Here is a 115,343-nt window from a genome sequence, read left to right as displayed (position 1 = left end):
ATGCTGTTATACTGGGCGTTCACCGTGGTGCCACCGGCCAGGTACAGGCCCGTCAGGGCGTTGGTGTTAGAGGCGGCAGGAGCCTTAAAGTCCCCCATCAGGTTGTTGGTCAGCGTGGTGGTGGTGCCCGTGGTGTAAATGCCGTAGATGGTGGCCGTGGTGCCGTTGGCCGTGAGGCCCGACACGCGGTTGCGGTACACGTCCACGGTCGGGCCGCCGCTCAGGTAAATGCCGTAGAGCGAGTTACCATCGCAGGTAATGTTCTGCACGGTGTTGCCGTAGTACTGCGTGGCCGCCGTGCCGGGAAAGCCATAGATGCAGTAGATGCCGGAAGTGGCGCCGGTGGTCGTCACGTCGCTGATGGTGTTGTTGTACACGTTCAGCGTAGCGGTGGGGCTCGAGCTCACGTAGAGCAGGTAGTTGAACGCCGACGTGCCCGTGCGGTTCCAGTTGCTGATGGTGTTGGCGAACATGTTCAGGTTGTTCGGCGTGCTCGTGTTGTACACGCCGTAGAACACCCCCGTGGTGGTGGTGGTCGAGTTCATGCTCAGGCTGTTGTTGCCCATGTTCACCGTCGTGGCAGCCCCGTTCAGGCCGTTGGCGCCGCTGCCGTTCTGAATGCCGTAGCTCGTCGAGGTGGTGGTGTTGGTGTTCACCGTCACGGTATTGCCAAGCAGGTCGGCGCTGCCGCCCGTGGTCACCAAGATGCCGTAAAGCGTGCTGGTGGGGCCCGTGGTGGTGGTGGCCGTGGTGGAGGTCACGGTGTTGCCCTGCACCTTCACCCCGTGCTGGTAGATGGAGTAGATGCCGTAGGCCGTGGTGGTGGTGCCGTAGTCGGTGATGGTGTTGCCCGTGGCGGTGGTCCCGCTCAGCACGCTGCCAATCTCGTTGCCCTGGTCGTAGTACAGGTAAGGGCTGGCCGCCGCGAAGCCCGCCACGTAAATACCGTTATTGACCCGGCTGATGGTGTTGCCGTAAAACTTATTGTTGGAGTTGGTGCCCGCCAGCGTGGTCGGCGTCAGCGTAGAGGTGCTGGCCGGCGTGTGGTTGGCCGAGTAGATGCCCGAGGTGGCGGTGCCTTTCTGCAGCGTGATGGCGCAGTTGCGAATCACCACGTTCTGGCAGCCGTCCACGGCCGGCGTGCTCGTTTTGAGCAGCGCAAAGCCCCATTCTATCTGCGTGGTGGTGGTGGCATTGGCGGCGGGGTCCACCAGGGACAGGCCATCAAAGGTGACGTAGTCGGCGCCCTGCAGCGTGAAGAAGGAGTCGAGCGTGGTTGACACGCCCGTGCCGCCCGTGAAGAGCGGGTTGGCGCCCGTGCCGGTCCCCTTCTGAAACGCGATGGGGTTGGCGGCTGTGCCGCTGGCCGTGATGAGCACGTTGGCCACCGTTTCGGTGTAGCCCGGGGCGATATTGAACGTAACGCCGCCCGAACCCACGCCCTGCGCGTTCAGGGCCGTGACGGCCGCCGCCACAGTGGCGTAATCGCCGGGAATGGATTTGGCGCCGGACAGCTGGGCTTGCGCGCTCAAGCTACTGAGCAGCAGTGCGCCCGCACCCATCAGCCCCAACAGCCGCTTGCGCGCTGTCAGAATTCCGAGCCGCAACTGCTGCGGCTCGCAAAGTATTTTTTTGTGCATAAAAAGAAGGTAAAAGTGAGGAATACGGTGGGTGAAAAGAGGAAAGAGTGAAGAAAAAAAGCGCAGCAACGGGTGGTAGAACGCAGTAATTCCGGCGCAGGCAACTGGACAGCAGGCAGGATTTCAGGCCGATAGGTTCACCGGCCGAAACACTCCTCCCCTTCCACCTTGGCACAGAAATATTCCGAGAAAAGTAAAAACGAAATGCCCAAAAACCTAATACCCCTTCCGCCCCCCTCTATTCCATCGGCGCAAAAACCGCCCTCACACTGCTGTGGGTAAGGCACATGCCTACATCGCAATTATTATCTCCCCAACCTAAGCGCCGCAGCGCAGCCTATTGGCATTTGGTCCGGCGGCTACACCGCGGCTTCCGACTTGGCCGGCACGGTGGCGGGGCGGCCGGCGCTGCTGAGCAGCCACTCGTTGAGGCGGGCGCGCAGCTCGGCGGTGGCCAGGTTGCGGTGCACTTCGCCGTGGCGCACCAGGCTCATGGCGCCGGTTTCTTCGCTCACCACCAGCACCACGGCGTCGGTGATTTCGCTCAGGCCGATGGCGGCGCGGTGGCGCAGGCCCAGGGAGGCGGGCACGTCGGGGTTTTCGCTCACCGGCAGGATGCAGCGCGCGGCCTGCAGGCGGCCGCCGGCCACAATCACGGCGCCGTCGTGCAGGGGCGAGGTCTTGTTGAAGATGGACAGCAGCAGGCGCTTGCTGATTTCGGCGTCGAGGCGGTCGCCGGACTCGGCAAACGCGGTGAGGTCCGAGGCCTGAGCGAAGCAGATGAGGGCCCCGGTGTACTTATTGGAGAGGCTTTTGGCCGCTTCCACAAACGGGCCCACTGAGAGCGGCGCGGCCTCGGCGGGACGGCCCCACGTCCAGCTGCGCATGCGCTCCAGGGCCGTGGCCTTGCCCACGCTCAGCAAAAACCGCCGGATTTCTTGCTGAAACAAAATGATGCTGGCCAGCACGCCCACGCTCATGAACTGCCCCAGAATTTTGGTGAGCAGTTCCATGCCGGTGGCTTTCACCAGCAGGTAGAGCACGTAGAACGAAATCAGCCCCAGGGCCACGTTGAGGGCCACCGAGCCGCGCAGCAGCTTGTAGAGCTGGTAGAGCAGCACCGTCACCAGCAACACGTCGGCCGCGTCAATCCAGCCGAAGCGCAGGAAATTGATGGGAAACGGGCCGGACATGGGCGGGTGGGCTGGAAGGAAGCGAGGCTAGGAAGGCGGCGCTTAGGTTGACAACGATTGCCCTCCGCAGTTGCATCGCAGGGCTTCACCCCTCAAATTACGGCCTTTATTCCGCCATTGGAAAGGTATGCGCAAATAATTCTATGGTTTGCACGGCTTCGGCCACGTCGTGGGCGCGCAGCAGGCGGGCGCCGCCCTGCAGGGCCACCACGTGCAGGGCCGTGGTGCCGTTGAGCGCCGCCTCAGGGCCCAGGCCCAGCGGGCCGTACACCATGCGCTTGCGCGAGAGGCCCGCCAAGATGGGCAGGCCCAGGGCGTGCAGCTCGGGCAGGCGGCGCAGCAGCTCGTGGCTTTGGGCAGCGGTTTTGGCAAAGCCGAAGCCGGGGTCAAGCACCACGTCGACGGCGCCGGCCCGGCGCAGGGCGTCCACGCCGTCGCGGAAGTAGCGCAGCAGCGTGAGCACGAGGTCGTCTTCGTAGTGCGTAAGCTTGCTCATGGTTTGGGGGGTGCCGCGCAGGTGCATCAGCACGTAGGGCACGCGCAGGCGGCCTATGGTGGCAACCATCTGCGGGTCGAGGGTGCCGCCGCCCACGTCGTTCACCAGGTCGGCGCCGGCGGCCACGGCGGCCGCGGCCACGCCGGCCCGAAAGGTGTCGGCGGAAAGAAAGGCGTTGGGAAACTCGCGGCGCAGGGCTTCCACGGCGGGTAGGAGGCCCTGGGTTTCTTCGGCTTCCGGGATGTCGGCGGCGCCGGGGCGGGTGCTGTAAGCGCCGAGGTCGAGCACGGCGGCGCCGGCTTTCAGCATGGCTTCGGCGCGGGTGAGCAGGTCTTTTTCCGAAGCCACGCGGCTGCCGTCAAAAAACGAGTCGGGCGTGAGGTTGAGAATGCCCATCACCTGCGGGTGGCGCAGGCTGAGCAGGCGGCCGTGGGGGCTGAGCAATGAGTGAATGGATGAATGAATGAATGGGTGAACGACGGGCGAGCGCATGGTAGGCGGGAAATAGAGCGGGCTAAATATCGGCCCCCGGGGCGAACTTGCGGCCGTGAAGGCGGGGCTGCGCTCATTCACTCATTCGCCCATTCACTCATTCATCCATTGACTACCCCCGAGCACTACGACCTGCTGCTGGCCCGCTGCCGCGCCCTGTTCCTGGCCAAAACCCACGACTACGGCACGGCCTGGCGCATTTTGCGGCTGCCCTCGGTCACGGACCAGATTTTCATCAAGGCCAACCGCATCCGGACCATTCAGGAAACCGGCGTGCAGCTCGTGGCCGACGATGTGAACGAGGAGTTTGTGGCCATCATCAACTACTGCCTCATTGCCCTGATGCAGCTGCACCTGCCGCCCGACACGCCCCTCGACATGACGCCTGAGGCCGTGGCCGCCGCCTACGACGCCGAAGCCGCCGAAAACCGCCGCCTGCTACTGGCCAAAAACCACGACTACGGCGAAGCCTGGCGCCAGATGCGCGTGGCCAGCATCACCGACCTCATCCTGATGAAGCTGCACCGCGTGAAGCAACTCGAAGACATTGGGGGCGACGCCTGGGTGAGCGAAAGCGTGGAAGGCAGCTACCGCGACATGCTGAACTACGCGGTGTTTGCGCTCATTTTGCGCGGGGAAAAGTAACGCCACGCGCAAACGAATTGGTAACCGGGGCTGGATGCAGCAGAAATTGCGCAAGCAACTGCGCGGCCGCCCGGCGCATCTGTCGTGAAACCCCTCCTTATTGCGCCATGAAACCCCTTTTGCTTCTGCTTTTGCTCCTAAGCGCGGCCCTAGCAGCGCCCGCCCAAACCCCGACCCGGGCCGATTCGCTCATCAACCGAGCCCAAGACATCAGCAAGCGCAAGGATTACCCCGCGGCTATTGCGGCCTACCAGCAAGTGGTGCGCGAGCCGTCGGCCAAGCCGCGCTACAAAGCGGTGAGCTACTACAACATCGCCTGCTATAACGGGCTGCTGCACGATGCACCCAACGCGCTGAGCTACCTGCGCAAAGCCATCGACGCGGGCTATGTGGACGCCGGCCACATTGCCCGCGACTCCGACCTCGACCTGCTGCACAGCCATAAGCAGTGGCCCAAGCTGCTGGCCCGCGCCCGCCAGCAGGAAGACCAGCAGCGCATCAAGCGCCCCGAAGACGTGCAGTTGGTGACCACCGACATTGACCGTTTCTGGAGCGCCTACGCTGCGGCCAGCCGCGACACGGCCCACGCCAAAGCCGTTTTTCGGCGCGACTATTTCGACAAGGCCTCCGCGGGTTTGCAGGATTATTATTCCCTGAAAATCGGAAGTGACGCCTTTTTTACGAAACGGATTTTGCAGCGGCCGCGGTATTACCAGTTCATTCAGGCCACCACGCGGGCCATTGCCAGCGAGAAGCCCAGGATTGTGGCGGCGTTTCGGTGCTTTCAGGAGCTGTACCCGGCGGTGCAATTTCAGAACATCTACTTCGTGGTGGGCGGCTGGGTATCGGGCGGTACCGTGTCGGACGCCGGCCTGCTGATTGGAGCCGACCAAGTGGCCAACGGCCCCGGTGTGAACACCACCGAACTTAGCCTGGTGCAGCGCAACCGCTGCGCCCCCGTGTCGGAAATGCCCTCACTGATAGTGCACGAGCTGGTGCACCGCAACCAAGGCCCGCAAGATGGCACCCTGCTCAGCTATGCCCTCAACGAAGGCATGGCCGATTTTGTGGCCGAACTCGTGACCGGCCACGTCACCAACGCCCGTCTGCATCCCTACGGCAACGCGCACGAAAAAGAGCTGTGGGCCGCTTTTCAGCAGGAAATGCTCGGCACGAACGCCGACAACTGGATGGCCAACGGCAAACAGGAAACCCCCGACAAGCCCTGCGATTTGGGCTACTACGTGGGCTACCGCATTGTGCAGGCCTACTACGCCAAAGCCGCCGACAAAAGGCAAGCCCTGGCCCACATCCTCACGCTGCACGACGCAAAAGCTTTCCTGGCCGAAAGCGGCTACGCCGAGGCCCTGGCCCGCCGCTAGCCGCCGGGCGCAAAGCCGCGCTGGCGATTTTTGCGCAGCGGCCCGACCTTTACGTGAACATTGCGCGTTGTCCAGCCGTTTGCCACGGGCTTACTTTGTCTTATGTCAATTCCTAGTTCTCTTACCGCGGCGGCTCCGGCGCCCCACCCCTTGCGCACCCTCACGCGCGTTGCGTGGTTTTTGCTGGGGGCCATCTTCATCTTCTCCGGCCTCGTCAAGCTGAACGACCCGGTGGGCACGGCCTACAAGCTGGAAGAATACTTCGAGGTATTTGCCGAGTCGTGGCCGGCCATTGGCGGCTTCTTTTTGTGGTTCAAGGACCTGTCGCGCACGCTGTCCATCGTGCTCAGCTCGCTCGAAGTCATTCTGGGCGTGGCGCTGCTGCTGCGCTGGCACCTGCGCATCATTTTGTGGGCGCTGCTGGGGCTGCTGGTGTTTTTCGGGTTCCTGACTTTCTATTCGGCTGCTTTTAACAAGGTGACGGACTGCGGCTGCTTCGGCGATTTCATCAAGCTCACGCCTTGGACGTCGTTTTTCAAAGACCTGTTTCTGCTGGTGCTGTGGGCCGTGGTGTTTTTCAACAAGCGGTTTTTGCGGCACTCCTTTGTGCAGGGCACGTTGGGCGTGATGGTGATGACGTTTGCCACGGCCATTGCCATTGGCATTGGGGTGCGGGCGCTGGGCCACCTCCCCTACTTCGACTTTCTGCCCTACAAAGTGGGCGCCGACATCCACAAGCTGATGAAGCCGGCCGAGCCGGCCCGCTACCGCTACACGATGACGCGCAACGGCGAAACCAAGGAATTCGACCAATACCCCACCGACACCACCTGGAAATACCAGGCCATGACCGCCCTCAACCCCAAGGAGTCGACGCCGGCCGTGACCGATTTTGAGATAAGCGACGTGGAGGGCAACTCCTACACCCAGGAGCTGCTGAAAGGCAACAAGCTGGTGCTCATTGTGCAGAACACGAACAAGACGGACCGCGACCGGTTCGACGCCATCAACGCCTTGATGGAAGGCGCCGCCAAGTCGCGCCGCGGCATCACGGCCCTCACCATCACGAGCACCAGCGCCCCCAAATTCGACTCGTTTCGCCACGACGTGAACCTGGCCGGCCCCTATTACTTTGCCGATGCCACGGTGCTCAAGTCCATCATTCGCTCCAACCCCGGCCTGCTGGTGCTCAGCGACGGCGTGATTAAGGCCAAGTACCACTACCACGACCTGCCGCCGCTGTACGAAGTGGAGCGGCTGATGAAAGCGCCGGCAACGAAATAATACCCGTTGCCGCCGCTGCCGCGGCGGCCCAGTTCTATGCTTGCTTTCATTCTTCGTCGCCTGGGCCAGGGCCTGCTTGTGCTGGTGGGCGTGGCGTGCACGGTGTTTTTGCTGTTCAACGTGCTGCCCGGCGACCCCGCCGCGCTGCTGGCCGGCCAGCGCACCGACCTGGCCACCAAAGCCGCCATCACCGCCGACCTCGGCCTCGACCAGCCCCTGCCCGCCCGCCTCGCGGGCTACCTCAACGACGTGTCGCCGCTGGGGCTGCACCCGCGCGACTCGGCCGGCCGCGCCCGCTACGGCGGCCTGACGGTGCTGCCCCTGGGCGAGCGCGCCTTGGTGCTGAAAAAGCCCTACCTGCGCCGCTCCTTCCAGAGCAACAAGGACGTGCTGCGCATCCTGCTCGATTATTTCCCCGGCACCATGTGGCTGGCGCTGGCAGCCATGCTCATTGCCAGCGTGGGCGGCGTGGCCTTTGGGGTGGCGGCGGCGCTGCGGCCGCAGTCGTGGCTCGATAGGGTGCTGGTGAGTACCTCGGTGCTGGGCATTTCGGTGCCCTCGTTTGTGGCAGCCATCCTCATCGCCGTCACGTTTGGCTTCTACTGGAGCCGCTGGACGGGCCTGAGCCTCACCGGGCAGCTGTATGAGACGGACCCGTTCACGGGCGAGCGGCACCTGGTGCTGCGCAACTTGCTGCTGCCGGCCGTGGCATTGGGCATCCGCCCGCTGGCCATCATCACGCAGCTCACGCGCTCGAGCATGCTCGACGTGCTGAGCCAGGACTACATCCGCACGGCGCGCGCCAAGGGGCTGAGCCGCCCCGCCACCGTGCTGCACCACGCCCTGCGCAACGCCCTCAACCCCGTGGTGACGGCCGTGTCGGGCTGGCTGGCCTCGCTCATGGCCGGCGCGTTTTTCATCGAGTACATCTTCAACTGGAAAGGCCTGGGCACCGTGACGCTGCGCGCCGTCGAAAACCTCGACTTTCCGGTGGTGATGGGCGCTACGCTGTTCGTGGCCGCGCTTTTTGTGCTCATAAACATTGCCGTCGACGTGCTCTACGCCGTGCTCGACCCGCGGGTGAAGCTGGGGTAAAGACGCCTATTTGTGTCTTTACATTAAACAGCGGGAACCGCGCAAGTCGCACTAATTGGCCCGATGTTGTTCAACGAGGAGACGCCAATATGCGTCTCTACACCGTGCCTTTATAAGCCTGTGAATCAACCTCCCCTCATCACCCCTGTCCCACCCGGCGGCTCCGGCCACCTGAGCCTGGTGGGCCTGCCCGGCGCCGGCAAAACCACCCTGGGCCGCCAGCTGGCCGCACATTTCAACCGCCCGTTTCTGGACCTGGACGTGGCCATTGAAGCGCAGACCGGGCGCAGCGTGCGGGATATTTTCGCCGCCGAGGGCGAGGCCAGCTTTCGGGAGCTAGAATCGGCGGTGCTGCGGCGGGCCCTGGCCCACGCGGGGCCGCCGCTGGTGCTGGCCACGGGCGGCGGCACGCCCTGCTTTCACAGCAACATGGCGCTGCTTAACAGCGCGGGCATCACGCTCTGGCTCGACGTGCCGGTGGAAGTGCTGGCCGCCCGCCTGCCACCCGAGGAAGTGGCCAAACGGCCCCTCATCGCGGCCGCGGGCGGGGCCGAAGCCTGGCTGCGCGAAACCCTGAAGGCCCGGAAAGGGTTTTATGCCCGGGCCCGGCTGCGCTGCTCGGCGGCCTGCACGCTGCCCGCGGTGGTGGCGCAGCTGGCTGGCGCGGGTTTTGCCCTGCCGGGGGGCACATTGCCCCCGGCATCGTAATTTTGCACCTTCATCCGTTTGTTGTTCGTCCTTATTATGCAAACCCTATCCACCGAAGAACCAGACGTTAAGCCCACTCTTGCTCCCGCCGCGGCCCCCATGCGGCCCAAGCACAAAGGCTCGGCCCAGCTGTTTCAAAACCCCGTGCTGGAGCGGCTTTCGCACACGCACATTGCGTTGCCGGTGGGCATTTTTGCCGTTACGGGCGTGCTGAGCATGTATTATGGCCTCACCCGCGGCTTCATGACGGGCCTGGGCGCGCTGGGGCTGTTTTTGGTGGGGCTGCTGGCCTTCACCCTGGTGGAATACCTGGTGCACCGCTACGTGTACCACATTCCGGCCACCACACCGGGCCGGGCCAAGTTCCAGTACACCATGCACGGCGTGCACCACGAGTACCCCAAGGACAAGACGCGCCTGGCCATGCCGCCCATCATCACGGTATTCGTAGCCTCGCTGCTGTTCTTCATTTTCCGCTTCAGCTTCGGCTCGTATGCGTTTGGGCTGCTGTCGGGCTTCACGTTTGGCTACGCCATGTACCTGTTTGTGCACTACGCCATTCATGCCTACGCGCCGCCCAAAAATTTCCTGAAAGTGTGGTGGACTCACCACAGCCAGCACCACTACCGGCAAGACGAGGTGGCCTTTGGCGTGAGCAGCACGCTCTGGGACCACATCATCGGCACCATGCCCAGCAAGCAGCGCAGCGAGTAGCCTCCCGGTTTCGATGCAACGCAAAAAGCGCGGCTCCTTCGCAGGGGCCGCGCTTTTTGCGTTTGGTGGGCGTACCCCCAAGCTGCGCTTGGGCTTGGCAGGCATCGTTAGGTTTCGTTCGCCTCAACCCAAGCACAGCTTGGGGGTACGTGCTTACGGGCGCGGGCCGCGCATCTTGTTCACGATGAAGAACAGCAGCGCCACCACGATAAATACGGCGATGATGCCGGTGTAGGCACCGGCCTTGAAGATGCCGGCAATGGCGTCGCACCCGGTGAGGGTGGTGGCCAGGGCGAAGAAAAAGAACAGTATGGTTAGGCGGGAAGCATTCATGGCATCGACAAAAGAAGGGTGAAAGAAATTGTCCGCGGCCTTGCTACCGCCGAATCAAGGCTTGATACTAGCGTTTGGGCAATAAGGTTGGAAACGGCCTGCTGGCGCGGGAGGCGCAGTAGCTTTGGCTCATGAAATCTTTCTTTGCCTTCCTGCTGGCAAGCGCGCTGCTTTCCGGCCGCGCGCAGGCGCAAACCGCTCCCGCGCACCTCGACTCGGTGGCCCACCGCCAGAGCGTGCTGGCGTTTCAGCAGGCCCTGAACGCGGAGTTTCGCAACCCGCAGGAGTCGCCCCTGACGCCGGCCGAGCAGCAGGCCCTCGTCAGCCTGCCCTACTACCCCACCCAGTACCGCTACTACGTGACGGCCACGTTTGTGCGCGACTCTACCTCGCGGCCGTTCGCCATGGAAACCAGCACCGCCCGCCGGCCCACCTACCGCAAATACGGCGAACTGCGCTTCGTGCTGAACGGCCAGCCCCAGCGGCTCAGCGTGTACCAAAACCAGGAGCTGCTGAAGCGGCCCGGCCTGGAAGACTACCTCTTCCTGCCCTTCACCGACCTCACCAACGGCCACGGCAGCTACGGCGGCGGCCGCTACATCGACCTGCGCATCCCGCCGCGCGGCGTCACGGTGATGCAGCTCGATTTTAATCGGGCTTACAATCCCTCGTGCGCCTACAACCACGGCTACTCCTGCCCCGTGCCGCCGGCCGAGAACCGGCTGGCGGTGGCCATTCCGGTGGGCGTGCAGAGCGACCACTGAGTTTAGTGGTTAAGGATAAACGGTTAGTGGTTAATGCCCAGCTGTAAATAACCGTGCACTAACCACTAACCGTTTATCATTAACCACTAAAAACCTACCAGCTGCCGCTGGCGCCGCCGCCGCCGCTGCTGCCACCGCCGAAGCCGCCGAAGCCGCCACCTCCGCCGCCGCCACCCCAGCCGCCACCGCCGCCGAAGCCGCCGCCACCGCCGAAGATGATGGGCGGCACGAAACCGCCGCCAAAGCCGCGGTTGCCGCGGCCGCCGCCCCGGTTGCGCAGCATAATGAAGATGAACACCATCACGGCAATGATGAGCCAGAACGGAATGCCGGAACCCGACGAACCGCGCGTGCGCTGCGGCCGGGCGTCTTCCGGGTCGGCTTTGTACTCGCCTTTGGCGAGGGCAATGAGCTGGTCGGTGGCGCGGTCGAGGCCGGCGTAGTACTGGTTTTGGCGGAACGCGGGCACCAGCGTATTGCTGATGATGCGCTTGGCGATGGCATCGGGCACGGCCCCTTCGAGGCCGTAGCCGGTTTGGATGCGGGCCACGTGCTCCTGCTGGGCCACCAGTATCAGGATGCCGTTGTTTTTGCCTTTGCGGCCGATGCCCCAGCTTTCGTAGAGGTTCTGGGCGTAGTTGGCCACGTCGTCGCCGTCGAGGGTGGGCACCGTGACCACGGCAATCTGCGAGGAGGTGCTGTCGTTGTAGGCCACCAGCTTGCGCTCCAGCGCATCGGCTTCGCCGGCCTGCATCAGCCCGGCCAGGTCGTTGACCAGACGCGGCGGGTTGGGCCGGGGCGGCACGTTTTGGGCCGCCGCGCCCAGCGCCGTGAGGGCCCACAGCAGCACCAGCAGCCAGCGCCACGCCGCGGGCCGGGGCATGCGCATGCCTGCCGCCTGCGCGCGGGGCGCGTCTATCCTGGCGTCAGCCTCGGAATTTTTCATGCGTCGGAAGACGGCTTTGGGCCGCCGAAGGAAATGGAATCGTCCAACTCGTTCTGGTCGGTTTTGGCGTTGTAGGGGAAGTAGCGCTGCAGCTGCTCGCCCACCATCTTGATGCCGCGCTCCAGGCCCAGCACGTAGTTTTCGTGCCGAAACTGCTCCAGCACGGCTTCTTTGGTGGTTTCCCAAAAGTCGTCGGGCACGGCCGCGTTGATGGCCGAGTCGCCGATGACGGCGAACTGCCGGCTTTGCCAGGCCAGGTAAAACAGCACGCCGTTGCGGGCGGCGGTCTTGTGCATGTTCAGCTCGCCAAACACCTGGGCGGCGCGGTCCAGCGGCTCGGGCGTGGGGCAGGTGTCTTCCAGATGCACCCGAATTTCGCCTGAAGTCGTGACTTCGGCCTGCCGGATGGCGGCCACCAGGGCCGCGTCCTGGGCGGGGGTAAGGGGGTTATTCATCAGTTAGCAGTTAATAGTGAACAGTTAACAGTGAGCAGCCGGTAACCCACAGTAGCGGCTGAGGCCCTACTCGTTCACTGCTCACTGTTAACTGATAACTGAAATTTAAAACTGCACCGTGGGCGCCTTGCTCGCGGCCGGGTCGGCCTCGAAGTAGGGCTTGGGCTGGAAGCCGAACATGCCGGCAAACAGGTTGTTGGGGAAGGAGCGGGTGAAGGTGTTGTAGTCGTTGGTAACGGCGTTGAACTTGTTGCGCTCCACGTTGATGCGGTTTTCGGTGCCCTCAATCTGGGCCTGCAGCTCCTGGAAGTTGGCGTTGGCCTTCAGGTCGGGGTAATTTTCCGACACGGCCAGCAGGCGGCCCAGGCCGGCCGACACCTGGCTTTGGGCCTCTTGAAATTTCTTGATATTTTCAGGCGTCAGGTCGTTGGCGTTGAGCTGCACGCTGGTGGCCTTGGCGCGGGCTTCGATGACCGAAGTGAGGGTGCCCTGCTCAAACTTGGCGGCGCCCTTCACGGTGTTCACTAAGTTGCCGATGAGGTCGTTGCGGCGCTGGTAGGCGCTTTGCACGTTGCCGGCCTGGGCTTTCACGGCCTGGTCGCGCTGCACCATGCCGTTGTAGCCGCACGAGGACTGGGTGAGCAACAGGGCCAGGCCCGCGAAATACAGAAGAAAGCGTTTCATGTGAAAAAAGAAGGGGTGATGGTGAAAGATGCTCGGAGGGGAAGCGGCAACGGCCAAAACCTGCGGCGGCCGCGCCGGTTTGGTTCCGGGCTTGGCGCAAAGTACGCAGCTTGGCCCTAGTAGTTGTAGCTTGCTGCGTAGCTGGGCGTGCCCGGCCGCCCTCGCTCCTTCTTAATCGATTTCTTCTTCGGTTCATTACCATGAAAGCCGTTATTCCCGTCGCCGGCATTGGCTCGCGCCTGCGCCCCCACACCCACACCCAGCCCAAAAGCTTGGTGCCGGTGGCCGGCAACACCATTCTGGGCCACATCATCGACCGCCTGCAGGGCGCCGGGCTCACCGATTTTGTGTTCATCGTGGGCTACCTGGGCGATAAAATCGTGCGCTACGTGCGCCGCAACTACCCCGACCTCAAGGCCACCTTCGTGATGCAGGAGCCCCGCGAGGGCCTGGGCCATGCCCTGTGGCTGGCCCGCGAGGAGTTCCGCCACGACCCCGACGGCGTGCTCATCCTGCTCGGCGACACCATCGTGGACGTCGACCTGCCCGCCCTGCTGGCCACGCCCGGCTCGGTGCTGGCCGTGAAAGAGGTGAAGGACCCCACCCGCTTTGGCATTGTGGAGACCGGGGCCGGCGGCCGCGTGAACAAGGTGGTGGAAAAGCCCAAAATCCCGAAGTCGAACTACGCCATGGTGGGCCTCTACAAGCTGGCCCACGCCGAAAAGCTGGCCCAGGCCCTGGAGTGGCTGCGCGAAACCGACGTGCGCACCCACGGCGAATTCCAACTCACCGACGCGCTGATGCGCCTCATCGAGGACGGCGAGGTGATGACGACCTGCCCCGTCGACAACTGGTTTGACTGCGGCCGCAAGGAAACCCTGCTCGAAGCCAACGCCCGCCTGCTGAACACGGCCGAATTCCTGGAGCCGCGCGACTACTCGGAGTTTCCGGATTCGGTGATTATTCCGCCCGTCAGCATCGGGCGGGGCTGCAAGATTTCGCAGTCCATCATCGGCCCCAATGTGGCCATCGGCGACAAAACCATCGTGCAAAACACCATCCTGAGCGACTCCATCATCGGCTCTTATTCGGAGCTACGCTCAGCCGTGATGCACGACTGCATCGTGGGTTCGGACGCCTCGTTCCGGGGCATGAACCACTCGCTGAACATCGGCGACAACACGGAGATTGACTACAGCTAGTCGTCGTTTTGTGGACCGCCCACCGGTCCGACGCCGCAGGTGGATATTTACCAAAAAAGCCCCGACTGCTCGCGCAGTCGGGGCTTTTTCATACAGGTCAATTAAGCCCAAGAGCTGGCCCTGAGGCAGAGCCGGCTCCGGCTAGCTAGTTGATGACCACACGCTTGGTGAGGACGTCATTGCCGGCCTTGAGGCGCAGGGTGTACACGCCGGTCGCCAGCTCGGCGGTGGGCACCGTGAAGCGGGCACCGGCCGCGGGCAAGGCCGCTGACTGCGTGCGTACCACCTGCCCGAGGGCATTGAGTAGTTCGGCCTGCACGCTCGTGGCGTTGGCCACGGCCGGCACCAGCACCGTGAAGTTCTCGTGGGCCGGGTTGGGGTATACGCTCACCTGGGCGGCCAGGGCCTCGTTGCGGGTGGCCGTCACCACCAGCAGGCTCACGTTGTCGAGGCCAATGTCGGTGCTGCCGTTGTCGCCGGTGGCGCGGAAACGAATCACGCTCGTAGCGGTGCCGCCTACCAGGGGTATGGTGTAAGAAGTCCAGGTGGCGGCCAGCACCTGCGTAAACAGCGGCGCGCCGAAGGTGGTCCCGCCGTCGGTGCTCAGCAGCACTTCCAGCTTGTCCGTGCCGCTGGTGTTGATGTAGTCAAACTTCAGCCCGGTCCCAGCCGAACCGGCGCTGCTCAAGTTGGCGTAGAGGTCAAAGGTGGCGAATTCGGTCACCGGAGACACGTTGTAGGAATGGTAGCGCGCCGAGAATGAGGACGACGCGCCGTTGGCGTTGCTGCCGGCCGGGGTGTAGCCGCCGTTGGTCGAGCCGCCGGTCCAGCCGGCGGCGGCGCCGTCGTCGTAGCGGCGGAAAGAGGCGTCGGGGTCAGCCCCGGCCGTCATTTTCCAGTTCAGGCTGGGCACGTCGCGCAGGGCGCAGTTGGTTACCCAGGTGTTCTCGAACGTCTGGGTATAGGGCACCGTGGCGTAAGTCGGCGTCACGCAGAGAAAGGCCGTGGTGAAGGTCACCGGCACGGTCGTCGTCGAGCTACCGTTGCCGCCGGAGCAGTTGGTGGTCAGCGTCACGGTGTAGGTGGTGCCAGGGGTCAGGCCCGTCAGGGTGATGGGCGAGGCCGTGGCGTTGGCCTGGGTGGTGGCCGGCGAAGTCGTCACGGTGTAGTTGGCCACGCCGCTGGTCGAGGGCGTGAACGTTACCTGGGCCGTGGTGGTGGTGATGGTGGCCGCGGGCACGGCGACGGCCGTCGGCGGGGTGCAGGTCACGTAGCTCACGTTCACGTTGTCGAGGCCAATGTCGCTGAGGCCGTCGTCGCCGGTGGCGCGGAAGCGAATCACGCTCGTGGCCGTGGCCCCGGGCAGCGGCACGGTGTAGGTGGTCCAGGTGGCGGCCAGCACCTGCGTGAACAGCGGCGCGCCGAAGGTGCCGCCGCCGTCGGTGCTCAGCAGCACTTCCAGCTTGTCCGAGCCGCTGGTGTTGATGTAATCGAAGGTGAGGGTGGGCGTGCCCGTGGTACCGCTTGCGTTCACCGAGAGGTCGAGCAGGCCCTGGCTGCCCACGGGAGCGTTGTAGGCGTGGAAGCGGGCCGAAAACAAGGACGTGGCCCCGCCGGCGTTGCTGCCGGCCGGGGTGTAGCCGCCGTTGATGGTGCTCCAGCCACCGGCCGTGCCGTCGTCGAAGCGGCGCCAGGCGTTGTTGCCCGCCAGCGGCGAGGCACGCCAGTTGGCGTCGGGCACGTCGCGGGTGCCGCAGGCATTGGCCCAGGTAGCTTCAAAGGTCTGGGTATAGGGCAGCGCGGCGTAGGGGGCCGCCGTGCAGGCCGTGGTGAAGGTGGTGGTGACGCTGGCCGAAGTGGTGCTGCCGGCGCAGTTGGTGGTCACGGTTACGGTGTAGGGGGTGTTGGGCGTGAGGCTCGTCAGGGACACGGGCGAGGCCGTGGGGGTGGGCGTAACGGTGGTGGCCGTGCCGCCCGTGGGGGTGTAGGTCACGGTGTAGCTAGCCCCGCCGGCCGGGGGCGTAAACGTTACGCTGGCCGTGGTGGCGGTGATGTTGGCGACGGCCAGGTTCGCCACGATGGAGCAGGTGACGTAGTTGAGGTTGACGTTGTCGAGGCCGATGTCGGAGCTGCCGTTGTCGCCGGTGGCGCGGAAGCGAATCACGCTCGTGGCCGTGGCCCCGGGCAGCGGCACGGTGTAGGTGGTCCAGGTGGCGGCCAGCACCTGCGTGAACAGCGGCGCGCCGAAGGTGACGCCGCCGTCGGTGCTCAGCAGCACTTCCAGCTTGTCCGAGCCGCTGGTGTTGATGTAATCGAAGGTGAGGGTGGGCGTGCCCGTGGTACCGCCCGCGTTGGCGTAAAGGTCGAAGGTGGCAAACTCGGTCACCGGAAACACGTTGCCCGAGTGGTAGCGCGCCGAGAACAAAGACGAGGCCCCGCCCGCGTTGCTGCCGGCCGGCGTGTAGCCGTAGTTGGTCGAGCCGTTAAGCCAGCCGGCGGCGGCGCCGTCGTCGTAGCGGCGGAAAGAGGCGTCGGGGTCGGCCCCGGCCGTCATCTTCCAGTTCAGGCTCGGCACGTCGCGCAGGGCGCAGTTGCTCACCCAGGTGTTCTCGAACGTCTGCGTGTAGGGCACCGTGGCGTAAGTCGGCGTCACGCAGGTGAAGCCGGAGACAAAGCTCACCGTGGCGGTGTTGGCCACGCCCCCGACGGAGCAGTTGCTCACCACGTTCACGGTGTAGGCCGTGCCGGGCGTGAGGCCGGTGAGCACGAGCGGCGCGGCCGTAGTGGCGCTGGTGACGGTGTAGGTGGTGGTGGCGGGCGTGGTGGTCACGGTGTAGTTCGTCACCCCCGAGGCCGGGGCGGTGAACGTCAGGCTGGCCGAGGTGGTGGTGATGGCGCTGATGGCCAGCGCCGTGGGGGGCGAGCAGGCCGGGGTGGTCACAAACCGGGTTTCGGTGGGCAGCGAGGCCCCGGCCGCGTAGTTGGCCACCATGCTCACCGTGTAGGCGGTGCTGGCGGCCAGGCCGGTGAGCGCAAAGGGCGAGGCCGTGACCGTGAACGGACTACCGGGGACGGCTGGCGTCACGGTGGCGGTGTAGGACGTGGGGGCCGTGGTGGCGGCGGCCGGCGCCACAAAGTCGATGGTGGCGGTGCTGACCGCGACGGCAGAGGCCGTGGGCCGGATGGCCGGCAGCTGCGGCGTAGCGGCAGGGGTGTAGGTGAAGGTGAGGCCCGCGGCCGGCACCAGGGTGGGGCCCACCGCCACGGTCGACGAGCTGGTGAGGGCGGCGCCGGTGTTGGTCTGGTCCCAGCCCGCGGCGCTGCGGCGGTTGTTGTAGTCGGTGTTGGCGGCGCCGCGCAGGCCTACTTGCGGGTTGGTGCCGGTGGCCAGGCCCGTGAAGGTGCCGTACACAATGCGGATGACGTTGCTGGTTTCGGCCAGGCGAATCTGGTAGTTCTCGGTGCCGCCCACGCCGCCGTAGGCGCTCCAGTTGGCATACTGCACCACAAACTCGCGGTTCGGGGCCGTGCCCACGGTGGCGGTGCTGATGGCGGCGCCGGCGTTGCTCCGGCCGCCACCATCGAGGCCAAACGCGGCGATGGCACCGGCGTAGCCCGTGCCCGAAGAAATGGGGGTGTAGCCGGTGGCGCTGGGCGCGGTGGCGCCAAACGTCACGTAGCCGTTGGGGGTGATGTTGAGGGCGGTGTAGGCCGTGCCCGCGTAGGTGAACGAGAAGGGCAGCGTGACGGTGGGGTACACCTCGTCGTCGTCGGTGGTGCTGCCGCTAATGGTGGTGCCGCCCGTGATGGGCGCGTAGGTGCCCATGGTTTGGGTGAAGCCGTAGGCATCGGCCCGGGCCTGGGCGTGGCCCAGCAGCGGCAGCAGCCAGACCAGCAGCGCCAGGGTGCCGGCCCAGCCTTTGTTGAAAGACGAGGTGCAGGGTAAGTGATTTATCATGAGAAAAGGACTAAGGGTGGGGAAAAGGGGATGAAACCGAAACGCCCCGCAACAGCAGGCGGCCCGGCCCTAACAGACGCTAATGTAAGTCCTTAATGCCATGTGGTTTATCCGGAGCCGGCAAGTGGGCCGCCGCAGGCGCCGGCCAACGGGCAGCAGCGCTTCGCCAGAGGCAGCGGCCCGGCGCTGAAAACGGGCCCAAAACGTCTTTTCCGGGCAGCGGCCGGGTCAGCGGCAGCGGGCTCCAGGCAAGGCCCCGGGGCCCATCAGCACCCTCCTCCCCTGCTCATTTTTTGCAGAGCAAAGCGCCTGGCCATGCCGCCGCAGGGCCGCGGGCCGCCCAGCTAACGGGCTGGTGGTAAAGCCATGAGACAGTCATGTACAAGCAATTGAATATTCCAGTACCTTGCCGGCGGCCCGACTTGACGGCCGGGCGTTTCTCTACCCAAAACCCCCATCTACACGTTATGGCAAAGGTTAAAAACAACATCGTGACGCAGGGCCTGAGCGGCACGCTCGGCGGCCAGCTGGTGTTCCGGCAAACCAGCCGCGGCACCGTGGTGGGCGTGGCCCCGCAGGCCCCCAGCGGCCCGCCCTCGGCGGCCCAGACGGCCCAGCGCGAGCGGTTCCAGCAGGCCATCATCTACGCCCGCGGGCAGGCCCAGGACCCGGCCGTGCAGGCCGAGTACGCCGACGAGGCCAAGGCCCGCAACCAGCGCATCAGCAACGTGCTGGTGGCCGACTACATGCACGCGCCCGACATTTGGGAGGTGAACATTGAGGCCTACACGGGCAAGGTAGGCGACGTCATCGCCATCACGGCCACCGACGACTACGCGGTGAAGGCCGTGACGGTGCGCATCGAGAACGGCGACGGCAGTCTGGTGGAAGAAGGCGCGGCCGTGCAGCAGGCCGACCCCAACCAGTGGCAGTACACGGCCACAGCCCGCAACGCCACCCTGGCCGGCGACAAGCTGACCGTGACGGCCACCGACAACCCCGGCCACGCCTCGGCCACCACCCGCACCCTCTAAAAAGTCCTATTGCGGACCCGCCCCTGCCAGTATCCGCCGCTCGAAGGATGCTCGGAGGATGCTCGGAGGAGCCCCGGAAGCACCCGCCGCCGGAAAACCCGGCATAGTACTAAAAGCCGCCGCGCCCGCAAGGCGCGGGGCGGGTGGCAGAAGCGAAAGAAGCCCCGGCTGCGTAGGCGGCCGGGGCTTCTTTCGCTTCAGGCCATCTGAGCGTATTAAAAACCCTTCGAAATACGGGTGACTTTTGGAGGCCACCCGGTTTACGAAACTTATCTACTTGGTGCATTTCGTAAACTTTAAATCGTAGACGAGTTTCGTAAACTCGCCAAGTTGTGCAATAGCTCGTTGGTTGCTCATTCTGCTACTATACCAGTAGTTTAGCAAACCGAGGGATTAAAATTCTCCGCCGTCACCGCCAGCAAATCCATCTCCGGGAAGCTGCCCAGCAACGAAAGCGCGTGTTTGGTTAATTCCTGGGGAATGCGGCCCGCGAGGTGTTTTAAGCGGGCTCCGTTGTCCGGAAAAACATCGAAAATGCCGTACTCCCCGGTCGGCAGGCGGAGGGCAAACCACGCGATGGTTTCTTCTTCGGCCAGGGCCAACGGCTGGGCACCTTGTAAAAATTGGACCACCTCCTGTTCGTGGCCCTCCTTCGCTTTAAAGGTCAGCAACAGCCCTTTTGTATTGGGTTTCGCGGGCGGTTGGGAGGGTAGTTTGCTGGCCAGGACCTCCAGTTTCTGGATATCCGGGGCAGTTTCAAATAAGTCGGCGGCCTTTTGCCGCAAAGCGCTGGCAACCGCCCCGTTCAGGTGTGCCTCGCGGGATGCTTCATCGGGGAAGAAATCGACGATGCCGTACTCCGACCGGCCAAATCGAACGGCAAACCAGGCTGTTGTGCCGGCCTCCTGCCGCACTAACGGCAGGGCAGAAGCAAGGAACGCTTCCACCGCGTCGTCTTTGCCATGTTTCGCCGCTAAACGGACGAGTAATCCTTTTGTGGTCATCGCCATGGCTTAATAAATTGGTTAATATGATTCTTTAAATGTAGTAGATTAAAAAGTTAGAACCTAATGGGTTTTTATGCTTGTCTATTCCTACGCTGGGTTTTCCTGTTTTATTCTTTTTTCGCTCAGCCGGGGCAAGGCAAAGTAGGCGTACAGCAGCACCACGGGGACGATGCTCCACGGCACGCTCCACCAACAAACGAGCATGGCCGCCAGGTGCAGCGCCGGGGCCAGGGCGTATTCTGTGGTCAGCAGCCGGATGAGCCGCTTGTCGGTCCCGTCTTCCAACAGTCCCTTCCGGCTGATGGCGTACCACCAGGTGCCGTTGTAGAACAAGGTCATCAGCACCAACGTCCCGTGGTAGACCAGGGCCGCCGTCCGTTCGTCGGGGTGGCCGACCTGCCGGGCCAACAGCCCGGTGGTGAAGGATTGCAGGGTGACGAACAGCAAAAACAAGATGTTCAGCAGCAGCAGGTACTGGTCCGTCTGCTTGATGTACGCGAACATGTTGTGGTGGTTGGACCAGGCAACGCAGATGAAGAGAAAAGACGCCGCGAAGGCCGCGTAGTGCGGCCAGAGCTTGGCCAGTTCCTGCAGCAAGCCCGTTTCCGCGTCGGGCTTGGGCAGGTCGGTGGCCAACAAGGTGGCCGCGATGGCCAACACGGCGTCGCTGAAGTATTCGAGTCGGTCGGTTGGCCGGTGGTTGTGCATGCGAGCTATTTTAACGTTAAATGCCCCGAAACCCAAAACCGCCCGTCGAGCGCCCACCCGCGGCTCCACCGTGAATGTACGCCTTCTTTGGTTAGTAGCCCGCGGTTTACTCCGGATACTCGCCGGGACAAACCCGTAATCTGGGCGGCGTGGGAAAGAAAGCCCGGCAGCGGGCCGGGGCGGTGCCCGTCGGGTCGTCGCCTGCGCGAGGCTGCCGCGGCCGGCGAACCGTGCGGAAGAGGGCCGCACGGCCGGCCGGCCATCGCCTCGCTCGGGGCCACGCGCAGTGGTCTTGTCCGGCAAGCATCACGTTCGGTTGAGTTAAGCCAAAGCCCTGCTGGTTCACGCCAGCAGGGCTTTGGCGCAGCGGAAGGGTTGTTTACACAACGGAGCGTTCTACCTCCATGTTCATTTCGCGACTTAGTACTTCTCGGACAAGATTTCTAGTTGTCTCTGAAAGTCCTTTTCCGCTTCGCTCCGCGGCGTAAGTCCGCGTAGTAGGGCTTGGAAGAACGGCCGTTGGTCCTGGCGCAGCAACCGGAGTTCCTGTTGCCCGGCGCAAATGCGAAAATAGCTGGCTTCTGAGCCGGGACCTGGCATGGTGGTGGCACTCCTTTGCATGAGCGCCAGCAGCTGCGTGTAATAGGCGGCTTCGACTAAAGCCGTAGGCCCACCGTTCCGGTACACGGCGCGGGGGTACTGCTTGCCAAGGAGGCCCACGACAACGGGGTACACGTATTTGTCTTGGGCCGGCGGGTCGTATCGGATGCTAATCAGGTCTGGATACGGGCAGGACGATTCCTGTTCGGCGTACCGTACGTGCCTGGATGTGCTGCATCCCACCACCGCGAAGAATAGGCAAAGCAGTGGAGCAACGAGGCGAAAGGAACGCATTCGGGTAAAGTATACAAAAATGGTAATTTGAGTACACGACGAGTCAGTATCCCCTTTGCGCCCTCAGATTCTCCCGCCCCGGCCACCAGGCCGGCTCCCGGGGCAGCCGCAGTTCCTGGCCCTCGAAGCGGCGGATGCCGTGGGCGGCGCCGCCGAGTTCCTGAAAAGTAGCAGCCACGCACACGCGGTAGTCGGCGTCAATCCAGAATAGGTGGCGGTCGAAGGCGCGGTGCAGGTTGGGGCACAGGGCCAAGCCGTTGGGGAGGGTATCGTCGTGGGTGAGGGCCCAGGGCACGATGTGGCAGGCATCGAGCAGCGGGTAGGGGCTGCTGGCGGTGCTCACCAGATGCAGGCCCGACACGGCGCAGGTGTGGTCGTAGGCCCGCAACACTTCGCGCTTGAAGAGGGCGTTGCGCATGGTTTGGTCGAGCTCATTGGCGGGCTGGAAGTGGGTGCGGTAGAGGGCGGCGGGCTCTTCCAGTATCTGGCGGCGGATTTGGGCCAGCGCGGCCTCGCCGGCACGGGGGCGGCAGCGGGCCTGGGTGGCGGGGAAGTAGCGCGCCAGCAGCGCCTGCTGGAGGGCGGCCCGGGCTTCGGGCTGTTGCGCCAGCTGCCATAGGTCGGCATCGAGGGCGGCGAAGGCCACCACTTCGCGCAAGTGGCGGAAGCTGCGCACCGAGTTGGAGGCGGTGAGCAGCAGCTCCAGGCCGGGCCAGGTGTGCAGGTGCCAGAAGCCGTCGCCGGTGAGGTGATAGAAGGGCAGCGCGAAGTTGGCGGCCGTGAAGTGGGAACCGGTGCTCAGGTCGGTGCAAATGGCGGTGAAGGCCGCGATGAGCTCGGGGGTGATTTCGATGCGGTTGTCGCGGATGCTGCCATCGGCGATGCCGTCGAGCACGGCCAGCAACAGGGCGGGCTTATAGGGCGCCTCGCCGTGGCGAGCGGTGCGGGCGACGCGCAGTTTCTGGAAGCGGCGGAGGTAGGTGGCAAGCATTCGGCGGGCAAGGTATGGGCAGATGCTGGCACCTTACACCCGGCCCGCAGCTGCTTTAGGCGCAGAGTCCACACTCCGCCCCCTCCTACTCACCGCAACAGCCCCTTGATTTCCTGCTGCACGGCTTTGCCCAGGAATATCTCGTGGCCGAGGCCCGGCAGTTCGCGCAGGGTGGCCGGGATGCCCTGCTGCTGCAGCCGCTGGTAATACTCCCGGGTCATGGTCGCCGGGGCGATGGAGTCGGCGGTGCCCACGAGCAGAGCCACCCGCGTGCGGGCCGGGACGCGGGCCAGCACCTGCTCCGGCGACACGCTGGCCACGGGCTGGTCCCAGATGGCCCCGCCCCCCGTGTGGCGCTTCATGTGGGCGCGCCAGGTGGCCACGTTGCAGGGGCAGGCGGCCAGCAGGGCGGCATCGGCCAGGCCGGGGTGGCGGCCCAGCAGGTCGGCGGCGAGGGCGGCTCCGCCGGAGTGGCCGGCCAGCACCACCCGCCCGGCGTGGTAGCGGGCCCGGAGCGTGGTGAGGGCGGCGGCGAGGGCGTCGAGTACGGCGGGGGTGTAGTTGTCGCCGGTGGCTTCGCCGCGCTGGCCGTCGGAATGGTGGCCGGCGGGGTCGGTGTAGCCGGGGCGCAGCAGGGCCACTGCTACCAGGTCGGGGTTGGCCTGGGCGGCCCGTCGGGCCACGGTGTATTGGTAGGCGGGCTTGCTGAAGGGGGCGTCGCCGTGCAGCACGACAAGCAGCGTGGGGTGGGCGCTGAGCTGGGGGCTGAGGTACACCTGCGCCCACAGCCGCTGCCCGGCGGCGCCCACCCACTGGCCGGGGGCGGCGGCGGGGGTGCTGGCGTGGTCGGGCTGGGACTGGCAGCCGGCCAGGGCCAGCAGGCCCGCGCTGGTGGCCAGGAGGTTTCGGAGGGTTCGCATGGCGTAAATAACGGCGTCAGGCCCCGTTCCAGGGCGGGGCGGGTGCCGGCTTGTTTCGCTGCTGCGGCGGGTTGTCGGGCGTCGGCTACCGAGCCGGCTCTTCGACGCGATGGAGGCTGTGTGGCGGGCGTCCATCCCAAGCTATGGTTACTCCAGTTGCGGCAGAGCCGGGAATTGGCAGGGGCAATGCTTCGGCTTTGTGCCGGCGGGGCGCCTCACCCCCGGCCCCTCTCCTCGGGGAGAGGGGAGCCTGACGATTGCAAACCACAACAAACGGCTGCGCCGCCGTGGCTCCCCTCTCCCCGAGGAGAGGGGCCGGGGGTGAGGCGCCCCGTCGGCACAAAAAAAGGCCCCGGCATGTGCCAGGGCCTTTTTGCCTGCTCAGCGGCGGCTTACTCTTTCACCAGCTTCAGCGTCTGGGTACCGGCGGGAGTGGCCAGGTGCAGCACGTAGAGGCCGGCGGGCAGGCGAGCAAAGGCGGGGCTGTCGAGAGTGGGCTGGCTGGGGCCGGCGGTCAGGGGGCCCAGCTCCTGGCGCAGCACCGGGTGGCCCAGCATGTCGGTGAGCGTGAGGGTGGCCGCGGCGGCGGCCCGGGGCAGCAGCAGGCTCAGGTGCAGGGCTTGCCGGCAGGGGTTGGGCCAGGCCAGTAACGGGCCGGCGGCCGCGTCGAACTGCACGGTGCGCACGGGCGAGAAGCTTGCCGGCCCGCCCTGGTCCAGCTGGCGCAGGCGGTAGTAGCGCAGGCCGGTTTTGCCGGCTTCGCGGTCGGTGAAGGCGTAGCGGCGGGGACCGGCGCTGCTGCCAGCGCCCGCCACGGAGCCCAGGGTGCGGAAGTGCTGGCCGTCGGGGCTCACCTGCACGTCGAAGCCCTGGTTGTCGTGCTCGGTGGCCGTGGTCCAGCTCAGTAGCACGTCGGCGCCCTCGCGCAGGGCCTCGAACCGGGACAGCTGCACGGGCAGCGGCGCGGCAGCGGCGCCGATGGCCAGCAGGCCCAGGGGCGTCGCGGTGGCCGGGCCGATGAGGGTGCGGGCCGGGGCCGGACTCACCACGGTGGCGAAGTACGTGCCGTAGCCGCTGTTGTCGGCGGCGCGCGGGCTGATGCGCTGGGCGGCTTCGTTGGGGATGGTGCCCAGCAGGGCGGGGTCGTAGGCCAGGGTGGGCTGGTAGGTGTAGCCGCTGCCATCGGCGGTGGCGTCGCTGAACTCGAAGTAGGCGTTGGCGTAGCGGGCGCCGGCCAGGAAGGGCGCGGGCGGGTTGGTGCCCGAGTAGTAGCGGGCCAGCACGCTGCCGGGCACGGTGCCGGTGCTGCCATACGTAAGGCGGGCCAGGGTGCGCCCGCCGAGCGAGAACACCTGGGTACCGCCCAGGGCCGGCGCAGCCGACACGGCCAGGGCCGGCGGCAGGGCCGTGGGCGTCACTTCAAACGCGCCGAGGTCGGGGGCGCCGGCGGGCACGGTGGTGGGGCGCGGGGCGCCCACGTAGTCGGTGCCGATGCCGGCCACCTGCGTGCCGGTGCCGTTGGCGTACCAGGCGGCGGGGTTGGCGGCGTTCGGGAAGAAGTCGCCGGCGGCGGGGTTGGCAAACAGGTTGGCGGCGGGCAGCGTGGTGGTGGTTTCGCTCAGGCTGCTGCCGTCGCCGCCGGTGGCGGTTTTCCAGTCGGCAAAGGAGTAGGCCGTGGCGCCGTAGAGGCCCACTTTGGCGGCATCGGCGGCGATGAGTAGGTTGTAGTCGGAGGTGTTGGTGCCGGGGTTGGTCGTCGAGCCCACGAAGCCGGTGGTGGAGGCGGTGGCCAGGGCGTAGTTGCTGCCGCTGCCCGTGCGGGCGTTGTAGAAAATGTTGTTGCGCAGCGTGGTAGCGCCGGTGCTGGTCCGGTAGCAGGCCGCGCTGCTGCCGGGGCCGGTGCCGCCCAGGTACACGGTGTTGTGGTAGGCGTTGATGGCGGTGCCGGCGGTGAGGTACAGGCCGGCCACGGCGGGGCTGCCGGTGCCGGCCGGGGCCGTGAGGGTGGCAATGATGTTGTTGCTGAGCGTGTGGCTGGGACCGCCCGCCACCTCGATGCCGTAGACCGCGCCCGTGCTGCTGGTGCTCAGGTTGGTCACTTTGTTGGCGGTGGTGCTGACGGCGCCGCCGGGGGCACTGGCGGCCGGCAGGTACATGCCGTACACCGCGGCGCCGCTTGTGGTGCTGAGGTTGCTGATGATGTTGCCTAGGATGGTGCCCGAAAAGAAGGTATTGCTGGTGCTGACGGGCACGCCGGTGTTGCCGCTCAGCGTGAGGCCCACCGTCTGCCCGGCGCCGCTCAGGTTCTGCACCGTGTTGTTGGCCAGCGTGCCGCTCACGGCGGTGCCGCCCGCCCACAGGCCCACCATAGGGCTGGCCCCCGTGGAGGAAATGCCCCCGCCGCTGGCCAGCGACCCGATGACGTTGTCGCTCACCTCATAGGCAATGCTGCTGGTGCCGGCGCCGGTGGCCGTGGCCAGCGACTCTATTCCCACAAAGCTGCCCAGCAGCGTGAGGCCGCTGACGGTGTTGTTGCGGATGGTGTGCGTACCGGCCGTGGTGGCGAAGCCGATGTTGAAGTAGCCGGTGGTGCCGCCCGCGCCGGTGCGGGTGAGGCCGGTGAAGGAATTGCCCTGCACCAGCAGGTTGGCGGCCGTGGCGATGTTGACGGCGTTGCTGTTGTTGATGAATAGCACCGAGCCCGTCGAGGCCGTGCGGCTGTTCTGGTAGCGGTTGTTGCTGATGGTGACCAGGGCCGACGACGCCCCGGTGGCCAGCACAAACGTCATGTTGCCGGTGCTGGCCGTGCTGCTGCCCAGCAGCGTGTTGTTGTCGATGGTCAGCGTGGAGGAGGTGGCGGCGTAATTGGCAATGCCCGTAAAGTCTGAGCTGAACGTGCCGCCCGTGCGGGTGCCCGTGTAGGTCAGCGTGTTGTCGCTGAAGGTGGCCGCGCCGGTCAGTGGCGAACCCGCTGAGTTGCTGATGCCAATGGGCGAAGACGACGTGACGCCCGCCGCGGTAGCCAGCGCAAAGTCGAGGGCGTTGCCGTTGAAGCTGGCCGTGCCGCCCACCGTGCCGCCCTGGTTGACAACCCCTGTCATCGTGCTGCTGATGGTGGCTCCGCCGTTGGCGATGGCGAAGGAAAAGGTATTGTTGTTGATGGCCAGGCTGCCCGGCACGGCCACGGTGTTGAAGATGCCCAGCAGCGACCCAGAGATGTTGCCCACCGTGGCCGGGGCGGCCGGCACGGTGTGGCTGATGACATTGCCGCTCATCGACAGCACTCCGCTCACGGCCCCACCGTTGTACACGGCCTGGCACGCGGCGGAAATGGCGCTCGTGCTGGTATTGGTCAGGGTGTAGGCCACGGTGTTCGTGTTCAGGGCCAGGCTGGGGGCGGCTCCGCTGTTCACCACCCCGAAGTAAGCGCTGCCGCTGGCGGCGATGGTGCCCGTGCCCGAATTGCTCACGGCGTAGTTCACTGCGTTGTTGCTGAGCGAAGCAGCTCCCGTCACGGGGTTTTGGCAGTTCACGCCCCGGGCGGCCACGTCGAGGCTGCTGCTCGACGTGTTGCTCAGGGTGAAGGTCACCTGGTTGTCGTTCATGTTCAGTGCCCCGCCCACCGGGCCCTGGCAGCTCACCCCGTGCGCCGCCCCGCTGATGGGGGAACTGGCCGCTGTGCTGCTCAGCGTGTAGGTTACCTGGTTGCCGTTCATGTTCAGCCCGCCGATGGCGCTGATGTTGCTGCTGAGCACCATGTAGCGGCTGCTGGCGCTGGCCACGCCCCCGCCCGCCGCCAGGGTGTAGCTCACCGCGTTGTTGTTCAGGGTTGCGGTGCCCGTGCCCGTGTGGCCCGAATACACGGCCGTGGCCGTGACGCTGGTGGTGGCCGTGGGGGCTTGCACCAGCGTCACGGCGTTGTTGTTCAGGGTAATGTCGCCGCTGGCGCCCAGCGTCAGGTACACGCCGTACAGGGAGCTGGCCGTGGCGACCCCGCCCCCGCCCGCGTTGTCCAGGGTGTTGAAGCTGGCGTTGGGGCTTTGCTGGTTGGTGGCGCGGATGCCGAAGGCGATGACGCCCGACGCGCCCCCGTAGTTGCGGATGGTGTTGCCGGTGCTGGCCGCCTGGCCCCCGAAGTCGTTGTTTTGGTCGGCCAGGCTATACGGGGCCGCGTCGCCGTAACCCGTCACGAAAATGCCCGACTGGGTGTTGAGCAGCGTGTTGGCGTAGAACTTATTGCTAGAGTTGCTGCCGGCCGCCGAGGTGGGCGTGACGGCCGTGCCCGTGGGCGTGGTCAGGGCCAGGTACACCCCATACAAGCCGGTCGTGGCCGACCCGCTGCCCGAGCGGTTCATCGTGACCTTGCAGTTCTGGATGGTGTTGTTTTGGCAGCCGTTGGTGGCCGAGGCGCGGAAGAAAGCATAGCCAAATTCCGACGCTTTTATTTGGTTGTTGTTCGTGGCCGGGTCGAGCAGGTCGATGCCGTCGAAGGTCACGTAATCGGCGCCGCTCAGGCGCACGATGCCGTCCAGCGCATTCGAGGAGCCCACCGGCGCGGTAATCAGCGGGTTGGTGCCGCTGCCCGCCTTCCGGAAAACGATTTGCCCGGTGGCCCCGCCCGTGCCCTGGGCCGTGAGGGGCGGCAGGCCGCCAGACGGCGCCGTTTCGGCGTAGCCGGCGGCCACGTTTACCGTCACGCCCCCATTGGGGAAGCTGCTGTTGATGTCGTTGATGGCCGCCGCGAAGTTGGCGTAGTCGCCCGGCAGGGTTTTGACGGTTTGTGCCCAGGCGCCGGAGCTGCTCAGCAGCAGGGCCAGCAGGGCCAGCGGTTGGCGCCAGCGCCCGGCGGCGGGCTTCGTACCTGTCGAAAAGAGGGTGTCGGTGTAGCTTGTTTTCAATGATGCTGGGAAAAAGGTGTACCCTGCAAAGCTAAAGCAGCCGCCAGGAATCTGCTGATGGCCAACCCAATTGGCATTTCCTCAAACGGCCTAGGTAGGGAGCCGCCGTTCTCCGGGGCAGCCGCAGTGGCGGGCCGTGGCGGCAATTGGCCCGCCCAGGCAGACCATTTACGATGCCCTGGGGGGCTTGTGGAGCGCTCGCCAGTTCGGAGATTCTATATCACCCAAACAATAATAAATAGCGCCCCACGCCGTACTTTTCGGTCAAAACCGCGCTGCTTATGACCTTCCGCCCCGTTCTGGCCGCTCTGCTGGCTTTGTTGCTGCTCACCGGCTCGCTTCGCGCCCAAACGCCCCTGGGTCAGCCCTCGCTCGATGAGAGCAAGGTGCAAATCTGGTGCGCCACGGTGCGCTTCGTGTACGACGACGCCGGCCGGCCCAACCTCAAAAGCACCGTGCGCTGCGAAGGCGGCAACCTCGACGCCCTGGCCGCCAGCATCCGGCCCGACAGCCTGCGCGTGTACAGCCTGCTCTACCAGCCCATTGAGGGCCGCGGCGCCATTTACCAAGGCAAGAAGGACAACCCCGCCCGCCTCGCGGCCCTCACCAAGGCCATTGTGAGCAAGCTGAAAGGCTCGCCGGCCCGGCGCAAAGACCCCGCCCGCATGGCCCGCGTGGAGGCCCTCGAAACCGCCCTCACGCATTACGTGGAAAGCGGCACGCCGCTCGGCGACGTATCGGCGGCCATGGCGCCCGAAACGGCCGACACCACGGCCACTCCCGGCGCGCTGGGTCCGGCCGAGGCCGCCGAACAGGCCGCCGCGGCCGACCGCGACGCCGACGCAACGGCCGCCGCCTTGCCCACAGCCGGGCCGGGCAGCCTGCTCTTCCGCTTCGCCGCGCCGCTGGCGCTCATTCTGGCCATTCTGAGCCTGGTGTTGTACGTCATGCTGCGCATCACGCTGGGGCAGTGGCGCCGGCAGCAGCGGCGCGAAACCCTGGTGGCCAAGCAGGCCGCCGCCGCCGCCACGGCCGCCGCCACCGAAACCAGCGCCGCCGTGGCCGACTCGGTGGCCCGCGTGAAACGGGCCGAAGCCTTGGTGCTGGCCGCCTCCGAAACCCGCGCCACGCCAGCCTCCACGCCGGCCCTCGACCAACTCAGCCCCGCCCAGCGCCTGGAAGTGGAGCGCCTGGTGAGCCAGCGCGTAGACGAGGAGCTGCGCTGGCTGCGCGCCAACCTGCCCGAGCTGGTGGCCGCCGCCGTGGCCGTGCCCGGGCCGCCGGCCGCATCTGCTGAAGCTGGGCCCGCTCCCGGCACAGAGCGCCAGGGCCCGGTGGCCGACGACGTGCAACTGGATTAGCTATACATTTTTAGTCGGCCGGCTCTCTGCAGCCGTACCTGCTGGCGCCGCCCCACCGCTTTTTCCTCCTTGCCCATGAAAGCTGCCTTTCGCCTGCTCGTGCTACTGGCAGCTTTGCCGGCTTGCCGGGCCACCACACCGCCCGCGCGCAACACCCTGCCGCGCCGCCAGCCCCTTACCGAAACCACCACCCCCGAAAATGCCGAGCCCAGCCGCAAAGCCGGCCTAGAGCTTCCCGACACCACCCGCCGTGACCTACCCCCCAAGCCGTAAAGCCGACGTTACCGACACCTATTTTGGCACCGCCGTGCCCGACCCCTACCGCTGGCTCGAAGACCCCGACGCGGCAGAAACCACGGCCTGGGTGACGGCCCAGAACGAAGTCACGTTTGGGTATCTGAATCAGATTCCGTTCCGTAACGGCATCCGGGAGCGCCTCACCACATTGTGGAACTATGAGCGCTACGGCGTACCCGAGCAGGTGGGCGACGAGTTAGTATTTGCCAAAAACGACGGCCTGCAAAACCAGGCCGTGGTGTACCGCCAGCGCGGCCAGGAAGAGCCCCGCGTGCTGCTCGACCCCAACAAATTCTCGGAAGACGGCACCACCGCCCTGGCCGGCATGGAGTTCAGCAACGACCACCGCTACCTGGCCTACGCCACCAGCAGCGGCGGCTCCGACTGGAACCAAATCCGCATCATGGACCTGGCCACCCAGGAGCTGCTGCCCGATACGCTGGACTGGGTGAAGGTCTCGGGGACGTCGTGGACCGCGGCGGGCTTCTACTACAGCCGCTACGACGCGCCCAAAGCCGGCGAAAACGACCTCTCGGGCAAGAACGAGTTTCACAAGGTGTATTTCCACCGGCTGCACACGCCGCAGGCCGACGACCAGCTGGTGTACGAAAACCCCGCCATGCCGCTGGGCTTCCGCATGGCCGGCGCCACCGAGGACGAGCGGTTCCTGTGCCTCTACCTCACCGACGGCGTGTCGGACGGCAACCGCCTGCTGGTGCGCGACCTGACCGACCCCGCCCAGGCCGTCACCTGGACCACCCTGTTTGATTCCTATGCATTCAACAACACTGTGGTCGGCAACGTGGGCGGCGAGGTGCTGGTGTACACCAACTACCGGGCGCCCAACTACCGCGTGGTGGGCATCGACCCCAGCCGGCCCGAAGAAGCGAACTGGCGCGAGGTGCTGCCCGAAACCGCAAACAAGCTCGAAAGCGTGACCCAGGCGGGCGGCTGCCTGCTGGCCGGCTACCTGCACGACGCCCGCTCGCAGGTGAAGGTCTACTCGGAACGGGGCGAGTTTCGGCACGACGTGGCGCTGCCGGCCATTGGCACGGCCAGCGGTTTCGGCGGGCGGCGGGCGGCCATGGCGGTGTACTACGCCTTCACCTCGTTCACGTACCCGACCACCATTTACCGCTACGACCTCGCCACCAATACCAGCACCGTATTCCGGGCGCCCACGGTAGACGTGCAGCCGGCCAACTACGAAACCACCCAGGTGTTCTACCCGAGCCGGGACGGCACGCGGATTCCGATGTTCATCGTGCACAAAAAGGGCCTGCCCCTGAACGGCCACAACCCCACCTACCTCTACGCCTACGGCGGCTTCAACGTGAGCCTGACGCCCGGCTTCTCGGTGGCGCGCATGCTGTGGCTCGAAAACGGCGGCATCCTGGCCGTGGCCAACCTGCGCGGCGGCGGCGAGTACGGCGAAGACTGGCACCGCGCCGGCATGACCCCGCACAAGCAAAACGTATTCAACGACTTCATTGCCGCCGCCGAGTACCTCAAAACGAACCAGTACACCGACACCCAGCACCTCGCCATGGCGGGCGGCTCCAACGGCGGCCTGCTGGTGGGCGCCGTGGCCAACCAGCGGCCCGACCTCTGCCGCGTGGCCCTGCCCGCCGTGGGCGTGATGGACATGCTGCGCTACCAGAAATTCACCATCGGCTGGAACTGGGCACCCGAATACGGCACTTCCGACGACGAAGCCCAGTTCCGCAACCTGTTGGCCTTCTCGCCCTTGCACAACCTGCGCCCCGGCACCGCCTACCCCGCCACGCTCATCACCACCGCCGACCACGACGACCGGGTGGTGCCCGCCCACTCCTTCAAGTACGCCGCCGCTCTGCAGGCCGCCAACGCCGGCCCCCACCCCACCCTCATTCGGGTCGACGTGAACGCCGGCCACGGCGCCGGCAAAAGCACCGCCCTGCTGATTGATGAATGGGCCGACGTGTGGAGCTTCTGCTACGCCAACATGGGCGTGACACCAGAATTGGCGTAGAAACGATGCCAACCTGCGCCTGAAGTGAGCCCCGCGTGTTGGCCCTCGACGAGCAACATCAGCCCGATTTCGTCATCTACTCACCCAATGCGGTGCTGGCGGCGGCGGTCGTCACAAAGCGCACGCTTCAGCAGCGCCTGACCGATGCTTTATGTCCGGCAACTGGGCCGCAGGTATTGCAGACCGCAGGCCTGTGCTTTTTGCGCATTGGTGCCGCCGGCGGGCAGCCGCATCCGCAACGTGTGCTGCTGGAATAACAAGATTTCGCAAATAAAAAAGGCCGGCTCACTTGCGTGAACCGGCCTTTTTCGTTGTGTCAGTCGTGCTTAGTAGCGGTACAGGTCCGACTTAAACGGGCCTTCTACCGGCACTTTGATGTAGTCGGCCTGCTTGGCGGTCAGCTCGTCGAGCTCCACGCCGATTTTGGCGAGGTGCAGGCGGGCCACCTTCTCGTCGAGGTGCTTGGGCAGGGTGTACACTTGGTTTTCGTACTCATTGCCGCGCTCCCACAGCTCCAGCTGGGCCAGGGTCTGGTTGGTGAACGAGTTCGACATCACGAACGAGGGGTGGCCGGTGGCGCAGCCCAGGTTCACGAGGCGGCCTTCGGCGAGGATGATGACCTCTTTGCCGTCGATGGTGTAGATGTCCACCTGCGGCTTCACCGTGTCCTTGGTGTGGCCGTAGTTCTTGTTCAGCCACGCCATGTCGATTTCGTCGTCGAAGTGGCCGATGTTGCAGACAATGGCTTTGTCCTTCAGGCTGCGGAAATGCTCCTCGGTGAGGATGTCGCAGTTGCCGGTGGCCGTCACCACGATGTCGGCTTCCTTCACGGCGTTCGTGAGCTTCTTCACGGCGTAGCCGTCCATGGCCGCCTGCAGGGCGCAGATGGGGTCGATTTCGGTTACGATGACGCGGGCGCCAGCGCCGCGCAGCGAGGCCGCGGTGCCTTTTCCGACGTCGCCGTAGCCGGCCACCACGGCAATTTTGCCGGCCATCATCACATCGGTAGCCCGACGGATGGCGTCCACGGCCGACTCTTTGCAGCCGTACTTGTTGTCAAACTTCGACTTCGTCACCGAGTCGTTCACGTTGATGGCGGGGAAAGGCAGGGTGCCATTTTTCACGCGTTCGTACAGGCGCAGCACGCCGGTCGTGGTTTCTTCGCTCACGCCTTTGATGCCGGCGGCCAGCTCGGGGTACTGGTCGAGCACCATGTTGGTGAGGTCGCCGCCGTCGTCCAGAATCATGTTCAGGGGCTGGCGCTCTTCGCCAAAAAACAGCGTCTGCTCGATGCACCAGTTAAACTCTTCCTCGTTCATGCCTTTCCAGGCATACACCGGAATGCCGGCGGCGGCAATGGCGGCGGCGGCGTGGTCCTGCGTCGAGAAGATGTTGCACGACGACCACGTCACCTCGGCGCCCAGCGCCTTGAGGGTCTCGATGAGCACGGCGGTTTGGATGGTCATGTGCAGGCAGCCGGCAATGCGGGCGCCCTTGAAGGGCTGCGACGCGCCAAACTCCTCGCGCAACGACATCAGGCCAGGCATTTCGGCTTCGGCCAGACGGATTTCCTTGCGGCCCCACTCGGCCAGGCTCATGTCCTTTACTTTGTACGGAACGTACGTTTTCGTCGTGGTTTCCACCATGATATGAGTTGATTGTTGGTATCGCGTTTCAACCGCAAAGATACAAGTTTTGTTCAAGGGCCGGCACTACCAAGCCGGCCAATTCGCCCGCCATTCAGGCAAGCTATGCCGTGGTTTCTTGGGCGCAGCCGAGGCGACATCAGCGGGAATTTTACGCCCTTTAACGAGGAAAAATGTCAGGCCGGCCAGATATAAACATGCAAATACCTCCGGGCTAGGAATTAAACTGCTTGACGAATTAACTTTCAGGGCTGAAATAATACCACTGCCTTTTTGCGCAAGCAGAGAGGCTTTTGTATGCCCTTTTGGCGTTTCCCACCCCCTTTTTCATTTTATATGGTTAAAACTTTACTTTCCGGGCGGCGTGAGGCGCGGCCCTCTGCCGCGCGCATGTGGCAGCTGCTTGGGCTGCTCACTGTGGGCGCAGCCCCGGCGTGGGCCCAACCCTCGGTGATAGGCACCAACACGGGCGACGTGAGCAACTCGGCGTATGGCACCTACGTGGCCGCCAACCTAGTCGATGTGGGCGGCTTCCGCCAGTACCGCACCCAAGCCGCCAACTCCACCACCGACAACGTGGCCGAGTGGCAGTTTGCCCAAGGCACGGCGAGCAACGTGGATTACAACAACAAGTGGCTGCCGTACGCCAACGCCGGCATTAAGTACCGCATTCCCGGCTTCAACCAAGCCATTGCCCCGAATACCGCTTACCCGCCCAGCACCAACAACGGCACGGCCACATATTCCGCCAACAGCGGCGTGCCGGGCGGCCTGCCGGCGCTCACGGCCGGGCGCTACTACACGTTCAACATCACCAAAAACGCGCCCACGGCCGACAACACCATGGCCGTGCTGGAAACGGCCTACAACCCGGTGGCCATCAGCGCGGTGGCCGCCAACACGGCCACGCCGGGCAAAAACAGCCTGGTGCAGATAACGGCGACGCTGGCCAGCGCGCCCAATGCGGCCGAATATTTCTACGTCCGCTACTCCACCAACGCTTTCGGAACCTCTGCACTGGTGCCGCTCACGGTGTCGGGCACCACGGCCACGGGCCTGATACCGGGGCAGGCGGCCGGCACGGCGGTGTCGTACTACGTGCTCAGTTCGCCCATCGCCACGGCGGCGGCCATCGGCACCGACTACGACATGCTGACGCTGAACCTGAACAACAACGGGGGCGCCAACTACAACTACACGGTGGCGGCCACCGTGTGCGGCATTTACGGCATCGACAACGCCACGGGCAATGCCACGGGCAGCGCAGGGGTGTTCAACTCGTTCACCAACGCGTTTGCATTTCTGAATGCCAGCACCTTGTCCTGTGCCACCACGTTCAACGTGACGGCGGGCTCGACTTACACGGAAAAGGCCGCGCTCGGCACCATTGCCGGCAGCAGCGCGGCCAACATTGTTACGTTCCAAAAATCGGGCACCGGGGCCAACCCCAAAATCACCGCGCCCGGCGGCTCAACCAGCACGACGGTTGATGCCATCATCGGCCTGAACGGCACCGATTACGTCACCTTCGACGGCATCGACCTGCTCGACCCCAGCACCAACACCACGGCGGCCACGCAAATGGAGGCCGGCTACGCCCTGTGGCGCGCCGGCACCGGCGCCACGCTGAACGGCTGCCAGAACGTGACGATTAAAAACAGCACCGTCACGCTGCAAAAACCACTGGCGGCCAGCTCAATCACCACGGGCATTTTGTCGGCCAATACCGATAATGCGGGTGCGACCGCGGTGGTAACCGGCGCCACCGTGGCCACCGCTATTAACACAAACAACACGTTTACGGCTAACACGCTGACCAACATGAGCCGCGGCGTGGTGCTGCAAGGCTTGTCCAGCGCGACCTATTACGACCAGAACAACACCGTGGGCGGCGCCGCCATCGCCGCCGGCAATACCATCAACAACATCAACGTCGGCAGCAGCACCAGCGGTGAGGTATACGGCATTCTGGCCGACTACCAAACGGGCACGTCCATCACCTTCAACACGGTGGACAATGCCGGCAATGGCGGCACGGCCAATACCCGCGAGTTGCGCTGCATTGCCTTCAACCTGGGCACCTCGGGCGTGCTAACGGCCAGCAACAACACGCTGACCACCCAAACCAGCCAGACCGCCGTCGTTTACGGCATTCGGTGCGAAGCCACTGGTCTGACGCTGACCACCAGCAATAACCAATTTACGGCGGTGGCGGCAACGGCGGGCAGTTCGGGCGCCATCTACTTCATGGGCATCCTGGTGAGCAGTTCCACCGGCAACCTGGCTTCGTGGACGGCCGATGGTAATACCTGGGACAATGCCGGCAAGTCGCTCATCAGCAGCGGGCAGCTCGCCTTTGCTTATAACAGCAACAAAACCCCTACCGTCACTTTCACCAACAACACGGCCAAAAACATTGCCCGCACCACCAACGCCGGCACGTTTTATGGCTATTACAACGGCGCGGGCGGCCCGGCCACCACGCCGGCCCTGCACACGATAACGGGCAACGTCATCCAGGGCCTCTCCTTCCCGGGGTCGTCCGACGTGTACGGCATTCAGAACACGGCCGGGACCACCAGCTCGCGGGCCCAGGTTAAGATTGAAGGCAACACCATCAAGGACATTACATCGGTCACGGGGGCTATCTACGGGGTGCTGTTCGACTACGGCGACAACGCCGGGGGCGCCACCACCTCCACCATCAACGCCAACACCATCAACAAGCTGAGCAGCGGCCCGGCCAGCAGCCTCACCAAAGGGGTGTACGGCATTTTCGTAGGCGGCACCACCAGCTTCAGCTCGGGCACGAACGTGACCAACCTGAAGGTGCAGAGCAACCAGATTGGCGAAGTGGGCGACGCGGCCACGCCCACGCTCAACGGCATCAACAACAGCGGGGCGACGCCCGTGGCGGGCATTTATTTCAACGGCGGCGCCACCTCACCATCCCTGGACTTTTCGTCGAACGTTATCAAGAACGTCAATTCGACCAATAGCAGCAGTTCGCCCTCTGCATACGGCATGTTTTTCGCCGCGCCGGGCTCGGGCAATGCCACGATTACCGCTTCCGGCAACACCATTGCGGGGGTGAGCCTCACCAACAGCGCCAACAGCGGGTCAGCGTATGGCATGCTGGTGACCGGGGTGGGCACCTCGGGCACGGCCACGGTAGAAGACAACGTCATCAACAACGTGCTGGCGCAAAACACCAGTTCGTCGGTGTATGGCATTCGGTTCTCGGCCGCGGCCACGGCCAACGTGCGCCGCAACACCCTGTATGCCCTGAGCCACACCAACACCTTTACCGGCGTGGTGTACGGTCTCTACTTTGGGGGCGGCAACACGTTCAACATCAGCCGCAACAAGGTGTACGACCTTTCCTCGGCCGCTGCCACGGCCACGGTGTACGGCATTTACACGCTGGGCGGCAGCGCCGATAACGTGGACAACAACCTGATTGGGGACCTGCGGGCCCCCATCAGCACCGCCACGGGTTCTTTGGTGGGCATCAACCTCACCAACAGCGGGCCCTACAACGTGTACCACAACACCGTTCGGCTGAACGCCACGAGTACCTCGGCCACCACGTTCGGCTCGTCGGCCGTGTTGCTGGGCTCCGGGATGCTCGACTTGCGCAACAACCTGCTGGTGAACCTGAGCACACCGGTGGGCGCGGCCTACACCAGCGCCCTGCGCCGCAACGTGGCCGCCACCAGCGCCAACACCGCCGCCACGACCAACAACAACATCTTGTACGCCGGCACGCCCGGCACCAACAACGTGGTGTACGCCGAAGGCAGCACGCCCACCACCTACCCGGCCCTGGCCGACTACCGCAACGCCATGGCGGCGCTGGGCGGCTCCGCGCCGCTGCGGGAATCGGCCGCCGGCACCGAAAACCCGCCGTTTCTGAGCACCACCGGCAGCGCTGCCACGTTCCTGCACATCGACCCGGCCGTGGCCACGTTGGTTGAGAGCGGCGGCACGCCGGTGAGCGGCGTAACCACCGACTTTGACGGTGACGCCCGCAACGCCACCACGCCCGACGTAGGGGCCGACGAGGGCAACTTCACCCCCGCGCCCACCATGGCCGTCACAGCCCTGACTTACGCCCAGAACGGTCTGAACACGACGAACAACGCCACCAACCAGCTCATCACGAGCCTGACTGTGACCACGGCGGGCAACTACGACCGCCTGCGGCTGACCAGCGTCACGTTTAGCTTGGCCGGCACCGCCGTGCCAACCAACGACATTACCAATGCCAAGCTGTATACCAGCACCAGCGCCACGTTCGCGGCGGGCACGGCCACGCTGCTGGGCACCGCGGGCAGTCTGGCCGCGCCCAACTTCACCTTCACGTTGAGCACGCCGCAGCCCCTGACGGAAGGCGCTAATTATTACTTCCTGACCTACGACATCACCGGCGGCGCCACAGTGGGCCGAACCATCGCGGCCGTGCCCACCAACGTGGCTTTCACGTCGAGCGTCACCAACACGGCTTCGGCCATCACGAGCGGCAGCAGCCCGGTAGCCATTGCCCTGACGGGAACGGCGGCCACGCGCACCATCGTGGGCCCGCTGAACGGAACCTACACCGTGGGTATAGCGGCCGGCAACGACTATGCCACCATCACGGCAGCGCTGGCCGACCTGGCTTTCCGGGGTGTGAGCGGCCCGGTGATTTTCTCGCTGACCAACGCCACCGCCACGCCCTACAACGCGGCCAACGGCGAAACTTTCCCGTTCGTGATTCCGCCCTTTGGCGGCGCCAGCGCCACCAACACGGTTACCCTCAAGCCCGCACCAGGCGTGGCGCCGGTGGTGAGCGGCAACAGCGGCAGCACCAACACCGCTGTGTTTAAGCTCGATGGCGTGGATTATTTCGCCTTCGATGGCTCAAACACTCCCGGCGGCAGCACCCGCGACCTGACCATTAGCAACACCACCAACCAAGTGCTGACGGCGGTGGTGTGGGTGGCCAGTGCCGGCACCGGTGCCGGCGCCACCAACATCATCATTAAAAACACCAACTTGGTGGGCACCAGCAGCTCCACGGGGCTCTTTGGGGTGTTTGCTGGCAGCAATACCATCGTTTCGAATGGAGGCACCGGCACGGGGGCAGACAACGACAACCTCACCATCCAGAACAACTCGTTTCAGACGCTGGCTTACGGCATCTACGCGGGCGGCACGGCGGGCGGCACCACGGCCGGCAGCCTCGACGGGCTGGTGATTAGCGACAACGCGGTGGGCACGCCCAGCGCCGGCCTGACCACGGTGGGCATTCAGATTAGCAACACCGGGGGCAACTCCTCGGCCACGGGTGCCCAAATCACGCGGAACACCGTGCAAAACGTGGTGGGCAGCAGCGCAACGCCGCTGTTCGGCATCTACGCCGACACGGGAGTGCCGTTTGTCACCATCAGCCAGAACACGATAGACGGCATCAGCCAAGGCTTTGGGGCCGACGCATCAGGGATTTACGCGGGCGCCGGGTTCACCGACGGCACCATTGCGCGCAACCGGGTGGTGAACATTGCGGCCACTGCCACCGGCAGCTTCGGGGCGCACGGCATCGACGCCCGCACCGGCAGCAACACGAGCAACCTGCTCATCGCCAACAACACCGTGGCCGGCATCAACGGCTCGTGCGGCACGACGTTGAGCACCAACGGGATTTCGGGCATTCGCCTGCTGAGCAGCATGGGCGGCGCGAAGGTGTATTACAACTCCGTGAACCTGACCGGCGCCACCACCAACACCACCGCCAGCACCGTTTCGGCCGCCTTCCACACCAGCTCGCTGATAACCACTGCCGGCACGCTCGACGTGCGCAACAACGTTTTTGCCAACTCGCTGGTAAGCCCCGGCAGCAGCGGGGCCAGGAACTACGCCATTTACAGCGGCGCCCCCCGGACTGCTTACGCCACCATCGACTACAACGACTACTACGTGAACGGCCCGAACGGCGTGCTGGGCAACTACGCCGGCACCGGGGCTGCCACTTCGGGGAGCGACCTAACGACCCTCGCCGCCATTCAGAACGCGACGAGCGGCTTGGGGCAGAACGGTAATTCCCGCAACGCCGTGCCGGGCTTCGTAAGTGCCACCGACTTGCACCTGAGCAACTTCTCGGCGCTGGAAAGCGCCGGGGTGTCGCTGGCCGGCACCGTGGACACCGACTACGACGGTGACGCCCGCCAGGGCAGCGCCGGCTACACCGGCACCGGCACCGCCCCCGACCTGGGCAGCGACGAAGCCGCCGTATTGCCGGCCACAGCACTGGCTCTGAGTGGCACGTACACCATCGACAACACGCAGGCCACTAGCTACCCCACCGGCCGCAATTTCCGCTCGTTCTCCGACGCCGTTGCCGTGCTCAACCAAAGCACCATTGCGACGGCCACGGCCGGCACGCCGGCCGTGACGTTCAACGTGAGCGCCGGCCAGACCTTCGCGGAGGAAGTGCCCGCCATCAGCACCACGGCCACGGGCGCCACCACGGCAGTCACGTTCCAGAAAGCCGGCGCGGGCGCCAACCCGGTGCTCCAGCCCGCCGGCTCGGCGCTGAACGCGCTGGACGCGGGCTTCACGGTGCAGGGCGCCGACTACCTCACCTTCGACGGCATCGACGTGAACGCCCCGGGCGGCAACGTCGAGTTCGGCTACTTGGTGCGTAATGCCTCGGCCACCAACGGCGCCTTCAACAACACGGTGCAGAACGCCACCATCTCTCTAAACCGAAATAATCTGGCCTCGTGGGGCGTGACTCAAACCACGGACCTTCGCTACGGCGGCGCCACTACGCCCACCAGCCTGGCTGGCTGCAACCAGAACAACCGCTACCTCGGCCTGCAGGTGTACAACGCCGTGGCGGGCATAGTAGCGCTGGGGTATTCCTCTACTCTCTACGACTACAACACGGAAATCGCCAACTGTGTAGTGGGCAGCAGCAGCGCCCCAATTGGGGGAGGCGCAGCGTTTTCAGTGGGCATAAACGGACTGGTTAACCGCAAGATGTCGGTACACGACAATTCGGTGCAATACGTGAGCAGCACCCTGGCCACTGCCGGCAGCAACGCAGCTTCGGGGATTTACGTGGGCGAGGTAGTTGGGGGCGCGGCCACCACCACTCCGACGGATGCCTCTTCGTTCTACAACAACCGAATTTCAAACATCTCTTCGGTTGGGGCTGCGAATGCAGCCTTTGTGCGGGGCATTTACTTGGGTGGCAGCACCACTTCCGGTGCCGGATACGTGGCCTACGGAGTAAATGCCTACAACAACGCCGTGACCGGCCTCACCTCGGGCTACACCGGGACAGCCACCGGCAATCGGTACGTGCAGGGCATCTTCCTAACCACCGGGGCCGGCGGCACGTCATTCAGCGTCTTCAACATCTCGTTCAATACCGTCAGCCTGAATACCGGAACCCCCACGTACAGCAGCACGTGCTACGAGTTCAGCAGCGCCAGCGGCGCTACCCTTAATACCCGCAACAACATTTTTGCCAACCTCACGGGTGCCCAATCGGGTGCGGCCCTGCACTACGCTTATAACTCGACCTCGGCTTCGTCCATCGGGGTTTCCGGCTCCGTTTCGGACTACAACGACTTATGGGTAGCCAACACCACGAACGGCATTTTGCTCCAGGGCGGCAACAACGCGACGGGTACGCGCACGGACTTGGCGGGCGCGCAAGCCAACGGCGAAGGAGTTAATTCCAAGAGCATCGACCCGGTGTTCGACGCCATCCTGCGCCCGACCAACTCTGCCCTCAACGGCCTGGGCCTTACCATTAGCGGCATCGCCACCGATTTGGTGGGCACCGTGCGGGCCACCGGCACGGCCGCCAGCCAAACCGGCCCCGACATGGGTGCCTACGAATTCCCCAACACGACCAACGTGGCCCTGAATGCTGCGGCCCTGACGGCCCCCGCCGCCAACTATTGCACGCCAGGCCCCCTCAGCGCGCCCATTACGCTGAGCGTGACCAACACCAGCACCAACGCGCTGGTATTGGGCGTCAACCAGAAGCTGCTCGTGAGCGGCACGCTGGTATTGCCGGGCGGCGGCACCCAGCCCCTGAGCGTCACCGTAACCAGCGGCACCATTCCCGCCAACGGCAGCCTACCCGTGAGCGTGGGCACGGCCAATTTGACGGCCGCCGGCACCTACACGTTTCAAGCGCTGACGGTGGCCCTGCAAACCAGCGAGGGCCTGACCATTCCCGAAACGCTCACGACGGATAACACGCTCAGCCCGAACCCCACCGTGACCGTGGGCGACCAAACCACCTACACCGGCAATGCGCCTGGCGATGGCAGCAACTGGTTCAACGCCGCCAACTGGACGGCCTGCGTGCCCAGCAACACCATCGACGCCCTCATTCCGGCTGGCTTGGCTAATTATCCGAACCTGAACACCGCGGCCACCGCGGCCGTGCGCACCCTCACCATCGCCAATGGCGCCAGCCTGAGCCAGAGCGCCGGCACCCTGAACGTGTACGGCAACCTGACCAGCAGCACGCCCGCCGCCAACGTGAGTCTGACCGGTGGCATGGTAGCTTTCCGTGGCGCGGCGCCCACCGTCACGGGCATTGACGGTTTTTACGACCTCAACGTGAACCTGACTGCTGCCGCCGGCGTGCTGGCCTTGGCCAACAACACAAGCGTAGCCCACGCCCTGACCATGAGCCAGGGCGTACTCAACACCGGCACCTACACCGTGACCCTGGCCCCCGCTGCCACCCTCTCCGAAACCGACGCCAGCTACGTGCTGGGTCAGGTAGCGGTGCCCGGCCGCGACCTGAGCACGGCCACGGCCGAAAGCTTCGGCAACATCGGCCTGACGCTGACGCCGGACGCCGCTTCCACGGCCTTCCCCGGCCTCACCACGGTGGTGCGCACCACGGGCACGGTGCTCACCGGCGCGGGCACCAGCCAAAGCATTAAGCGCTACTTCGACATTCAGCCCGCCACCAACACGGGCCTGAACGTGGCCATGGACTTCAGCTACTTCGACCACGAGCGCAACGGCATTGCGCCCGGCAACGTGGCCTTGTTCAAGTCGGTGAGCGGCCCGGCGGGGCCGTGGGCCAACCAAGCGCCCATCACCATCGCCGGCAACACGGTGAGCAAAATCGGCATCGCCGACTTCTCCATCTGGACGCTGGGCAGCGCCACCAACCCGCTGCCCGTGGAGCTCACCGCCTTCACGGCCGAGCGCCAGGGCAACAACGCCATCCTGGCCTGGACCACCGCCAGCGAGAAAAACAACGCCGGCTTCGACGTGCAAGTGAGCCTCGACGGCCGGGCATTCCGCACGCTGGGTTTTGTGGCCAGCCCCTCGGCCAGCAGCAGCGCCCCGCGCCACTACACCTTCCTCGACGCCGAGAAGGGCAAAGCCGGCCTGCGCTACTACCGCCTGCGCCAACTGGACGTGACGGGCAAAGCTGAGTTCTCGCCCGTGCGCACCGTGCGCTTCGAGAGCGAAGCCGCGCCGGCCCTGCTGCTCACGGGCGTGCCCAACCCCTTCGCGCACGGCCTGACCCTGCGCGTGGAACTGCCCGTCGGCACCCCGGCCGCCGCGGCCCAGTTGCGCGTAACCGATGCCGCCGGCCGCCTCGTGCTAGCCACAGCCACTCCGGTACTGGCCGCCGGTCTCAGCCAGCTGCCGCTCGACCTGCGCGGCCAAGCCAGCGGGGTATACTTCGTGCAATTGGCCTTCCCCGGCCAGCCCGCGCAGCACCTGCGGGTGGTGAAGGAGTAATTACTTCGCCATAGTGCATAAAAAAGCCCGCTGGTTATTTCCAGCGGGCTTTTTTTATGCACTATGGCCGTCAGGCTAGTTGTTCTGAATGAGCACAACTTTGGAAGCCAGGTTGGGGTCGAGGCTGGTGTAGCCGCGCACCAGCACGGTGTAAATCTTGCCCGATTCATAATTTTTCGATGCCGTGGTGGAGCCCGAACCGTTGCCCTCGCCCACGTACAACACGGCCACGCTGGGGTTGCCGGCCGAAACGTCGATGTTGTAGGTACCGGCGTTGATTTCCACAAACGGCGAAGTGGTACCAAAAGGCACGTCGGCGGTGATGGCCTGCGAGCCCACGGCCAACCGTTGCGTGAGGCGGAGCGGCGAGGCCTGCCCCTGACCCAAGTGCACCAAGCGAATCTTGGCTTTGCCCGAAGCGGGTGCCGTCAGGTCGTCGTTTACGAAGAGGCCGCTCACGGCCGTGGTAGCACCCGGCGAGTAGGCGAAGTAGGAGTAATTCTTGTCTTTTTCTACCGCCACGCTCTGCGTCACGGCGTTCTGGCCCGAAGTGGCCACGTTCACCTTCAGGGTGCGGCTGCCGGCGGGCACGCCCTGGTAGCCGCTGTTGGCGCCGTAGGCCAGCGTGGCCTTCTCGGCATCATCGGCCAGAAATTTCACGTCGAGGTTGGCGCTGGGCGCGGCGTGGTGGAATTTAACTTGGCCCTGCTCGACAACGGGCGCGGCCGGTTCATCTTTTTTGCTGCACGAGGCCAATAGCACGGCGGCCGGCAATAGGGCCTGGAAGGCGAGGGAAGCGAAAGACGTTTTCATACGAAGAATACAACGTGAAATGAGGATGCGGGCCGCCCGGAAACTACCGGCCGGCCCGGCCAGAACGTAGGCACGGGCCGCTTTGTTGAGTTGGGGGACTAAAAAATCGGCAGCGCGGGGCGTTTTCAGCCTGCGTTCGCATTCTATCTTTGTTATATGCACAAACTTGATTGTCTGGCTGCCGCGGGGTGGCGGCTGCGCGGGGCGGTTATTACGGCGTTGGTTTTTAGCCTGTTTGCCCCGGCCCAGGCCCAACAGGCCCCGGCCACCATCCGCCTGCACCCCGAAGACGCCGAGCGCGGCCTCAACGGTCCCCAGCACAACTTTGAGTTTCTGCCCCCCGGCGTGGGCGGCGATGCGTACCAGAGCGCCGGCTTCTTTGGCCAACAGCTGCGCCCCTACCTGGCCGGCAATGCCCAGGCCCTGGCCCACCTCGACCAGTACCGCCGCCAGAAAACCATCTTCCTCGTCGACCGCGTGGTAGCTGTGGGCGCTTTCGGCCTCTGGGGCCAGCAAATTTTGGCGGGCGACGAGCGGCAGTACTTCAACAACACCCAGAAAGTGGCCCTGGGCGTATTTGCCACCAGCCTGCTGGCCACCGTCTTCATCAACCGCAACACCAACACCTACATGAAGCGCGCCGTGGAGGCCTACAACGCCGCCCCGCCGGCGCACGGCAGCGTGTGGCCCCGGCTGCGCCCCAGCAGCATGGGCATCGGCGCGGCGCCCACCGGGCAGCCGCTGCTGGCGTTGCGCTGGAACTTGCGCTAAGGCCCGCGGTTTTCCGTATACCCTTTCCCATGGACTACCCCCTGCCCGAAGCGGCCAGGCGCTACGTGGCCGCGCACCTGCACGACGACCCCGCCCACCTGGCCCTGCAAGCCCGCCGCCACCCCGGCCTGCCCGTGCCCGAGCTCGTGCGCCAGATTCAGGCCCGCCAGAAGGCCCGCGTGAAGCTGCCCGACTGGGCCGACAACCCCGATTTGATATTTCCGCCCTCCCTTTCGGTGGAGCAGGCTTCGTCGGCGCGCACGGCGGCGTTCAAAGCCAGCCTGGTGGATGGCCAGCGCCTGGCCGACCTCACCGGCGGCTTCGGGGCCGACTCGGCGGCGTTTGCCGCCCGGGTGGCCCACGTCGATTACGTGGAGCGCAATGCGGCGTTGGCCGACGTGGTGCGCTACAATTTTGGCCAGCTCGGCATCCCCAACGTGGACGTGCACGCCGCCGACGCGCTGGCTTTTCTCAAGGAAACCGACCAGCACTACGACTGGCTCTACCTCGACCCGGCCCGGCGCGATACGGCCGCGCGCAAGATTTTCCTGCTGCGCGACTGCGAGCCCGACGTGGTGAAGCTCATGCCGCTGCTGCTGCACAAGGCCACCAAAGTCCTGCTCAAGACTTCGCCCATGCTCGACATCGAGCAGGCCGTGCAGGGCCTGGGCCACGTGCGCCGGCTCTGGGTAGTGGCCGTCGACAACGAGGTGAAGGAAGTGCTCTACGAGTTGGGCCAGGAGCCCGCCGTCGACCCCGAGCGCTACGCCCTGAACCTGCGCCGCGACGGCACCCAGCAGGAATTCCGCCTCAACCGCGCCCGTGAGGCCCGCGCCACGCCCCGCTACGCCGAGGCCCAACAGTTTCTCTACGAGCCCAATGCGGCCGTGCTCAAGGCCGGCGCGTTTCGCAGCATCGGCACGGCCTTCGAGTTGCTGAAACTGCACCAGCACAGCCACCTGTACACGTCCGACGTGCTGCGGGCCGATTTTCCGGGTCGCATCTTTCGGGTGCGGGCCGCGGAAAAAGCCGACGGGGCTGCCCTCAAAGCGCACCTGGGGCCCGAAGCGCGCGCCCACGTCACCACCCGCAACTTCCCCGACTCGGTGGCTGATTTCCGGCGCCGCACCGGCATTCGGGAAGGCGGCGACGTGTACCTGTTTGCCACCACCGACCTGCGCGGCCGGCCCGTGGTGCTGGTGTGCGAGAAAGTAGCGCCGGCCTTGGCTGCCGCCTGATTATCGTCAAATTTCTGGGCAGGCTCGGCCACTGCGCGGCGCTGCCCGTACAATCAGCCGGCCCGCCGGGTGGCGCGGCCTCCTCTATGAAGCAGGCTGGTTGTTATGCGTTTTACAGATAAAGTGTGCCTGGTAACGGGCGGGACCTCGGGCATCGGCCAGGCCGCCTGCGTGCGGCTGGGGGCCGAAGGCGGCACCGTCATTGCCCTGGGCCGCGACAAAAAAGACGGCGCCGAAACCGTGCGGCTTATTAAGGAGGCCGGCGGCCAGGCCGTGTTCATGGCCTGCGATTTGGCCAAGCCCAAGGCCATCGAAACCACCGTGCAAAAGGTATTGGTCAAATTCCACCGCGTCGACGTGCTCGTTTGCGACGCGGCCATGATGACGTTTGAGCCGCTCGTGAAATTGCCGTTGGAGAAATGGGACTTGCTCATGCAGGTAAACCTGCGCTCCTTGGCCCAGCTCACGCAGCTGTGTTTGCCGCACATGCCCCGCGGCAGCGCCATTGTGGCCATCAGCTCGGTGCACGCCCACCAAACTACCGCCGCCGTGGTGCCCTACGCCACCAGCAAGGGCGGCCTCGAAGCCTTTGTGCGGGGCATGAGCCGCGAGCTCGATTTCCGCCAGACGCGCATCAACGCCATCGCGCCCGGCGCCGTCGACACGCCCATGCTCTGGAGCAACCCCAACGTGAAAAACGGCAACGAGAAAATCGACAAAGCCACCGTGGGCAAGCCCGAGGAACTGGCCGCCGCCATCGCCTTCATGGCCTCGGCCGAGGCCAGCTTCATCCACGGCACCACCTTGGCCGTGGACGGCGGCCGGCTGGCCCAATTATAGCGCGCCACGCACACGCTACTGACGTCGCAACGTCAGGCGGTTGCCGGGCAAAAGCAGCTTGCGCTTTCCCACTTCCGACCCCACGGTCAATAGCTCGGTTTTCCGTAGTTTTGTGGCGCGCCCGCTCGCCGGTTTTGGTTGGGCGGGCGCCCTGCTTTTTTCTCTCCTGCCCTTTTCGCGCATTCAATGCCCTATCTGTTCACTTCCGAATCGGTTTCGGAAGGCCATCCCGATAAAGTTGCCGACCAGATTTCCGACGCCATTCTCGACGAGTACTTGCGTCAGGACCCCACTTCCAAAGTGGCGTGCGAAACGTTGGTGACCACCGACTTTGCGCTGGTGGCCGGCGAAATCAAGTCCAAGGCCCACGTCGACGCCGAGCCCATTGTGCGCGAAACCATCCGCCGCATCGGCTACGACAAGCCGGAGTACCTCTTCAACGCCGACACCTGCGAGGTGATGAACCGCCTGCACGAGCAGTCGCCCGACATCAACCAAGGCGTGGAGCGCGCCAAGGACGAAGACCAGGGCGCCGGCGACCAGGGCATGATGTTCGGCTACGCCAGCCACGAAACGGCCAACTACATGCCGCTGGCCCTCGACCTGTCGCACCGCCTGCTGCGGGAGCTGGCCGCCATCCGTCGCGAAAAAAGCGACATGCCCTACCTGCGCCCCGATGCTAAGAGCCAGGTCACGATTCGCTACTCCGACGACCACAAGCCCGAGGCCATCGACACCATCGTCATCAGCACGCAGCACGACGAGTTCGACGCTTCGGAGAGCAAGATGCTCGATAAAATCAAGGCCGACGTGCTCAGCGTGCTCATCCCGCGTGTGAAGGCCGGCCTCAGCGCCGACGTGCAGGCCCTCTTCACCGACCAGATTACCTACCACATCAACCCCACCGGCAAGTTCGTCATCGGTGGCCCCCACGGCGATTCCGGCCTCACCGGCCGCAAAATCATCGTGGACACCTACGGCGGCAAGGGCGCCCACGGCGGCGGCGCCTTCTCCGGCAAAGACTCCTCCAAGGTAGACCGCTCGGCGGCCTACGCTGCCCGCCACATCGCCAAAAACCTGGTGGCCGCCGGCGTGGCCGACCAGGTGCTCGTGCAGGTGGCCTACGCCATCGGCGTGGCCCAGCCCGTGGGCGTGTTCGTGACCACCTACGGCACCATCCACGCGAAAAACGCGGCCGGCCAGCCCCTCACCGACGGCGAAGTGGCTCAGAAAGTGCAGAAGCTGTTCGACCTGCGCCCCTACGCCATCGTGAAACGCTTTGGCCTGCAAAACCCCATTTTCGCCCAGAGCGCGGCCTACGGCCACATGGGCCGCCAGCCCGGCACCGTGAACGTGGTGATGCCCGGCGGCGAAACCAAAACCTTCGAAACCTTCACCTGGGAAAAGCTCGACTACGTGCCCCAGATTAAGGCCGAGTTTGGCTTGTAGGCGAACGACTCCAGCAACAAAAAAGCCCCTCCGCAACCGGAGGGGCTTTTTTGTTGCTGCAAGCGCAGCCATTAATGGCTCAAGGTTTTCTCCTTATAGCGCGTGATTTGGCGGCGCAGGCTTTCGGTGGCCGCGTCGGCGGCAGCTTCAAAGGAAGCGGCATCTTCGGCGCTGAACAACGTGGAGCCCGGCACAAAAAGCTTTATTTCTACCGTTTTATTAGCAATGCCGTCTTTATTGTTGAGGCGCATAATCACCTCGCCGTCGGTAAATTTATCATAAAAAGTTTCCAGCTTATTGAGGCGTTGCTGCACAAAATCAAGCAATTTCTTGTCGGCGTCGAAGTGCACCGAATGCATTTGAACTTTCATAAAGCAGTTGATTAAGAGGGTAAAAGGGTGTGGCAACTTCAGGCCCGTGGGTGGGCCTGTTCAAATACGGATTTCAGGCGGTCGACGGATAGGTGCGTGTACACCTGCGTGGCCGCCAAACTGGCGTGCCCCAGCAGCTCCTTAATGGAATTCAGGTCGGCGCCCTTGCCCAGCAAATGGGTGGCAAACGCATGCCGCAGTGCGTGCGGGTGCTGCTGCGCTCCGGAGGTGGTAATCTGGCTCAAATGCCGTTTCACGGTGCGGTACACAAACTTTTCGTACATGGCCTCGCCTTTGTCGGTGAGCAGCAGCGGCCCTTCAACGGCCCCGAATTCGTGTGCCCGCCGGGCCTGGTACTTTTCAAGTACCTGCATCAGCGTCGGGTTCAGGGGCACGACGCGCTGCTTGTTGCCCTTGCCAGTCACGCGCACCGTGCCGGCGCCCAGGCTCACGTCGTCGGCGTGAATGCCGATGAGCTCCGACAGGCGAATGCCGGTGCCGTACAGCATTTCCAGCACCAGCTGGTCGCGCACGCCGGCAAAGTCGTCGCCGAATTCGAACGAATTCAGCAAGCCGTTCAGGGAATCTTCGGGCACGAACTCGGGCAGCTTCTTGGCCATCTTCGGGGCCTTGATGCGCAGCATGGGGTTGCTGGCAATGGTGCCGGCGCGCAGCAGGAACTTGTAGTAGGAGCGCAGGCAGGCCACTTTGCGGTTCACGGTGCGCGGGTCGAGGTCTTGTTGCATGAGCTCCACCACCCAGCCGCGGATGAGCGGGTGCGTGGCCTGCGCCGGGTCTTCGAGCTCGTACGCCGATTTCAGGTACGCCGCAAACTGGCCCAGGTCGGTCTGGTACGACGTGAGCGTGTGCCCGCTGTAGCGCTTCTCAAAGCGCAAAAAATCGAGAAAAGCGTCCATTCCCACAGCAAAAAAGCCCGGCGGTTGGGCCGGGCATCCAATGTAGGGCTTTTTTATTTTTTACCCAATAACCGCGCACGGTACGGACGCGAAAAAACCGGCCGGCTTGCCAAATGGGGCAAACCAGCCGGTTTTAGCTAAGCTAAACGGCTCGAAGGCGTTGGGCTATTCGTTGGGCTGGCCGTAGGTAGCGAGCTTGTACACCGCCTTCTGCTTCATTTTGCGCTGCGTGATGCTGGGCTTCTGGAAGAACGTGCGACGACGCAGCTCTTTCAGCACGCCGGTGCGCTCAAACTTCTTCTTGAAACGCTTCAGAGCGCGGTCAACCGATTCGTTGTCTTTGATTTGAACGATAATCATATCAGGGAGTGAGGGAGATTTCTGAGGAGTGCGGTGTAAACCGGGCCGCAAAGATAAGTAGAATTGTTAGCGAAACAAACTATTCGCCTAGCAAGGCGACTGAATCCTTGTCGATTACTACTTGAGCAGCGCCCGGGCAATGACCAGCTTCTGGATTTCGCTGGTGCCTTCGCCAATAGTGCACAGCTTGGCGTCGCGGTAGTATTTCTCGGCCGGATAGTCCTTGGTGTAGCCGTAGCCCCCGAAAATCTGCACGCCTTCGTTGGCCACGCGCACGCTCACTTCCGAAGCGTAGAGCTTGGCCATGGCCGATTCCAGGTTCACGTTCAGGCCGCGGTCCTTCATGTCGGCGGCGCGGTAGGTGAGCAGGCTGGCAGCTTCAATTTCGGTGGCCATGTCGGCCAGCTTGAACGCGATGCCTTGGAAATTGCTGATGGGCTGGTTGAATTGGTGACGCTCCTTGCTGTACTGCGTTGCGGCCTCAAAAGCGCCCTGCGCGATGCCCAGGCTGAGGGCCGCGATGCTGATGCGGCCGCCGTCGAGCACTTTCAGGCTCTGCACAAAGCCGTCGCCCACCTTGCCGATGACGTTGCCCACGGGCACTTTGCAATCGGTGAAAATCAATTCCGTGGTTTCGGAAGCGCGCATGCCCAGCTTGTCCTCTTTGCGGCCGGCCGCGAAGCCCGGCGTGCCGCGCTCGATGATGAAGGCCGTCATGCCGTGCGAGTCGCCCACTTCGCCGGTGCGGGCAATGACCACGGCCACGTTGCCGGTTTTGCCGTGGGTGATGAAGTTTTTGGCGCCGTTGAGCACGTAATTCTCGCCGCTCTCGTCGAGCACGGCGGTGGTGCGCATGTTGCCGGCGTCGGAACCGGTGTTGGGCTCGGTGAGGCCCCAGGCCCCAATCCACTCGCCGCTGGCCAGCTTGGGCAGGTACTTGCGCTTTTGCTCCTCCGAAGCGTGCTGCAGGATGTGGCCGGTGCAGAGCGAGTTGTGGGCGGCCATGCTCAGGCCGATGCTGCCGTCGATTTTTGACAGCTCCACGATGGCCGTGACGTACTCCATGTAGCCGAAGCCGGAGCCGCCGTACTCCTGCGGCACGAGCACGCCCATCAGGCCCAGCTCGCCCAGCTTGTGAAACACATCGACGGGGAATTCCTGGCTTTCGTCCCACTTCATCATGTGGGGCTTGATGTGCTGGGCGCCAAAATCGCGCACCATCTGCGCAATCATGGTTTGGTTTTCGGTGGCTACGGCTTCCATGTAAGGAGAACGATTGGTGGGAATTATGAGTAGGTACAGAACGGGAACTGCCAAACCCAACGAGTGTTCGTTTTGGCTCCACGAAAGTACGGTTTTAGACGTTGGAAACGGCGGCCCGCCGCAGCCGCCCGGCGGCCGTTTCTTGAAAGGGCGCGGCAAAAGCGTTACTTTTGAGGCTTTTTGGGGAGAACCTGCGGCCGTCGCCAATGGATTTTCCCGGATTTTTTTCGTTGATACTGTATTCTTTGGCCTTCATGCCTTCTTTTTTCCTTCGCCGCCTCGGGCGGCTGTGGCTGCTCGCGCTGCCGGCCGTGCTGCTGTTTTCGTCGTGCGCTTCGACGAAATACTATCAAAAAAGAACGCTCTTTCGCCTAACCGACAGCCAGGGCCGCCAACTCGACAGCACCAAGCTGCGCATCGCCCTGAACCGGACCGAGCGCAATTATGTCATTCAGCCCAACGACTTTCTGGAAGTGCGGGTGAACACCAACAAAGGCGAGCGCATTCTGGACCCCAACGGGGAACTGCAGTTTGGCCAGCCTTCTGGCACGCTGCCCAGCCGCGGCACCGTGATAGGCGGGCAGCAAAACAACGCTGGCAGCCGCAACGCCGCGCCGCAACGCAACACCGGGCAGGGCGCGGGTTCGGCAACGGGTGGTTCGGAGTTTCTGGTGCAGGCCGACGGCACGGTGGTGCTGCCCTTGGTAGGCCGGGTGACGGTGAAGGGGCTTTCGCTGCTGCAGGCCGACAGCGTGCTGGCCATTCGCTTCAATGAGTTTTACAAGGAGTCTTTTGTGACGACGCGCGTGACCAACAACCGCGTCATCGTGCTTGGGGCCACCGGCGGACAGGTCATCGCCCTCACCAACGACAACATGAACCTGCTGGAAGTACTGGCCCTGGCTGGCGGGATAGATGGCCAAGGTGGCGGCGGCGGCGGCACGGGCCTGTACCGCAACGGCGGCCGCGCCGACAACATCCGCATCATTCGCGGCGATTTGAAAAACCCGCGCGTGCAGCAAATCGATTTGTCGACGCTCAACGGCATGCGACGGGCCAACCTGCAGATTGAGCCCAACGACGTGATTTACATCGAGCCCATTCGACGTCCCTTCCTCGATAACCTTGCCGATTTGAACCCGCTCATCGGGGTAGCGAGTTTGGTGGTGACTACTACTTACTTCATTATCTCCCAATTAAATCGGTAAGGTCTGATTTGCTCCACCTACCGTATACCACGGAAACCCAAAGTGAGTTGGCGATACTAGTGCAATGGCTATAAACGAAAATACCGAAATAGAAGAACTCATCCGCAACGCGTCGGGCGGAGTAGCGGCGCCCCCGTCGGCCCCTTCGACCGGCATGCAGGCTGACGATGACGACGCCGGAGGCCTCGACATTGCGACCCTGGTGCTGGTGGCCCGGCGCAGCCTGCTGTGGCTGCTGTTGCTGGTGGTGCTGGGCGTCACGGCCTCGTGGCTGTACCTGCGCTACACCAAGCCGGTGTACCAGTCGGTTTCGCTGCTAAAAATTGACGAGCGGGCCCAGGCCGCCGAAGTAGGCATTGCCGACCAGATTGCCCCGGCCGCCGCCGACAAGGCCCGGACCAGCAAGCTGGCGGGCGAAGTGGAGCTCATCAAGTCGAACATCATCTACCGCCGCCTGAAAGACTCGCTGGCGCTGGACGTGAACTACTACGTGCAGGGCACGGTGCTCGAAACCGAGCTGTACAACACCTCGCCCTTTCACGTCAAGTACGACATCAGCGACGTGGCGCTGTACAATCGCAAGTTCAACCTCAAGTTCACCGGGCCGCGCCAATTCAAGCTCGACGTGGTGGGCCAGGGCCAGTCGCTGGGCGGGGTGTATGCCCTGGACCAGCCCATTACGCTGCCCGGCATCAAGCTGCTGGTGAGCGGCACCAAGGACCTGACCGAAGCGGCCCGCGAAGCCGACTACCACTTCACCATTCAGGATGAGTCGGCGGTGAACGCCTATCTGGATAAAAACCTGGCCGTCGACATCGTAAACCCCGATGCCAACACCATCCAGATATCGTTCAAGGACAACAGCCCCACCAAGGCCCGCAGCATCGTCGATGCCATTGACCAAGTGTATTTGAAGGAGAAGCTCTTTCAAAAACGGCTGTCGACCACTTTGAAAACCAACTTCCTCAACAAAACCCTCGACGACAACCGCAAGGAACTACAGGCCGCGGAAGACCGGCTGAAGGCGTTTACGCAGGCCAACAAAACCTACGACGTGCAGGCCGATGCCGCGGCCCTTACCACCAAGCTGGAAAAGCTTGAGGAAGACCGATTGGAATTGGAAGAGAAGGCAAACCTGCTGGCCAGCATCAGCCGCTTGATAAACGACGAAAGCATCACGACGTCGGAAAACGAAACTGTGGAGCAAACCATCCCGGCCATCGCCGGCTTGGAAGACCCGCAGCTGGCCGTGACGCTGAACGACCTGAACGGCCAGCAATGGGATCTGCGCCGCCTGCGCCGCTCCAGCACCGAAAAGACCGAAGCCGTGCAGCAGCGCGAAGCCGGTGTGGCGTTCACGCGCAACAAAATCAAGCGCCTGCTGCAACAGGACCAGAGCCTGCTGCGCCGTCAGTTGGCGCTGCTGGGTCGGCAGAGCGACAAACTCAACGCTCTGCTAGACCAGAAACCGACGCAGGGCACGGAGCTTGAGCGCCTCAAGCGCCCGGTAGACCTTTATGGCAAGAGCTATCTGGAGCTGTTTAACACAAAAATTCAGTTCGGCATTCAGCAAGCCGGCCAGATTGCCGACTTCCAGATTCTGTCGCCGGCTTCGCCTCCGGCCGCGCCCATTTTCCCGAGCAAGCTCATTGCCTACGCCATTGGGCTGGTGGGTGGCCTGCTGCTGGGCCTGGGCCTGATTGCGGTGCGCTACTTCATGCACAACACCGTGACCAACGTGCGCGAGCTGGAACGCAACACCAAGGCGTCGGTGCTGGGCATCATCCCGACTTACGACAAGGAGAAGATGGAGATTTCGCGTTTGGTGGTGGACAAGAACCCCAAGTCGGCTATTTCGGAATCCATCCGCTCCATCCGCACCAACCTGGACTTCATCAGCTCGGCCAAGAAGAAGCGGCTGATTTCGGTGACGTCGACCATCTCGGGCGAGGGCAAAACCTTCGTGACGGTGAACCTGGCCGGCATCATTGCCCTCTCGGGCCAGCGCGTCATCATCCTCGATTTGGACATGCGCAAGCCGAAAGTGAACCTAGCGTTTGGCGCCGAAAACACGCGCGGCGTGAGCACCATTCTCATCGAGCGGCACACCGTGCAGGAGTGCATTCAGCCTACCAACATCGAGTCGTTGCAGTTCATTTCGGCAGGCCCCACGCCGCCGAACCCCTCGGAGCTGATTTTGAGCGACCGGTTCGACCTGATGATTCAGGAGCTGTTCCGGACCTACGACGTTATCCTCATCGACACCCCGCCCGTGGGCCTCGTGACCGACGGCATCCTCATCATGCGCAAGGCCGACATTCCGCTCTACATCGTGCGGGCTGACTACTCGCGCAAAGCCTTCATCAAGAACATGAACCGGCTGATGCGGAGCAACAACTTCACGAACATGTGCACCATCCTGAATGACGCGCCTGCCGGGGCCGGCTACGGCTACGGGTATGGCTACGGCTACGGATATGGCTACGGCTACGGGGCATACGGTCAGGGATACTACGAAGAGCCCGTGACCAAGCCGCTTACCTTCGGCCAGAAGCTGAAGAAGTTCTTGTCTTAACGCATTCTGAACCGATGGCTTCGCTCTGGCAAAGGCTTTTTGGCGGGGCAGCGGCTGAGGCCGCCCCGGCGGCTCTGCCCGTGGCGGCCCTGGCGGCGCTGGGGGCCGACATGCACTCGCACCTGTTGCCCGGCCTCGACGACGGGGCCGAAACGGTGGAGCACTCGCTGGACCTGCTGCGGGCCCTGCGCGCCCTCGGCTACCGCAAGCTGGTGATGACGCCCCACATCATGGGCGACTTCTACAAGAACACGCCGGAAGGCATTCGGGCGGCGCTGCAGCTGTTGCGCGAAGCCGCCGCCAGTGCCGGCCTGGGCGACGTGGAGCTGGACTGCGCGGCCGAGTATTACCTGGACGAGTTCTTGGGCCGGAAGTTGGCCGACGGCACCGAGATGCTCACCTTCGGCGGCGAGAAGCGGTACCTGCTGTTTGAGACGTCGTACATGAACGAGCCGCTCAACCTGTTCGACATCATTTTTGAGATGAAATCGCAGGGCTACCGGCCGGTGCTGGCCCACCCGGAGCGGTACACGTACCTGTATGGGCGGCTGGCCGAAATAGAGAAGCTGCGCCGCGACTACGATGTGCTGCTGCAGGTGAACCTCAACTCGCTGGCCGGCTACTATTCGCCCGGGGCCAAACGGGTGGCCGAGGAGCTGATTGACGGCGGCCTGGTCGATTTCGTGGGCACCGACGCCCACCACCTGCGCCACACCGATACTCTGCTGCGCCGCACCGTGCCGCAGCCGTATCTGCAAAAGCTGCTGCGCCTGCCCCTGCTGAACAGTACGCTTTAGGTAGTGGTGAGTGGTTAACGGTTAGTGGTTAATGCAATTAACGTTGACTGCCACCAACTATTCTCTCATCACTAACCGTTAACCACTCACCACTAAAAATATGGTTTTCGTTACCGGCGGCACCGGCCTCATTGGTTCCTTTCTGTTGCGGGCGCTGCGGGCGCGCGGGCTGGCGGTGCGCGCCCTGCACCGCGGGGCCGCGCCAACCAACGCCGCTCCGGGCGTGGAATGGCTGGCCGGCGACCTGCTGGATACCGACCTGCTGCGCGCAGCCCTCACACCCGAGGTCACGCACGTATTTCATTGCGCCGGGCTGGTTTCCTACGCGCCGCAGGATGAGGACGCGCTGCTGCGCGTGAACGTGGACGGCACCGCCGCCATCGTGGACGCCTGCCTGGAACGGCCGGGCATTCGGCTGGCGCACGTGTCGTCGGTGGCCGCGCTGGGCACGCCGGCGGGCGCAGCAGAGGCCACCGGAACCCTCACCGTGACCGAGGCCGCCACCTGGGACCTGGGCGCCGCGCACCCGGCCTACGCCACCTCGAAGTACCTGGGCGAGCTGGAAGTGTGGCGCGGCGTGGCCGAGGGCTTGTCGGCCGTCATCGTGAACCCTTCGGTGGTGCTGGGGCCCGGCGACTGGAACCGCAGCAGCACGCGCCTGCTGCGCTACGCGCACCAGCAGCACCGCTTTTATACCCGCGGGCTGGTCAACTTCGTGGACGTGCGCGACGTGGTGGCGCAGCTGCTGGCCCTGGCGCTGGACCGGCCCGAGCTGAGCGGCGAGCGGTACATCCTCAGCGCGGAGGCGGTGCCGCTGGGCGAGTTTTTCCGGCAGGCGGCGGCGGCGTTGCAGCGGCGCCCGCCCACGGTGGCCGTGCCCGACTGGGCCGCCGAAGTCATTTGGCGCCTGGAGCACGCCCGGGCCGTGCTCACGGGTGCCCGGCCGCTCATCACGAAGGACACGGCCCGAGCGGGCCGCCGGCCGGTGGTGTACGCGCACGCCAAAGTACAAAGCGCTACTGGCTTAGTATTCCGCCCGTTAGCCGATACGCTGGATTGGTGCGCGGCTGAACTGGCCGCGAACACGACCACTGCCCCGGCGGTTATCGTATCTTAGCAAGAGCCGGATTGCACGGTTTTGCCCAATATTTGTTATCATTGACATAGTACTGACAAGTGGAGTGAAGAGGCGCTGGCCGACGGTTTATTTCCTTTATTTTCCCGTCGACCCCGCGCCTTCCTAAAACCCCGATTAATCCACTTAACTGCGATTTTATGCGCATGAACGAACATTTTGAAAACCACCGGGCTGTGCTGGACACCGTTCGTCGTTTCGAGCAGATGGTGGCGCAGCAGGAGCCCGTTTTCTTCGACCTGGAAGATTTCGAAAACATCATCGACCACTACGTTACCAACGCCGCGTTCGACAATGCCCTGCAGGCCTGCGAGGCCGCGTTGGGCCAATACCCCTTTTCCACCGAGCTGCTGATTGACCGCGCCCAGGTGACGGCCATGCGCGGCGACTATTCCGAAGCCGAGCGCCAGATTGACGAAGTAGCGGCCCTGGACCCCACCAACGCCGACGTGGCCGTGACGCGCGGCATCATCAGCACCCAGCGCGGCGAGTTTGCCGAGGCGGTGGAGTTTTTCCGGGCCGGCCTGGAGCAGGAACCCGAGCGCGAAGACATTCACTTCAACCTCGGCTTGGCTTTTCAGAGCTGGCAGAAATTCAAGAGCGCGGCCAAGCACTACAAGCAGAGCCTGCGCCTCAATCCCGACAACGAAACCGGCGTGCAGGAGCTGTTGCACTGCCTCGACATTACGGGCCGGCTGGAAGAGCACGAGGAGTTTTTCAAGCGCTTCACCGACGACGACCCGTACTCGGCTACGGCCTGGTACAACCTGGGCCAGTACTGGTACCGCCGCGAGGATTTTGCCAAAGCGGCCGAAGCCTTTGACTACGCCGTGACCATCAGCCCGGACTTTCACGACGCCCACCACTGGCTGGCCGACACCTTTGTGTGCCAGCAGGAGTACCGCAAGGCCATTCCGGAGTTTGAGCTGGCCTACCCGCCCGGCCAGCCCACGGATGAGGCCCTGTGCAACATCGGCGAGTGCTACGAGAAGCTGCGCGACTGGGAACCCGCCCGCAAATACTACCGCCAGGCCCTGGAAATAAACCCCCAGATGGACGAGGCGTGGTTTGGCCAGGGCGTGCTGCTGCAGGAGCAAGGGCGCTGGTTTGAGGCCATCCACTACTTCCGCAAGGCCACCGAGCTGTACGCCGAGAGCGGCGAGTACTGGTCGGCGCTGGGCGCGGCCGAAAACCACGTGGGCAACGTGGTGAGCGCGCTCGAATCGTACGAGAAAGCCACCGAGGTGGCCCCCGACGACGTGCAGGGTTGGGTGAGCTGGAGCGCCATTCTCTACGAGCAGGGGCACTACTCCGAAGCCGTGGACCTGGTGCGCCACGCCGTGAACCTGCACCCCATGGAGGCCCATTTCCATTACATGCTGTGCGCCTACCTGCTGGCCGATGGCCGCATGCGCGAGGCCTACACCACCCTGGAAACGGCCCTCACGCTCAACTACGAGCAGCACGTGCTGCTGTTCGACTACTTTCCCGAGTTGCGCGAGCAGCCGGGCCTGAAGAAACTCATCGAGCAGTTCCGGAAATAACAATTCCCTGACTTAGACGCTACTTTTGCAACCGCCCGTTCTCGCGAACGGGCGGTTTTTTGTTGTCGGCCCCACCCTTTTCTGGTCGATGTAACCTCTTACCTCATTGCCTTTATACCTAGAAAACCGATGAATTACGACCTCTCTCAACTGCCCGAGCGCACGGCCAAGCCCCGCGAGCAGGGCTACACCATGGTGATGGACAAGGGCATGAGCCTGCGCGAAGTGGAAGACTTCCTGGAAGTGGGCGGCTCCTACACCGACGTGGTGAAGCTGGGCTGGGCCACCTCCTACGTGGTGCCCAACCTCAAGCGCAAGCTCGAAATCTACCGCGCGGCGGGCATTCCGGTGTACTTCGGCGGCACGCTGTTCGAGGCTTTCATCATCCGCAACCAGTTCGACGACTACCGCCGTCTGCTCGATAATTTCGGCATGGAGTACGCCGAGGTATCGGACGGCAGCATCGACCTCGACCACGGCCGCAAATGCGAGTACATCCGCGAGCTGAGCAAGAGCGTGCGCGTGCTGAGCGAAGTGGGCTCGAAGGACGCCGAGAAAATCATCCCGCCCTACAAGTGGATTTCGCAGATGGAAACCGAGCTCGAAGCCGGCGCCATCAAGGTAATCGGCGAGGCCCGCGAGGGCGGCAATGTGGGCCTGTTCCGGAGCACCGGCGAGGTGCGCTCGGGCTTGGTTGAGGAGATTCTGACCAAGATTCCGTCGGAGAAAATCCTGTGGGAAGCCCCGCAGAAAGCCCAGCAGGTGTGGTTCATCAAGCTGCTGGGGGCCAACGTGAACCTCGGCAACATTGCCCCCAACGAAGTGGTGAGCCTCGAAACCATTCGCCTGGGCCTGCGCGGCGACACCTTTACGCACTTCCTCGACATGGACGCCGTGGACCCCATGTTCCGCCCGGCAGCCAAAAGCACCAAGCCCGGCACCTCCATGCCCCGCGGCTAACGCACGACGGGTGCGGGCGAGTAAGCCCGACATCCAAAGCCACAGAGCACAAAAAAAGGCCGGCCCCCTTGCGGGAGCCGGCCTTTTTGCTGGTGGGTGAGGCGCGGTTACTGCTTCACCACTTTCAGGCTTTGCACCTGGCCGTTGGGCTGGGTGAGGCGCACCATGTACACGCCGGCCTTCAGGTCGCCGAGTTGCTCAACCGTCACGTCGTTGTTGCCTTTGCCGAGGTCCAGCGTCTGCTGGCGCACGGTGCGGCCGGTCATGTCGGTCACGGTCACCGAGCCTTTGCCAGCCGAAGCCGACTGCAGGGTCAGGTGCACCTGGTCGGCGCTGTTGAAGGGGTTCGGGTAAGCGAGCAGCGAAGCGCCTTCGGTGGCCTTGCCGCTGAAGTTCACCACGCGGGGGCCGAAGAAGTAGTCCTTGCCATCCACGTCAATCTGACGCAGGCGGTAGTACCGGTCGCCGGTCTTGTTCTTCTCCACGTCGAGGAAGGTGTACGACTTAGCAGACGAGCTGTTGGTGGACGAAGCGGCCACGAAGCCCAGGGTGCGGAAGTCCGAGCCGTTGGTGCTCACCTGCACTTCGAAGCCCTTGTTGTTGGTTTCGTTGGCGGTTTCCCAAGCCACTTGAGCGTCGTTGCCGATGCGTTTGGCTTCGAGGCTGGTCAGCGTCACGGGCAGCGGGTTGTTGCGGTCGCCGAGGGTGAAGGTGGCAAACTGGGTGATGCCCGTTTTCGTCACTTCATTAGTGGTCGTGTTGATGGCGTCGCGGCCCAGGGGGGTAAAGGTATTACCCGAGTTGCTCGACAAGAACATTACCAAGTCGTCTTCCGGAATGCTGCTGGTGCCGGGCGTGTAGGTGTTCGGGCCGTTCAGGCTCTGGGTTTCGCTGTCGAGGTAGCGGAACACCAGGGTGGCGCGCAAGCCGCCGGTGTTGGTGGCGGGGTCGGAGGGGCGCACGCCGAAGATGCGGCGGATGCCATAGCGGTTGTTGATGGGCGAGTACGCTTCGGCCGTGTTGCGGGTCACGTCCACGTTGCCGGGCGAGTTGGCATTGGTGAAGGTGATGGTCAGGCCCATGTTGCCATACGTGCGAACCTCGCCGGGCAACACACCCAGGCGGGTGGTGCGAGCAAAGCCGCGCAGGTACGAGGCATCCGTTTCGCCGTTAATCTGGGCGCCGTTGTTGCCGTTCACCAGCGCGCGGTCGGCCAGCACTACCACCGATACCGTGGGGGTCAGGATGTTGGTCACCAGCAAGCCAGCGTTGGCGTTGAGGGTCGTGTAGGGGTTCGGGATGGTATAGGGGTTCACAGCGCCAACCGAAGGCGTCAGGAAGTTGAGGGCTTCCGAAATGCTCATCACACCGCCGAGGGTTTTGGTGCCGCCGCCCGAGATGTCGACGCGCACAAACGAGCCGCTCGAAATGAACTGGTTGCCACCAGCAAATTCCATGATGGTATTTTCGCGCTGAATGAAGCTGTCGTACTGGTTATTGAAGTCGCCAAACACCTGCAGCTGGCCTACTACGAGACGACCAATCGAGCGCGAAGCCTGCGACGTGCCACCAAACGTGAGGTTGCGGGCACGAGCGGGGCCCGAGCCGGTGTTATCGTAGAGCAGGGTGCCACCGGCCGTGGTGTTGCGGTAGTCCGAGTAGATGTTGGGGTAAGGCACGCTGTTGCCGGCGCCCAAGTCACGAATCAGAGCGTTGGTGGTAGCCGAAGGCACGCCGTTGCTCCAGTTGCCCGGGTCGAACCAGTTGTCGTTCACGGCACCGGTCCAGATGGTGGTAGCAATGGGCGTACCGCCCACCGTGAAGTTGGCCGAGAACACACCCGTGGGCGGGTAGAGAATGCTGAACGGCACACCGGTCGAGTTGTTGACGCCGTTGGCCTGGTAGTAGATGTCGACGGTGTAAGTGCCGGCCGACGTCACCGCGGGCGTGGCAATCAGGTTGGGCTGTGCGTTAGTGTTGTTGGTCGAAGCCGGGTCAATCACGAAAATGCGCGTGCCGCCCGCGGCCGGTCCCGACTGCGTGAGGGTGATGGGCTGGAAAGCGCCGCCGCTGGTGCCCGCCAGACGGGTGCGGTAATAGAGCACCACCGTCGAAACCGTGTTAGGACCGGCTTCGGTCGTGCTTACCGTGGTGTTGGTGAGGCGCAGTTGGCCGGTGTTCACGTCGAAAGCACCCGACACGCCGCCGGCGTTGGTCGACGAAGTGAAGGTGGCGCCGGGGAACTGGGGGTTGCTGCCCGTGTTCGGGAAGAAGTAAGACGTAGCGTTGCCGCCGTCGGGCGCAATCTGAATGGTGTTCGGGTTCAGCGTCGGGGCCGGCGTGGGCGTACCGTCGATGTCGAAAGAAGCCAAGTAACCAGCGCCGCCGTTGCCGGCCGTATTGTCATCGCGGGCAATCAAACCAATATTAGAGGGTGCGTTGCGGTAGTTAGCCCGATAGATAATGGAAAGAACGTAACCTGTGCCAGCAACGCCACCGCCGCCAACGATAGCAGGAATCAGGCTAATCGAGGCGCTAGTGTTTGAGAAAGTACGCGTGCTGCCGCTAACACCAGTTTGGGCAAGCGGTACAGTACCAGAAGTTACAATGGCGCCCGAGGGGTCGTAAACAGAGTACTCAATCAGAGCACCATTCACAACGCTAGCGCCGCTTTCGACTGTTTGAAGGCTACCACCTTTCAGAATCAACTGGCCGGTATTGATGTCGAACGAAGCAGTAGCCGAAGAGCTAGGCTGCTGGTCCACCAGCGTAGAGTTATCAAAAGCCGACTTCGTGTACGTATTGTCAGAGGCACCCTGGTTTACCACAACCGTTTGGCCGGTTACCACAACAGCTGCCTGCGCTACCTGGGAGGCGCCAGCACCGACAAAAATCGCAAATAAGGGTAGCAGGAAGCTTAGGAACCGACGCTGTCGTAACAGCTTCTGAGTAAAGGTCAAAGTTTGCATTGGGATGGGGATTGGATGTTAAAGGGAATGAAACGCACAACTAGCGTATCGTAATGAGGCGCATATACGGAGGGGTCAAAAAAAGGTACATGGGTTTTGAAAAAATTAAAAATATTGTCGGAAAGGTTAAAATTAGCCCTTTCCTATGTTTAGGAAATATTTCTCAGAAGGCCCGGCGCACCACTTGCGGCCCGGCCCTGAACTAGTGCACCACGCTGTAGGGCACCGTGGCCAGCGCCTTTTTCTCGGCCGGCAGTTCCACCCCGAGGAGGTCGTGCACGCTGACGCGAATCTTGTTCGACAGTTGGGTGATGGGCAGGTCGTTGCTATCGTACCCGAAGGGATTCTCAATCTCGTTGCCAATCATTTCGAGGCCCAGCATGGCGTAAGCCCCAATCATGGTAATGGGCACCATCCACCAGTCGCAGGAATCGACCAGCACCAGCGGCATTATCATGATGAAAATGGTGATGTAGCATTTGATGAAGAAGCTGTACGAGTACGGAATGGGCGTGGCCTTGATGCGCTCGCAGGTGCCGTTCACGCTCATCATGCTCAGGTAGTGCTGCTTGATGTTGACGAGGTGAATGGGGTCGAAAATCTGCACCTGCCGCAGCTGCTCCACGCTCTCCATGAGCACGGCGATGATGGTGGAGGGCACGTTTTCGGCTTTCTGCAGGCGCTCGATGATGTCAGGCGTGGCCTCCATCTTGTCGAAGCGCATGCGGTTGCGCAGCGAGCCTTCTACGGCAATGGGGAAGTTGGAGATGAGAGCGGCGAAATAGCGGCGGCTCGATTTGGCCTCGCGGGGCAGCAGGGCGTTCATTTCCATGGCCAGCCCCCGGCACTGCGACACGAGAATGCCCCACACCTTGCGGCCTTCGTAGTACCGGTCGTAGGCCGTGTTGGTGCGGAACACCAGCAGCAAGCTCAGCAGAATGCCCAGAATGGATAGGTACTCGCGCCCAATGCGGACGTTGAGGGTATGAAAATCGAGGCTCACGACGGCAATGGCCGAGCCGTAGAGGCCCACCAGTGCCACGCGCTTCAGCAACAGGCGAATAACGGCAGAGGTGTGGAAGTGCCACAGGGCCCGCCACCAATCGCCTCCTTGGTACACAATCATCGGACGGGTAAAAAATTTTCTAAGTCCTGCAACGGCAAAGGTTTCACCGGGGTTGGGCCAAGTAGTGGCCCCCGGGGCGCCGCCCATCATACGCCGTGCCATTTTTTGGCTCAAAGCCGGCTGCATTGCGGGCGCAACGGCATTCCTGGCTGCGATTTATGGCGTTACTGGTGCCAGAAATGGGATTTGATGGGATGAAGCAGGTACTGAAAAAAATAATGACAAAATTACAACCCAACGGACAAGCCGGTCAACTTTGTCTGGCAGGAGTACAATGACATCGCCTTCATGTTGCTGGATTACAGCGAGAAATATTTGATTTCGACCTAGCTGCGCGCGGTGCTGACTCATCGTCTGCTCACGTTTGCACTGGCGCCTCACGAGGCCCCGTGCCGGCACTTCGGGGCCGGGCGGTTTTCTTTGTGGCTTACTTACGCCCGGCATGGAAATCATCAAGCACTTTTTCGACCTTCTGCTCCACCTCGACAAAACGCTGGTGAACGTGGTGCACGAGTACGGCAACCTGACGTACCTCATCCTGTTCATCATCATTTTCACCGAAACCGGGGTGATTGTGATGCCCTTCCTGCCCGGCGACTCGCTGCTGTTTGTGGCCGGCACGCTGGCGGCTCAGCCCAACCCCGACACGGGCCACCCCCTGCTCAACATCTGGCTGCTGATTCCGCTGCTCATCGCGGCCGCCTTTATTGGCGACAACCTGAACTACCTGGTGGGCGACTATTTAGGGCCGCGGGTGTTTCGGGAAAATTACAAATTTCTCAACCGAAAGTACCTTGACCAGACCCAGGCGTTTTACGCCAAGCACGGCGGCAAAACCATCATCATGGCGCGCTTCGTGCCCATTGTGCGCACGTTTGCGCCGTTTGTGGCGGGCGTGGGCACCATGACGTACCGCTACTTTGCGTCCTTCAGCATTGCGGGGGCGGCGCTGTGGGTGGTGTCGCTCACGCTAGCGGGCTACCTGTTCGGCAACATTCCGCTGGTGAAAAACAACTTCACCCTGGTCATTTATGCCATCATTCTGATTTCGGTGCTGCCGCCGCTATGGTCGTTCCTGAAAAGCAAGTTTGGCTCCCAGCCCAGCGCCGACCTGCGCTAGGCAGCGGCCCGGCGGTTGTCGGGGATAAAGTAGTAATATTTGGCGAAAACGCCCCCGACCGGACGGTTGGGGGCGTTTTTTATTGTTCTTTTGGCAACCTTCCGCTCTTTCCCTCTCCCCTTCGCATGCGCCAGTTCGGGCTAATCGGCCGCACCCTCAGTCATTCCTTTTCGCAGACGTACTTCACCCAGAAGTTTTACTCGCTGGGCTTGCCCGACCACCAGTACGACCTGTTTGAGCTGGCCACCATCAACGAATTGCCCGCCTTGCTGGCCGCCCACCCCGGCCTGGTGGGCCTGAACGTGACCGTGCCCTACAAGGAATCGGTGATGCTGTACCTGGACGAGCTGGCGCCCTCGGCCACCCGCGTGGGCGCCGTGAACGTGGTGGAATGCCTGCCTGGTGGCCGCCTGCGCGGCCACAACACCGACTACGTGGGGTTTCGGGAGTCGCTGCGGCGGTTCTTTCCGGGGGCGCCCGGGGCCCGGGCTCTGGTGCTGGGCACGGGCGGGGCGGCCAAGGCCGTGGTGGTGGCGCTGCAGGAGCTGGGCATTGCCCACTGGCTGGTGAGCCGCGACCCCATGGCCCACGGCCTGACCTACGACGACCTCACGCCGCAGCTGGTGGCGGCGCATCCGCTCATCATCAACGCCACGCCGCTGGGCACCTTCCCGCGCACCGACGAATGCCCGCCCCTCCCCTACTCTGCCCTCACCGAGCACCACTACCTGCACGACCTGGTGTACAACCCCACCGAAACCCTCTTCATGCACAAGGGCAAGGAGGCCGGCGCGCAGGTAAAAAACGGCTTTGAGATGCTGTGCCTGCAGGCTGAAGCCGCCTGGGATATCTGGAACGCTGCGCTTAAGGAGGGATGAGGAAGCATCTGTCATCCTGAGCAAAGCGAAGGACCTTATCACGTTAGAACGAATTGTTCTTCGGTGATAAGGTCCTTCGCTTTGCTCAGGATGACAGACGGGTTAATTACCCGTTCGTAACAACGCGGCGTCCTACTGCTGGCCCCCTTGCGTTTCGCCGGCTTTCTGGTCGTCGTTGCGGATGCTGCGGCGCGGCTTGGGCGGGGCGTTTTCAATTTTGCCGAAGCGGTAGCCGAAGGCCAGGCGGATGCCCCGCAGGGCGATGTAGTTGTGCTGCTCGAGGTTAAATAAGGGCGTGCTGACGGTGGAGTTGAGGTCGCGCCGGTCGGTGAGGAAGTTGTCGGCGTTGAGGGTGAGGTCGCCCTTTTCCTTCAGAATGGTCTTTTTGATGCCCATGGAGTAGTAGTTCCAGGCGGCGGCGCGGCCCTGCAGCTGCACGCGCGACGAGCTGATGCCGCCGTAGAACTGGGCGCTCAGCGTTTTGGTGAATTTGTAGGTCGAGTTGAGGTTGAGGTTGTACATCAAGCCCTCGTTGGTGGTGTTGAGGTAGCCCGAGCGCAACACCACGTAGTTGAAGGAGGTGGAGCCGCTCAGCTCCCACTTGGGGGTGGGCTTGAAGGAGCCGAACACGCTGGCGCCGTAGGTGTGGTTGCGGGCCACGTTGGCGTAGGTGGTCAGGGTGGTTTCGCCGGACCGGGACCGCACCGATTCGATGGCGTTGTTGGTCTGGCGCGTGAAGAGCGAGAAGTTCAGCACCGAGCCTTTCACGAAAGTGCTGTAGTTCAGCTCGTAGCTGTCGGTAAATTCCGGGTCCAGCGTGGGGTCGCCTTTGCTGATGTTGAATTTGTCGACGCGGTTTTCGTAGGGGTTCAGGTAGTAGATGTTGGGGCGCTGGATGCGGCGGCTGTAGGCCAGTCGCAGGGTATTGCCGGGCTTGCGGGTGTAGCTGATGCTGGCGTTGGGCAGCAGGCTGGTGTAGCCGCTGGTGAAGCGGGTGATGTCGTTTTGCTGGAAGCGGCCCACAATGTCGGTGCGTTCGAGGCGGGTGCCCACGCGGGAGTTCAGCTTCTTGCCCAGCGGGAAGCCGTAGGTGCCGTACACGGCGGCCACGTTCTGGTCGTAGTCGAACACGTTGGAGCGTTGCTGGTCAATGACGAAGGGCGCGTCGGTGCCGGTGGCGGTCTGAATCTGGTAGTCGCTCAGCACGCGGCGCAAGATTGCCTTGCCGCCCACTTCCACGCTGCGCTTGTCGCCGATGGGGTGCGTGTAGTCGGTCTGGAGCGTGGTTTCGAGGTTGCGCGAGAGGTTGTCGCTGCTTTCGCGGTAGTTGGGCAGGCCGGTGGCCGTGAACTGGTTTTCGTACTGGTTCAGGGAGTAGGGCTGCAGGTTGCGGTTGCGCGAGTGCTGGGCCAGCAGGCTCCACTCGCGGCGGGGCTGGCCCTCGAAGGTGCGCGTGTAGGTGGTGTTCACATCGTAGCTGGAGAAGTTGAAGGTATTCTCCGTGGCGCGGGTGAACAGCTGGCTGGGCGAGGGCCCGGCAATGTTCACGAAGTCATTGACTTGGTCGCTTTGGCTGTGGTTGCGGTTGAGGCTGCCGCTGAAGCCCACGGTGAGGCTGTGGTTTTTGGCGGGGTCGTAGTCGAGGCTCATGCGGCCGTAGGCGCCGCCGCCGAGGTTGTCGCCGCTGCCGTTCTGGCTCAGCCGCGAGACGACGTTGCCGGCCGAACCATCAAAGCTGGTGCGCTCCGAGGTGCTGGCGCTGGGGCTGTAGTAGAGGTAGCTGCTGAGGTTGGTGTTCACCCCCACCTTGCCGCGGCGCACGTTCAGGCTGCCGCCGGCGTTGGAGCTGCGGTTGCCGGCGGCGGCGTTCACGCTGCCGTTCACGCCCTGCAGGTTGTTCTTTTTCAGAATGATGTTCACGATGCCGGCCGTGCCTTCACCGTCGTACTTGGCGCCGGGCGTGGTGATGACCTCCACGGAGGCAATCTGGTCGGCGGGCAGCTGCTTGAGGGCGTCGGCCAGGTTGCCGGCCAGGATGCTGCTGGGCTTGTTGTTGATGAGCACCCGGATGTTGGAGGAGCCGCGCAGCTGCACGTTGCCGTCGAGGTCCACGTTCAGCAGGGGCACTTTGCGCAGCACGTCGGCGGCCACGCCGCCCTTGTTGGTGAGGTCGCGGTCGGCGTTGTACACAATGCGGTCGGGCTTCACTTCCACGGTTTCTTTTTCGCCGGTCACCGTCACGTCGCCCAGCTGCTGGGCCGTGGCGGTGAGGGCCAGCGAACCCAGGTCGGTGGTGCCGCTGGTCACGGTCACGTCCCGCGTAAGGGCCGCGTAGCCCAGGAAGCTGAGCTGCAGGCGGTAGACGCCCGGCGCCAGCCCGCGCAGGCTGAAGCGGCCTTTGTCGTCGGCCACGGTGCCGTCGATGGGCGTGTCGCCGGTGGGCGGCAGCAGGGCCACGGTGGCAAATTCGACGGGCTTTTTGGTGGCCGCGTCCTGCACGGTGCCGCTGAGACGGCCCGTGCCTTTGGGCGCTTCGGGCAGCACCAGCGGCTTGGGTGTGGCGGGCTTGGCAGCAGCTGGTGTGGTGGCAGGGGCCGCGGGCGTTTGGGCCAATGCCGGGGTAGTGCAAGCGGCCGCCAGCAGCGACCAGCCGAGTAGAGTATGTTTCATCAACAGAAAAAGGTGTGGCGAAGGATGCAGAAAAAAGGTGAGCGCTGCGCCCCAAGGGCGAAAAATTTTATAAGCTGCCGTTTGGCAGAAGGTGTATCAGGAAATAGCCGGTTTTATTACAAGGCGGCGAATTATTTTCGGTTGGTTTCGCCGCGTCGACTCTTTTTCGGCCTCAGGCCAAGTTGCGCCAGCGCAAAAATACATAGCCCAGCACCACGGCCGCGCCAAACCACAGCAGCTGGTACCACTCGTGCGGCGCCACGGCGGGCACCACCAGCCCCGGCACGGCCTTGAAGGGCGTAGTGGTGAGCGTGAGGAAGGGGCCGGCGTAGGGAATCCAGCCCACGTGCTCCCAGCGCATGAGGGTGAGCCCGGCCACCCAGCCCGCCATGCCCGCCGCCACCGGCAGCACAAAGCCCGACTGCCACTTGCTCAGCACGTACTGCACGCCCACAATACCCAGCGTGGCCAGGTAGGTGCGGCCCAACAGCACACCCAGCACATGAAACGGCGGCGCAAACTGCTGCAGCCGCAACTCCGGCCGCAGCGCTTGCAGCAGGTAGCCGCCGGCCAGCAGTAGGGCCACAAACAGCACCTGGGCCAGCGCATTCAGCCCCAGAATTATCAGGAGCTTGCTCAGCCACACCGGCAGGCGGCCCACCGGCAGCGCAAACAGGTGCTTCCAGCCCTCGGCCTTGTTCTCCACGCCCACCACCAGGCTGGTGAGCAGCACCACGAACAGCGGCAGCAGCACGGCGGCCGTTTGCCAGCTCATGCTGGCGTACTTCACCCAACCGTCGGCGCCGGGCTTTAGCATGAGGTGGCCTTTGAAGTAGAAAATGCAGAAGTTGAGCAGCACCGGCAGCACGCCGCTGGCCAGCGTGAGCCACAGCGCCGGGGTGCGGCGCAGCTTCAGCACATCGGCCGTGAGACTGCGTCCTAGTTGCACAAAAGGCCCCGGCACGGCCGGCAGCGCGGGAGAAGAGGAAGCAATGGCGGGGCTCATTGGGCAGCGGTGGTTTCGGTGAGGTGCAAAAAGGTGTCTTCGAGGGTGGGCTGCTCGCAGTGCAGGCCGAACACGGGCTGGCCGGCGGCCACCAGGGCGCTGGCCAGCGCGGCGGTGTGCTCCCGCGAGTGAAAAGGCACGCGCAGGGTACCCGGCGCAGCCACGGTGGCCTCGTGCAACTCGGGCAGCAGGCGGCGGCAGGTGGCGGCGCAGGCGGTTTCGAGCACCAGTTGGGCGCGGGTGTGCTGGCGGGCCTGCATTTCGGCCAGGCTGCCCTGAAACACCAGCTGTCCCTGCTGAATGACGCCCACGTGGGTCACCACTTTCTCCACCTCGCCAATGAGGTGGCTGGAGAGCAGAATGGTTTTGCCGTGCTCCTCGCGCAGCTGCCGCAGCAGGAGGCGCAGGTCGCTGATGCCGGCGGGGTCGAGGCCGTTGGTGGGCTCGTCGAGGATGAGCAGGTCGGGGTCGGGCAGCAGGGCCAGCGCCAGGCCCAGGCGCTGCTTCATGCCCAGCGAGTAGCCCTTCACCGGGCGGTGAGCGGCCGCGCTCAGGCCCACCTGGGCCAGCACGGCGGCGGTGCGGGCGGGCGCCAGGCCGCGCAGGCGGCGGGTGGCTTCCACGTTTTCGTGGCCGGTGAGGTGGTCGTAGAGCGAGGGGTTTTCGATGAGGGCGCCCACGCGGCTGAGCAGGGCCACCCGGTGCCGGGCCAGCTCGTGCCCAAACAGGCGCACCGTGCCGCTGCCGGGGCGCAGCAGCCCCAGCAGCAGGCGCAGGGTGGTGCTTTTGCCGGCCCCGTTGGGCCCCAGGAAGCCGTAGATGCTGCCGGCGGGCACGGCCAGCCCCAGGCCGTGCAGCACGGGCCGCTCCCCAAATCGGAACGAAAGGTCAGTGGTTTCGACAAGGGGAGCGGTATTCATTGCAGAAAGGAGAAGGTGAGAAAAGCGGTTGCAAACGGAATTCAATCGGTGGCTAGTATAGCTAAGTAGCTATTCTATTTTGGCGCCGGGCTGGGCGTGGCCGTTCTGGTGCAGGATGAGCCGCGCCACCTGGCCCGTGGCATTCTTGGCAAACTCTACCTGCGCGGGCACGCCCTTGACGGCAAACAGCACCGGCGACACGGCCTCGGTTTCGAACTCCGACTGCCCGGTGGCCTGCATAAACAGGCGGCCGTCGCGCTGGCGCACGGTGATGCGGAAAGTGGGCGCCAGCTCGTACACGCCCACGTAGGTGCCCAGCGTGGCCTGGTCGACGGCCACGGGGGCGCTGGGCACCGGGGCCGCCACGGCCGGCTGATGGTGCAGAATGCGCAGCAGCCCCTGGCGCAGCTCGGCCAGCGCTTCGCCGCCGTGGTTGTCGAGCAGCACAATCACCTGCTGGCGTTGCGGCACGCGCACCAGGTAGGAGCTGAAGCCGTTGATGCGGCCGTTGTGCTCCTGCGTCAGGGTGCTGTCGGCTTCGGCCCCGATTTTGGCTTTGTACACTATCCAGCCGCAGGCGTAGTGGTTTTTTAGGGGCGTGAAGAGCAGTTTTTTGCTGGCCGGGGAGAGCACCCGGTTGCCATCGAGGGCCTGGCTCCAGCGGTAGAGGTCGGGGGCGGTGGAGGTGATGGCGCCCGCCGCATACGGCACCGTCATGTCGAGGGCCGGGGCGGGCACGAGGCCGTTGGGGGAGGTTTCGTAGCCGGCGGCGCGGCGGGCGTCGGCGGGCTCCCACACATCGACGGACGTGGCTTTGAGCTTAAGCGGGCCCGCAATGTTGTCCTGAAAAACCTGCGCGTAGGGCTTGCCGGTCACTTTCTCGATGATGGCGCCCAGCAGCACGTAGTTGGAATTGCTGTAGTGGTACTGGGTGCCGGGCGCAAACTCCAGCGGCAGCGTCGAAAACAGCGCCACCAGCTGCGTGGGCGTGTGGGGCGTGCGCATCACGGCGGAGGCAAAGTTGGGCTGGGCCGTGTAGTTGGGCAGGCCGGCGGTGTGCGTCAGCAGCTGGTGCAGGGTGATTTGGCCGCCGGCCGGCTGGGGGTAGTCGGGCAGGTAGTCGGCCACGTGGCCGTCGAGCCTGAGCCGGCCTTTATCCACCAATTGCAGCACCAGCGCGGCCGTAAATTGCTTGGTGAGCGAGCCGATGCGGAATTTGGTGTCGGCGGAGTTGGCGCGGTTCTGCTCCCGGTTGGCCAGGCCGTAGCCTTTCTGCAGGAGGATGTTGCCGTGGCCGGCCACCAGCGCCGTGCCCGAAAACCGGCCGCTTTTTTCGTACTGCCGCACGAAGTCGTCGAGCTGCTGCGCCAGCGCGGGGGCGGGGGCAGCGGCGGTGGCCGGTTGGGCGTGAGCGGTGGGCTGGGCCAGCACGCCGGCAGCCCCCAGCAACCCAAGGAAGAACACGCCGGAACGGGCCACATGGAGGTAGAAGGTTTTTTTCATGGCAAAAGCAGTGAGAGTGGCGAGGAAGTGAGCGACTGGTGAAATCTGAGGCAAACCTAGACCCGCCAAAACATCGGCAAACCACTATTCAACCAATCCCGGTGCGGCTTCCGGCAACACCGCTTTTTTGCCCGTCAATCCGGCTTTGGGTTCCACCAACGGGTGCCTTGGGTTGCGGCAGCGGGTTGGTGTACCGGCGGCCGGCGTTGGGCGGGCCGGGCGGGGCGTTGGTTGAAACCGGGCCGGGCGCCATTGCCGCATTTCCTACCTTTCGACGTGGAAAATTCTCTTCTTTCGCCCGCCGCTGTTGTTTCCGCTGCCGCTCCTGAGCAGCCGGCCCGTGTCCGCGCGCGCGCTTCGGCCGGCTTCCGGTGGTGGCCGCGGGTGCACGACCACACGCCCGTGCCGTGGTGGGTACACCTGCTGCTGGTGGCGGTGCTGCTGGGCATCGATGCCCTATTGTATTACGCCATTCGCCTCAGCCCCAAAAGCACCGTGAAGCTCGATGCGGTGTGGTTTGTGCGCAACGCCGTGCTGGATGGGTTCACGGCGGCCTTGTTCTACTGGAACTGGGTGACGCTGTTTCCGCGCACGCTGCCGCAGGGGCGGCTGGCCACGTACCTGGCGCTGGCGCTGGCCTCGGCCGGGGTATTTGGGCTGCTGCGCATCGCCGCATCCAATGCGGTGTACTGGCTGATGAACGGCCACCAGCCCGGGCTGGCCGCCTACACGGGCTCGCTGTGGATAGGGCTGCTGCTGGGCGGCCTGCTCACGCTGGTGGCCAGCTCGGGCGTGCGCATGACCATTGAGTACCTGCAGGGCCAGCGCAACCGCCGCGAGCTGGAGCGCCAGCACCTGCTAACGGAGTTGGGCATGCTCAAAACCCAGATTAACCCGCACTTTCTGTTTAATACCCTCAACAACATCTACTCGCTCACCAGCCGCAAATCGGACCGCGCCCCGGAAGCCGTGCTGCGCCTGGCCGAGAGCATGCGCTACCTGCTCTACGACAGCGGCGCCGACGCCGTGAGCCTCGCCCAGGAGCTCACGCACCTGCGCAGCTTCCTGGAGTTGCAGCGCCTGCGCCTGCCCGCCGCCGAGGCCGAAACCGCCATCGTATTCACCACCCACGGCGCCATCGAGGCGGCCCCGCCGGTGGCCCCGCTCCTGCTGCTGCCACTGGTCGAAAACGCCTTCAAGCACGGCGACCTTGCTGCCCGCCCCGAAGCCATCCGGATGGAGCTGGAAGTGGAAGGCTCCGAGCTGCGCTTCTCGGTGCACAACTACGTGGCCGCCATCGCCGACCTGCCGCGCCAGCCCGGCGGCCTCGGCCTGCACAACCTGCGCCGCCGCCTGGCGCTGCTGTACCCGGAGCGCCACGAGCTGCACATTCGCACCCTGCCCGGCGAGTACGCCGTGGAGCTGGTGCTGCAGCTTGGCAGTGAGCAGTGAGCAGTGAGCAGTGAGCAGTGAGCAGTGAGCAGTGAGCAGTGAGCAGAAAGAACGTCATGCCGGACGATTGAGACATCCCGCGTGCTGAACTAACTCAATCGTCCGGCTCCCCTCTCCCTTGGGAGAGGGGCTGGGGGTGAGGCGCCCCGCTGCACGAAGCACGCGAGATGCCTCGGCTGCGCTCGGCATGACGTTCTTTTACAATACCCAAACCAACCGATACTAAACCCGCCTACCCCACATGCAACGCCTGACCTGCGCCATCCTCGACGACGAACCGCTGGCCCTCGACCTGCTGGCCGACTACTGCGCGCAAGTGCCGTTTTTGGAGCTGCGCGGGCAGTTTCACGATGCGTTGGCCGGCCTGGCGTTTTTGCAGGACAACCCCGTGGATGTGGTGTTCATGGACATTCACATGCCGCGCCTCACCGGCCTGCAGCTGGTGCAGCTGTTGCCCACGCCCGCCCCGCGCATCGTTTTCACCACCGCTTACGACCAGTACGCGGTGCAGAGCTACACCCTGAACGCGGCCGACTACCTGCTCAAGCCCATTGCTTTCGACCGCTTTCTACAGGCCGTAAGCAAGGTGCGACAGTCCCTTCCCAACAGCGTTGCCGGGCCGGCAGCCCCCGCCGCTCCCGAAGCCAGCGTCCCCGCCGCTGCCCCGGCTCCGGCCGATGCCATGTTCGTCAAAAACGAACACCGGCTGCAGCGCGTGGCGTTCGATGACATTCTCTACATCGAAGGCATGAAGGAATACCTGCTGCTGCACACGGCCAGCGCCGGCAAAATCCTGACGCTGCAATCCTTCCGCCGGGTGGAGGAAGTGCTGCCGCCCGAGCGGTTTGCGCGCATTCACAAGTCGTTTCTGGTGGCCCTTAGCCGCATCGAGCACGTAGAGCGCGGCAAGGTGCAGGTGGCAGGCCGCCTGCTGCCCGTGGGCGACACCTACCGCGAGTCGTTTGCAGAACTGATTCGGGCCCACAACCAGCTGTAGGGCGCCTGTGCGGGCGCCACCCGTCATTGCGAGGGCGCAGCCCGTGGCAGTCCGTCCTCTCCGTGCGACCAATCCTGAGGCGCGCTAAAGTCATAAAAAAGCCCCGGCACTGCACAGTGCCGGGACTTTTTACATTGCTATACTAGTCACTCAGCGAGAACGGATTACCGCGCTGCGCTCGCAACGACAGGTAGCACGCTTGCCTACTTCGCGGCCAGTTTGCTGGCGATTTCGGCCGTGTGCTTGCCCTGAAAGCGGGCGCCTTCGAGCTCGTTTTCGCTGGGCTGGCGCTCGCCCTGGCCGCCGGCCACGGTGCTGGCGCCGTAGGGCGTGCCGCCGGTCACTTCGTGGTGACCCATCTGGCCCTGCCAGGCATACGGCAGGCCCACCAGAATGAAGCCGTGGTGCAGCAGCGCGGTGTGCACCGCCCGAATGGTGGTTTCCTGGCCGCCGTGCTGGGTGGCCGTGCTCACAAACGCCCCGCCCACTTTGCCCACCAGCGCGCCCTTGGCCCACAGGCCGCCGGTGCTGTCGAGGTAGGCCTGCATCTGGCCGCACATGTTGCCGTAGCGCGTGGGCGTGCCGAAGATAATGGCATCGTATTCGGCCAGTTCCTCGGGCGTGGCCACGGGCACGTGGGCGAAGGCCTGCTGCGCACCCGTGGCCCCTATCTGGTCGAGAATGGCTTGGGGCAGGGTTTCGGGCACGCGCTTCACCACTACGTCGTTGCCGGCCACTTGGCGGGCGCCTTCGGCCACGGCTTCGGCCAGCTTCCAGACGTGGCCATAGGTGGAATAGAACAGCACAAGAGTCTTCATGTGAGGAAGTTATTAAGGGTTAAGAAAAAGAAGAAAAGACTACAGAACCATAGGTACGGGGCCGAGTGAAAATAAGCTTATACAGGCCCACTATTTAATGTAGGTACATTTAATACCCTTTAAGCCGGGGAAAGGTTGTTGGCGCTCTGCGAAATATATTCGGGCATGGATTGGTACCGAACGCTGCTTTGCTCGATAACCCAAACGGTTTGCACCCTGCTTGCAACCTTTTGGCGGCGGGGTGCCTCCCCTTTGCAGTACGCCTTGTGCGGGCCGGGCTTTGCCCCAACACCTTCGCCTTTCTATGCTGCAAAAAATGACCTTGTCTACTCCTTCCCTCGCCGGCCTGGGTTACCGGCTGCCGGCGTGAGCGCGGCCACCTGGTTTGCGTTCGGGGCCGACGACGTGCTGCCCGACCAAGCGGCCGCGCCCGTGGCGCCGCGCCTCACCGCCAGCCGCAGCTCGGCCGTGACCAGCCCGCCCACCGAAGCCGAGCTGATTGACGGCTGCCTGCGCGGTCGCCAGCTGGCCCAAAAGCTGCTCTACGATAAGTACGCCGGCAAAATGATGGCCGTGTGCCTGCGCTACGCCCAAACCACCTTCGAGGCCGAAGACGTGCTGCAGGAGGGTTTCCTGACGGTGTTTCGCACGCTGGCCAGCTTCCGCCGCGAGTGCCCGCTGGAGTTCTGGATTCGCCGCATCATGATTAACGCGGCCCTGCGCCAGCACCGCCGCAACGCCTCGCTGGTGGCCGTGAGCGACGGTGAATACCCGGAAACGTTGTCCAGCGAAGAATTTACGCTCAGCAACTACAATTTTCAGGAGCTGCTGGCCATGGTGCAAGAGCTGGCGCCCCGCTACCGCATGGTGTTCAACCTCTACGCCATCGAAGGCTATACCCACAAGGAAATCGGCGAATTATTGAGCATCACCGAGGGCACGAGCAAATCGCAGTACTCCCGGGCCCGCGTCATCTTACAAACTAAACTGGAGCGCCTCGGGGCTCCAACCCGCCATGTCAGCTAATCCTATCGACGATACCACTACGCCTAAAACCACCGGCAGCCTGGAGGAATTATTCCGCCACCACATGGGGGAGGAAGCCGCCGTGCCGCCGCGCCCCATGCTCTGGGACCAGATTGACAACTCCCTGCTGATACGGCAAAACGAAGTGTACCGCAAGCGCCTGGTGGCCACGCGCTGGGTGGCCGCGGCCAGCCTGCTGCTGGCCACGCTGGCCGGCACCGGCTGGTGGGCCCAGCACGACGGCAATTTTGGCAGCGCCGAGGTAGCCACCGCGCCGGCCGGCACCGCCCAGGGCCAGCACGGCGGGTACGCTGCCGCCCCCACACCCTCCCGCGCAGCCGACAACGCCGGCCAGCTCAATAGCACGAGCCGGCCGCAGCATTCGGCCACTTCCGCCGCTGCCCCCGAAGCAGCCACCGATGCAGCTGGCGCGGCGGGCACTTACGCTGCTTCGGAAACTGCCGGCTCGCGCGAGCGCAACGCGAATACCGCGCGCACCTACGCCGCCAACCCCTCGGCGGCCGACACTGGCTTCGGCTCAGCTTCGGTACGCCAGGGCTTCGAAAATGCGGCTCCGGCTGGCCGCTCCGGCAACGCCGGCCGCGTAGCGGGCATGTCGGCGGCCCAGCAGGCGGGCTCGGTGGCCGCAAGCCGCGGCGCCGTTATTGCGCAGGCCGACCCGGCTTCCGCTTCGGTGTCGGGTGCGGCTGGGCCTGCCCGCGTGGCGGAAAGCGGCGTGGTGGCCGCCAGCACGGTTCCCGCAAGCGGCGCCGTGGCTTCGGCTGTTCCGGTAGGCGGCGCCAGCGCTGCTGCGGAAGCAGCGGGGGGCACTTCGGCTTCGGCTGGGCTCTCGCCGGCGGCTTCGGTGGCCGGCCCCCAGCAGGTGGGCTTCCTCGCCGCCCGGCCGGCTACGCTCAGCCTGACCGATGCCGCCGCCCTGCCCAAAGGCCTGGCCACCGTGGCACTGCCCGAGCCGACTCCCGCAGCTGACTTTGGCAAGTGGCACTACGGCGTGAGCTACGCCGCTTCCGTGTACAATCCCAACGTCAATTTCTCGCGCAAAGGCATTGAGCCGGAGTTTGAATACAACCCCGCCCTCGGCCCCGACTCGCCGGCCCTGACCGAAGCCGCCGCCACCCAATACCGCGAAAACCTGCGCCCCGGCCTCAGCCAGCGCATTGCCCTGCTGGCCACCCGCCACCTGAAAGGCCACTGGTCGGCCAGCACCGGCCTGGAGTTCGTTCAGGCCACCGCCAAGTCGGCTTCTACCTCCGCCTTCGTGGGCGAACAGCTTTACGACCTGGGCTCGTTTACCAACAGCGACCTGCGCACCACCAATTTCCGCTATCGCATGGCCGGCGTGCCCTTCGAGGTGAGCTACTCCAACCCCGTGAAGCGCGGCTGGAGCTTCTACGGCCGCCTGGGAGGCGTGGTGAGCGCCCTGCTGGGCGCCCGCAGCGAGGTGGAGGGCGAGCCCGAAGCCACCAAAACGTACTCGGTGCTTACCGCCGGGGGGCCTTACCGCCGCGTGCTGGGCACCTTGCGCGGCGCAGCCGGCGCCCAATACCGCCCCGCGGCCGGCAGCTGGGCACTCACCCTGGGCCCCGTGGCCGAAATGGGGCTGGTGCCGCTGAACGCGCACCCGGCGCAGAGCTTCCTGGCGCAAAGCCGCCCCTACAGCTTCGGCATGGAAGCCGGCGTGGAGTTCGGGCGGTAGTAGGCAGAACCTGAAAAGAACGTCATGCCGCCACGTTTTTCTCGATTCCTCCGAAACCCAATTTCTCCGTTTATGGTTAAGGTAGGCTGACCTTTTCGGCCTACCTTTCCCGTTGCATGGAGTACCAACTTACCTCTGAATTCAAGCCCACCGGCGACCAGCCCACGGCGATTGCCAAGCTCGTGGAGGGCATCAACAACGGCGAGCCGGCCCAGGTGCTGCTGGGCGCCACCGGCACCGGCAAAACCTTCACCATGGCCAACGTCATTGCCGAAACCGGCAAGCCGGCCCTGGTGCTGTGCCACAACAAAACGCTGGCCGCGCAGCTCTACGGCGAATTCAAGGCGTTTTTTCCGAACAACGCCGTCGAGTACTACATCAGCTACTACGACTACTACCAGCCGGAAGCCTACATCGCCAGCACCGACGTGTTCATCGAGAAAGACCTGGCCATCAACCAGGAAATCGAGAAGCTGCGGCTGCACACCACCTCCACCCTGCTCAGCGGGCGGCGCGACGTCATCGTCATTGCCTCGGTGTCGTGCATCTACGGCATCGGCAACCCCGAGGAATTCGCCAAAAACGTCATTTTTCTGAAGCCGGGCATGCGCTACACGCGCAACAACCTGCTCTATCAGTTTGTGCAGATTCTGTATTCGCGCACCGAGGTGGAGTTTTCGCGCGGCACGTTCCGGGTGAAGGGCGACACGGTGGACGTGTTTCCGGCTTATGCCGACTACGCCATTCGCATCTACTTTTTCGGCGATGAAATCGAGTCGGTGCACAAGATTGACCCGGTGAGCGGCAAGAAGCTGAGCGACGAAGCCCACGGCATTGCCCTGTACCCGGCCAACCTGTTCGTGACGGGCAAAGAAACCCTGAATTCGGCCATCAAGCAGATTCAGGACGACATGGTGCACCAGCACGCCTACTTCGAAAAAGAAGGCCGCGACGCCGAAGCCAAGCGCATCATGGAGCGCACCGAGTTCGATTTGGAGATGATTCGGGAGCTGGGCTACTGCTCGGGCATCGAGAACTACTCGCGCTATTTCGACGGCCGCACGCCGGGCTCGCGGCCCTTCTGTTTGCTCGATTATTTCCCCGACGACTACCTGCTGGTGGTGGACGAAAGCCACGCCACCATGCCCCAAATCCGGGCCATGTGGGGCGGCGACCGCAGCCGCAAAACGGCCCTCATCGAGTACGGCTTCCGCCTGCCCTCGGCCCTCGATAACCGGCCGCTGACGTTTAACGAGTTTGAGAGCATGTTCCGGCAGGCCGTGTACGTGTCGGCCACGCCGGCCGATTACGAGCTGGAGCAAAGCGGCGGCATCATCGTGGAGCAGATTATTCGCCCCACCGGCCTGCTCGACCCCGAAATCGACATCCGGCCCAGCGTGAACCAGATTGACGACTTGCTGGACGAGGTGGACAACCGCGTGAAAATGGGCGACCGAGTGCTCGTCACCACCCTCACCAAGCGCATGGCCGAGGAACTCAGCAAGTACATGGACCGCCTCGGCATTAAGGTAGAGTACGTGCACTCCGATGTGAAAACGCTGGACCGCGTGGAAATCCTGCGCAAGTTGCGCCTGGGCGAAATCGACGTGCTCATCGGCGTGAACCTGCTGCGCGAAGGCCTCGACTTGCCCGAAGTGAGCTTGGTGGCCATTCTGGACGCCGACAAGGAGGGCTTCCTGCGCGACCAGCGCAGCCTCATCCAAACCATGGGCCGGGCGGCGCGGAATGACCGCGGCAAGGTCATTATGTACGCCGACCGCATCACGGGCTCCATGCAGCGGGCCATTGATGAAACGAACCGCCGCCGCGCCACCCAGCTGGCCTACAACCAGGAGCACGGCATCACGCCGCGCACCGTGCGCAAGAGCCACGCCGAAATCATCGGCCAAACCGACCTGGCCGACTACCGCGTGGTGGAAACCCAGGGCTACGCTGGCCCCGACTCCGACGGTGGCACCGCCCTGGCCCTGGCCGCCGAGCCCGTGGTGGCCATGATGACCCGCCCCGAGCTGGAAAAGCTCATCAAAACCACCGAAAAGCAGATGGAAGCCGCGGCCAAGGACCTCGACTTTCTCACGGCCGCCAAGCTGCGCGACGAGCTGGCTGCGCTGCGCACCATGCTCAAGGGCAAGCGCGAGTAGGGGTTTGGCACGGTATTCGGCAAAGGGGAAATGCGACCACAGTGGTCGCATTTCCCCTTTTTCTTTTTAGTGTTATGAAAACTTGGCTACTCTGGGCGGCCCTGCTGCCGGTCCGAATGGCTGCTGCGCAGTCGAACCACTCCTCCGTTATACCGCCCCTGCCCGAATCCAGTTTGCAATCATCGGTGAGCACCACCACGGTGAGCAGCACGCCGGGGGTGCGCTACCAATACCAACTGGTGCAACTCGACCCGTGGCAAGTGTGGCTGGCGCCGGCCTGGCGCGGCCAAACGAGGCTTGAGCCCGCCCGCAAGCTGTTTAACCCCGATTCTCCCGGCGAGCTCGACCGGATGCTGCTAAAAACCATGAACGAGCTGGCGGCCGACGGCTGGGAGCTGCTTGAAATTCGGACCGAGGTGCGGCCCACCAGTGCCGAGCAAAAAGTAGAGCGCGACCTGCAGTTCAACGACCCGCAACGGCCAGTGTATAAGTCCACCACCTCTATTTCCACGGCATCGCAAACGCGTTACCTATTCCGCAAGGCGTTGTAGCTTTAGCCGGCCAAGCAACCCCGCGCGGGTTATCGGCATCCGTTTGCTCACACCTCTTTTTTCTGCTTACTACGATGAACAACTTATTCTTCGCGGCTGCCGTGGCGGCCGTTTCGCTCGCCTCCTGCACGGCCCAGGCCCAAGTGAAGCAGCCCCGCCAGGTGGGCACGTTCCAAGCCGTCGCCTCCAGCGGTGGCATCGACGTGGTGCTGACCCAGGGCGCCACTACCTCGGTGCTGGTGGAAGCGTCGGAAAACGCCCAGAAACACCTCGTGACCACGGTAGAAGGCGGCATCCTCAAAATTGGCTGGGAAAACGGCTTTTCGTGGAAAAACCTGCTCAGCAACAACCGCAAGGCCAACGTGTACATCACCTGCCCGCGCCTGACGGGCCTGAGCCTGAGCGGCGGCGCCGACGCCAAAGGCCAATCGAATTTCTCGGCCGACAATTTCAAGATTAGCGCCAGCGGCGGCTCCGATGTGAAGCTCAGCCTCACGGCCAAAACCCTAACCTGCTCGGCTTCGGGCGGCAGCGACGTGGACCTGAGCGGCCGCGTGGACCAGCAAACCGTGGACGTGAGCGGCGGCTCCGACTACAACGGCTACAACCTGAAAAGCACCAAAGCCGACGTGCGCGCCAGCGGCGGCTCCGACGTGGAGCTGACGGTGGACGGCGAGCTGGCCGCCAGTGCCAGCGGCGGCTCCGACGTGCGCTACAAAGGCGCCGCCCGCGTGGCCAACGCTTCTCACTCGGGCGGTAGCAGCGTGCGCCGCGCCAATTAGCTTTGCCCCATGAGCCGCTGGCTACCTGAAGCCACTGGCCCTATTTTAAAGCCCAAACCTGACCGGTTTGGGCTTTTTTTGTACCAATCCATCAGCACAAAGCTCTTCGGCGGAGGCGATGCTCAGGGCTGCTTGTAGAGCACGCCGCCTTTCATCACCAGGCGCACCTGGCGCACGGCGGCTACGTCCTGCGTGGGGTCGCCGGCCACGGCCACCAGGTCGGCCAGCAGGCCAGGGCGGATGCTGCCGCGGTCGGCAAGGTGGAAAATCTGGGCGTTGCCGCTGGTGGCCTGGCGCAGCACCTGCAGCGGCGTGAGGCCGTAGTCCTGCACCAGCAGCTCCATTTCGCGGGCGTTGTCGCCGTGGGCAAACACGCCCACGTCGCCGCCCATGGCCAGCGTCACGCCCGCTTTCAGGGCGGCCTGCATGCTGAGGTGCTTGGCTTGCAGGCGCGGCGGCAGCGGCTCCTGGCCTTTTTTCCAGCCTTTGTATTGCGAGGTGGCGTCGCTGGCAGTCACGGTGGGGCACAGGGCCACGCCGCGCTTTTTCATCAATTGAAACACCTCCAGGGTGCCGTCGTCGCCGTGCTCGATGGTTTCGACGCCAGCCAGCACGGCGCGGCGCATGCCCTCGGGCGTGCTGGCGTGGGCCACCACGCCGCGGCCCGCCGAGCGGGCCGTTTGCACAATCAGAGCCAACTCTTCTTGCGAGAACGTGGGCTGAGCAGTGCCATTCAAGCCCCAGCGGTAGTCGGCGTACACTTTGATGACGTCGGCGCCCTTGCCGATTTGCTCGCGCACGGCCCGGACGATGCCGTCGACGCCGTCGGCTTCCTGCGCGCCTTGGGGCACATTTTCGTCCACCGAAAGCTTGGGGCCGTAGCTGCCCGTGGCCACCAGCGCCCGCGTAGCCACCAGCAAGCGCGGGCCGGGGATGAGGCCCTGGTCGATGGCCTGCTTGAGGCCGACGTCGGCAAAGCCGGCGCCTTCGGTGCCCAGGTCGCGGGCGGTGGTGAAGCCGGCCAGCAGCGTGCGCTGGGCGTGCGCCGTGGCCCGCGCCACCCGCAGCGCCTGCGATTCGAGCAGCACCTGGTCGTTCCAGGCGGCTTCGTTGTAGGGGTGCAGCAGCAAATGCGAATGCCCTTCGATGAGGCCGGGCAGCAGGGTGAGGCCGGGCAGCTCCAGGGTGCGGGCACCGGCGGGCGCGGCCACTTGCGCCGCGGGCCCAACGGCTACAATTCGCTCGTTTTCGACAAGCACGGCCCAGCCCACGTGCCGTTCCTGACCGTCGAACACGGCGGCCGGGCGTAGGAGCAAGGCCCCTGTGGCCGGTGCCAGCGCCCCGGCCTGGGCACGCGCCTGGGCCGGCAGCAAGCCCGCAAGCAACACGGCGCCGGCCCGACCCAAACGCCAGAAGGCCCTCAACCGGGCCGGGGCCGCGGCGGGCAAACGAAAACAATGCATACGAAAGGCGAAAAAGGCCGCCATCTGGGCGGCCCTCGCGAAGCTACGCCCTGGGCCGATTTATGCGGGCGCCTGGCCCTCCTCGCGCAGCGGAGCGGCCGGGCTAGGTGCCAGCAGCCGTGGCTGCACCAGCAGCTGGTAGGAGGCGCCCACCGGCACCGCTACTTTGCCAATGCCGAGTTGGTGCCGCTCTACTTTGTCGACCTTGTCGTTGGCCACCACGAAAGAGCGGTGCACTCGCGTGAACCGCTCGGCCGGCAGCAAATCGAGTGCTTCCTGAATGGTGAGGCGGGTCAGCAAGCGCCGGCCCGTGAGCACGAAGGTGACGTAGTTGCCGGCCGCTTCGAGGTACAGAATCTCGTCGAAGCGCACTTTCACCTGCTCGGGGCCGGTTTTTAGGAAGAAGTAGCCCGGGGCGGGCGCGGCCGGCGGCGCTGCGCGCAGCTGCAGCAAGGCCTGGGCTTTGTTGCAGGCCTTCAGGAAGCGGGCCAGCGAAAACGGCTTGAGCAGGTAGTCCACGGCATCGAGCTCGAAGCCCGTAACGGCGTGCTCGGAGTAGGCCGTGGTGAAGATGATGAGCGGCCTTTCGGCCAGGCTGCTCACGAATTCCAACCCTGAGATATCGGGCATGTTGATGTCGACAAACAGCACGTCCACGGCTTCGCGCTGCAAATACTCGAGCGCCTGAAAAGCATCGGTGAAGCAGGCCCGCAGCTCCAGAAACGGCACCTTGGCGGCCAGGGCGCGCACCACGTCCAGGGCAATGGGCTCGTCGTCGATGGCAATGGCTTTCATGGGCGGCGGGATGGACTGGCGTTGAAGCTACAGCTCCAGCGTGAGGTGCACAAAGTACTCGCCCAGGGTTTGGCGGATGGCTAGCTCGTGGCGGCCGGGGTAGAGCAGGGCCAAGCGCTGGCGCACGTTGGCCAGCCCGAGGCCGGAGGTTTCGTCGGGCAACGTGGCCTCCGACTTGGGGTGAATGCTGTTGTACACGTCGAAATACAGCCGGTTGTCGGTCACGTGCAGGCTCACCTTAATCCAGGATTTATGCTGCAGGCTGATGCCGTGCTTGAAAGCATTTTCCACGAAAGGAATCAGCAGCATGGGCGCGATGGAGCTGCCCAGCGGCACTTCGTCCAGGGCCGTGTCGAGGCTGATGCCGGGCGACGTGGCAATGCGCAAGGACTGCAGTTCGACGTAGTTGCGCAAGTAATCCAGCTCGCGGGCCAGCAGGATGCGCGGCTGGTGGTTTTCGTGCAGCATGAAGCGCATCATGTCGCCCAGCATCTGGATGCCCTGGGCGGTGCGCTCGCCGTTTTCCTGCAGGGCCGTACCGTAGAGCGTGTTCAGGGCATTGAACAGAAAGTGCGGGTTTATCTGCGAGCGCAGCAGTTCCAGCGTGGCTTCGGACTGCCCCAGCTCCTGCTTCAGCCCTTCGATGGCCTCCTGCCCGCGCGCCCGCCGCCGGTACAGCACCCACGACAGCGGCACCGTGAACAGGAACTGAAACAGGCTGTTCAGCATGGCAAAAACGGGCCCTCGGTCGTAATGGTCGTTGGTGAGGACCACCACGAGGTAACCAACGGGCACCATCGCCACGAGCAACACCAGGAACGCCTTCAGCAAATAGCGCAGCAACGGGCGCTTGCGGCCCCGCACACCGGGAATGAGCGAGCGGCTGGCAAAGCTGTGCATGGCGGCAGTCGACAGCGCCAGGATGTTCCAAAACAGAAACAGGCCGAGGTCCGCTTTGGCTTCCAGCAGCAGCAACAAGCCCATCACCCACACGCAGGCCAGCACCACTACGTCGCGCCGGATGGTGAGCGGAGACGAAGGCGGCGCGTCATCGCCTTGCGGCCACAGGAAGACGCCCAACTGGCGGATGAATGCAGGAATGCGAACCGTCATCAAATAATACATGCTGGTGAAAACGTTGGAGAATGGCTGGCCCCGCAGCAGCGACAAAGCAAGCGCCGTCGCTGCCAGAAGGCCCTTTCGGCAACAAGATTACTGGGCCATTGCCACCGGCTAAACTACCTGGGACGAATGCGGCGAATAATGTGACGAACCTGGCGATAATGCTCAGCACCTACCCCGCGTACATGAAAAAAGCCGGGCGCTGCCCGGCTCTTTTCGTCTGCTCTGCTACTTCAGCCCTTACTTTTTCAGCACGAGGTAGCCGTAAGCCGGCAGCGTGACCGAGGTGCCAACGGCCACGGTGCCGCCCTGTAGGGCATTGGTCCAGCTGCTGTTGGCCAGGGCGGCGGGCACCGCGAACGTCTGGGCCGAGTTGCGCACGTTCACCAGCACCAGGGCCTGCTCGGCGCCGGCGGTTTTGGTGAAGGCGCACACGTTGGCGGTGCTGTAGGACGTGGGCGTGCCCGTGCGCAGGGCCGTGCTGGCCGCGCGGGCGCTTAGCAGCTGCTGGTAGGCGCGTTTCACGTCGGAGCGCACGCCCCAGGTAATTTTCACGCCGGTGAAGGGAAACGGAATGGCGCGGCTCATGCCCACTTCCTGGCCGTTGTACACGAAGGGAATGCCTTTGTACAAGGCCGCAATGACGAAGGCCGACATGGCGCCCGCGTCGCCGCCAAACAGGGTGACCGGGCTGCCGTCCGAGCCGTTCACGTCGTGGTTGGTGATGAAGCGCACCACCTGCTGCGTGCCGGTGGCGCCCGAGTACTCGCTGGTATTCAGCGCATCAAACACCGTGGCCGGCTGGTTGCTGCGGTACACGTTGTAGATGCCGCCGTAGAAATCGAACCCGAAGTTGTAGTCGAAACCGGAGGCAAAGTTGGCCGGGCGCTTGCCCTCGGCCAGCAGCAGCAGCTTGTGGCTCTTCACGTTGCGCAGCGTGTCGACGGCCTGCTTCCAGAAGTCGGCGGGCTGGAAGTCGGCGTAGTCGAAGCGAAAGCCGTCCACGTTGGCCGTGAACACCCACGACTTGATGGCCGATATCATTTCGGCGCGCATGTAGGCGTTGTTGAAATCGAGCTGGGCCACGTCGTTGTAAGTCGTGCCGTTGTTCGACACCGCCTTGATGGCGCCGTTGGCCTCGTGCACGTACCAGTCCGGGTGCTGGGTTATCCAAGCGTTGTCCCAAGAAGTGTGGTTGGCCACCCAGTCTAGCATCACGGTCAGGCCGCGGGCGTGGGCGGCGTCCACCAGGGCGCGCAGGTCGGCCAGGGTGCCAAACTCGGGGTTCACCGCCCGGTAGTCCTTCACGGCGTAGGGCGAATTCACCGCCTTGCTATCGGTGCCAATCGGGTAAATGGGCATGAGGTACAGCACGTTCACCCCAATGGCCTTGATGGAATCGAGCCGCGCCGTGACGCCGGCCAGGTTACCGCCCTGGCTGAAGGCCCGCATGTTGACCTGGTAAATTACCGCGTCTTGGCGGTTGGGCACCCCGGCGAAAGGCGTGCCGTACTGCGGCGGCGTGGGCGTCGACGTGATGGTGGGGAAGGTCACATCGGGCGGCGGAGCGTCTTTGTGGCAAGCCGCCAGCAGGCCCACGGTGCCCAGCACCAGCGCCGCAGCGCGCGCAATTCGTTGAGTAAACATGTCGAGAAAGTCTATGATAAAATGAGTTACGCGAATACGCCAGGCCGCTATCGCTTCACCGGCTTGAAGCTGACGGCCGCCCCGCCGCCCGGCGCCAGCTGCAGCGTCAGCGACGATTTGCTGGTCACCACTTGCTTGCTGATGCGGTAAGCCATGGGGTTCTTCTGCCAGTCGGCGCCCGGGCCGTCGGCGTAGATGGTGGCCTCGTAGCGCTGGCCCGGCGTGAGGAAATCGAGCTTGAGGCGCTGCTTGCGGGCGTTTTCGTCGGTGATGGCGCCCAGGTACCACTCGTCCTTGCCTTTGGCGCGGCGCAAGGTGGTGAGGTAGTCGCCGGGCTCAGCGGCCAGCACGCGGGTGTCGTCCCAATCCACGGGCACGTCTTCGATGAACTGGAAGGCATCGAGGTGCTTTTCGTAGGCCTCGGGCAGGTCGGCGGCCATTTGCAGGGGCGAGTACATGGTCACGTACAGGGCCAGCTGCTTGGCCAGGGTGGTGTGCACCTGCTTGCCCTTATTCCGCTCCGGGTTCCAGTCGTCGAGCTTGATTTGGAAAATGCCGGGGGTGTAGTCCATTGGCCCGCCCATGAGGCGGGTGAAGGGCAGGATGGTTTCGTGCTCGGGCGGGTTGCCGCTGCTCCAGGCGTTGAACTCGTTGCCACGGGCGGCTTCGTTGGCCAGCCAGTTGGGGTAGGTGCGGTGCAGGCCGGTGGGGCGCACGGCCTCGTGCATGTCCACCATTATTTTGTTATCGGCCGTGAGCTGGGCGGTGCGCACGTAGTGGTTCACCATCCACTGGCCGTCGTGGTGCTCGCCGCGCGGGATGATGCGGCCCACGTAGCCGGTTTTCACGGCGTCGTAGCCGTGCTGCTTCATGAAGCGGTAGGCGGCGTCCTGCCGGCGCTCGTAGTTGGTGACCGAGCTGCTGGTTTCGTGGTGCATGATGAGCTTCACGCCCTTGCCGGCGGCGTAGCGCTGCAGCTCGTCCACGTTGAAATCGGGGTATGGCGTCACGAAATCGAACACGTTTTCCTTCCAGTTATTGGCCCAGTCTTCCCAGCCCACGTTCCAGCCTTCCACCAGCACGCCGGGGATGTGGTGCCGGGCCGCGAAGTCGATGTACTCCTTCACGTGGGCCGTGGTGGCGCCGTGGTGGCCGTTGGGCTTCAGGGCATTCCAGTCGGTATTATCCAGCTTGATGTTCGACACGTCGGCGTAGTTCCAGCTGGCGCGGTTCACGTGCATCTCCCACCACACGCCCACAAATTTCTGCGGCTGAATCCAGCCGGTTTCGGCCACTTTGCTGGGCTCGTTCAGGTTCAGGATGAGCTTGGACGAGAGAATGGCCGGGGCGTTGTCGGCCACCACCACGGTGCGCCAGGGCGTGTGCTCCGGCGCCTGCAGGTAGGCCTTGGCGCCGGTGCCGGTGGCATCGGGCACGAGCTGGCTGCGCAGGCCGAAGGTCTGCGTGTCCACGTTCAAGAACATGGCCGGGTAGTTCACCAGCGCGGCCTCGTGGATGTTGACGTACAGCCCGTTGTCCGACTTCAGCATCAGCGGCGTCTGCACCCGCTTGGGGTCGGCTTTCTGCTGAATGGCTTCAATGGGCGTGGTGTTCACCTCGCTCAGCCGGCTGGTGGTGTAGGCGTACTCGTTCGAGTCGTAGTCGCCCGGAATCCAGAAGGCCTTGTGGTTGGCCGGCAGGTTGAACTCAGTGTGCTCGTCCTGCACCGTGAAGTAGCCCAGGTTGGGCTGCGCCGGAAACTCGTAGCGAAAGCCCACCCCATCGGCAAACACCCGAAACACCACGTCGAGCAAGCGGCCGGGGGCGGCCGGCTGGCGCAGGTGCACCGTGAGCTGCCGGTAGTGGTTGCGAATGGTCTTCACCTCGCCCCACACCGGCGTCCAGGTTTCGTCCACGTCTTTGGTGTCGCTGCCGGCCAGCTCCAGCGGCCCTTCGAAGCCCTTGCCATCGGCAAAAGACAGGCCCAGCCGCGAAGGCTTGATGACGGATTTCGTGCCGTAAGAAACGGCGTAGGTGGGGCGGCCGTCGGCGCCCAGCGCCACGGTCAGGCTCACCTGGTCGAGGCGGGCGGTGAGCGGGGCGGCGGCCTGGGCGTGGGCACCACGCGCCGCCGTCAGCAGGCCCAGGGCCAGCAGCAATTTTCTCATAAGTCAAGTGCCGAAGCACCAGGGCCGGCGGGCCTGGCCGCCATCGGTTGGAGTGGGAAGGTAACAAAGCTAGCGCCTCCCCCTCCCGCCCGTACCTAATCAAAGACGGATATAGAAAATATCAACCCGTCAAGACAAATTCACTTTGAAAATCAATGCGCTACACCCAAAACCATCCCCCAAAATATTGCCCCGATATAGCCTCGTTCGCCTGCATCAGCAGCTCCTAAAGACCTGCTTATCGGCCAGCGTAGCCGGCTGCCCCGGCCGTTTCGCTACACCGCCTCAATGGCCTGGATGCGCGCCTCAAACTCCTCGTTCGGCACCAGCGAGCGGTTTTTCACCCGCGTCTTATAAGTGTAAATCGTGTTGATGGAATAGCCCAGCATGCGGCTGATTTGCTCGCTGTCGGCAATGCCCAGGCGGATGAGGGCGAAGATGCGCAACTCGGCCGTCAGCAACTGGTCGTCGGCCAGCGTCAGGCGGTCTTCTTCCCGGAAAAGCGAGTTGAACTGGGCAATGAAATTGGGAAACAGCCGCAGGAACACTGTGTCGAAGCCCTTCAGCAGCTCGTTGCGCTCGGTTTTGATGTTCACGCCGTCGACCAGCTTTTGCAGGCCGGCGTACTGCTTGCTGCTCAGCAGGGCTTCCACGCGCTTTTTGAGGGTTTCGAGCTTGTCGATGTACTGCGAGTTGTTGTGGAAGTAGTAGCCGATGTACTCCTCCTTAATCTGGTTGGCTTCGTTGAGGCCGCTGTTGAGCTGGTGCAGCTCGTCGTTGCGCGCCCGCAGCTCGCGGTTGGCGGCGAAGACGAGTTGGTCGGCTTTGCGCAGCCGGCGCAGGGCCAGCGCACTCACCACCGCGAAGGCAATGACCACCCCGGCCAGCACCGTCATGATGATGGCGTATGTTTTCAGCGACTTGCGCTGGCTTTCGATGATGTTGATTTTCTGCCCTTCGATGACGGACGAGACGTGGCTGATTTCAAGCTGCCGCTGCCGGGCCTTGTAGAACGTGGCGTTTTCGCGGGCTTCGCGGATGAAAGCGTAGGCGTTTTTGAGGTCGCCGGTGCGGTAGCAATAGTCCGAGAGCTTGAAGATGGCCGTGGTTTCCTTGGTGGCCGATTTCACGTCGGCAATGGCCGATACGAGCAGCAACTCGAAGGCTTTTTCGGGCTGCCCGGCCTGCTCGTAGAGGTAGGCCGTGGTGCTGGCGCTCACGGCCAGTTGGTGCTGCGTGAGGCGCGGCAGCCGCCGAATCTCGGCATACGCGGCTGCCGCGGCTGCGAGGTCGTTGTTTTTCTGGGCCCGAAACTCTTGCACTTCCAGGCACTCGTAGGAGCCCGGGCGGCAGAGCTGCAGGGCGGTGTCGGCGTAGGCCAGGGCTTTGGCGTAGTAGGCCGGGCGGTAGGATTGGTCCTGGTTGAAATTGCCCAAATCACTGTAGGCCCGCGCTTTCAGAAAATAAAGGCTTTGCCGGTCAGGGCGCGTCAGGCGGCGCGCGTCGATGCTGTCCAGCGTTTCGAACGTCTCCTTGAACAAGCCCGACGACAGCAGCACGAAGGCCAGCTTGAGCTGCGCCACCTCAATTTTTTCGGGGTCGTGAAGGCGGTTGGCCAGCCGCCGCATTTTCTGGCAATACACAAAAGCCGAGTCGTATTTGAAGGCTTTGTATTCGTCGTAGATGCGCAGGGCCAGGTCGAACCGGGTGTTGTCGCTCACCTCAGCCGAGGCAAAATCGGCGGTGAGCACCGCAATGCGGTTCAGGCGCTGGCCGTCGTAGGTATTTTTCTGGGCCAGGGCGCGGTGCAGCTCCGTCAGCAGGCTGTCGTTGGGGCTGGCCTGGGCCCAGGCCGTCATCGGCACAACCCCCAGCACCCCCCAAAGAAAGAATAGAAGCTTCACCGGCGAGGACAGAGACCATAATAAGGGCAAGTGTCAAAAATAGCACCTATTGGGTGGCACGCGGCGCGTTCAGCTTTTTTCAAAAACAATTTGTAGCTTAAACGCAGTTGTGAAGGCCGGGCCTCCCCTCCGGCCGGGCGCGCCTGGTTGCAGGGTTCGGCGTTGAGCAGCGGCGTGTATTCATGCATGAGGCCACCGCTGGGTGCTTTCGGGGTTTTCGGCCCAACGGCCGCCCCGCCCACTCGTATGCACAAAGCCCGGGCCGGTGGGGCCGGTTTTTCTATCGAACTGTATTTCTGCTTTTTCTATGAATAACGAACCTGACCTGCCGCCCAGCCACGACGAGGCGCGCCGCAACTTCCTGAAACAGTCGTCGCTGCTCACGGCCGTGGCCCTGGTGCCAGCGCCCGTGGTGCAGGCTGCCACGGCCGAGCTGGACGAACGGGTGGCCGCGGCCATCGAAAAGGTGCCGCTGAAGCTGGAAATCAACGGCAAGAAATACAAGCTCGACGTGGAGCCCCGCACCACGCTGCTCGACCTGCTGCGCGAACAGCTCAACCTGACGGGCACCAAAAAAGGCTGCGACTACGGCCAGTGCGGCGCCTGCACCGTGCACGTCGACGGCCAGCGCGTGAACAGCTGCCTGAGCTTCGCGGTGATGCACGACGGCAAGAAAATCACGACCATCGAAGGCCTGGCCGACGGCGACAAGCTGCACCCCATGCAGGCCGCGTTTGTGAAGCACGACGGCTTTCAGTGCGGCTACTGCACGCCCGGCCAGATAATGAGCGCCGTGGCCTGCGTGCGCGAAGGCCACGCCGACTCGGAGGCCGAAATCCGGGAGTACATGAGCGGCAACATCTGCCGCTGCGGGGCTTACACCAACATCGTGGCGGCCATTCAGGAAGTGAAAAACGGAGGGCAAAAAGTATGAACCAGTTCCAGTACGTCCGCCCCAGCAAGCAGCAGGCCGCCATTGAGGCCGTGGCCAAAGACGCCAATGCCACCTTCATTGCCGGCGGCACCAACCTCGTCGACCTGATGAAGCGCGGCGTGATGGCCCCGCAAAAGCTGGTCGACATCAACCGCCTGCCCCTCACCCGAATTGACCACGACCCGGGCAAGCTGCGCATCGGCGCGCTGGCCCTGAACTCGGCCGTGGCCGACGACAAGCAGGTGCGCGAGCACCAGCCGCTGCTGGTGCAGGCCATCAACGCCGGGGCCTCGGCCCAGCTGCGCAACATGGCCACCACCGGCGGCAACATGCTGCAACGCACCCGCTGCCCCTACTTCTACGACACGGCCATGCCCTGCAACAAGCGCGAGCCCGGCACCGGCTGCGGCGCGCTGGAAGGCATCAACCGCATGCACGCCATCTTCGGCTTTTCGGACAAATGCATTGCCGTGCACCCGTCCGACATGAGCGTGGCCCTGGTGGCTCTCGACGCCACCGTGCTGGTGAGCGGCCCCCGCGGCGACCGCCGCATTGCCTTCGCCGACCTGCATCGCCTGCCCGGCGACACGCCCGAAAAAGACACCACGCTGGAACCCGGCGAGCTCATCACGGCCGTGGAGGTACCCGATAACCCGTTTACGAAGCACGTGAGCTACCACAAGGTGCGCGAGCGGGCGAGCTACGCCTTCGCGCTGGTGTCGGCGGCCGCGGCGCTGGACCTGGACGGCAGCACCATCAAAGCGGCGCGACTAGCCTTCGGCGGCGTGGCGCACAAGCCCTGGCGCCTCACGGCCGCCGAGCAGTTTCTGGTGGGCAAGCCGGCTACCGAAGAGACCTTTAAGCAGGCTGCAACTGTGGCCATGCAGGGCGCAAAAGCCTTCAAGCACAACGAATACAAGCTGCGCCTAGCGCCCAACACGCTGGTGCAGGCCCTTAAAAACGCAACGGCTGCCTGAGGTAGAGACGCAATATGTTGCGTCTCGTCGTCCGCGCCGCCAGCACACCTCTCGGGCGTAATCCAAGCGTCATCGCTCAACGACGAGACGCAACATATTGCGTCTCTACAGCTCTTTATCCAAACTATGAAACCACTAAGCAAGCAAATCGGCAGCACGCTGAACCGGGTAGACGGCCACCTGAAAGTGACCGGCGCGGCCACCTATTCGGCCGAGTACGAGTTGCCCGGCATGAGCTACGCCGTGCTGGTGGGCAGCACCATCGCCAAGGGCCGCATCAAGAGCATTGATGCCCGGGCGGCTGAAAAAGCGCCGGGCGTGCTGGCCGTCATCACCCATTTCAACTCGCCCAAGGTGCCGGGCTTCACGCCTACGGGCAAAGACCCCTCCCAGCCCCAAACGACGGGCGGCCGGCTCAAGGTGTTCAACGACGACAAGGTGCGCTTCAACGACCAGCCCATTGCCGTGGTGGTGGCCGACACGTTGGAGCGGGCCCGCTTCGCGGCGCGACTGGTGAAGGCCGAGTACGAGCAGGAGAAGCACGAAACCGACATGGCCGCGGGGCTAAGGCAGGCCTTTGTGCCCACGCAGGCCAAGAAGAACCCCAAATCGGGCGTGGCCGACTACGTGCGCGGCACCGCCGATGCCTACAAAACCGGCGCGGTCAAGCTCGAAGCCGAGTACGTGATTCCGACCGAGGTGCACCACCCCATGGAGTTGCAGGCCATTATAGCGCACTGGGAAGCGCCCGACCGCCTGACGATTTACGACAAAACGCAGGGCACCATGGCCACCCGCCGCGACTTCGCCAAAGAGTGGGGCTTGCCCGAGGAAAACGTGAAGGTCATTGCCACGTTTGTGGGCGGCGCCTTCGGCAATGCGCTGCACAGCTGGCCCCACGAGTCGGCGGCCATCATCGCGGCCCGCCAGGTAAAGCGGCCGGTGAAGCTGGTGCTCACCCGCGAGCAGATGACCACCATGGTGGGCTACCGTCCCCACACCTGGCAGAAAATCGGGATGAGTGCCTCGCCCGACGGCAAAATCACGGCCATCACCCACGAAGCCACGGGCCAAACCTCTAGCTACGAGGAGTTCACGGAGTCGACGGTGCAGCAGACGCGCATGATGTACACGGCGCCCAACGTGAACACCCGCTACCGCCTGGCAGCCCTCGACGTGAGCACGCCCATCTGGATGCGCGGGCCCGGCGAGGCCACCGGCGCGTTTGCGCTGGAATCGGCCATGGACGAAATGGCCCACCTGCTGAACCTCGACCCCCTGGAGTTCCGGCTGCGCAACTACACCGACAAGGACCCCGAAAACGGCAAGCCTTGGTCGAGCAAGTTTCTGAAGGAATGCTACCAGATGGGGGCCGAGCGCATTGGCTGGAGCAAGCGGCAGCTGAAGCCGGGCTCCTTGCGCGACGGCGACTGGCTGATTGGCTACGGCATGGGCGTGGGCACTTTTGGGGCGCACCGGGGCTCGTCGAAGGCCAACGTGCGGCTGCTGCCCAACGGCACCGTGGTACTGCAAAGCGCCGTGACCGACATTGGCCCCGGCACCGGCACGGCCATGACCCAGATTGCGGCCGACACGCTGGGCCTGCCGCCCGAGAAAATCCGGTTTGAGTGGGGCAACTCGGAGTTTGCGCCCGCGCCCACGCAGGGCGGCTCGGCCATTGTGAACACCGTGGGCCCGGCCGTGCAGGAAGCCTGCCTGGCCTTGAAAGAGAAGCTGCGCACGATGGCGGGCGCCAGCAACGCCGCCTTCGCTTCGGCCAGGAAAGAAGACGTTGTGTTCGCCGACAAATACCTGACGCTAAACGGAAACGATACCGCTCGCGCCAGTTACGCCGACCTGCTGAAGCAAACGGACGGCGGCTTTGTCACGGTGGAATCGAAACCCAACGGCGAGAACGGCCAGAAGTATTCCATGTACTCGTATTCGGTGCATTTTGCTGAGGTGCGAGTGAACCCGCTCACCGGCGAAGTGCGCGTGAGCAAGCTGGTGTCCTGCGCCGACGCGGGCACCATCGTGAACCAGAAAACGGCCGGCAACCAGATGAAGGGCGGCGCCGTGGGCGGCATCGGCATGGCCCTGATGGAGGCCACCCACATGGACGACCGTTTTGGCCGCTACGTAACCAAGGACCTGGCCGACTACCACGTGCCCGTGCAGGCCGACGCCCCCGCCGTGGAGGTGCTGTTTGTGAACCAGCCCGACCCGCACGTGAACGCGCTGGGCACCAAAGGCATCGGCGAAATTGCCATCATCGGCGTGGCCCCGGCCATTGCCAACGCGGTGTTCAACGCGACGGGCAAGCGGGTGCGGGAGTTGCCCATCACGCCCGACAAGCTGGTGTAGAAGCGTACCCCCAAGCTGTGCTTGGGCGCGGCCGGCATTATTGTAGGTCGTTTGCCGGGCCCACGCACAGCTTGGGGGTACTCATTTTGGGGAGGGGCCGCTTGCTTTTCGGACCGCAACTGCGTCATTTGTGCAAACGTTTCCGCAACCGCTCACCTCGTCCGCTTTTCATGGCAACTTTCTCGCTTCGCCGGCCCACCCACGTCCTGCTTTTAATTTGTCTCAGCTTGCTCTGCCACGTAGCGGGCGCGCAGGAAATCAAGTCGCCCAACGGCCAGCTGCGGCTGACGTTTGCGCTGCAAAACGACGGCGTGCCCACCTACCGCCTCAGCTACAAGGGCCGGGACGTCATTAAAACCAGCAAGCTGGGGCTGGACCTGAAAAACGCCACCGCCCTCACCAGCGGCTTTGCCGTGGCCGACACCAAGCAGCGCAGCTTCGACGAAAGCTGGCAGCCGGTGTGGGGCGAAGTGAAAACCATTCGCAACCACTACAACGAACTGGCCGTGACGCTCACTCAGACCGCCACCAACCGCAGCATTCGGGTACGCTTCCGGGTGTTCGATGACGGCCTGGGCTTCCGCTACGAGTTTCCGCGCCAGCCCAAGCTCGACTACTTCACCATCAAGGAAGAGCGCACGCAGTTTGCCCTGGCCGGCGACCACAAGGCCTTCTGGATTCCGGGCGACTACGACACCCAGGAGTACAGCACCGTGACCTCGAAGCTCTCGGAAGTGCGCGGCAAAATGAAAGCGGCCGTGACGCCCAACGCCTCGCAAACCACCTTCTCCCCCACCGGCGTGCAGACGCCGCTCATGCTCAAAAGCCAGGACGGGCTCTACATCAACATCCACGAGGCGGCGCTGATTGACTATTCCTGCATGCACCTCGACCTGGACGACAAGAACTTTGTGCTGGAGTCGCACCTCACGCCCGACGCCGTGGGCGACAAGGGTCTGATTCAGACGCCAGCGCTTTCGCCCTGGCGCACGGTCATTGTGAGCGATAAAGCGGGCGACATTCTGGAATCGAAGCTGGTGCTGAACCTGAACGAGCCCACCAAATTCAAGGACGTGAGCTGGATTAAGCCGGTGAAATACGTGGGCGTGTGGTGGGAGATGATTACGGGCAAAAGCACGTGGTCGTACACCAACATGGACAACATCAAGCTTGACTCGGTGGACTACAAAACCGTGAAGCCCAACGGCACGCACGGCGCCACCACGGCCCACGTGAAGGAGTACATCGACTTCGCGGCGTTGCACGGCTTCGACGCGGTGCTGGTGGAAGGCTGGAACACCGGCTGGGAAGACTGGTTTGGCAAGCACAAAGACTACGTGTTCGACTTCGTGACGCCCTACCCCGATTTCAACGTGCAGGAGCTGCAGCAGTACGCGGCCAGCAAAAACGTCAAAATCATCATGCACCACGAGACCAGCGGCTCGGTGCGCAACTACGAGCGCCACCTCGAGGACGCCTTCGACTTCATGAACAAAAACGGCTACAACGCCGTGAAAACCGGCTACGTGGGCGACATCGTGCCGCTGGGCCACCACCACTACGACCAGTGGCTGATTAACCACTACAACTACGTGCTGGAAAAAGCCGCCGAGCATAAAATTATGGTGAACGGCCACGAAGCCGTGCGCCCCACCGGCCTGGCCCGCACCTACCCCAACCTCATCGGCAACGAGGCGGCCCGCGGCACCGAGTACGAAGCCTTCGGCGGCAGCAACCCCGACCACACCACCATCCTGCCCTTCACCCGCCTCATCGGCGGGCCGATGGACTACACGCCCGGCATCTTCCAGACGCAAATCAGCGCCATCAACCCACAGAACAAGTCGTTCGTGCACAGCACCCTGGTGCGCCAAATGGCCCTGTACGTGACCATGTACTCGCCCCTGCAAATGGCCGCCGACCTGCCCGAAAACTACAACAAGCACCTCGACGCGTTCCAATTCATCAAGGACGTGGCCGTGGACTGGGACGACTCGAAAGTGCTCGAAGCCGAGCCCGGCGACTACATCACCATTGCCCGCAAGGCCAAGGGCAAGAGCAGCTGGTTTATCGGCAGCACCAACGACGAAAACGGCCGCACATCGAACATCAACTTCAGCTTCCTCGACCCCGGCAAAAAGTACATGGCCACCATCTACGCCGACGCCAAGGACGCCCACTACGAGAAGAACCCCCAGGCCTACACCATTCGCAAAATGAATGTGACGCGCAAATCCAAGCTGACGCAGTATTGCGCGCCGGGCGGCGGCTACGCCATCAGCGTGGTGGAAGCCGGCCGCTAAACCGGCGGGCCGCTTTATCTGGCCGAACCCCTACATTTGGGCCCCTGGCACGCGCCAGGGGCCCAAATGCGTTATGGCCCTTTCCGAAGGCGCTGTGAAGTAGTCGTTTTTGACGAAATTCAACGGCTCAATCCTTTTCCGTTTCGCTGCATGTCCGTGGTTTTCTCCCGCTTTGCCGTGTGGCGGGCCAGCTTGCTGGTCCTGGTTGCGAGCGTGCTGCTGGCCGGGTGCCAGGCCCCGGAGCACGGCAAAACCTACCGGGTGGGCTTTTCGCAGTGCACAGGCGGCGACTTGTGGCGCCAAACCATGCTCAGCGGCATGCGGCGCGAGCTGTCGCTGCACCCGGAGCTGGAGCTGGTGTACCGCGACGCCGGCAACGACACCCAGCGCCAGATTGAGCAGATTCGGCAGCTGCAGGCCGAGCACATCGACCTGCTCATCGTGTCGCCCAACGAGTCGGCCCCGATTTCGGCGGCGGTGGACAGCCTGTTTCGGCAGGGCACGCCGGTGGTGGTGCTCGACCGCAAAATCACTTCTGATTCCTACAACACCTACATCGGCGGCAACAACACCGAGATTGGCCGCATGGCCGGCGAGTGGGCGGCCAAGGCCCTCGGCGGGCGCGGCCGCGTGGTGGAAGTATGGGGCCGGCAAAGCTCCTCGCCGGCGCAGGAGCGGCACCAGGGCTTCGTGGCGGCGCTGGCCAAATTTCCCGGGGTGCAGATAACGGAGCAGCTGCGCGGGCAATGGGAAAAGGACACCGCCAAAGCCGTGGCCGCCGCCCACCTGGCCGCCCTGCAAACCGCTGATTTGGTGTTTGCCCACAACGACGTGATGGCGCAGGGCGTGCGCGAAGTGTGCCGCCAGCACGGCCTGCCCGGCCCGCGCCTGTTTGCCGGCATCGACGGGCTGCCGGGGCCGCGGGGCGGCCTGCAGATGGTGCTTGATGGCACGCTCACGGCTACCTTCCTCTACCCCACCGGCGGCGAGGAAGCCATTCGGGTGGCGGCGCGCATTCTGGGGGGCAAGGCCGTGCGGCGCGAGTATGCGCTCAGCTCCTTCCAGATTGACCGCTCCAACGTGCAGGCCCTCAAGGCCCAGAGCGACAAGCTGACCGACCAGCAGCGCAATATCGAGCAGCTCAATAGCCGCATTGGCCTGCTGAATAACACCTACGCCACGCAGCGCAACACGCTCATCATCACGCTTATTTGCCTGGCGGTGGCCGTGGCGCTGGGCGTGTGGGCCTACTACCTGATGCGCCAGAAGCTGGCCGTGAACAAGAAGCTGCGCCAGCGCAACCGCCAGATTATTGAGCAGAAAAGCAAGCTGGAGGAAGCCACCGAGAAAGCCCGCCAGGCCACCGAGGAAAAGCTGCGTTTCTATTCCTACATCTCGCACGAGCTGAAAACGCCGCTGAGCTTGATTCTGACCCCGGCCGAAGACCTGCTGAGCCAGAAGGCCATGTCGCAGCGCGACATCCGGGCCGGGCTGGGGCTGGTGCGCAAAAACGCTCACCGCCTGCTGCGCCTCGTGAACCAGATGCTGGATTTGCGCAAGCTCGACGCCGGCAAGCTGGCCCTGCAGGCCGCCGAGCAGGACGTGGTGGCCTTCGTGCGCGAAATCTTTGAGGACTTCCGGCAGCAGGCCCAGCACCACCGCATCGACCTGCAGTTTACGGCCAGCGTGCCCGCGCTGCCGCTGTGGTTCGACGAGCACAAGTTGGACAAGATTCTGTTCAACCTGCTGTCCAACGCCTTCAAGTACACGCCCGACGGCGGCTTTATCCACGGCAGCTTGTGCGTGGCCGAGGGCCAGGTGCACATTGCCCTAGCCGACAGCGGCGCCGGCATGAGCCCCGAGGAACAGGAGCGCGCCTTCGACCTCTTCTACAGCGGGCAGAAGAAGTATAGCCTGGGCGCGGGCCTGGGCATGGCGCTGTCGCGCGAGTTTGCCCACCTGCACCACGGACAGCTGGCAGTGCAGTCGGCGGTGGGCGCGGGCACCACCTTCACGCTCCGCCTGCCCTTGGGCGACGCCCACCTCGGCCCCGACGAGCGCCTGACCGAGCTGGCCCAGCACCAGGCCCGCCAGCGCGCTTACGTGGACGAGCCCCGCCTGCCCGCCCCGGCCAACGTCCCCGCCGCCGAGCCGGCCGCCGACCGCATCACCGTCCTGCTCATCGAAGACAACGCCGAGCTGCGCAACTACTTGGTGGACAAGCTGGGCGCTGAGTTTGCCGTGACGGCCTGCGAAAGCGCCGAGGACGGCTGGCGCGCCCTGCTCGAAACCGTGCCCGACCTGATGGTGTGCGACGTGATGCTGCCCGGCAACAGTGGGTTTGTCCTCACTCAGCAAGTGAAGGCCGACTTCCGCACCAGCCACATTCCGGTGGTGCTGCTCACGGCCAAGGGCCAGATTCAGGACAAGATTGAGGGCAGCAAGGCCGGCGCCGACGCTTACCTGACCAAGCCCTTCAGCACCGACTACCTGGTGCAAACGGTGAAAACGCTGTTTGCGAACCGGGCCAAGGTGCAGCGGCGCTTCAGCTCGTCGTTTTTGTTTGCGGGCGAGAACACCAGCGAAAAGCAATTCCTGAACGAGCTCACGGCCATCATCGAGGCCAATTATGCCGACCCGGAGTTCAGCGTGGAGCAGCTGGCGCAGGCGCTGGCCATGTCGCGGGTGCAGCTTTACCGCAAGGTGCAGGCCCTGCTGCAAACCAACGTGACCGATTACATCACCGACGTGCGCCTGAACAAAGCCAAGGTCTTGCTGCGCGACTCATCCCAAACGATTGCGGAAATCGCCTTCGCCACTGGCTTCAACTCGGCCTCCTACTTCTCGACCCTGTTCCGGCAACGATTGCAGCAGACCCCGAGCGAGTACCGGCGCCCCGTCAAGACCGACGCCGTTTCTTAAAAAGCGGGTAACAATTTTTAAAATTCGCTCGTCCGACTTAACCATAAATCACTGTTATTTTGACTATTGCGATTTTATTCGCTTTTGAAAGCATTTGAATCAAATTCAGACGCCCCAGGGCTAGCGGCCCGGATACTTTTGGCTCATTCAATTCCCAGCCAACCTATCCACGCTAGCCCGATGAGTCGTACCCGCAGCCTCTTTTTCTGGTCCATCACCGCCGCCCTGGGCGGCTTCCTGTTCGGCTTCGACACGGCCGTTATCTCGGGCGTCGAGCAGACGCTGCAGGACTACTGGCACCTCAACCCCTTTCAGCAGGGGCTCACGGTTTCCATCGCCTTGTTCGGCACCATCCTGGGCTCGATGTTCGGCGGCTTCCCGGCCGACCGCCTCGGGCGCCGCAAGACGTTGTTCTGGATTGCGCTGGCGTACTTCTTCTCGGCTCTGGGCACGGCCCTGGCCCACGACTGGAGCCTGTTCCTGGTGTTCCGCTTCCTGGGCGGCGTGGGCGTAGGCGCCTCCTCGGTGGCCGCGCCGCTCTACATTACGGAGATTGCGCCGGCCGAAACCCGCGGCAAGATGGTGGCCATGTTCCAGTTCAACATCGTGTTCGGCATCCTCGTGGCCTACCTGTCGAACTACCTGCTGCGCGACCTGGGCCCCAACGCCTGGCGCTGGATGCTGGGCGTGCAGGCCGCCCCGGCCGCGGTGTTCCTTGTCACCGTCCTCAACATCCCGGAAAGCCCGCGCTGGTTGCTGCTCAAGCGCGGCTTGGTGGAGGAAGCCCGGCGCATCTTCGCCATCATCAACCCCGCCACGGCCGACCAGACCATTGAAAACTTGCTGGTTTCGCAGAGTGCCGCTCTCACCGAGGCCCAGCCGCGCCTGTTTTCGGGCCAGTACCGGCGGCCCGTCACGCTGGCCGTGCTGTTTGCCATTTTCAACCAGGTGTCGGGCATCAACGCCATCATCTACTACGCCCCGCGCATTTTCGAAATGACGGGTTTGGGCAAAAGCTCGGCTCTGCTATCCTCGGCCGGCATCGGGCTGATAAACCTGGTATTCACGCTGTTGGCCCTGCAGGTTATCGACCGGTTTGGCCGGCGCAAGCTCATGCTGGTGGGCTCCGTCGGGCTGATTGCCACGCTGGGGCTGGTGGCACGGGCCTTCTACACGCAGGACTTTGCGGGCTTTACGGTGCCGGCGCTGCTGTTCGTGTACATCGCCTTCTTCGCCTTCTCGCAGGGCGCCGTGATTTGGGTGTTCATCTCCGAAATTTTCCCCAACGAAGTGCGGGCCAGCGGCCAGGCCCTGGGCAGCCTCACGCACTGGCTGATGGCGGCCGTGGTGGCCTTCAGCTTCCCGTCGGTGGCGGCCTACCTGGGGGGAGGCATGGTGTTCCTCTTCTTCTCGGCTATGATGGTGCTTCAGCTGCTTTTCGCCTGGAAAGTGATGCCCGAAACCAAAGGCACTTCACTGGAAAAAGTGGAGCGCGCGGTGTTTGCGCACTAGCCGCCGTCATGCAGAGCGCAGCGAAGCATCTCGCGTGCCGCCACTAATCCAATCGATTGAATTACTACCACATGCGAGATGCTTCGCTGCGCTCTGCATGACGACCTGAAATCAGCCTGAAAAAACCAATTTCCAATGGACCATTCCATCATTTGTTTCGGCGAGATGCTGTGGGACGTGCTGCCCACCGGCAAGCAGCCCGGCGGGGCGCCCATGAACGTGGCCGTGCACCTGCGCAACCTGGGCCTGCAGCCGCGCATCGTGAGCCGCGTGGGCGACGACCAGCTGGGCCAGGAGCTGCTGGCCTTCGTGGAAACCCAGGGCCTGAGCACCGACCTCATTCAGCGCGGCCACTCCCACCTCACGGGCGTGGTGAAGGCCAACGTGGGCGACCGCAACGAGGTGGTGTACAAGATAGTGCAGCCCGTGGCCTGGGACTACATTCAGTACGACGAGGCCACCGAGGCCGCCGTGGACCAGGCCGACGTCTTTGTATACGGCAGCCTGGCCGCCCGCAGCCCCACCACGGCCGACACGCTGTTTCGGCTGCTGGAGCGGGCGCCGCTGCGGGTGTTCGACGTGAACCTGCGCGCCCCGCACTACGACCAGCCCACCCTGGAGCGCCTGCTCGCCACGGCCGACCTCGTGAAGCTCAACCACCACGAGCTGGACCTGCTGGCCGGCTGGTACGAAGCCCCCGAAGACCTGGAAATGGCCATGCTGAACCTGGCCCGCCGCTACGCCCTCCAAACCCTGTGCGTGACCTGCGGCGAGCAGGGCGCGGTGCTCTACACCGGCGGCGAATTCTTCCGCAGCCCCGGCTTTCCGGTGGAAGTGAAGGACACCATTGGCAGCGGCGATTCCTTTCTGGCGGCCCTGCTGCGCGGCCTGCTGCAGCACGACGCCCCCGCCGAGGCCCTGCGCTTTGCCTGCGCGGCCGGCGCGGTGGTGGCCACCCACCAGGGCGCCACGCCGCCCCTGCGCGAACACGACATCCGGGCGCTGATGGCGCAACCCGTGACCCTTTAAAACAAACACCTCCAAATTCCCACACTCATGAAAAACGTATACTTCTCCCTGCTGCTGTGGCTGGGATTGATTCTCACCGCCGCCGCGCAAGGCACCGTTCCGGTTAGCGGGCGCGTGACGGCCGCCGACGGCAGCGGCCTGCCCGGCGTGACGGTGCTCGAAAAAGGCACCAACAACGGCACCACGTCCGATGTCAGCGGCGCGTACTCGCTGGGCGTGCAGCCCAATGCCACGCTCGTGTTTTCATCGATAGGCATGAAAACCCAGGAGGTGCCGGCCACCACCGGCAGCCCGCTCAACCTCACCCTGGCCGCCGACACGCGCGCGCTGGACGAGGTGGTGGTGGTGGGCTACCAAACCAAGCGCAAGGCCGATTTGACCGGTTCCATTGCCGTGCTCGACGTGAGCCAGGCGCTGAAGGAAACCAACGCCAACCTGCTCACCAGCATCCAGGGGCGCCTGCCCGGCGTGACGGTTTCGACCGACGGCGCGCCCGGCTCCAACACCAGCATCAACATTCGCGGCCTGGGCAGCATCAACAACAACTCGCCGCTGTACGTGGTGGACGGCGTGCCCGCGCCGAACATCGACGGCCTGAATCCATTTGACATTGAGACGTTTCAGGTGCTGAAAGACGCGGCGGCGGCTTCCATTTACGGGGCGCGCTCCAGCAACGGCGTGATTCTGATTACGACCAAGCGGGGCAAGTCGCAGAAGGTGCAGGTGACCTTGGATGCCTACTACGGCACCAAAACTCGCCGCAACCACCTCGACATGCTCAACGCCCAGCAGTACGGCGACGTGCTGTTTCAGGGCCTGAAAAACGACGGCCTGCCCCAGCGCGACGACGTGTACGGCGCCGGCCCCAACGCCGTGGTGCCGCAGTTTCTGGACGATGCCAAGACCATTCCGGCCGGCGACGTGGACTACCAGAAGGAGGTGTACCGCCCCGCCCAGAACCAAAACTACAACGTGGGCATCAGCAAGGCCAGCGAGCAGTCGACCTTCTTCCTGGGCCTGAACTACAACCGCGAGGAAGGCCTGGCCAAGTACACCGATTTCCAACGCATTACGGCCCGCGTGAACACGAGCTTCAACCTGGCCGACCGCCTGACGGTGGGCGAAAACCTGTTGGTGTCCAACTTCAGCCGGGTAGATAACCCTGAGGGCCGCACCCTGGAATCCATTCTGTATCAGAACCCCATCATTCCGCTGTATGACAACGCGGGCAACTTTGGCGGGCCGGTGAAGAACCTGGGCGACCGCCTCAGCCCGCTGGGGCAGCTGTACCGGGCCCGCGACAACCGCAAGAACACCTGGCGAACCTTCGGCAACGTGTTTGCCAATCTGAAGCTGGTGAAGGGCCTGACCTGGAACAACTCGGTGGGCGTGGACGCCAACTTCTTCCGCTTCAAAAACTTCGAGCCGCGCTTCACCGAAGGCCGCTTCGTGACGACCGACAACTTCCTGACCGAGTCGCAGTTCCAGGCCCTCAACACCATCTACACCAGCACGCTGAACTACAACTGGACCAGCGGCAAGCACAGCGTGCAGGCCCTGCTGGGCTACGAGCGCATTCACAACCGCTTCGAGGCCTTCGACGCCCGCGCCAAGGGCTTCTTCCTCGAAACGCCCGATTTCCGCTACCTCGACGCGGGCAGCACCGTGCAGAGCGCCCACGGCGGCGGGGCCGAAAACGCCCTGATTTCGCAGTTTGCGCGCCTGGATTATGGTTTCCGCGAAACCTATCTGCTGTCGGCCACGGTGCGGCGCGATGCCTCCTCGCGCTTCGGGCCCGCCAACCGCCACGCCGTGTTTCCGGCCTTCTCGGCGGCCTGGCGTGCCATTAATGAGTCGTTTTTGAAAGACAACGGCTACCTCACGGACCTGAAATTCCGCGCCTCGTGGGGCCGCAACGGCAACCAGGAAATCGGCGACTACACGGCCGCCACGTTCTATGCCTCGCGCCCCGACTTCTCGAACTACGACCTGGCCGGCGGCAACGGCGCGGCCCGCTTGGGCTTCATCACCACCCAGATTGGCAACCAGAACATCAAGTGGGAAACGGCCGAGCAGCTCAACTTCGGCATCGACCTCGGCGCGCTCGATAATCGCCTGACGTTGACCGCCGACTACTTCGTGAAGAACACCAAAGACCTGCTGGTGAACCCCGTGCTGCTGGCCACCTACGGCGAGGGCGCGGCCCCGTTCATCAACGCCGGCAGCGTGCGCAACCGCGGCCTGGAAATGATACTGAGCTACCGCAGCAAGGCCGAAAACGCCTTCCAGTACGGAGCCGATTTCAACTTCACCCGCATCCGCAACGAAGTCATCGCCCTGGGCGAGGACGGCAAGAGCGAAATCATCGGCGGGGTGTCGCGCATTGCGCCAGGCCAGCCGCTGGGCGCCTTCTACGGCTACGTGGCCGACGGCCTGTTCCGCACCGCCGAGGAGGTAACGGCCCACGCCGACCAGCCCGGAAAGGCCATCGGCCGCATCCGCTACAAGGACCTGAACGGCGACGGCGTGGTGGACGTGAAGGACCGGCAGTACATCGGCAGCCCCTTCCCCAACTACACCCTGGGCCTGAACCTGACGGCCGGCTACAAGGGCTTCGATTTGGCCGCGTTCTGGGACGCTTCGGTGGGCAACGACATCTACGACTTCAACAAGTCGAACACCGATTTCCTGTACTTCAACTCCAACCACGGCACGGGCCTGCTCACGGCTTTCTCGGCCCAGAACCCCGATTCCAACATTCCGGCCCTCACCACCATCAACACCAACGACGAGCTGCGGGCGTCGAGCTACTTCATCAGCAAGGGCAGCTACCTGCGGCTGAAGTCGCTGGTGCTGGGCTACTCGCTGCCGCAGTCGCTGACCGGCAAACTCAGCGGGCTGTCGCGGGTGCGCTTCTACGTGCAAGGCCAGAACCTGCTCAATTTCACCTCCTTCAAAGGCCTCGACTACGAGGTGCTGAACGGCGGCACGCTCGAAACCGGCGTGCTGCGCCAAACCGCCTACCCGCACTCCAAGTCGCTGACGGTGGGCGCCAATGTCACTTTCTAACCCTCCTGCTTCAGTTGTCAGTTGCTCGTTGTCAGTTGTCCGTCAGGCTTAAACAACGGTCCTGACAACTGACAACGAGCAACTAACAACCATCTTAAATCCCGCCCACGACCATGAAAAAGATAGTAATGTGCCTGCTGCTGGCCTGCGCCGCGACGGCTTGCAAAGAAGACATCCTGGAGCAATACCCCAAAGGCTCGCTCAGCTCCGGCGACCTGAGCAACAAAACCGCCGCCGAGGCGCTGGTGGTGGCCTCCTACGCCCTGCTCGACGGCGTGTACAACGGCCCGATTGAAACGATTTTCAACCCCGCCTCCAACTGGAGCTACTCCGACGTGCGCTCCGACGACGCCTACAAAGGCGGCGGCGGCACCGGCGACCTGGGCGAGCTCAACAGCCTGGAGCTGGGCATCATCGCACCCGACAACTCGCTGATTGAGCGCAAGTGGCGCGCCCTGTACTTTGCCGTGGCCCGCTGCAACAAGGCCCTGAAATCGTTGAACAGCGTGCCCGACGCCGGCTTCCCCGAGAAGGCCACCCGCATTGCCGAGGTGCGCGTGCTGCGCGCCCACTACTACTTCGAGCTGAAGCGCCACTTCTACACCTTCCCCTACCTCGACGAGAGCGTGGTGGAAGGCCAGGAAGGCAAGGTGGCCAACACGCTGACTTCGGAACAGCTCTGGCAAAAAATCACCGACGACCTGACGGCCGCCGCGCTGGTGCTGCCGCCCACCCAAACCGACCTGGGCCGCGTGAACAAGTTCGTGGCCTATGCCTACCTGGCCAAGGTGAACCTCTACCAGCGCAAGTGGGCCGAAACCATCACGGCCGCCGACCAGGTCATCAACTCCGGCCAGTACCGCCTGCAAGCCAACCTCGAAGCCTTGTACTCAGACCCCAACGTGGAGCATGGCGGCGAGAACATTTTTGCGGTAGAAACCACTGTGACCGACGGCTCCACCACCAGCGGCCTGCTGAACTGGGGCGACCTGCTGACCTCGCCTCCCGGCCCGGCCTACGGCGGCGGCGACCATTTCCACCGCCCCAGCCAGAACCTGGTGAACGCCTTCAAAGTGGACGCCAACGGCCTGCCGCTGCTCGACACGTTCAACAATTCCGACCTGTCGCCCAGCGCCACCACCGTGCCCGTCGACCCGCGCCTCGACCACGCCATCGGCCGGCCCGGCATCACCTGGAAGGACTTCCGCGGCGAGGTGTACGGCAACAACTGGATTCGCGAAGGCGCCACCTACGGGCCTTACTCGAAGAAGAAAAACATCATTTATGTGAACTCGCCGCTGCGGGCCGCGCAGGGCTTCCCGTGGGCGCTGGGCGCGCTCAACTTCCCGCTCATCAAGTATTCGGACCTGCTGCTGTGGAAGGCCGAGGCGCTGATTGAATCGGGCGGCAACTTGGAGGACGCCCGCGCCCTCATCAACCAGATTCGCACCCGCGCCGCCAACACCCCGCCCGTGCTCACGCTCAACGGCGCCGCCCCGGCCGCCACCTACCGCATCGGCACCTACCCCACCGCCGGCTGGACGCAGGCCTACGCTCGCAAAGCCCTGCGCATGGAGCGCCGCCTGGAGCTATGCATGGAAGGCCACCGCTTCTACGACCTGGTGCGCTACGGCGACGCCGCCGCGACCCTCACCACCTACGCCCAGCAGGAAACGCCCAAGCGGCCCTTTCTATCAGCCTTCCGCTTCACGGCCAATAAAAACGAGTACCTGCCCATCCCGCAGAACGAAATCGACCGCAGCGGCGGCGTGCTGACGCAGAACCAGTTTTATCGGTAAGTGCTGGCGGGCGCCTCACCCCCTGCCCCCCTCTCCTCAGGGAGAGGGGACACCGGTCTTGCTCCTGCCGAATTCGTCAGGCTCCCCTCTCCCTGAGGAGAGGGGCCGGGGGTGAGGCGCCCCACTGCGCCCAACACCACCAACCCAACCCCAAAAAAAGCGAGGCGCCTGCTCCCTGGGTGGGACTAGCAGACCCCGGGCCATGCATCATGGTGAGAACCGAAGTGGCGGGAACCGCTTCCGTTTGATGCGCCGCTCCAGCGGCACCCGGAGTCGGGAGCAGCGCTTCGCTTATGGAACTTTGGCCAGTCGGCCACCCTGATTTTTTCTAATATCGCGCATGAAAAACCTCCTGCTGCTAACGGGCTTTTTGCTGACGTTGCCGGTCCTGGCCCAGGGCCAGACGCCCGCCCCGGCGGCCACCCCGCAGTACCGGCCCAGCTTCCATTTCACGCCGGCGGCGAAGTGGATGAACGACCCCAACGGCATGGTGTTCTACCAGGGCGAGTACCACTTGTTTTTCCAGCACTACCCGGCCGGCGACGTGTGGGGGCCCATGCACTGGGGCCACGCCACCAGCAAGGACCTGGTGCGCTGGCAGCCGCAACCCATTGCCCTCTACCCCGATAGCCTGGGCTACATTTTCTCGGGCTCGGCCGTGGTGGATGCGCAGAACACCTCCGGCTTCGGCAAGAACGGGCAGGTGCCGCTGGTGGCCATTTTCACCCACCACGACCCCAAGGGCGAGAAAGCCGGCACCCGCACCTTCCAGAACCAGAGTCTGGCCTACAGCCTCGACGCCGGCAAAACCTGGACGAAATACGCCGGCAACCCGGTGCTGAAAAACCCCGGCATTCAGGACTTTCGCGACCCCAAGGTGAGCTGGCACGCGCCCAGCAAGCGCTGGGTGATGACGCTGGCCACCAAGGACCGCATCACCTTCTTTGCTTCGCCCAACCTGAAGGACTGGACCAAGCTCAGCGAGTTTGGGGAGAAGCTGGGCGGCCACGGCGGCGTGTGGGAATGCCCCGATTTGTTTCCACTGACGCTGGACGGCAAAACGCACTGGGTGCTGCTCATCAGCATCAACCCCGGCGGGCCGCAGGGCGGCTCGGCCACGCAGTATTTCGTGGGCGACTTCGATGGCAAAACCTTCACGCCCAGCAACACCCGCACCCGCTGGATAGACTACGGCCGCGACAACTACGCCGGCGTGACCTGGGGCAACACCGGCGCTCGGCGCATCTTCCTGGGCTGGATGAACAACTGGGACTACGCTACCACCGTGCCCACCGCCCCCTGGCGCAGCGCCATGACCGTGCCGCGCGAGCTGAGCCTGCGTCGCGTGGGCAACGACATCAGCCTCGTGCAGCAGCCCGTGGCCGAGCTCGCCGCCCGCGAGAAAACGGTCTTCGCCGTGAGCGCCAAAACCGTGGCCAAGACCTACGAAGTGCCCTACAAAGGCACGGCTTATGACCTGACCCTGGACCTCAAACCCGGCACCGCCCGCACCCTGACCCTGAACGTGCTGCAAAGCGCCGGCGAAACCACCGCCCTGCGCTACGACGTGGCCCAGCAAACCCTCATCCTGGACCGGACCAAATCCGGCAACGTGGCCTTCAACCCCAAGTTTTCCAGCGCCGAAACCATGAAAGTGCCCCTGGCCAACGGCCGCCTGAAGCTGCGCGTGCTGGTGGACAAGGCCTCGGTGGAAGTCTTCGCCCAGGACGGCGCCCACGTCCTCACCGACGTGGTTTTTCCAACCAAACAAGAAGGCCGCATTTCCCTGGTGGCCGAGGGCGGCGCGGCCGAAATCACGAGCTTGAAAATCAACACGCTCTAACCCGAAACCTCCTTTCCATGACGGCTTTTCTGAAACTACTGGCCCGCACCACGCTACCGGTGCTGCTGGCCACGCTGGGCGCGCACGCCCAATCCGACACGCTGGCGCACTGGTCGTTCGACAACGTGCAGGGCAAGCGTATCGTCGAGCGGGTGTCGCAGCAGGCGTACCCGTCGCCCACTTTCCGCCCGGCGCTGGATGCGGTGGTGGGCGCCCGCGGCGCGGCCGTGCGCACCGATGGGTATTCGGTGTGGTTCACAGGAGCTTTGCCGACGAACATTCTGTCCGATTCGCTTACACTCACGGCCTGGCTGGCGCTGGAATCTTACCCCGTGAAGCCGGCCGCCATCTGGGCGCACCGCGACCCGACCACCGGCCAGGGCCTGGCCCTGAGCGTGGACGAGTTTGGTCGGCTGGTGGCCGAAGTGTCGGCCGGCAGCGCCCGCGAGCGGTTCGTGACCACCCAGCTACTGGCCCACAACCAGTGGCAGCAAGTCACCCTGACGATGAACACCCAGCATGGCCGCCTGAGCCTCTACCGCAACGGCCAGCTGCTGCAGGTCTTCACCTTCGCGCCCGGCCCGGTGGGCTGGCAGCCCACCACCGTTTTCCTGGGTAAATACCCGCGCACCGAGCGGGTGGGCGACTTCGACACCAACGTGCTGAACGGCGTGCTCGACGACGTGGCGCTGCTGCGCCGGCCGCTGACGGCCACGCAGGTGGCGCAGGCGTACCGGGCGCCGGCCGCGGCGCCGGATTTGCGCATTCCGGCCAGCCGCTTTGCCGGCGACTACCTGCGGCCCCGCTACCACCCCAGCCCGGCCGCCAACTGGTGCAACGAGGCCCACGGCCTGGTGTACCACAACGGCTATTACCACTTGTTCTACCAGCGCAACGCCAACGGGCCGTACTGGGGCAATTTGAACTGGGGCCACCTGCGCAGCCGCGACCTGCTGGCCTGGGAAGAACTGCCGGTGGCCCTGTGGCCCACACCCAATTCCTTCGACCAGGTGGGCATCTGGTCGGGCCACGTGGTGGTGAACAACGGCACGCCCACCATCGTCTACACCGGCGTGGATGGCGTGAAGGCCGGCATCGGCACGGCCACGCCCGATGCCCCGCTGCTAAACTGGCAAAAGCTGCCGCAGAACCCGCTCGTGACCGGAGCGCCGGCCAGCGTGCCCAACCGCGACTTCCGCGACCCCTACGTTTTCCGCGACGGCAACGGGTGGAAGATGCTAGTGGGTTCGGGGCTGGCGAGCCCGGCGGATGCCGGCACGGCGTTTTTGTACCAGTCGGCCGACTTGGTGAGTTGGCAGTTCGTGGGGCAATTATTCACCGGCGACCCGGCGCTGGATAACTCGGGTATTTTCTGGGAAATGCCCGTTTTTTGGGATTTTGGCACTAAGCGCCTGCTGCTGGTGAACAAGGTGCCGCAGGGCTCCAACCCGGCGCGGGCGCTGTATTGGCTGGGCGACTTTGCCAACAACCAGTTCACGCCCGACCAGCAGTACACCCGCAACCTCGACGTGGTGAATGCGCTGCTCTCGCCCGCCGTGAACACCGACGCGGCCGGCAACGTGACGGCCATCGGCGTCATCCCCGACCAGGTGCCCGGCACCAAGGCGTACACCAACGGCTACGCCCACGTCTTCGGCCTGCCCCGCACCTGGACCCTCCAAAACGGCGCCCTCTACCAAGCCCCACACCCCAACCTGACCCAGCTGCGCGGCGCCGCCACCAGCTTCAGCAACGTGAACCTGACCGCCACGGGCCGCAACTTCCTGGGCACGGTCAGCGGCTGGCAGCTGGAGCTGCGCGCCACCGTGCAGCCCGGCGCCACCACCCAGCAAGTGGGGTTTGTGCTGGGCAAAAGCGCGAGCGGCAACGAGCAGACGCGCATTTCCTACGACTACCAGACGCGCCAGGTGGTGGTCGACCGCAGCGCCTCCTCCACCAATCCCAACACGCCGTACGACGTCATTACCGAGTTTCTGGACCTGCCCACCGGCCAGCCCGCCGAGTGGCGCATCTTCATCGACGGCTCGGCCGTGGAGGTGTTTATTAATGGTCGCTACGCCTTTGCCACGCGCATGTACCCAGCCAGCGCCAACAGCAACGCCGTGGACATGTTCGTGCGCGGCGGCAACGCCACCCTTACCTCGGCCCAGGTCTGGGCGCTGAACATCCCGGCCGTGGTGAGCAGCACCCAGCCCGCCAAAGCCGCCGAGTCGCAGCTCGACACCTTTCCCAACCCCACCACCGGCACCGTGTTGCTGGCCACGCAGGCGCGCCGCGCCGGTCAGCTGCGCGGCGAAGTGCTCGGCCTCGATGGCCGGGTACACCACCGCTTTGCGCTGCCCGTGGCGGCCGGCAGTTCCACCACGGCGCTGCAGTTGCCATCGCAGCTAGCCGCCGGCCTCTACGTGCTGCGCTACCGGTTTGATGGCGGGGCGACGCAGACCCGGAAAATCATGCTCAACCGCTAGCGGGGAAGGCACACTGAATAGTTAATCCGCCAAAAAAGCCGCCACCTCGCCCGAGTACGTGAGCGTGAGCCGGTGCATGGCCCGGGTGCAGGCCACGTAAAGCATGCTCTTGTCGACTTCCGTTTTATAAGTGCGGGCCGCGGCAAACGGCACGATGACCTCATCAAACTCCAGCCCTTTGGCCAAGTGCGCCGTGGTGATAACGACGCCTTCCTTAAAGGTAGTAGACTCGTCGGTGAGCAAATGCACGCCGGAACCTTGCAGCGCCGCGTGCGCCTGCTCAGCCTGCCGCAGCGTTTTGCAAATGATGCCCAGCGACTGGTTGCCGGAGCCCGCAAAATCCTGCAGCAGCCGTTGAATGGCTTGCAGCTCTTCGGCTTGGCTATGGAAGCGCAGCACCGCGGGTGCCGGCCCGTGCCGCTCCAGCGGAATGATGTTAGGATTGGGCGTGATGCGCTGGGCGAAGGCCGTAATTTCCATCGTGGAGCGGTAGCTGCGATAGAGCCGCACCACTTCCGCCTGCGGAAACACGCGCTCGATGGTTTCGGCCGAGGAAGCGCTGTAGGGGTTCACCGTCTGGCTCACGTCGCCGAGAATGGTTTTGCGGCAGCTGAACAGCCGCGACAGCACCGCGTACTGCACAGGCGTGTAGTCCTGCATCTCGTCCACCAGCAAGTGCTTCACGTGGTCGTAAGTCGCAAGGCCTTCCAGCCGGATGCGCAGGTAAATCAGCGGGAATACGTCGGCGTACTCCAGATTCCGCCCAGGCTCGTGCCGGAATAGCTCGGGCCGGCCCACCCAGCGGTAAAAATCTCGGTAGAATTCCAACGCACTGGCAAACTTGAACATGCGCGGAATGGCTTCGCCGATGGTATTCTTCTCGCCGCCGGTGAGCTTACGCTTAGCAACGTCGCGTACGTGGTCGCGCACGTCCTGGGCCACCAGCGGAAAACGCTTCAATAGCGGCACCCGATGATACGCTTTGAACCGACCCTGAATGAACGCCTGCGGCACCCGCGTGCTGCCCACCCGCAGCTCGGTGGGCGCGAAGTAGTGGTTCTCGACGTGCAGCAGGTACTGGTTTAGCTGGCTCAGAAACTCAAACGACGCCTTGAATTGAATGCGCTCAATGAACGCCGGGTGGTGGTTTTCGAGCAGCGCCGACACCTGCTCGAAAAAGGTCTGGAAGCCGAACTGGCTGCCCAGCAGGTCGGCCGCCAGCTCTTCCATGCCCAGCTCGGGGAGGTGCTCCTCGCCCAGTTCGGGCAGCACGTTGGAAATGTAGTCGGCAAACACCTTGTTAGGTGAAATGATGAGGACGTCTTTGGCCCGAATGCTCTCGCGGTAGCGATACAGCAAAAAGGCGATGCGGTGCAGCGCAATGGACGTTTTGCCCGAGCCAGCCACGCCCTGAATGACCATCACCGGCGCGGTTTCGTTGCGAATCACCGCGTTCTGGTCGCGCTGAATGGTCGCGACGATGTTCTTCATCTTGTCGTCCGACGACTTGGCCAGCTCGCGCTGCAGCACGTCGTCGTGAATGTTCACGCCGCTGTCGAGCATGAACTCCATGCGGCCGTCGCGAATCTTGTACTGCCGCTTCAATCCAATATGGCCCTCAATAATGCCGGATGGCGTTTGGTATGAAGCCGGCCCCAGCTCGAAATCATAGAACATCGACGAGATGGGCGCCCGCCAATCAAAAATCAACCCTTTGCGCTGGCGCTCGTCCAGAAACGAATGCACGCCGATGTACACCGGCGTGGCCTCCTTGCTGCCGCGCGCTGTGAAGTCGATGCGGCCGAAATAGGGCGACTGCGCCAGCTTCAGCAGCCGGCGCTTGCGCCCCACCGCCGCCTCCCCCGTGAAAGCCATGCGGTTGATAGACTGGTCGGCGGCCACCATGTCGGCCTCGTCCATGCCCGACTGGTGCTCGTGGATGTACTGCTTTTTCTCGCGCAGCTCTTCTGAATGCTGCCGCACGGCCTCATCGCCGCGCCGGATGGCCAGCGTCAGCTTCTCCTTTATTTCTTCCAGATATTCTCTCTCTTCCTGCTCTGTTGCGTTCATCCCGGGCGGCACTTGCTAAATGGAGTGCAAAGGTGCTGGCAAATTTCCGCTGCACGCCTAAGTTCTGCTCTCGAGCCAGACGCCGCCATTACCATGCATGTAACGCCCAAGTAGCGCACCCATCTCCCATAGCACCTTTGCCTCATCACCAGTTTGTCCACCATGCCGCCTCCCTTTTCCCTTCAGCCGTCCTTAGAAACCGATACCCTGCAACTGCTGCCCTTGCAGCCAGCCGATTTCGCCGCGCTGTATGCCGTGGCCGCCGACCCCGCCATCTGGGCCCAGCACCCCAACCGCGACCGGTGGCAGCAGCCCGTGTTCGCTACCTTCTTCGAAGGCGCGTTGCGCAGCGGCGGCGCATTCAAGGTAGTAGCTAAGGCCACGGGCGCCGTGCTGGGAAGCACCCGCATCTACGACTACCAGCGCGAGGACAACAGCATTTTCATCGGCTACACCTTCTATGGCACCCGGCACTGGGGCAAAGGCATCAATTCGGCCGTCAAGGCACTCCTGTTAAATTACCTATTTCAATTCGTCGAAACAGTGCGTTTCCACATCGGGGCCGGCAATGTGCGCTCACAAGTCGCCATTCAGCGGCTGGGAGCCACCAAGGTAGCCGAGCAGGAAGTGGCCTATTTCGGCGAGTCTCCCAAGCTGAACTTTGTATATGAGATAATTAAGTCCTCTTGGACCCAAAGAAACCAACCCACGGTCCCAACCCCGCAGCCCAGCATCTGCTGAACTTACCATCCCAGTTCACAGTCATCTACCGTTAAGTAAGCATTTGAACATTAGTATCAAGAACCCCACGTTTCCAGTGAGCAGCTTTCAGCTTCATCGGCGCTCCGCATTGAGGGCTCACCCCAGCACAAAGCCTACTATGTTCAGCTTCGCAAAGCGCGCCAGGACTTAAGGAACTGCTAACAACGCTTGAAGCCCCAAAAAAATATCAAATACCGCCCCAAACATACTTTGCTGCCTACCAATAAATTGCAGCTATCCTTGAGTAGAAAATCAGTGAGGCAACAAATTTTTTTACGCTATGACCTTGCAGACTAAAAAACTCCTGGTACCTTTGCACTCCCAATCACGAAAGACGCTTCGGACGGAAGCGAAAAAGATTAGGAAACGCGAACTAAAAAGAGTGCCACCTCTGTTAATCGCCCGGCTTGAAACAAGCAGGCAGGAGACGAAGAAAGCCACTTAGCTATACCATGGGTGTAGCAACAATGTCAGTCCAATTGGGGCTAGCACACGTTCTTTGAATGACTGGAAAAGACAAATGGTAAGGTTTGTTCTACACACGTAAAACAAACCGACAACAGACGTAACATTGAATTAAGCTCGTTAAAACGGGTCGGATTCGCACTCGACATCAGCCCGGGTTCGCCTGGGTGTAGACATTTTTACAATGGAGAGTTTGATCTTGGCTCAGGATGAACGCTAGCGGCAGGCCTAAT

Annotated in this window: 78 protein-coding genes (1 of these 78 running past the window's edge); 45 read left to right on the top strand and 33 right to left on the bottom strand. The window is 63.8% G+C overall.

The window, feature by feature from the left end; translation table 11 throughout:
• The 3 genes from IC234_RS11995 to folP form a co-directional block, all read right to left on the bottom strand.
• Positions 1 to 1,640, bottom strand: partial view of an Ig-like domain-containing protein gene (locus IC234_RS11995; protein WP_190924870.1) — the 5' portion only. The gene continues 4,906 nt to the left of window position 1, outside the view; only the first 1,640 of its 6,546 coding nucleotides appear in the window; the start codon lies at positions 1,638 to 1,640; the stop codon falls past the left edge of the window.
• Positions 1,641 to 1,999: 359 nt separating this feature from the next.
• The gene (cdaA, locus tag IC234_RS11990) at positions 2,000 to 2,833 is read right to left on the bottom strand and encodes a diadenylate cyclase CdaA (RefSeq protein ID WP_190924868.1); all 834 of its coding nucleotides are present in this window, start codon (positions 2,831 to 2,833) and stop codon (positions 2,000 to 2,002) included.
• A gap of 106 nt (positions 2,834 to 2,939) precedes the next feature.
• Positions 2,940 to 3,773: a dihydropteroate synthase gene (gene folP / locus IC234_RS11985; protein WP_223827650.1), complete on the bottom strand. Its 834-nt coding sequence runs from the start codon at positions 3,771 to 3,773 to the stop codon at positions 2,940 to 2,942.
• 156 nt (positions 3,774 to 3,929) lie between these two features.
• Here folP and IC234_RS11980 point away from each other — a divergent pair, with 156 nt between their 5' ends.
• From IC234_RS11980 to IC234_RS11955, 6 genes are all read left to right on the top strand, one after another.
• Positions 3,930 to 4,466, top strand: coding sequence for a DUF1599 domain-containing protein (locus tag IC234_RS11980; protein WP_223827649.1), 537 nt, complete (start codon positions 3,930 to 3,932; stop codon positions 4,464 to 4,466).
• A 107-nt stretch (positions 4,467 to 4,573) separates the two neighbouring features.
• Entirely contained in the window at positions 4,574 to 5,848 is a 1,275-nt protein-coding gene (locus tag IC234_RS11975) for a gliding motility protein GldB-related protein (protein ID WP_190924862.1), read from the top strand.
• A 102-nt stretch (positions 5,849 to 5,950) separates the two neighbouring features.
• Positions 5,951 to 7,132 carry a BT_3928 family protein gene (locus IC234_RS11970; protein ID WP_223827648.1) on the top strand — a complete coding sequence of 394 codons (1,182 nt, stop codon included), beginning with the start codon at positions 5,951 to 5,953 and terminating at the stop codon, positions 7,130 to 7,132.
• A gap of 36 nt (positions 7,133 to 7,168) precedes the next feature.
• Positions 7,169 to 8,227: an ABC transporter permease gene (locus IC234_RS11965; protein WP_190924860.1), complete on the top strand. Its 1,059-nt coding sequence runs from the start codon at positions 7,169 to 7,171 to the stop codon at positions 8,225 to 8,227.
• A gap of 120 nt (positions 8,228 to 8,347) precedes the next feature.
• Positions 8,348 to 8,935, top strand: coding sequence for a shikimate kinase (locus IC234_RS11960; protein WP_190924858.1), 588 nt, complete (start codon positions 8,348 to 8,350; stop codon positions 8,933 to 8,935).
• A gap of 36 nt (positions 8,936 to 8,971) precedes the next feature.
• On the top strand, positions 8,972 to 9,649 hold the full coding sequence (locus tag IC234_RS11955) for a sterol desaturase family protein (protein ID WP_317173371.1): 678 nt from the start codon (positions 8,972 to 8,974) through the stop codon (positions 9,647 to 9,649).
• Between the two features lie 153 nt (positions 9,650 to 9,802).
• Here IC234_RS11955 and IC234_RS11950 read toward each other — a convergent pair whose 3' ends face one another.
• A complete protein-coding gene (locus IC234_RS11950; RefSeq protein ID WP_190924856.1) occupies positions 9,803 to 9,982 on the bottom strand; it encodes a hypothetical protein in 180 nt (59 codons plus the stop codon).
• A 131-nt stretch (positions 9,983 to 10,113) separates the two neighbouring features.
• Between IC234_RS11950 and IC234_RS11945 the strand changes: the two genes are divergently transcribed.
• Complete coding sequence (locus tag IC234_RS11945; RefSeq protein ID WP_190924854.1) at positions 10,114 to 10,746, top strand: DUF1684 domain-containing protein; 633 nt, start codon at positions 10,114 to 10,116, stop codon at positions 10,744 to 10,746.
• 94 nt (positions 10,747 to 10,840) lie between these two features.
• Here the strand turns inward: IC234_RS11945 and IC234_RS11940 are convergent, their stop codons facing one another.
• From IC234_RS11940 to IC234_RS11930, 3 genes are all read right to left on the bottom strand, one after another.
• Positions 10,841 to 11,692, bottom strand: coding sequence for a TPM domain-containing protein (locus IC234_RS11940; RefSeq protein ID WP_223827646.1), 852 nt, complete (start codon positions 11,690 to 11,692; stop codon positions 10,841 to 10,843).
• Positions 11,689 to 12,147 carry a TPM domain-containing protein gene (locus IC234_RS11935; protein ID WP_190924852.1) on the bottom strand — a complete coding sequence of 153 codons (459 nt, stop codon included), beginning with the start codon at positions 12,145 to 12,147 and terminating at the stop codon, positions 11,689 to 11,691. Before IC234_RS11935 ends, IC234_RS11940 begins: the two co-directional genes overlap by 4 nt.
• A gap of 105 nt (positions 12,148 to 12,252) precedes the next feature.
• On the bottom strand, positions 12,253 to 12,831 hold the full coding sequence (locus tag IC234_RS11930; protein ID WP_190924850.1) for a LemA family protein: 579 nt from the start codon (positions 12,829 to 12,831) through the stop codon (positions 12,253 to 12,255).
• Positions 12,832 to 13,031: 200 nt separating this feature from the next.
• Between IC234_RS11930 and IC234_RS11925 the strand changes: the two genes are divergently transcribed.
• The gene (locus tag IC234_RS11925; protein ID WP_190924848.1) at positions 13,032 to 14,033 is read left to right on the top strand and encodes a sugar phosphate nucleotidyltransferase; all 1,002 of its coding nucleotides are present in this window, start codon (positions 13,032 to 13,034) and stop codon (positions 14,031 to 14,033) included.
• 145 nt (positions 14,034 to 14,178) lie between these two features.
• Here the strand turns inward: IC234_RS11925 and IC234_RS11920 are convergent, their stop codons facing one another.
• Entirely contained in the window at positions 14,179 to 17,991 is a 3,813-nt protein-coding gene (locus tag IC234_RS11920) for a fibronectin type III domain-containing protein (protein WP_190924846.1), read from the bottom strand.
• Positions 17,992 to 18,458: 467 nt separating this feature from the next.
• Between IC234_RS11920 and IC234_RS11915 the strand changes: the two genes are divergently transcribed.
• A complete protein-coding gene (locus tag IC234_RS11915; RefSeq protein ID WP_190924844.1) occupies positions 18,459 to 19,025 on the top strand; it encodes a hypothetical protein in 567 nt (188 codons plus the stop codon).
• A gap of 377 nt (positions 19,026 to 19,402) precedes the next feature.
• On the opposite strand, the gene IC234_RS22275 is transcribed toward IC234_RS11915, so the two are convergent.
• The 5 genes from IC234_RS22275 to IC234_RS22070 form a co-directional block, all read right to left on the bottom strand.
• Entirely contained in the window at positions 19,403 to 20,035 is a 633-nt protein-coding gene (locus IC234_RS22275; protein WP_223827645.1) for a putative quinol monooxygenase, read from the bottom strand.
• An 84-nt stretch (positions 20,036 to 20,119) separates the two neighbouring features.
• Entirely contained in the window at positions 20,120 to 20,740 is a 621-nt protein-coding gene (locus tag IC234_RS11905; protein ID WP_190924842.1) for a TMEM175 family protein, read from the bottom strand.
• Positions 20,741 to 21,677: 937 nt separating this feature from the next.
• Complete coding sequence (locus IC234_RS11900) at positions 21,678 to 22,625, bottom strand: HNH endonuclease (protein ID WP_190924840.1); 948 nt, start codon at positions 22,623 to 22,625, stop codon at positions 21,678 to 21,680.
• 89 nt (positions 22,626 to 22,714) lie between these two features.
• The gene (locus IC234_RS11895) at positions 22,715 to 23,545 is read right to left on the bottom strand and encodes an alpha/beta hydrolase family protein (protein ID WP_190924838.1); all 831 of its coding nucleotides are present in this window, start codon (positions 23,543 to 23,545) and stop codon (positions 22,715 to 22,717) included.
• 392 nt (positions 23,546 to 23,937) lie between these two features.
• Positions 23,938 to 28,443, bottom strand: coding sequence for a beta strand repeat-containing protein (locus IC234_RS22070; protein ID WP_190924835.1), 4,506 nt, complete (start codon positions 28,441 to 28,443; stop codon positions 23,938 to 23,940).
• A 281-nt stretch (positions 28,444 to 28,724) separates the two neighbouring features.
• On the opposite strand from IC234_RS22070, the gene IC234_RS11885 reads away from it, so the two are divergent.
• From IC234_RS11885 to IC234_RS11870, 4 genes are all read left to right on the top strand, one after another.
• Positions 28,725 to 29,804, top strand: coding sequence for a hypothetical protein (locus tag IC234_RS11885; protein WP_190924833.1), 1,080 nt, complete (start codon positions 28,725 to 28,727; stop codon positions 29,802 to 29,804).
• 75 nt (positions 29,805 to 29,879) lie between these two features.
• Positions 29,880 to 30,077, top strand: coding sequence for a hypothetical protein (locus IC234_RS11880; RefSeq protein ID WP_190924830.1), 198 nt, complete (start codon positions 29,880 to 29,882; stop codon positions 30,075 to 30,077).
• Positions 30,055 to 32,112: a prolyl oligopeptidase family serine peptidase gene (locus IC234_RS22185; RefSeq protein ID WP_190924828.1), complete on the top strand. Its 2,058-nt coding sequence runs from the start codon at positions 30,055 to 30,057 to the stop codon at positions 32,110 to 32,112. Before IC234_RS11880 ends, IC234_RS22185 begins: the two co-directional genes overlap by 23 nt.
• Before the next feature lie 38 nt (positions 32,113 to 32,150).
• Complete coding sequence (locus tag IC234_RS11870; protein WP_190924825.1) at positions 32,151 to 32,369, top strand: hypothetical protein; 219 nt, start codon at positions 32,151 to 32,153, stop codon at positions 32,367 to 32,369.
• 69 nt (positions 32,370 to 32,438) lie between these two features.
• Here IC234_RS11870 and ahcY read toward each other — a convergent pair whose 3' ends face one another.
• Positions 32,439 to 33,758 (bottom strand): adenosylhomocysteinase, encoded by a 1,320-nt coding sequence (gene ahcY / locus IC234_RS11865; protein WP_190924823.1) that lies wholly within the window; start codon positions 33,756 to 33,758, stop codon positions 32,439 to 32,441.
• Positions 33,759 to 34,148: 390 nt separating this feature from the next.
• On the opposite strand from ahcY, the gene IC234_RS11860 reads away from it, so the two are divergent.
• On the top strand, positions 34,149 to 43,535 hold the full coding sequence (locus tag IC234_RS11860; RefSeq protein WP_190924821.1) for a BNR-repeat neuraminidase N-terminal domain-containing protein: 9,387 nt from the start codon (positions 34,149 to 34,151) through the stop codon (positions 43,533 to 43,535).
• A 75-nt stretch (positions 43,536 to 43,610) separates the two neighbouring features.
• On the opposite strand, the gene IC234_RS11855 is transcribed toward IC234_RS11860, so the two are convergent.
• Positions 43,611 to 44,348, bottom strand: a complete 738-nt coding sequence (locus IC234_RS11855; RefSeq protein ID WP_190924819.1) for a DUF4397 domain-containing protein — start codon at positions 44,346 to 44,348, stop codon at positions 43,611 to 43,613.
• 156 nt (positions 44,349 to 44,504) lie between these two features.
• On the opposite strand from IC234_RS11855, the gene IC234_RS11850 reads away from it, so the two are divergent.
• The 4 genes from IC234_RS11850 (at position 44,505) to metK (ending at position 48,646) form a co-directional block, all read left to right on the top strand.
• Positions 44,505 to 45,119, top strand: a complete 615-nt coding sequence (locus IC234_RS11850; protein WP_190924817.1) for a hypothetical protein — start codon at positions 44,505 to 44,507, stop codon at positions 45,117 to 45,119.
• Positions 45,120 to 45,148: 29 nt separating this feature from the next.
• Entirely contained in the window at positions 45,149 to 46,357 is a 1,209-nt protein-coding gene (locus tag IC234_RS11845) for a class I SAM-dependent methyltransferase (protein ID WP_190924815.1), read from the top strand.
• Positions 46,358 to 46,462: 105 nt separating this feature from the next.
• A complete protein-coding gene (locus IC234_RS11840; RefSeq protein ID WP_190924813.1) occupies positions 46,463 to 47,197 on the top strand; it encodes an SDR family NAD(P)-dependent oxidoreductase in 735 nt (244 codons plus the stop codon).
• Positions 47,198 to 47,383: 186 nt separating this feature from the next.
• Positions 47,384 to 48,646, top strand: a complete 1,263-nt coding sequence (gene metK / locus IC234_RS11835; RefSeq protein WP_190924811.1) for a methionine adenosyltransferase — start codon at positions 47,384 to 47,386, stop codon at positions 48,644 to 48,646.
• 71 nt (positions 48,647 to 48,717) lie between these two features.
• Here the strand turns inward: metK and hpf are convergent, their stop codons facing one another.
• The 4 genes from hpf to IC234_RS11815 all read right to left on the bottom strand — a co-directional run bounded on the left by hpf (position 48,718) and on the right by IC234_RS11815 (position 51,557).
• Positions 48,718 to 49,017 (bottom strand): ribosome hibernation-promoting factor, HPF/YfiA family, encoded by a 300-nt coding sequence (gene hpf, locus IC234_RS11830; protein ID WP_190924809.1) that lies wholly within the window; start codon positions 49,015 to 49,017, stop codon positions 48,718 to 48,720.
• A 38-nt stretch (positions 49,018 to 49,055) separates the two neighbouring features.
• Positions 49,056 to 49,934 carry a tyrosine-type recombinase/integrase gene (locus IC234_RS11825; protein WP_190924807.1) on the bottom strand — a complete coding sequence of 293 codons (879 nt, stop codon included), beginning with the start codon at positions 49,932 to 49,934 and terminating at the stop codon, positions 49,056 to 49,058.
• 165 nt (positions 49,935 to 50,099) lie between these two features.
• Entirely contained in the window at positions 50,100 to 50,294 is a 195-nt protein-coding gene (gene rpsU / locus IC234_RS11820; protein ID WP_190924805.1) for a 30S ribosomal protein S21, read from the bottom strand.
• Between the two features lie 117 nt (positions 50,295 to 50,411).
• Complete coding sequence (locus tag IC234_RS11815) at positions 50,412 to 51,557, bottom strand: acyl-CoA dehydrogenase family protein (RefSeq protein ID WP_190924803.1); 1,146 nt, start codon at positions 51,555 to 51,557, stop codon at positions 50,412 to 50,414.
• A gap of 254 nt (positions 51,558 to 51,811) precedes the next feature.
• On the opposite strand from IC234_RS11815, the gene IC234_RS11805 reads away from it, so the two are divergent.
• The 6 genes from IC234_RS11805 to IC234_RS11780 all read left to right on the top strand — a co-directional run bounded on the left by IC234_RS11805 (position 51,812) and on the right by IC234_RS11780 (position 59,776).
• Complete coding sequence (locus IC234_RS11805; protein WP_190924799.1) at positions 51,812 to 52,765, top strand: polysaccharide biosynthesis/export family protein; 954 nt, start codon at positions 51,812 to 51,814, stop codon at positions 52,763 to 52,765.
• Between the two features lie 64 nt (positions 52,766 to 52,829).
• Complete coding sequence (locus tag IC234_RS11800; protein ID WP_190924796.1) at positions 52,830 to 55,340, top strand: polysaccharide biosynthesis tyrosine autokinase; 2,511 nt, start codon at positions 52,830 to 52,832, stop codon at positions 55,338 to 55,340.
• A gap of 14 nt (positions 55,341 to 55,354) precedes the next feature.
• Entirely contained in the window at positions 55,355 to 56,137 is a 783-nt protein-coding gene (locus IC234_RS11795; protein WP_223827644.1) for a tyrosine-protein phosphatase, read from the top strand.
• Between the two features lie 100 nt (positions 56,138 to 56,237).
• Entirely contained in the window at positions 56,238 to 57,254 is a 1,017-nt protein-coding gene (locus IC234_RS11790) for an NAD-dependent epimerase/dehydratase family protein (protein ID WP_190924793.1), read from the top strand.
• A 164-nt stretch (positions 57,255 to 57,418) separates the two neighbouring features.
• Positions 57,419 to 58,816 (top strand): tetratricopeptide repeat protein, encoded by a 1,398-nt coding sequence (locus IC234_RS11785; RefSeq protein ID WP_190924791.1) that lies wholly within the window; start codon positions 57,419 to 57,421, stop codon positions 58,814 to 58,816.
• A gap of 129 nt (positions 58,817 to 58,945) precedes the next feature.
• Positions 58,946 to 59,776, top strand: a complete 831-nt coding sequence (locus IC234_RS11780) for a phosphosulfolactate synthase (protein ID WP_190924789.1) — start codon at positions 58,946 to 58,948, stop codon at positions 59,774 to 59,776.
• A gap of 107 nt (positions 59,777 to 59,883) precedes the next feature.
• On the opposite strand, the gene IC234_RS11775 is transcribed toward IC234_RS11780, so the two are convergent.
• Together IC234_RS11775 and IC234_RS11770 are read right to left on the bottom strand one after the other, a co-directional pair.
• Positions 59,884 to 62,196 (bottom strand): T9SS type A sorting domain-containing protein, encoded by a 2,313-nt coding sequence (locus IC234_RS11775; RefSeq protein WP_190924787.1) that lies wholly within the window; start codon positions 62,194 to 62,196, stop codon positions 59,884 to 59,886.
• Positions 62,197 to 62,947: 751 nt separating this feature from the next.
• On the bottom strand, positions 62,948 to 63,871 hold the full coding sequence (locus IC234_RS11770) for a bestrophin family protein (RefSeq protein ID WP_190924785.1): 924 nt from the start codon (positions 63,869 to 63,871) through the stop codon (positions 62,948 to 62,950).
• 442 nt (positions 63,872 to 64,313) lie between these two features.
• Between IC234_RS11770 and IC234_RS11765 the strand changes: the two genes are divergently transcribed.
• Complete coding sequence (locus tag IC234_RS11765) at positions 64,314 to 64,991, top strand: DedA family protein (RefSeq protein WP_190924783.1); 678 nt, start codon at positions 64,314 to 64,316, stop codon at positions 64,989 to 64,991.
• 125 nt (positions 64,992 to 65,116) lie between these two features.
• A complete protein-coding gene (locus IC234_RS11760; protein ID WP_190924782.1) occupies positions 65,117 to 65,869 on the top strand; it encodes a shikimate dehydrogenase family protein in 753 nt (250 codons plus the stop codon).
• A gap of 132 nt (positions 65,870 to 66,001) precedes the next feature.
• On the opposite strand, the gene IC234_RS11755 is transcribed toward IC234_RS11760, so the two are convergent.
• From IC234_RS11755 to IC234_RS11740, 4 genes are all read right to left on the bottom strand, one after another.
• A complete protein-coding gene (locus tag IC234_RS11755; RefSeq protein ID WP_190924780.1) occupies positions 66,002 to 68,539 on the bottom strand; it encodes a TonB-dependent receptor domain-containing protein in 2,538 nt (845 codons plus the stop codon).
• A 172-nt stretch (positions 68,540 to 68,711) separates the two neighbouring features.
• The gene (locus IC234_RS11750; protein WP_190924778.1) at positions 68,712 to 69,545 is read right to left on the bottom strand and encodes an ABC transporter permease; all 834 of its coding nucleotides are present in this window, start codon (positions 69,543 to 69,545) and stop codon (positions 68,712 to 68,714) included.
• Positions 69,542 to 70,465, bottom strand: a complete 924-nt coding sequence (locus IC234_RS11745) for an ATP-binding cassette domain-containing protein (protein ID WP_190924776.1) — start codon at positions 70,463 to 70,465, stop codon at positions 69,542 to 69,544. The genes IC234_RS11750 and IC234_RS11745 overlap by 4 nt, the downstream gene beginning before the upstream one ends.
• 69 nt (positions 70,466 to 70,534) lie before the next feature.
• Complete coding sequence (locus IC234_RS11740; RefSeq protein ID WP_190924774.1) at positions 70,535 to 71,968, bottom strand: serine hydrolase; 1,434 nt, start codon at positions 71,966 to 71,968, stop codon at positions 70,535 to 70,537.
• Between the two features lie 276 nt (positions 71,969 to 72,244).
• Here IC234_RS11740 and IC234_RS22180 point away from each other — a divergent pair, with 276 nt between their 5' ends.
• Together IC234_RS22180 and IC234_RS11730 are read left to right on the top strand one after the other, a co-directional pair.
• Complete coding sequence (locus IC234_RS22180; protein WP_190924772.1) at positions 72,245 to 73,420, top strand: sensor histidine kinase; 1,176 nt, start codon at positions 72,245 to 72,247, stop codon at positions 73,418 to 73,420.
• Between the two features lie 241 nt (positions 73,421 to 73,661).
• Positions 73,662 to 74,417, top strand: coding sequence for a LytR/AlgR family response regulator transcription factor (locus tag IC234_RS11730; RefSeq protein ID WP_223827643.1), 756 nt, complete (start codon positions 73,662 to 73,664; stop codon positions 74,415 to 74,417).
• A 203-nt stretch (positions 74,418 to 74,620) separates the two neighbouring features.
• Here the strand turns inward: IC234_RS11730 and wrbA are convergent, their stop codons facing one another.
• Positions 74,621 to 75,235, bottom strand: a complete 615-nt coding sequence (gene wrbA / locus IC234_RS11725) for an NAD(P)H:quinone oxidoreductase (protein WP_190924770.1) — start codon at positions 75,233 to 75,235, stop codon at positions 74,621 to 74,623.
• Positions 75,236 to 75,601: 366 nt separating this feature from the next.
• On the opposite strand from wrbA, the gene IC234_RS11720 reads away from it, so the two are divergent.
• The 5 genes from IC234_RS11720 to IC234_RS11700 all read left to right on the top strand — a co-directional run bounded on the left by IC234_RS11720 (position 75,602) and on the right by IC234_RS11700 (position 81,473).
• A complete protein-coding gene (locus tag IC234_RS11720) occupies positions 75,602 to 76,261 on the top strand; it encodes an RNA polymerase sigma factor (RefSeq protein ID WP_317173370.1) in 660 nt (219 codons plus the stop codon).
• Positions 76,251 to 77,978 (top strand): hypothetical protein, encoded by a 1,728-nt coding sequence (locus IC234_RS11715; protein ID WP_190924766.1) that lies wholly within the window; start codon positions 76,251 to 76,253, stop codon positions 77,976 to 77,978. Before IC234_RS11720 ends, IC234_RS11715 begins: the two co-directional genes overlap by 11 nt.
• A 116-nt stretch (positions 77,979 to 78,094) precedes the next feature.
• Positions 78,095 to 80,140, top strand: a complete 2,046-nt coding sequence (gene uvrB / locus IC234_RS11710) for an excinuclease ABC subunit UvrB (protein WP_190924764.1) — start codon at positions 78,095 to 78,097, stop codon at positions 80,138 to 80,140.
• Positions 80,141 to 80,214: 74 nt separating this feature from the next.
• Positions 80,215 to 80,691, top strand: coding sequence for a hypothetical protein (locus tag IC234_RS11705; protein WP_190924762.1), 477 nt, complete (start codon positions 80,215 to 80,217; stop codon positions 80,689 to 80,691).
• A 74-nt stretch (positions 80,692 to 80,765) separates the two neighbouring features.
• Positions 80,766 to 81,473, top strand: coding sequence for a head GIN domain-containing protein (locus tag IC234_RS11700; protein ID WP_190924760.1), 708 nt, complete (start codon positions 80,766 to 80,768; stop codon positions 81,471 to 81,473).
• 122 nt (positions 81,474 to 81,595) lie between these two features.
• On the opposite strand, the gene IC234_RS11695 is transcribed toward IC234_RS11700, so the two are convergent.
• From IC234_RS11695 to IC234_RS11670, 6 genes are all read right to left on the bottom strand, one after another.
• Positions 81,596 to 82,936 carry a metal-dependent hydrolase family protein gene (locus tag IC234_RS11695; protein ID WP_190924758.1) on the bottom strand — a complete coding sequence of 447 codons (1,341 nt, stop codon included), beginning with the start codon at positions 82,934 to 82,936 and terminating at the stop codon, positions 81,596 to 81,598.
• A gap of 60 nt (positions 82,937 to 82,996) precedes the next feature.
• On the bottom strand, positions 82,997 to 83,731 hold the full coding sequence (locus IC234_RS11690) for a LytR/AlgR family response regulator transcription factor (protein WP_190924757.1): 735 nt from the start codon (positions 83,729 to 83,731) through the stop codon (positions 82,997 to 82,999).
• A gap of 27 nt (positions 83,732 to 83,758) precedes the next feature.
• On the bottom strand, positions 83,759 to 84,844 hold the full coding sequence (locus tag IC234_RS11685; RefSeq protein ID WP_223827642.1) for a sensor histidine kinase: 1,086 nt from the start codon (positions 84,842 to 84,844) through the stop codon (positions 83,759 to 83,761).
• 249 nt (positions 84,845 to 85,093) lie between these two features.
• Positions 85,094 to 86,500 carry an alpha-amylase family glycosyl hydrolase gene (locus IC234_RS11680; RefSeq protein ID WP_190924752.1) on the bottom strand — a complete coding sequence of 469 codons (1,407 nt, stop codon included), beginning with the start codon at positions 86,498 to 86,500 and terminating at the stop codon, positions 85,094 to 85,096.
• Between the two features lie 47 nt (positions 86,501 to 86,547).
• Positions 86,548 to 88,668, bottom strand: coding sequence for a glycoside hydrolase family 97 protein (locus IC234_RS11675; protein ID WP_190924750.1), 2,121 nt, complete (start codon positions 88,666 to 88,668; stop codon positions 86,548 to 86,550).
• Between the two features lie 275 nt (positions 88,669 to 88,943).
• Complete coding sequence (locus tag IC234_RS11670) at positions 88,944 to 90,545, bottom strand: DUF6377 domain-containing protein (protein ID WP_190924747.1); 1,602 nt, start codon at positions 90,543 to 90,545, stop codon at positions 88,944 to 88,946.
• 334 nt (positions 90,546 to 90,879) lie between these two features.
• On the opposite strand from IC234_RS11670, the gene IC234_RS11665 reads away from it, so the two are divergent.
• From IC234_RS11665 to IC234_RS11615, 11 genes are all read left to right on the top strand, one after another.
• Complete coding sequence (locus IC234_RS11665) at positions 90,880 to 91,506, top strand: (2Fe-2S)-binding protein (RefSeq protein ID WP_223827641.1); 627 nt, start codon at positions 90,880 to 90,882, stop codon at positions 91,504 to 91,506.
• A complete protein-coding gene (locus IC234_RS11660) occupies positions 91,503 to 92,483 on the top strand; it encodes an FAD binding domain-containing protein (RefSeq protein ID WP_190924746.1) in 981 nt (326 codons plus the stop codon). Before IC234_RS11665 ends, IC234_RS11660 begins: the two co-directional genes overlap by 4 nt.
• Before the next feature lie 126 nt (positions 92,484 to 92,609).
• Positions 92,610 to 94,847 carry a xanthine dehydrogenase family protein molybdopterin-binding subunit gene (locus IC234_RS11655; RefSeq protein WP_190924745.1) on the top strand — a complete coding sequence of 746 codons (2,238 nt, stop codon included), beginning with the start codon at positions 92,610 to 92,612 and terminating at the stop codon, positions 94,845 to 94,847.
• A 170-nt stretch (positions 94,848 to 95,017) separates the two neighbouring features.
• The gene (locus IC234_RS11650) at positions 95,018 to 97,150 is read left to right on the top strand and encodes a glycoside hydrolase family 97 protein (protein WP_190924744.1); all 2,133 of its coding nucleotides are present in this window, start codon (positions 95,018 to 95,020) and stop codon (positions 97,148 to 97,150) included.
• A gap of 150 nt (positions 97,151 to 97,300) precedes the next feature.
• Positions 97,301 to 100,072, top strand: coding sequence for a substrate-binding domain-containing protein (locus IC234_RS11645; protein ID WP_190924743.1), 2,772 nt, complete (start codon positions 97,301 to 97,303; stop codon positions 100,070 to 100,072).
• A 180-nt stretch (positions 100,073 to 100,252) separates the two neighbouring features.
• On the top strand, positions 100,253 to 101,584 hold the full coding sequence (locus tag IC234_RS11640; protein WP_190924742.1) for a sugar porter family MFS transporter: 1,332 nt from the start codon (positions 100,253 to 100,255) through the stop codon (positions 101,582 to 101,584).
• Positions 101,585 to 101,719: 135 nt separating this feature from the next.
• Positions 101,720 to 102,613, top strand: a complete 894-nt coding sequence (locus tag IC234_RS11635) for a carbohydrate kinase family protein (protein ID WP_190924740.1) — start codon at positions 101,720 to 101,722, stop codon at positions 102,611 to 102,613.
• Between the two features lie 27 nt (positions 102,614 to 102,640).
• Complete coding sequence (locus tag IC234_RS11630) at positions 102,641 to 105,682, top strand: SusC/RagA family TonB-linked outer membrane protein (RefSeq protein WP_190924737.1); 3,042 nt, start codon at positions 102,641 to 102,643, stop codon at positions 105,680 to 105,682.
• 113 nt (positions 105,683 to 105,795) lie between these two features.
• Entirely contained in the window at positions 105,796 to 107,481 is a 1,686-nt protein-coding gene (locus IC234_RS11625; RefSeq protein ID WP_190924735.1) for a RagB/SusD family nutrient uptake outer membrane protein, read from the top strand.
• Between the two features lie 340 nt (positions 107,482 to 107,821).
• A complete protein-coding gene (locus IC234_RS11620) occupies positions 107,822 to 109,324 on the top strand; it encodes a glycoside hydrolase family 32 protein (protein WP_190924733.1) in 1,503 nt (500 codons plus the stop codon).
• A 17-nt stretch (positions 109,325 to 109,341) separates the two neighbouring features.
• Complete coding sequence (locus IC234_RS11615; RefSeq protein ID WP_190924730.1) at positions 109,342 to 111,813, top strand: GH32 C-terminal domain-containing protein; 2,472 nt, start codon at positions 109,342 to 109,344, stop codon at positions 111,811 to 111,813.
• A 21-nt stretch (positions 111,814 to 111,834) separates the two neighbouring features.
• Here IC234_RS11615 and IC234_RS11610 read toward each other — a convergent pair whose 3' ends face one another.
• Positions 111,835 to 113,883, bottom strand: coding sequence for a HelD family protein (locus tag IC234_RS11610; RefSeq protein WP_190924728.1), 2,049 nt, complete (start codon positions 113,881 to 113,883; stop codon positions 111,835 to 111,837).
• Positions 113,884 to 114,045: 162 nt separating this feature from the next.
• On the opposite strand from IC234_RS11610, the gene IC234_RS11605 reads away from it, so the two are divergent.
• Positions 114,046 to 114,624 carry a GNAT family N-acetyltransferase gene (locus IC234_RS11605; RefSeq protein ID WP_190924725.1) on the top strand — a complete coding sequence of 193 codons (579 nt, stop codon included), beginning with the start codon at positions 114,046 to 114,048 and terminating at the stop codon, positions 114,622 to 114,624.
• Positions 114,625 to 115,343: the final 719 nt, after the last annotated feature.

Source organism: Hymenobacter armeniacus (assembly GCF_014699055.1).
Classification (GTDB): Bacteria; Bacteroidota; Bacteroidia; order Cytophagales; family Hymenobacteraceae; genus Hymenobacter; species Hymenobacter armeniacus.
This window is presented reverse-complemented; position numbering and strand designations above follow the sequence as displayed.

Coding starts and splice junctions, on each gene's coding strand:
- cdaA (WP_190924868.1), bottom strand. CDS start 2,833: ATGTCCGGCCCGTTTCCCATCAATTTCCTGCGCTTCGGCTGGATTGAC.
- IC234_RS11975 (WP_190924862.1), top strand. CDS start 4,574: ATGAAACCCCTTTTGCTTCTGCTTTTGCTCCTAAGCGCGGCCCTAGCA.
- IC234_RS11970 (WP_223827648.1), top strand. CDS start 5,951: ATGTCAATTCCTAGTTCTCTTACCGCGGCGGCTCCGGCGCCCCACCCC.
- IC234_RS11965 (WP_190924860.1), top strand. CDS start 7,169: ATGCTTGCTTTCATTCTTCGTCGCCTGGGCCAGGGCCTGCTTGTGCTG.
- IC234_RS11955 (WP_317173371.1), top strand. CDS start 8,972: ATGCAAACCCTATCCACCGAAGAACCAGACGTTAAGCCCACTCTTGCT.
- IC234_RS11950 (WP_190924856.1), bottom strand. CDS start 9,982: ATGAATGCTTCCCGCCTAACCATACTGTTCTTTTTCTTCGCCCTGGCC.
- IC234_RS11945 (WP_190924854.1), top strand. CDS start 10,114: ATGAAATCTTTCTTTGCCTTCCTGCTGGCAAGCGCGCTGCTTTCCGGC.
- IC234_RS11940 (WP_223827646.1), bottom strand. CDS start 11,692: ATGAAAAATTCCGAGGCTGACGCCAGGATAGACGCGCCCCGCGCGCAG.
- IC234_RS11935 (WP_190924852.1), bottom strand. CDS start 12,147: ATGAATAACCCCCTTACCCCCGCCCAGGACGCGGCCCTGGTGGCCGCC.
- IC234_RS11930 (WP_190924850.1), bottom strand. CDS start 12,831: ATGAAACGCTTTCTTCTGTATTTCGCGGGCCTGGCCCTGTTGCTCACC.
- IC234_RS11925 (WP_190924848.1), top strand. CDS start 13,032: ATGAAAGCCGTTATTCCCGTCGCCGGCATTGGCTCGCGCCTGCGCCCC.
- IC234_RS11920 (WP_190924846.1), bottom strand. CDS start 17,991: ATGATAAATCACTTACCCTGCACCTCGTCTTTCAACAAAGGCTGGGCC.
- IC234_RS11915 (WP_190924844.1), top strand. CDS start 18,459: ATGGCAAAGGTTAAAAACAACATCGTGACGCAGGGCCTGAGCGGCACG.
- IC234_RS22275 (WP_223827645.1), bottom strand. CDS start 20,035: ATGGCGATGACCACAAAAGGATTACTCGTCCGTTTAGCGGCGAAACAT.
- IC234_RS11905 (WP_190924842.1), bottom strand. CDS start 20,740: ATGCACAACCACCGGCCAACCGACCGACTCGAATACTTCAGCGACGCC.
- IC234_RS11900 (WP_190924840.1), bottom strand. CDS start 22,625: ATGCTTGCCACCTACCTCCGCCGCTTCCAGAAACTGCGCGTCGCCCGC.
- IC234_RS11895 (WP_190924838.1), bottom strand. CDS start 23,545: ATGCGAACCCTCCGAAACCTCCTGGCCACCAGCGCGGGCCTGCTGGCC.
- IC234_RS11885 (WP_190924833.1), top strand. CDS start 28,725: ATGACCTTCCGCCCCGTTCTGGCCGCTCTGCTGGCTTTGTTGCTGCTC.
- IC234_RS11880 (WP_190924830.1), top strand. CDS start 29,880: ATGAAAGCTGCCTTTCGCCTGCTCGTGCTACTGGCAGCTTTGCCGGCT.
- ahcY (WP_190924823.1), bottom strand. CDS start 33,758: ATGGTGGAAACCACGACGAAAACGTACGTTCCGTACAAAGTAAAGGAC.
- IC234_RS11860 (WP_190924821.1), top strand. CDS start 34,149: ATGTGGCAGCTGCTTGGGCTGCTCACTGTGGGCGCAGCCCCGGCGTGG.
- IC234_RS11855 (WP_190924819.1), bottom strand. CDS start 44,348: ATGAAAACGTCTTTCGCTTCCCTCGCCTTCCAGGCCCTATTGCCGGCC.
- IC234_RS11850 (WP_190924817.1), top strand. CDS start 44,505: ATGCACAAACTTGATTGTCTGGCTGCCGCGGGGTGGCGGCTGCGCGGG.
- IC234_RS11845 (WP_190924815.1), top strand. CDS start 45,149: ATGGACTACCCCCTGCCCGAAGCGGCCAGGCGCTACGTGGCCGCGCAC.
- IC234_RS11840 (WP_190924813.1), top strand. CDS start 46,463: ATGCGTTTTACAGATAAAGTGTGCCTGGTAACGGGCGGGACCTCGGGC.
- metK (WP_190924811.1), top strand. CDS start 47,384: ATGCCCTATCTGTTCACTTCCGAATCGGTTTCGGAAGGCCATCCCGAT.
- hpf (WP_190924809.1), bottom strand. CDS start 49,017: ATGAAAGTTCAAATGCATTCGGTGCACTTCGACGCCGACAAGAAATTG.
- IC234_RS11825 (WP_190924807.1), bottom strand. CDS start 49,934: ATGGACGCTTTTCTCGATTTTTTGCGCTTTGAGAAGCGCTACAGCGGG.
- rpsU (WP_190924805.1), bottom strand. CDS start 50,294: ATGATTATCGTTCAAATCAAAGACAACGAATCGGTTGACCGCGCTCTG.
- IC234_RS11815 (WP_190924803.1), bottom strand. CDS start 51,557: ATGGAAGCCGTAGCCACCGAAAACCAAACCATGATTGCGCAGATGGTG.
- IC234_RS11805 (WP_190924799.1), top strand. CDS start 51,812: ATGCCTTCTTTTTTCCTTCGCCGCCTCGGGCGGCTGTGGCTGCTCGCG.
- IC234_RS11800 (WP_190924796.1), top strand. CDS start 52,830: ATGGCTATAAACGAAAATACCGAAATAGAAGAACTCATCCGCAACGCG.
- IC234_RS11795 (WP_223827644.1), top strand. CDS start 55,355: ATGGCTTCGCTCTGGCAAAGGCTTTTTGGCGGGGCAGCGGCTGAGGCC.
- IC234_RS11790 (WP_190924793.1), top strand. CDS start 56,238: ATGGTTTTCGTTACCGGCGGCACCGGCCTCATTGGTTCCTTTCTGTTG.
- IC234_RS11785 (WP_190924791.1), top strand. CDS start 57,419: ATGAACGAACATTTTGAAAACCACCGGGCTGTGCTGGACACCGTTCGT.
- IC234_RS11780 (WP_190924789.1), top strand. CDS start 58,946: ATGAATTACGACCTCTCTCAACTGCCCGAGCGCACGGCCAAGCCCCGC.
- IC234_RS11770 (WP_190924785.1), bottom strand. CDS start 63,871: ATGATTGTGTACCAAGGAGGCGATTGGTGGCGGGCCCTGTGGCACTTC.
- IC234_RS11765 (WP_190924783.1), top strand. CDS start 64,314: ATGGAAATCATCAAGCACTTTTTCGACCTTCTGCTCCACCTCGACAAA.
- IC234_RS11760 (WP_190924782.1), top strand. CDS start 65,117: ATGCGCCAGTTCGGGCTAATCGGCCGCACCCTCAGTCATTCCTTTTCG.
- IC234_RS11755 (WP_190924780.1), bottom strand. CDS start 68,539: ATGAAACATACTCTACTCGGCTGGTCGCTGCTGGCGGCCGCTTGCACT.
- IC234_RS11750 (WP_190924778.1), bottom strand. CDS start 69,545: ATGAGCCCCGCCATTGCTTCCTCTTCTCCCGCGCTGCCGGCCGTGCCG.
- IC234_RS11745 (WP_190924776.1), bottom strand. CDS start 70,465: ATGAATACCGCTCCCCTTGTCGAAACCACTGACCTTTCGTTCCGATTT.
- IC234_RS11740 (WP_190924774.1), bottom strand. CDS start 71,968: ATGAAAAAAACCTTCTACCTCCATGTGGCCCGTTCCGGCGTGTTCTTC.
- IC234_RS11730 (WP_223827643.1), top strand. CDS start 73,662: ATGCAACGCCTGACCTGCGCCATCCTCGACGACGAACCGCTGGCCCTC.
- wrbA (WP_190924770.1), bottom strand. CDS start 75,235: ATGAAGACTCTTGTGCTGTTCTATTCCACCTATGGCCACGTCTGGAAG.
- IC234_RS11715 (WP_190924766.1), top strand. CDS start 76,251: ATGTCAGCTAATCCTATCGACGATACCACTACGCCTAAAACCACCGGC.
- uvrB (WP_190924764.1), top strand. CDS start 78,095: ATGGAGTACCAACTTACCTCTGAATTCAAGCCCACCGGCGACCAGCCC.
- IC234_RS11705 (WP_190924762.1), top strand. CDS start 80,215: ATGAAAACTTGGCTACTCTGGGCGGCCCTGCTGCCGGTCCGAATGGCT.
- IC234_RS11700 (WP_190924760.1), top strand. CDS start 80,766: ATGAACAACTTATTCTTCGCGGCTGCCGTGGCGGCCGTTTCGCTCGCC.
- IC234_RS11695 (WP_190924758.1), bottom strand. CDS start 82,936: ATGCATTGTTTTCGTTTGCCCGCCGCGGCCCCGGCCCGGTTGAGGGCC.
- IC234_RS11690 (WP_190924757.1), bottom strand. CDS start 83,731: ATGAAAGCCATTGCCATCGACGACGAGCCCATTGCCCTGGACGTGGTG.
- IC234_RS11685 (WP_223827642.1), bottom strand. CDS start 84,844: ATGACGGTTCGCATTCCTGCATTCATCCGCCAGTTGGGCGTCTTCCTG.
- IC234_RS11680 (WP_190924752.1), bottom strand. CDS start 86,500: ATGTTTACTCAACGAATTGCGCGCGCTGCGGCGCTGGTGCTGGGCACC.
- IC234_RS11675 (WP_190924750.1), bottom strand. CDS start 88,668: ATGAGAAAATTGCTGCTGGCCCTGGGCCTGCTGACGGCGGCGCGTGGT.
- IC234_RS11665 (WP_223827641.1), top strand. CDS start 90,880: ATGAATAACGAACCTGACCTGCCGCCCAGCCACGACGAGGCGCGCCGC.
- IC234_RS11660 (WP_190924746.1), top strand. CDS start 91,503: ATGAACCAGTTCCAGTACGTCCGCCCCAGCAAGCAGCAGGCCGCCATT.
- IC234_RS11655 (WP_190924745.1), top strand. CDS start 92,610: ATGAAACCACTAAGCAAGCAAATCGGCAGCACGCTGAACCGGGTAGAC.
- IC234_RS11650 (WP_190924744.1), top strand. CDS start 95,018: ATGGCAACTTTCTCGCTTCGCCGGCCCACCCACGTCCTGCTTTTAATT.
- IC234_RS11645 (WP_190924743.1), top strand. CDS start 97,301: ATGTCCGTGGTTTTCTCCCGCTTTGCCGTGTGGCGGGCCAGCTTGCTG.
- IC234_RS11640 (WP_190924742.1), top strand. CDS start 100,253: ATGAGTCGTACCCGCAGCCTCTTTTTCTGGTCCATCACCGCCGCCCTG.
- IC234_RS11635 (WP_190924740.1), top strand. CDS start 101,720: ATGGACCATTCCATCATTTGTTTCGGCGAGATGCTGTGGGACGTGCTG.
- IC234_RS11630 (WP_190924737.1), top strand. CDS start 102,641: ATGAAAAACGTATACTTCTCCCTGCTGCTGTGGCTGGGATTGATTCTC.
- IC234_RS11625 (WP_190924735.1), top strand. CDS start 105,796: ATGAAAAAGATAGTAATGTGCCTGCTGCTGGCCTGCGCCGCGACGGCT.
- IC234_RS11620 (WP_190924733.1), top strand. CDS start 107,822: ATGAAAAACCTCCTGCTGCTAACGGGCTTTTTGCTGACGTTGCCGGTC.
- IC234_RS11615 (WP_190924730.1), top strand. CDS start 109,342: ATGACGGCTTTTCTGAAACTACTGGCCCGCACCACGCTACCGGTGCTG.
- IC234_RS11610 (WP_190924728.1), bottom strand. CDS start 113,883: ATGAACGCAACAGAGCAGGAAGAGAGAGAATATCTGGAAGAAATAAAG.
- IC234_RS11605 (WP_190924725.1), top strand. CDS start 114,046: ATGCCGCCTCCCTTTTCCCTTCAGCCGTCCTTAGAAACCGATACCCTG.